At 71.2% G+C, this 113176-nt stretch carries 104 protein-coding genes and 1 pseudogene (1 of these 105 cut by a window edge); 46 read left to right on the top strand and 59 right to left on the bottom strand.

Going from position 1 to position 113176, the window contains the following annotated elements; translation table 11 throughout:
- The 13 genes in view from ACF1B9_RS23530 to ACF1B9_RS23470 are tightly spaced (at most 29 nt apart) and all read right to left on the bottom strand, a layout consistent with a single transcriptional unit that may run on beyond the window.
- Positions 1-695, bottom strand: partial view of an NADH-quinone oxidoreductase subunit M gene (locus ACF1B9_RS23530; protein ID WP_391738708.1) — the start only. It extends 904 nt beyond the left edge of the window; 695 of the gene's 1599 nt are visible here — the first part of the coding sequence; the start codon lies at positions 693-695; the stop codon falls past the left edge of the window.
- A 5-nt stretch (positions 696-700) separates the two neighbouring features.
- Positions 701-2596, bottom strand: a complete 1896-nt coding sequence (nuoL, locus tag ACF1B9_RS23525; RefSeq protein ID WP_391738706.1) for an NADH-quinone oxidoreductase subunit L — start codon at positions 2594-2596, stop codon at positions 701-703.
- A 14-nt stretch (positions 2597-2610) separates the two neighbouring features.
- Positions 2611-2910, bottom strand: a complete 300-nt coding sequence (gene nuoK, locus ACF1B9_RS23520; protein WP_093543641.1) for an NADH-quinone oxidoreductase subunit NuoK — start codon at positions 2908-2910, stop codon at positions 2611-2613.
- Entirely contained in the window at positions 2907-3734 is an 828-nt protein-coding gene (locus ACF1B9_RS23515) for an NADH-quinone oxidoreductase subunit J (protein ID WP_391738703.1), read from the bottom strand. Before ACF1B9_RS23515 ends, nuoK begins: the two co-directional genes overlap by 4 nt.
- Entirely contained in the window at positions 3731-4360 is a 630-nt protein-coding gene (gene nuoI, locus ACF1B9_RS23510) for an NADH-quinone oxidoreductase subunit NuoI (RefSeq protein ID WP_391738701.1), read from the bottom strand. The genes ACF1B9_RS23515 and nuoI overlap by 4 nt, the downstream gene beginning before the upstream one ends.
- Positions 4353-5753, bottom strand: a complete 1401-nt coding sequence (gene nuoH, locus ACF1B9_RS23505; RefSeq protein WP_391738699.1) for an NADH-quinone oxidoreductase subunit NuoH — start codon at positions 5751-5753, stop codon at positions 4353-4355. Before nuoH ends, nuoI begins: the two co-directional genes overlap by 8 nt.
- Positions 5750-8257 carry an NADH-quinone oxidoreductase subunit G gene (locus tag ACF1B9_RS23500; protein WP_391738697.1) on the bottom strand — a complete coding sequence of 836 codons (2508 nt, stop codon included), beginning with the start codon at positions 8255-8257 and terminating at the stop codon, positions 5750-5752. The genes nuoH and ACF1B9_RS23500 overlap by 4 nt, the downstream gene beginning before the upstream one ends.
- Positions 8254-9633, bottom strand: a complete 1380-nt coding sequence (gene nuoF, locus ACF1B9_RS23495) for an NADH-quinone oxidoreductase subunit NuoF (protein WP_391738695.1) — start codon at positions 9631-9633, stop codon at positions 8254-8256. Before nuoF ends, ACF1B9_RS23500 begins: the two co-directional genes overlap by 4 nt.
- Positions 9630-10451, bottom strand: coding sequence for an NADH-quinone oxidoreductase subunit NuoE (nuoE, locus tag ACF1B9_RS23490; RefSeq protein ID WP_391739311.1), 822 nt, complete (start codon positions 10449-10451; stop codon positions 9630-9632). The genes nuoF and nuoE overlap by 4 nt, the downstream gene beginning before the upstream one ends.
- 29 nt (positions 10452-10480) lie before the next feature.
- Positions 10481-11839, bottom strand: a complete 1359-nt coding sequence (locus ACF1B9_RS23485; protein ID WP_391738693.1) for an NADH-quinone oxidoreductase subunit D — start codon at positions 11837-11839, stop codon at positions 10481-10483.
- Complete coding sequence (locus tag ACF1B9_RS23480) at positions 11839-12564, bottom strand: NADH-quinone oxidoreductase subunit C (protein ID WP_391738691.1); 726 nt, start codon at positions 12562-12564, stop codon at positions 11839-11841. The genes ACF1B9_RS23485 and ACF1B9_RS23480 overlap by 1 nt, the downstream gene beginning before the upstream one ends.
- Positions 12561-13115 carry an NADH-quinone oxidoreductase subunit B family protein gene (locus ACF1B9_RS23475; protein ID WP_030975705.1) on the bottom strand — a complete coding sequence of 185 codons (555 nt, stop codon included), beginning with the start codon at positions 13113-13115 and terminating at the stop codon, positions 12561-12563. The genes ACF1B9_RS23480 and ACF1B9_RS23475 overlap by 4 nt, the downstream gene beginning before the upstream one ends.
- Positions 13116-13133: 18 nt before the next feature.
- Entirely contained in the window at positions 13134-13493 is a 360-nt protein-coding gene (locus tag ACF1B9_RS23470) for an NADH-quinone oxidoreductase subunit A (protein WP_003992243.1), read from the bottom strand.
- 758 nt (positions 13494-14251) lie between these two features.
- Here ACF1B9_RS23470 and ACF1B9_RS23465 point away from each other — a divergent pair.
- From ACF1B9_RS23465 to ACF1B9_RS23455, 3 genes are all read left to right on the top strand, one after another.
- On the top strand, positions 14252-15088 hold the full coding sequence (locus ACF1B9_RS23465) for a C40 family peptidase (RefSeq protein WP_391738689.1): 837 nt from the start codon (positions 14252-14254) through the stop codon (positions 15086-15088).
- Positions 15089-15315: 227 nt separating this feature from the next.
- Entirely contained in the window at positions 15316-16536 is a 1221-nt protein-coding gene (locus ACF1B9_RS23460; RefSeq protein ID WP_391738687.1) for an MFS transporter, read from the top strand.
- 264 nt (positions 16537-16800) lie between these two features.
- Positions 16801-18048, top strand: a complete 1248-nt coding sequence (locus ACF1B9_RS23455; protein WP_391738685.1) for an MraY family glycosyltransferase — start codon at positions 16801-16803, stop codon at positions 18046-18048.
- Positions 18049-18201: 153 nt separating this feature from the next.
- Here ACF1B9_RS23455 and ACF1B9_RS23450 read toward each other — a convergent pair whose 3' ends face one another.
- Entirely contained in the window at positions 18202-19074 is an 873-nt protein-coding gene (locus ACF1B9_RS23450) for a serine hydrolase (protein ID WP_391739310.1), read from the bottom strand.
- A gap of 14 nt (positions 19075-19088) precedes the next feature.
- Positions 19089-20048, bottom strand: coding sequence for a LysR family transcriptional regulator (locus ACF1B9_RS23445; RefSeq protein WP_391738683.1), 960 nt, complete (start codon positions 20046-20048; stop codon positions 19089-19091).
- Between the two features lie 85 nt (positions 20049-20133).
- On the opposite strand from ACF1B9_RS23445, the gene ACF1B9_RS23440 reads away from it, so the two are divergent.
- Positions 20134-21783 (top strand): penicillin-binding transpeptidase domain-containing protein, encoded by a 1650-nt coding sequence (locus ACF1B9_RS23440; protein WP_391738681.1) that lies wholly within the window; start codon positions 20134-20136, stop codon positions 21781-21783.
- Between the two features lie 189 nt (positions 21784-21972).
- Here ACF1B9_RS23440 and ACF1B9_RS23435 read toward each other — a convergent pair whose 3' ends face one another.
- A complete protein-coding gene (locus ACF1B9_RS23435) occupies positions 21973-23259 on the bottom strand; it encodes a geranylgeranyl reductase family protein (RefSeq protein ID WP_391738679.1) in 1287 nt (428 codons plus the stop codon).
- A 97-nt stretch (positions 23260-23356) separates the two neighbouring features.
- Here ACF1B9_RS23435 and ACF1B9_RS23430 point away from each other — a divergent pair, with 97 nt between their 5' ends.
- Positions 23357-23881 carry a GNAT family N-acetyltransferase gene (locus ACF1B9_RS23430; protein ID WP_391738677.1) on the top strand — a complete coding sequence of 175 codons (525 nt, stop codon included), beginning with the start codon at positions 23357-23359 and terminating at the stop codon, positions 23879-23881.
- A 109-nt stretch (positions 23882-23990) separates the two neighbouring features.
- Here ACF1B9_RS23430 and ACF1B9_RS23425 read toward each other — a convergent pair whose 3' ends face one another.
- Positions 23991-24704, bottom strand: a complete 714-nt coding sequence (locus ACF1B9_RS23425) for a demethylmenaquinone methyltransferase (protein ID WP_391738675.1) — start codon at positions 24702-24704, stop codon at positions 23991-23993.
- A 234-nt stretch (positions 24705-24938) separates the two neighbouring features.
- Between ACF1B9_RS23425 and ACF1B9_RS23420 the strand changes: the two genes are divergently transcribed.
- Positions 24939-25577 carry a DUF3152 domain-containing protein gene (locus ACF1B9_RS23420; protein WP_391739309.1) on the top strand — a complete coding sequence of 213 codons (639 nt, stop codon included), beginning with the start codon at positions 24939-24941 and terminating at the stop codon, positions 25575-25577.
- Between the two features lie 173 nt (positions 25578-25750).
- On the opposite strand, the gene ACF1B9_RS23415 is transcribed toward ACF1B9_RS23420, so the two are convergent.
- From ACF1B9_RS23415 to ACF1B9_RS23400, 4 genes are all read right to left on the bottom strand, one after another.
- Complete coding sequence (locus ACF1B9_RS23415) at positions 25751-26377, bottom strand: hypothetical protein (protein ID WP_391738673.1); 627 nt, start codon at positions 26375-26377, stop codon at positions 25751-25753.
- Positions 26378-26384: 7 nt separating this feature from the next.
- Positions 26385-27584, bottom strand: a complete 1200-nt coding sequence (gene mqnC / locus ACF1B9_RS23410) for a cyclic dehypoxanthinyl futalosine synthase (protein WP_391738671.1) — start codon at positions 27582-27584, stop codon at positions 26385-26387.
- A gap of 72 nt (positions 27585-27656) precedes the next feature.
- Positions 27657-29471: a serine/threonine-protein kinase gene (locus ACF1B9_RS23405; protein ID WP_391738669.1), complete on the bottom strand. Its 1815-nt coding sequence runs from the start codon at positions 29469-29471 to the stop codon at positions 27657-27659.
- A 468-nt stretch (positions 29472-29939) separates the two neighbouring features.
- Positions 29940-30818 carry a menaquinone biosynthetic enzyme MqnA/MqnD family protein gene (locus ACF1B9_RS23400; RefSeq protein WP_391738667.1) on the bottom strand — a complete coding sequence of 293 codons (879 nt, stop codon included), beginning with the start codon at positions 30816-30818 and terminating at the stop codon, positions 29940-29942.
- Between the two features lie 375 nt (positions 30819-31193).
- Here ACF1B9_RS23400 and ACF1B9_RS23395 point away from each other — a divergent pair, with 375 nt between their 5' ends.
- Both ACF1B9_RS23395 and ACF1B9_RS23390 read left to right on the top strand, forming a co-directional pair.
- Complete coding sequence (locus ACF1B9_RS23395) at positions 31194-31397, top strand: cold-shock protein (RefSeq protein ID WP_003967102.1); 204 nt, start codon at positions 31194-31196, stop codon at positions 31395-31397.
- 191 nt (positions 31398-31588) lie between these two features.
- Positions 31589-32416 (top strand): MerR family transcriptional regulator, encoded by an 828-nt coding sequence (locus ACF1B9_RS23390; RefSeq protein ID WP_391738665.1) that lies wholly within the window; start codon positions 31589-31591, stop codon positions 32414-32416.
- Positions 32417-32489: 73 nt separating this feature from the next.
- Here ACF1B9_RS23390 and ACF1B9_RS23385 read toward each other — a convergent pair whose 3' ends face one another.
- Positions 32490-33719 carry an amidohydrolase family protein gene (locus ACF1B9_RS23385; RefSeq protein ID WP_391738663.1) on the bottom strand — a complete coding sequence of 410 codons (1230 nt, stop codon included), beginning with the start codon at positions 33717-33719 and terminating at the stop codon, positions 32490-32492.
- A gap of 261 nt (positions 33720-33980) precedes the next feature.
- On the opposite strand from ACF1B9_RS23385, the gene ACF1B9_RS23380 reads away from it, so the two are divergent.
- Positions 33981-36953: a BTAD domain-containing putative transcriptional regulator gene (locus ACF1B9_RS23380; protein ID WP_391738662.1), complete on the top strand. Its 2973-nt coding sequence runs from the start codon at positions 33981-33983 to the stop codon at positions 36951-36953.
- A gap of 209 nt (positions 36954-37162) precedes the next feature.
- Entirely contained in the window at positions 37163-37354 is a 192-nt protein-coding gene (locus tag ACF1B9_RS23375; RefSeq protein WP_391738661.1) for a hypothetical protein, read from the top strand.
- 241 nt (positions 37355-37595) lie between these two features.
- Here the strand turns inward: ACF1B9_RS23375 and ACF1B9_RS23370 are convergent, their stop codons facing one another.
- Positions 37596-39158, bottom strand: coding sequence for a FadD3 family acyl-CoA ligase (locus tag ACF1B9_RS23370; RefSeq protein ID WP_391738660.1), 1563 nt, complete (start codon positions 39156-39158; stop codon positions 37596-37598).
- A gap of 92 nt (positions 39159-39250) precedes the next feature.
- Between ACF1B9_RS23370 and ACF1B9_RS23365 the strand changes: the two genes are divergently transcribed.
- Genes ACF1B9_RS23365 through ACF1B9_RS23355 form a run of 3 tightly spaced genes read left to right on the top strand, consistent with a single transcriptional unit; the run spans position 39251 to position 41641 of the window.
- Positions 39251-40399, top strand: coding sequence for a lipid-transfer protein (locus tag ACF1B9_RS23365; protein WP_391739308.1), 1149 nt, complete (start codon positions 39251-39253; stop codon positions 40397-40399).
- A 9-nt stretch (positions 40400-40408) separates the two neighbouring features.
- On the top strand, positions 40409-40861 hold the full coding sequence (locus ACF1B9_RS23360) for a Zn-ribbon domain-containing OB-fold protein (protein ID WP_391738659.1): 453 nt from the start codon (positions 40409-40411) through the stop codon (positions 40859-40861).
- Positions 40862-40867: 6 nt separating this feature from the next.
- Positions 40868-41641, top strand: coding sequence for an enoyl-CoA hydratase/isomerase family protein (locus ACF1B9_RS23355; protein ID WP_391738657.1), 774 nt, complete (start codon positions 40868-40870; stop codon positions 41639-41641).
- Positions 41642-41644: 3 nt separating this feature from the next.
- Here ACF1B9_RS23355 and ACF1B9_RS23350 read toward each other — a convergent pair whose 3' ends face one another.
- Positions 41645-42187, bottom strand: coding sequence for a hypothetical protein (locus ACF1B9_RS23350; RefSeq protein ID WP_391738655.1), 543 nt, complete (start codon positions 42185-42187; stop codon positions 41645-41647).
- Between the two features lie 159 nt (positions 42188-42346).
- Here ACF1B9_RS23350 and ACF1B9_RS23345 point away from each other — a divergent pair, with 159 nt between their 5' ends.
- Complete coding sequence (locus tag ACF1B9_RS23345; RefSeq protein WP_391738654.1) at positions 42347-43054, top strand: hypothetical protein; 708 nt, start codon at positions 42347-42349, stop codon at positions 43052-43054.
- A 76-nt stretch (positions 43055-43130) separates the two neighbouring features.
- Here the strand turns inward: ACF1B9_RS23345 and ACF1B9_RS23340 are convergent, their stop codons facing one another.
- Together ACF1B9_RS23340 and ACF1B9_RS23335 are read right to left on the bottom strand one after the other, a co-directional pair.
- Positions 43131-45509 carry a PQQ-binding-like beta-propeller repeat protein gene (locus ACF1B9_RS23340; RefSeq protein WP_391795937.1) on the bottom strand — a complete coding sequence of 793 codons (2379 nt, stop codon included), beginning with the start codon at positions 45507-45509 and terminating at the stop codon, positions 43131-43133.
- A gap of 160 nt (positions 45510-45669) precedes the next feature.
- Complete coding sequence (locus tag ACF1B9_RS23335) at positions 45670-46566, bottom strand: VOC family protein (RefSeq protein WP_391738652.1); 897 nt, start codon at positions 46564-46566, stop codon at positions 45670-45672.
- 369 nt (positions 46567-46935) lie between these two features.
- Between ACF1B9_RS23335 and ACF1B9_RS23330 the strand changes: the two genes are divergently transcribed.
- Positions 46936-47583 carry a TetR family transcriptional regulator gene (locus ACF1B9_RS23330; RefSeq protein ID WP_351072558.1) on the top strand — a complete coding sequence of 216 codons (648 nt, stop codon included), beginning with the start codon at positions 46936-46938 and terminating at the stop codon, positions 47581-47583.
- Between the two features lie 362 nt (positions 47584-47945).
- On the opposite strand, the pseudogene ACF1B9_RS23325 reads toward ACF1B9_RS23330, so the two are convergent.
- Positions 47946-48422 (bottom strand): annotated as a pseudogene (locus tag ACF1B9_RS23325) (nitroreductase/quinone reductase family protein); the annotation flags it as partial.
- A complete protein-coding gene (locus tag ACF1B9_RS23320) occupies positions 48422-49768 on the bottom strand; it encodes an acyl-CoA dehydrogenase family protein (protein WP_391738651.1) in 1347 nt (448 codons plus the stop codon). The pseudogene ACF1B9_RS23325 and the gene ACF1B9_RS23320, both read right to left, overlap by 1 nt.
- 171 nt (positions 49769-49939) lie before the next feature.
- Between ACF1B9_RS23320 and ACF1B9_RS23315 the strand changes: the two genes are divergently transcribed.
- From ACF1B9_RS23315 to ACF1B9_RS23295, 5 genes are all read left to right on the top strand, one after another.
- The gene (locus ACF1B9_RS23315; RefSeq protein ID WP_391738650.1) at positions 49940-51109 is read left to right on the top strand and encodes an acetyl-CoA acetyltransferase; all 1170 of its coding nucleotides are present in this window, start codon (positions 49940-49942) and stop codon (positions 51107-51109) included.
- A gap of 36 nt (positions 51110-51145) precedes the next feature.
- Positions 51146-51886: a pyridoxal 5'-phosphate synthase gene (locus ACF1B9_RS23310; protein ID WP_391738649.1), complete on the top strand. Its 741-nt coding sequence runs from the start codon at positions 51146-51148 to the stop codon at positions 51884-51886.
- A gap of 147 nt (positions 51887-52033) precedes the next feature.
- Positions 52034-52945: a zinc metalloprotease HtpX gene (gene htpX, locus ACF1B9_RS23305; RefSeq protein WP_391738648.1), complete on the top strand. Its 912-nt coding sequence runs from the start codon at positions 52034-52036 to the stop codon at positions 52943-52945.
- 9 nt (positions 52946-52954) lie between these two features.
- Positions 52955-53539, top strand: a complete 585-nt coding sequence (locus ACF1B9_RS23300) for a hypothetical protein (protein ID WP_351072547.1) — start codon at positions 52955-52957, stop codon at positions 53537-53539.
- 34 nt (positions 53540-53573) lie between these two features.
- Complete coding sequence (locus ACF1B9_RS23295; RefSeq protein ID WP_391738646.1) at positions 53574-53708, top strand: hypothetical protein; 135 nt, start codon at positions 53574-53576, stop codon at positions 53706-53708.
- A gap of 1 nt (position 53709) precedes the next feature.
- Here ACF1B9_RS23295 and ACF1B9_RS23290 read toward each other — a convergent pair whose 3' ends face one another.
- Entirely contained in the window at positions 53710-54153 is a 444-nt protein-coding gene (locus ACF1B9_RS23290; protein WP_391738645.1) for a Zn-ribbon domain-containing OB-fold protein, read from the bottom strand.
- Positions 54150-54602 carry a DoxX family protein gene (locus tag ACF1B9_RS23285; protein ID WP_356483294.1) on the bottom strand — a complete coding sequence of 151 codons (453 nt, stop codon included), beginning with the start codon at positions 54600-54602 and terminating at the stop codon, positions 54150-54152. The genes ACF1B9_RS23290 and ACF1B9_RS23285 overlap by 4 nt, the downstream gene beginning before the upstream one ends.
- A 195-nt stretch (positions 54603-54797) precedes the next feature.
- Between ACF1B9_RS23285 and ACF1B9_RS23280 the strand changes: the two genes are divergently transcribed.
- Positions 54798-55985, top strand: a complete 1188-nt coding sequence (locus ACF1B9_RS23280; RefSeq protein WP_391738643.1) for a flavin-containing monooxygenase — start codon at positions 54798-54800, stop codon at positions 55983-55985.
- Positions 55986-56084: 99 nt separating this feature from the next.
- The gene (locus tag ACF1B9_RS23275; RefSeq protein ID WP_391738642.1) at positions 56085-57086 is read left to right on the top strand and encodes an AraC family transcriptional regulator; all 1002 of its coding nucleotides are present in this window, start codon (positions 56085-56087) and stop codon (positions 57084-57086) included.
- A gap of 42 nt (positions 57087-57128) precedes the next feature.
- Here the strand turns inward: ACF1B9_RS23275 and ACF1B9_RS23270 are convergent, their stop codons facing one another.
- Positions 57129-58016 (bottom strand): NAD(P)H-binding protein, encoded by an 888-nt coding sequence (locus ACF1B9_RS23270; RefSeq protein WP_391738640.1) that lies wholly within the window; start codon positions 58014-58016, stop codon positions 57129-57131.
- Between the two features lie 194 nt (positions 58017-58210).
- Here ACF1B9_RS23270 and ACF1B9_RS23265 point away from each other — a divergent pair, with 194 nt between their 5' ends.
- Both ACF1B9_RS23265 and ACF1B9_RS23260 read left to right on the top strand, forming a co-directional pair.
- Positions 58211-60439, top strand: coding sequence for an acetate--CoA ligase family protein (locus ACF1B9_RS23265; protein ID WP_391738638.1), 2229 nt, complete (start codon positions 58211-58213; stop codon positions 60437-60439).
- Between the two features lie 67 nt (positions 60440-60506).
- Positions 60507-61337 carry an enoyl-CoA hydratase/isomerase family protein gene (locus ACF1B9_RS23260; protein ID WP_391738637.1) on the top strand — a complete coding sequence of 277 codons (831 nt, stop codon included), beginning with the start codon at positions 60507-60509 and terminating at the stop codon, positions 61335-61337.
- A gap of 143 nt (positions 61338-61480) precedes the next feature.
- Here ACF1B9_RS23260 and ACF1B9_RS23255 read toward each other — a convergent pair whose 3' ends face one another.
- The 4 genes from ACF1B9_RS23255 to ACF1B9_RS23240 form a co-directional block, all read right to left on the bottom strand.
- Positions 61481-61756, bottom strand: a complete 276-nt coding sequence (locus ACF1B9_RS23255; RefSeq protein ID WP_391738636.1) for a hypothetical protein — start codon at positions 61754-61756, stop codon at positions 61481-61483.
- A gap of 81 nt (positions 61757-61837) precedes the next feature.
- Positions 61838-62710 (bottom strand): hypothetical protein, encoded by an 873-nt coding sequence (locus ACF1B9_RS23250; RefSeq protein ID WP_391738635.1) that lies wholly within the window; start codon positions 62708-62710, stop codon positions 61838-61840.
- 9 nt (positions 62711-62719) lie between these two features.
- Positions 62720-63727: a helix-turn-helix domain-containing protein gene (locus tag ACF1B9_RS23245; RefSeq protein ID WP_391738634.1), complete on the bottom strand. Its 1008-nt coding sequence runs from the start codon at positions 63725-63727 to the stop codon at positions 62720-62722.
- 275 nt (positions 63728-64002) lie between these two features.
- Positions 64003-64443: an ATP-binding protein gene (locus tag ACF1B9_RS23240; protein ID WP_391738632.1), complete on the bottom strand. Its 441-nt coding sequence runs from the start codon at positions 64441-64443 to the stop codon at positions 64003-64005.
- Between the two features lie 156 nt (positions 64444-64599).
- On the opposite strand from ACF1B9_RS23240, the gene ACF1B9_RS23235 reads away from it, so the two are divergent.
- Positions 64600-65478, top strand: a complete 879-nt coding sequence (locus ACF1B9_RS23235; RefSeq protein WP_391738631.1) for a helix-turn-helix domain-containing protein — start codon at positions 64600-64602, stop codon at positions 65476-65478.
- On the top strand, positions 65475-65684 hold the full coding sequence (locus ACF1B9_RS23230; RefSeq protein WP_391738629.1) for a DUF397 domain-containing protein: 210 nt from the start codon (positions 65475-65477) through the stop codon (positions 65682-65684). Before ACF1B9_RS23235 ends, ACF1B9_RS23230 begins: the two co-directional genes overlap by 4 nt.
- Before the next feature lie 40 nt (positions 65685-65724).
- Here the strand turns inward: ACF1B9_RS23230 and ACF1B9_RS23225 are convergent, their stop codons facing one another.
- Positions 65725-65892, bottom strand: coding sequence for a hypothetical protein (locus ACF1B9_RS23225; RefSeq protein ID WP_391738627.1), 168 nt, complete (start codon positions 65890-65892; stop codon positions 65725-65727).
- 171 nt (positions 65893-66063) lie between these two features.
- On the opposite strand from ACF1B9_RS23225, the gene ACF1B9_RS23220 reads away from it, so the two are divergent.
- On the top strand, positions 66064-66678 hold the full coding sequence (locus tag ACF1B9_RS23220; RefSeq protein ID WP_391739306.1) for a flavin reductase family protein: 615 nt from the start codon (positions 66064-66066) through the stop codon (positions 66676-66678).
- A 184-nt stretch (positions 66679-66862) separates the two neighbouring features.
- On the opposite strand, the gene ACF1B9_RS23215 is transcribed toward ACF1B9_RS23220, so the two are convergent.
- The 3 genes from ACF1B9_RS23215 to ACF1B9_RS23205 all read right to left on the bottom strand — a co-directional run bounded on the left by ACF1B9_RS23215 (position 66863) and on the right by ACF1B9_RS23205 (position 71900).
- On the bottom strand, positions 66863-69850 hold the full coding sequence (locus ACF1B9_RS23215; protein ID WP_391738626.1) for a M48 family metallopeptidase: 2988 nt from the start codon (positions 69848-69850) through the stop codon (positions 66863-66865).
- A gap of 6 nt (positions 69851-69856) precedes the next feature.
- Positions 69857-70390: a hypothetical protein gene (locus tag ACF1B9_RS23210; protein ID WP_391738625.1), complete on the bottom strand. Its 534-nt coding sequence runs from the start codon at positions 70388-70390 to the stop codon at positions 69857-69859.
- A 178-nt stretch (positions 70391-70568) separates the two neighbouring features.
- On the bottom strand, positions 70569-71900 hold the full coding sequence (locus ACF1B9_RS23205; protein ID WP_391738624.1) for an MFS transporter: 1332 nt from the start codon (positions 71898-71900) through the stop codon (positions 70569-70571).
- A gap of 198 nt (positions 71901-72098) precedes the next feature.
- Here ACF1B9_RS23205 and ACF1B9_RS23200 point away from each other — a divergent pair, with 198 nt between their 5' ends.
- Complete coding sequence (locus ACF1B9_RS23200) at positions 72099-72440, top strand: hypothetical protein (RefSeq protein ID WP_391738623.1); 342 nt, start codon at positions 72099-72101, stop codon at positions 72438-72440.
- Here ACF1B9_RS23200 and ACF1B9_RS23195 read toward each other — a convergent pair.
- Both ACF1B9_RS23195 and ACF1B9_RS23190 read right to left on the bottom strand, forming a co-directional pair.
- Entirely contained in the window at positions 72388-72807 is a 420-nt protein-coding gene (locus ACF1B9_RS23195) for a DUF2809 domain-containing protein (RefSeq protein WP_391738621.1), read from the bottom strand. The genes ACF1B9_RS23200 and ACF1B9_RS23195 overlap by 53 nt on opposite strands.
- Positions 72808-72839: 32 nt before the next feature.
- Entirely contained in the window at positions 72840-74189 is a 1350-nt protein-coding gene (locus ACF1B9_RS23190; RefSeq protein WP_391738620.1) for an MFS transporter, read from the bottom strand.
- Positions 74190-74246: 57 nt separating this feature from the next.
- Between ACF1B9_RS23190 and ACF1B9_RS23185 the strand changes: the two genes are divergently transcribed.
- The 3 genes from ACF1B9_RS23185 to ACF1B9_RS23175 all read left to right on the top strand — a co-directional run bounded on the left by ACF1B9_RS23185 (position 74247) and on the right by ACF1B9_RS23175 (position 75993).
- On the top strand, positions 74247-75233 hold the full coding sequence (locus tag ACF1B9_RS23185) for a GlxA family transcriptional regulator (protein WP_391738618.1): 987 nt from the start codon (positions 74247-74249) through the stop codon (positions 75231-75233).
- A 279-nt stretch (positions 75234-75512) separates the two neighbouring features.
- On the top strand, positions 75513-75764 hold the full coding sequence (locus ACF1B9_RS23180) for a DUF6400 family protein (protein WP_391738617.1): 252 nt from the start codon (positions 75513-75515) through the stop codon (positions 75762-75764).
- Positions 75748-75993, top strand: a complete 246-nt coding sequence (locus ACF1B9_RS23175) for a hypothetical protein (RefSeq protein WP_351072496.1) — start codon at positions 75748-75750, stop codon at positions 75991-75993. The genes ACF1B9_RS23180 and ACF1B9_RS23175 overlap by 17 nt, the downstream gene beginning before the upstream one ends.
- 153 nt (positions 75994-76146) lie before the next feature.
- On the opposite strand, the gene ACF1B9_RS23170 is transcribed toward ACF1B9_RS23175, so the two are convergent.
- Positions 76147-77163 carry a LacI family DNA-binding transcriptional regulator gene (locus ACF1B9_RS23170; protein WP_391738616.1) on the bottom strand — a complete coding sequence of 339 codons (1017 nt, stop codon included), beginning with the start codon at positions 77161-77163 and terminating at the stop codon, positions 76147-76149.
- A gap of 113 nt (positions 77164-77276) precedes the next feature.
- Here ACF1B9_RS23170 and ACF1B9_RS23165 point away from each other — a divergent pair, with 113 nt between their 5' ends.
- Positions 77277-79169, top strand: a complete 1893-nt coding sequence (locus tag ACF1B9_RS23165; RefSeq protein ID WP_391738615.1) for an amidohydrolase — start codon at positions 77277-77279, stop codon at positions 79167-79169.
- 132 nt (positions 79170-79301) lie between these two features.
- Here ACF1B9_RS23165 and ACF1B9_RS23160 read toward each other — a convergent pair whose 3' ends face one another.
- The gene (locus ACF1B9_RS23160) at positions 79302-80351 is read right to left on the bottom strand and encodes a Zn-dependent alcohol dehydrogenase (protein ID WP_391738613.1); all 1050 of its coding nucleotides are present in this window, start codon (positions 80349-80351) and stop codon (positions 79302-79304) included.
- 43 nt (positions 80352-80394) lie between these two features.
- Complete coding sequence (locus tag ACF1B9_RS23155) at positions 80395-81312, bottom strand: SDR family oxidoreductase (RefSeq protein WP_391738612.1); 918 nt, start codon at positions 81310-81312, stop codon at positions 80395-80397.
- An 84-nt stretch (positions 81313-81396) separates the two neighbouring features.
- Between ACF1B9_RS23155 and ACF1B9_RS23150 the strand changes: the two genes are divergently transcribed.
- Positions 81397-82323: a cyclase family protein gene (locus tag ACF1B9_RS23150; RefSeq protein WP_391738611.1), complete on the top strand. Its 927-nt coding sequence runs from the start codon at positions 81397-81399 to the stop codon at positions 82321-82323.
- A 50-nt stretch (positions 82324-82373) separates the two neighbouring features.
- Here ACF1B9_RS23150 and ACF1B9_RS23145 read toward each other — a convergent pair whose 3' ends face one another.
- From ACF1B9_RS23145 to ACF1B9_RS23130, 4 genes are all read right to left on the bottom strand, one after another.
- Positions 82374-82931 carry an ATP-binding protein gene (locus ACF1B9_RS23145; protein ID WP_391738610.1) on the bottom strand — a complete coding sequence of 186 codons (558 nt, stop codon included), beginning with the start codon at positions 82929-82931 and terminating at the stop codon, positions 82374-82376.
- A gap of 517 nt (positions 82932-83448) precedes the next feature.
- Positions 83449-84402 carry an acyl-CoA dehydrogenase family protein gene (locus tag ACF1B9_RS23140; protein WP_391738608.1) on the bottom strand — a complete coding sequence of 318 codons (954 nt, stop codon included), beginning with the start codon at positions 84400-84402 and terminating at the stop codon, positions 83449-83451.
- Between the two features lie 8 nt (positions 84403-84410).
- Complete coding sequence (locus ACF1B9_RS23135; RefSeq protein WP_391738607.1) at positions 84411-85565, bottom strand: acyl-CoA dehydrogenase; 1155 nt, start codon at positions 85563-85565, stop codon at positions 84411-84413.
- A gap of 7 nt (positions 85566-85572) precedes the next feature.
- Positions 85573-86772: an amidohydrolase family protein gene (locus ACF1B9_RS23130; protein ID WP_391738606.1), complete on the bottom strand. Its 1200-nt coding sequence runs from the start codon at positions 86770-86772 to the stop codon at positions 85573-85575.
- 191 nt (positions 86773-86963) lie between these two features.
- Here ACF1B9_RS23130 and ACF1B9_RS23125 point away from each other — a divergent pair, with 191 nt between their 5' ends.
- A complete protein-coding gene (locus ACF1B9_RS23125; RefSeq protein ID WP_391738605.1) occupies positions 86964-88508 on the top strand; it encodes a class I adenylate-forming enzyme family protein in 1545 nt (514 codons plus the stop codon).
- Between the two features lie 125 nt (positions 88509-88633).
- Here ACF1B9_RS23125 and ACF1B9_RS23120 read toward each other — a convergent pair whose 3' ends face one another.
- A complete protein-coding gene (locus tag ACF1B9_RS23120; RefSeq protein WP_391738604.1) occupies positions 88634-89155 on the bottom strand; it encodes an EF-hand domain-containing protein in 522 nt (173 codons plus the stop codon).
- Positions 89156-89246: 91 nt separating this feature from the next.
- The gene (locus ACF1B9_RS23115; protein WP_391738602.1) at positions 89247-89621 is read right to left on the bottom strand and encodes an STAS domain-containing protein; all 375 of its coding nucleotides are present in this window, start codon (positions 89619-89621) and stop codon (positions 89247-89249) included.
- Between the two features lie 279 nt (positions 89622-89900).
- On the opposite strand from ACF1B9_RS23115, the gene ACF1B9_RS23110 reads away from it, so the two are divergent.
- Positions 89901-90491: an RNA polymerase sigma factor gene (locus ACF1B9_RS23110; RefSeq protein ID WP_391738600.1), complete on the top strand. Its 591-nt coding sequence runs from the start codon at positions 89901-89903 to the stop codon at positions 90489-90491.
- Entirely contained in the window at positions 90488-91867 is a 1380-nt protein-coding gene (locus ACF1B9_RS23105) for a zf-HC2 domain-containing protein (RefSeq protein ID WP_391738599.1), read from the top strand. The genes ACF1B9_RS23110 and ACF1B9_RS23105 overlap by 4 nt, the downstream gene beginning before the upstream one ends.
- Positions 91868-91886: 19 nt before the next feature.
- Here the strand turns inward: ACF1B9_RS23105 and purU are convergent, their stop codons facing one another.
- Both purU and ACF1B9_RS23095 read right to left on the bottom strand, forming a co-directional pair.
- On the bottom strand, positions 91887-92765 hold the full coding sequence (gene purU / locus ACF1B9_RS23100) for a formyltetrahydrofolate deformylase (RefSeq protein WP_391738597.1): 879 nt from the start codon (positions 92763-92765) through the stop codon (positions 91887-91889).
- Positions 92766-92793: 28 nt separating this feature from the next.
- Positions 92794-93240: a hypothetical protein gene (locus ACF1B9_RS23095; RefSeq protein WP_391739305.1), complete on the bottom strand. Its 447-nt coding sequence runs from the start codon at positions 93238-93240 to the stop codon at positions 92794-92796.
- 174 nt (positions 93241-93414) lie between these two features.
- Here ACF1B9_RS23095 and ACF1B9_RS23090 point away from each other — a divergent pair, with 174 nt between their 5' ends.
- Complete coding sequence (locus tag ACF1B9_RS23090) at positions 93415-94695, top strand: ABC transporter substrate-binding protein (RefSeq protein WP_391738596.1); 1281 nt, start codon at positions 93415-93417, stop codon at positions 94693-94695.
- 68 nt (positions 94696-94763) lie between these two features.
- Here ACF1B9_RS23090 and ACF1B9_RS23085 read toward each other — a convergent pair whose 3' ends face one another.
- Positions 94764-96239 carry a hypothetical protein gene (locus ACF1B9_RS23085; RefSeq protein ID WP_391738595.1) on the bottom strand — a complete coding sequence of 492 codons (1476 nt, stop codon included), beginning with the start codon at positions 96237-96239 and terminating at the stop codon, positions 94764-94766.
- Positions 96240-96414: 175 nt separating this feature from the next.
- A complete protein-coding gene (locus tag ACF1B9_RS23080; protein WP_351072465.1) occupies positions 96415-97797 on the bottom strand; it encodes a transcriptional regulator in 1383 nt (460 codons plus the stop codon).
- A gap of 271 nt (positions 97798-98068) precedes the next feature.
- Here ACF1B9_RS23080 and ACF1B9_RS23075 point away from each other — a divergent pair, with 271 nt between their 5' ends.
- Genes ACF1B9_RS23075 through ACF1B9_RS23065 form a run of 3 tightly spaced genes read left to right on the top strand, consistent with a single transcriptional unit; the run spans position 98069 to position 101319 of the window.
- The gene (locus ACF1B9_RS23075) at positions 98069-98785 is read left to right on the top strand and encodes a bifunctional DNA primase/polymerase (RefSeq protein WP_391738594.1); all 717 of its coding nucleotides are present in this window, start codon (positions 98069-98071) and stop codon (positions 98783-98785) included.
- A gap of 54 nt (positions 98786-98839) precedes the next feature.
- A complete protein-coding gene (locus tag ACF1B9_RS23070) occupies positions 98840-99679 on the top strand; it encodes an ABC transporter ATP-binding protein (RefSeq protein WP_391738593.1) in 840 nt (279 codons plus the stop codon).
- Positions 99676-101319 (top strand): transporter, encoded by a 1644-nt coding sequence (locus ACF1B9_RS23065; RefSeq protein WP_391738592.1) that lies wholly within the window; start codon positions 99676-99678, stop codon positions 101317-101319. Before ACF1B9_RS23070 ends, ACF1B9_RS23065 begins: the two co-directional genes overlap by 4 nt.
- Before the next feature lie 199 nt (positions 101320-101518).
- Here ACF1B9_RS23065 and ACF1B9_RS23060 read toward each other — a convergent pair whose 3' ends face one another.
- Complete coding sequence (locus ACF1B9_RS23060) at positions 101519-102412, bottom strand: alpha/beta fold hydrolase (RefSeq protein ID WP_391739304.1); 894 nt, start codon at positions 102410-102412, stop codon at positions 101519-101521.
- A gap of 728 nt (positions 102413-103140) precedes the next feature.
- Positions 103141-103833: a metal-dependent transcriptional regulator gene (locus ACF1B9_RS23055; RefSeq protein WP_351072457.1), complete on the bottom strand. Its 693-nt coding sequence runs from the start codon at positions 103831-103833 to the stop codon at positions 103141-103143.
- A 218-nt stretch (positions 103834-104051) separates the two neighbouring features.
- On the opposite strand from ACF1B9_RS23055, the gene ACF1B9_RS23050 reads away from it, so the two are divergent.
- Entirely contained in the window at positions 104052-104807 is a 756-nt protein-coding gene (locus tag ACF1B9_RS23050) for an SIS domain-containing protein (RefSeq protein WP_391738590.1), read from the top strand.
- Between the two features lie 24 nt (positions 104808-104831).
- Here ACF1B9_RS23050 and ACF1B9_RS23045 read toward each other — a convergent pair whose 3' ends face one another.
- Together ACF1B9_RS23045 and ACF1B9_RS23040 are read right to left on the bottom strand one after the other, a co-directional pair.
- On the bottom strand, positions 104832-106016 hold the full coding sequence (locus ACF1B9_RS23045) for a sensor histidine kinase (RefSeq protein WP_391738589.1): 1185 nt from the start codon (positions 106014-106016) through the stop codon (positions 104832-104834).
- Positions 106013-106777, bottom strand: a complete 765-nt coding sequence (locus ACF1B9_RS23040; protein ID WP_391738587.1) for a response regulator transcription factor — start codon at positions 106775-106777, stop codon at positions 106013-106015. The genes ACF1B9_RS23045 and ACF1B9_RS23040 overlap by 4 nt, the downstream gene beginning before the upstream one ends.
- Positions 106778-106904: 127 nt before the next feature.
- Between ACF1B9_RS23040 and ACF1B9_RS23035 the strand changes: the two genes are divergently transcribed.
- The 4 genes from ACF1B9_RS23035 to ACF1B9_RS23020 are packed head-to-tail and all read left to right on the top strand — an operon-like array spanning position 106905 to position 110492.
- The gene (locus ACF1B9_RS23035) at positions 106905-107432 is read left to right on the top strand and encodes a hypothetical protein (RefSeq protein WP_391738586.1); all 528 of its coding nucleotides are present in this window, start codon (positions 106905-106907) and stop codon (positions 107430-107432) included.
- A gap of 14 nt (positions 107433-107446) precedes the next feature.
- Positions 107447-108487, top strand: coding sequence for a peptidoglycan-binding protein (locus tag ACF1B9_RS23030; RefSeq protein ID WP_391738585.1), 1041 nt, complete (start codon positions 107447-107449; stop codon positions 108485-108487).
- Positions 108484-109266 carry an ABC transporter ATP-binding protein gene (locus ACF1B9_RS23025; protein WP_391738583.1) on the top strand — a complete coding sequence of 261 codons (783 nt, stop codon included), beginning with the start codon at positions 108484-108486 and terminating at the stop codon, positions 109264-109266. The genes ACF1B9_RS23030 and ACF1B9_RS23025 overlap by 4 nt, the downstream gene beginning before the upstream one ends.
- Positions 109263-110492: an ABC transporter permease gene (locus ACF1B9_RS23020; protein WP_391738581.1), complete on the top strand. Its 1230-nt coding sequence runs from the start codon at positions 109263-109265 to the stop codon at positions 110490-110492. The genes ACF1B9_RS23025 and ACF1B9_RS23020 overlap by 4 nt, the downstream gene beginning before the upstream one ends.
- A gap of 103 nt (positions 110493-110595) precedes the next feature.
- Here the strand turns inward: ACF1B9_RS23020 and ACF1B9_RS23015 are convergent, their stop codons facing one another.
- Positions 110596-111921: an MDR family MFS transporter gene (locus ACF1B9_RS23015; protein WP_391745821.1), complete on the bottom strand. Its 1326-nt coding sequence runs from the start codon at positions 111919-111921 to the stop codon at positions 110596-110598.
- Positions 111922-112149: 228 nt separating this feature from the next.
- On the opposite strand from ACF1B9_RS23015, the gene ACF1B9_RS23010 reads away from it, so the two are divergent.
- A complete protein-coding gene (locus ACF1B9_RS23010) occupies positions 112150-112911 on the top strand; it encodes a phosphoglyceromutase (protein ID WP_391745819.1) in 762 nt (253 codons plus the stop codon).
- Positions 112912-113176: the final 265 nt, after the last annotated feature.

Genomic DNA, 113176 nt, shown 5'->3' with positions numbered 1-113176 from the left:
CCGTTGGCCCGTGCCTCGGCGATCTCGGAGAGCGAGAACGTCCCCGCGACCACGTACAGCCCGATCACGGCGGCCAGCATGATGAGCCCGCCGGCCAGGTTGTAGAGGAGGAACTTGACGGCGGCGTAGGTGCGTTGCGCCGCCGCGTTCTCGTCACTGCCGCCCGCCGCGGCAGCGGCAGATCGAGAAGAGGTGGCTCGGTCCCCGAAGCCGCCGATGAGGAAGTACATCGGGATGAGCATGGCTTCGAAGAGGATGTAGAAGAGGAAGACATCGGTGGCCTCGAAGGAGAGGATCACCATCGCTTCAGTCATCAGCATCAGCGCGAAGAAGCCCTGCGTGGGCCGCCAGCGCCGACTCCGATTCTCCAGAGGATCGGCGTCGTGCCAGCCCGCCAGAATGATGAAGGGCAGCAGCAGCGCGGTGAGCGCCATGAGCGCCACCCCGATGCCGTCCACGCCCAGTTCGTACCGGACGCCGAAGTCCTTGATCCAGGCATGCGATTCGGTGAGCTGGTAGCGGGCGCCACCGGGCTCGAACCTGGCGAGCGCGATGCCCGCCAGCACGAGCGTGGCCAGCGAGAACAGCAGCGCCAGCCATTTGGCCGTGGTGCGCCGGGCGGCGGGGACGGCGGCGGTGGCGATCGCACCGATCGCCGGGAGGGCCGCCGTCGCCGTCAGGAGGGGAAAGGACATGGTGATCAGACCGCCCTCATCAGCAGGGTCGCGGCGATGAGGACCGCCGTACCGCCGAACATCGAGACCGCGTAGGAGCGGGCGTAGCCGTTCTGCAGCTTGCGCAGCCGGCCGGAGAGCCCGCCCATCGAGGCGGCCGTGCCGTTGACGACGCCGTCGACCAGGGTGTGGTCGACATACACCAGGGAGCGGGTGAGGTGCTCGCCGCCGCGGACCAGGACCACGTGGTTGAAGTCGTCCTGGAGGAGATCGCGACGGGCCGCCCGGGTGAGCAGCGAGCCGCGCGGGGCGACGACCGGGACCGGCTTGCGTCCGTACATCGCCCAGGCGATGGCGACACCGACGACGAGCACCGCCATCGTGGCCGCCGTGACGGTCGTGGCGCTGACCGGGGCGTGCCCGTGACTGTGCCCGGTGACCGGCTCCAGCCAGTTCAGGAAGCGGTCGCCGATGGAGAAGAGGCCTCCGGCGAAGACGGAACCGAACGCGAGGATGATCATGGGGATGGTCATCGACTTCGGGGACTCGTGCGGATGCGGTTCGTTCCCCTGCTCGTCCGGCTGCCAGCGCTTCTCTCCGAAGAACGTCAGCAGCATCACGCGCGTCATGTAGAACGCGGTGATCGCGGCGCCCAGCAGGGCCACCGAGCCGAGGATCCAGCCCTCGGTGCCGCCCTTGGCGAAGGCCGCCTCGATGATCTTGTCCTTCGAGAAGAAACCGGACAGACCGGGGAAGCCGATGATCGCCAGATAGCCGAGGCCGAAGGTGACGAAGGTGACCGGCATGTACTTCCGCAGGCCGCCGAACTTCCGCATGTCGACCTCGTCGTTCATGCCGTGCATGACCGAACCGGCGCCGAGGAAGAGCCCGGCCTTGAAGAAGCCGTGCGTCACCAGGTGCATGATCGCGAAGACGTAGCCGATCGGGCCGAGCCCGGCGGCCAGGATCATGTACCCGATCTGCGACATCGTCGACCCGGCGAGGGCCTTCTTGATGTCGTCCTTCGCGCAACCGACGATCGCACCGAAGAGCAGCGTGACCGCACCGACGACCACCACGGCCAGCTGTGCGTCCGGCGCGGCGTTGAAGATCGCGCCGGAGCGGACGATGAGGTAGACGCCCGCCGTCACCATGGTCGCGGCGTGGATGAGGGCGGAGACCGGGGTCGGGCCCTCCATGGCGTCACCGAGCCAGGACTGCAGCGGCACCTGGGCCGACTTGCCGCAGGCCGCGAGCAGCAGCAGCAGGCCGATCGCCGTCAGCTTGCCCTCGCTCGTCTGGCCGGTCGCCCCCAGGACGGGGCCGAAGGCGAACGTGCCGAAGGTGGTGAACATCACCATGATCGCGATCGACAGGCCCATGTCGCCGACCCGGTTGACCAGGAACGCCTTCTTGGCGGCCGTGGCCGCGCTGGGCTTGTGCTGCCAGAAGCCGATGAGCAGGTACGACGCCAGACCGACGCCCTCCCACCCGACGTACAGCAGCAGGTAGTTGTCGGCGACGACCAGGATCAGCATCGCCGCGAGGAACAGGTTCAGATAGCCGAAGAAGCGGCGCCGGCGTTCGTCGTGCGCCATGTAGCCGATCGAGTAGATGTGGATCAGTGTGCCCACACCGGTGATCAGCAGCACGAACGTCATCGACAACTGGTCGAGCTGGAAGGCCACATCGGCCTGGAAGCGCTCGACCGGGATCCAGCTGAACAGCTTCTGGTGCAGCGCCCGGTCCTCCGCGCCCTTCCCCAGCATGTCGAAGAAGAGCACGACACCGATGACGAACGACACCCCGGCGAGCAGGGTGCCCACCCAGTGTCCGGCGCGGTCCAGCCTTCGGCCGCCGCAGAGCAGGACCGCAGCTCCGAGCAGAGGCGCCGCGATGAGCAGCGCAATCAGGTTCTCCACGATTCAACGTCCCCTTACAGCTTCATCAGGCTGGCGTCGTCGACCGAGGCCGAGTGGCGGGAACGGAACACCGACACGATGATCGCGAGCCCGACCACGACCTCGGCGGCGGCGACAACCATCGTGAAGAACGCGATGATCTGGCCGTCGAGATTGCCGTGCATCCGGGAAAAGGTGACGAACGCGAGGTTGCAGGCGTTGAGCATCAGCTCCACGCACATGAACACCACGATCGCGTTCCGCCTGATCAGCACCCCGGCCGCACCGATGGTGAACAACAGAGCAGCGAGATAGAGGTAGTTGACCGGATTCACTTGGCGACCCCCTCGTCTTCGTTGTCACGGCCGAGCCGCTTCTCCGAGCGCTGCTCCAGCGCCTTGAGCTGGTCCAGCGACTCCTTCGACACGTCGCGGATCTGCCCGCGGCTGCGCAGTGTCTGCATGACGGTGAGCCCGGACGGTGTGCCGTCCGGGAGCAGACCCGGGATGTCCACGGCGTTGTGCCGGGCGTAGACACCGGGGGCGGGCAGGGGCGGCAGCTGCTTGCCGCGTACGCGCGCCTCGGACATCTCCCGCTGGGTCTTGGCCCGTTCGGTGCGCTCCCGGTGGGTGAGCACCATCGCGCCGACCGTGGCCGTGATCAGCAGGGCGCCGGTGATCTCGAAGGCGAAGACGTACTTGGTGAAGATGAGGCTGGCCAGCCCCTCGATGTTCCCGCCGTGCTCGGCGTTGGCGGTGCCGAGCCCGTTGAAGCTGTTCAAAGAGGCGTTGCCGATGCCCGCGATGAGCAGGACACCGAAGCCGATCCCGCAGCCCGCGGCCAGCCAGCGCTGACCCTTGAGGGTCTCCTTCAGCGAATCGGCCGCCGTGACACCGACGAGCATGACCACGAAGAGGAACAGCATCATGATCGCGCCGGTGTAGACGACGATCTGGACGACGCCCAGGAAGTAGGCGCCGTTGGCGAGGTAGAACACCGCCAGGACGATCATGGTCCCGGCGAGGCTCAGCGCGCTGTGCACGGCTTTTTTCATCAGTACGGTGGACAGCGCGCCGAGCACGGCGACGATGCCCAGCACCCAGAACTGGACGGCCTCGCCGGTCGAGGTCTGGGAGGCCGCCGCGGCCAGGCCGGTCATGCGTCCACCTCCCGCGCGGAGCCGCTGTTCTCGTCGGAGCCGTCCGCCGGCTTCTCGCCCTTGGAGACCGCGGCCTGACGCTCCGTACCGGGTGCGGCCTCGGTGACGAGACCCCGGTAGTAGTCCTGCTCGTCCATCCCCGGGTAGATCGCGTGCGGGGTGTCGACCATGCCCTCCTCCAGGCCCGCGAGCAGCTCGTCCTTGGTGTAGATGAGGCTCTCGCGGGTGGTGTTGGCGAGCTCGAACTCATTGGTCATCGTCAGCGCCCGGGTCGGGCACGCCTCGATGCACAGACCGCAGAGAATGCAGCGCGCGTAGTTGATCTGGTAGACGCGGCCGTAGCGCTCACCCGGGGAGTAGCGCTCCTCGTCCGTGTTGTCCGCGCCCTCCACGTAGATCGCGTCCGCCGGACAGGCCCAGGCGCACAGCTCACAGCCGACGCACTTCTCCAGACCGTCCGGGTGGCGGTTGAGCTGATGCCGGCCGTGGAAGCGCGGCGCCGTCACCTTCTGCGTTTCCGGATACTGCTCGGTCAACCGCTTCTTGAACATGGCCTTGAAGGTCACGCCGAAGCCGGCGACAGGGTTCTGGAACTTCTCGCCCGAGGGCTCTGATGACTCAGACACCGTCAGCCTCCTTCCCGTCACTCGAATTTCCGTCACTCTGAGTATCCGACCCGCCACTGACAACGAGCTCCCGCTCGCCCCGCGGCCTGCGGCGCGGCACCGGCGGCAGGGTCTGTCCGGGCAGCGGCGGCACCGGGAATCCGCCCGCCATCGGGTCGAACCCCGGCTCCGGTCCGGCCTCCGCCTCCGCGGCCCGGCCCTTCTTGTCGCGGAACATGTCGGCGACGAAGGAGATCAGCAGGATCGCGATCACGGCCCCGGCCACGTACAGCACGATCTTCGAGAAGTCGTACCCCTCGTTGCGCAGCGCCCGCACCGTCGCGACCAGCATCAGCCAGAGCAGCGAGACCGGGATCAGGACCTTCCAGCCGAGCTTCATCAGCTGGTCGTAACGGACCCGGGGCAGCGTGCCGCGCAGCCAGATGAAGAAGAACAGCAGCAGCTGGACCTTGAGGACGAACCAGAGCATCGGCCACCAGCCGTGGTTCGCGCCCTCCCAGAAGGTGCTGACCGGCCACGGGGCCCGCCAGCCGCCCAGGAACAGGGTCGTGGAGACCGCGGAGACGGTGACCATGTTGACGTACTCGGCGAGCATGAACATCGCGAACTTGATCGACGAGTACTCGGTGTTGAAGCCGCCGACCAGGTCGCCCTCGGACTCCGGCATGTCGAACGGGGCCCGGTTGGTCTCACCGACCATCGTGACGATGTAGATGATGAAGGAGACCGGCAGCAGCAGGATGAACCAGCGGTCCTGCTGCGCCTCCACGATCTTCGAGGTCGACATCGACCCGGAGTAGAGGAAGACCGAGGCGAACGCGGCGCCCATCGCGATCTCGTAACTGATCATCTGGGCGCAGGAGCGCAGGCCGCCGAGGAGCGGGTACGTCGATCCGGACGACCAGCCCGCCAGCACGATTCCGTAGATCCCGACCGAGGCGACCGCGAGGATGTAGAGCATCGCGATCGGCAGGTCCGTGAGCTGCATCGCCGTACGGTGCCCGAAGATCGAGACCTCGTCGGACGGGCCGAACGGGATCACGGCGATCGCCATGAACGCCGGGATGGCGGCGACGATCGGCGCCAGCACGTACACGACCTTGTCGGCCCGTTTGACGACGACGTCTTCCTTCAGCATCAGCTTGATGCCGTCGGCGAGCGACTGGAGCATGCCCCAGGGGCCGTGCCGGTTGGGGCCGATGCGCAGCTGCATCCAGGCGACGACCTTGCGCTCCCACACGATGGAGAAGAGCACGGTCACCATCAGGAACGCGAAGCAGAACACCGCCTTGATGACGACGAGCCACCACGGGTCGGTGCCGAACATCGACAGATCCTCGGCGGCGAGTACGGCACCGCGCGGTGCCGCGGCCAGTTGAGCGAAGACAGTCACGCCCCCACCTCCGGTGTGACGTCGGGAGTGCCCGGTGCGGCGGGGCCGATCCGGACCAGGCCGCCGGGCCGGGCACCGGTGTCGGCCGGGATGCCCCGCCCTACGGAGTTCAGCGGCACCCAGACCACGCGGTCCGGCATGTCGGTGACCTTCAACGGGAGTTCGACGCTGCCGGCCGGGCCGGTGACGGCCAGCAGATCGCCGTCCTTCACGCCCGTCTCGGCCGCGGTGACGGCGGAGAGCCTGGCGACCGAGGCGTGCCGGGTGCCGGCCAGCGCTTCGTCGCCCTCCTGGAGCCGGCCCAGGTCGAGCAGCATCCGGTGGCCCGCGAGGATCGCCTCCCCGTCGCCGGGCCTGGGCAGCGGTCGCGCCGACTCGTTCGGGTCGGTGGCGTGCGCGCCGGCCCAGCCGCCGAGCCGGTCCAGCTCACGGCGTACGGACTTCAGGTCCGGCAGCGCGAAATGGGTGTCCATGGCCTCGGCCAGCATGTGCAGCACCCGGGCATCGGTCGGCGCGAGCGTCCGCGTCATCTGCTCGGGCTTCAGCGCGGCCTCGAACATCCGCGCCCTGCCCTCCCAGTTGAGGAAGGTGCCGGGCTTCTCGGCCACCGCGGCGACCGGGAGGACCACATCGGCCCGCTCGGTCACCTCGCTGGGCCGCAGCTCCAGCGAGACCAGGAATCCGACCTGGTCCAGGGCCTCCAGGGCCCGTGCCGGGTTCGGCAGGTCCACGGGCTCGACCCCGGCGACGAGCAGCGCGCCCAGTTCTCCGGTGGCAGCGGCCTCCACGATCTGGCCGGTGTCGCGGCCGAAACGGGAAGGGAGTTCGGCGACGTTCCAGACGGCCGCCACCTCGTCCCTGGCCCGCGGGTCGGTCGCCGGCCGGCCGCCGGGCAGCAGCGACGGGAGCGCGCCCGCCTCCACCGCGCCGCGCTCGCCGGCCCGCCGCGGCATCCACACCAGCGCGGCCCCGGTCGCGGTGGCGGTCCGTACCGCGGCGGTCAGTCCGCCCGGCACCGCGGCCAGCCGCTCGCCGACCACGATCACCGCGCCCTCGCCGCGCAGCGCCTCGGCCGCGACGGCTCCGTCGCCGTCGAGTCCGACGCCGCCCGCGATCGCGTCCAGCCACTCGGTCTCGGTACCGGGGGCGGCGGGGAGCAGCGTGCCGCCCGCCTTCTCCAGCCCTCGGGTGGCGTGCGAGGCGACGGCGAACGTGCGCTGTCCGTGCTTGCGGTTCGCCTTGCGCAGCCGCAGGAAGACGCCGGGTGCCTCCTCCTCCGACTCGAACCCGACCAGCAGCACCGTCGGGGCCTTCTCCAGCGAGGTGTACGTGACACCCGAGCCGTCCAGGTCCCGGCCACGCCCGGCGACGCGGGCGGCCAGGAAGTCGGCCTCCTCGCTGCTGTGCGCCCGCGCCCGGAAGTCGACGTCGTTCGTGTCGAGGGCGACCCGGGCGAACTTGCTGTACGCGTAAGCGTCCTCGACGGTCAGCCGGCCGCCGGTGAGGACACCCGTCCTGCCGCGTGCGGCGGTCAGCCCGGCCGCCGCGGCGGCCAGCGCCTCGGGCCAGCTCGCCGGTTCCAGGACACCGTCCGCGTTGCGTACCAGCGGGGTGGTGAGCCGGTCCCGTTGCTGCGCGTAGCGGAAGCCGAAGCGGCCCTTGTCGCAGACCCACTCCTCGTTGACCTCGGGGTCGTTGGCGGCGAGGCGACGCATGACCTTGCCGCGCCGGTGGTCGGTACGGGTGGCGCAGCCGCCCGCGCAGTGCTCGCACACCGACGGCGACGACACCAGGTCGAAGGGCCGGGACCGGAACCGGTACGCCGCCGAGGTCAGCGCCCCGACCGGGCAGATCTGGATGGTGTTCCCGGAGAAGTACGACTCGAACGGGTCGCCCTCGCCCGTACCCACCTGCTGGAGGGCGCCGCGCTCGATCAGCTCGATCATCGGGTCGCCCGCCACCTGGTTGGAGAAGCGGGTGCAGCGCGCGCAGAGCACGCACCGCTCGCGGTCCAGCAACACCTGGGTGGAGATCGGGACGGGCTTCTCGTACGTCCGCTTCTTCCCGTCGAAGCGGGAGTCGGCGTCGCCGTGCGACATCGCCTGGTTCTGCAGCGGGCACTCGCCGCCCTTGTCGCAGACCGGGCAGTCCAGCGGGTGGTTGATGAGCAGCAGCTCCATCACACCCTTCTGCGCCTTCTCGGCGACCGGCGAGGTCAGCTGCGACCGCACCACCATGCCGTCGGTGCAGGTGATGGTGCAGGACGCCATCGGCTTGCGCTGGCCCTCGACCTCGACGATGCACTGGCGGCAGGCGCCGACCGGGTCGAGGAGCGGGTGGTCGCAGAAGCGCGGGATCTCGATGCCGAGGAGTTCGGCGGCCCGGATGACCAGGGTGCCCTTGGGCACGCTGATCTCGATGCCGTCGATCGTCAGCGTGACGAGGTCCTCGGGCGGAACGACCGCCTCGCCGCCCCCGGAGGGCGCACTCGTGGTGACTGTCATGCGTTCACCCCCTGGTGAGCGTTCTTGTCGTCGGCCCAGGCAGTCGACCTGGCGGGATCGAAGGGGCAGCCCCGGCCCGTGATGTGCTGCTCGTACTCCTCGCGGAAGTACTTCAGCGAGGAGAAGATCGGCGAGGCGGCGCCGTCACCGAGGGCGCAGAAGGACTTGCCGTTGATGTTGTCGGCGATGTCGTTCAGCTTGTCGAGGTCGGCCGTCTGTCCTTTGCCGGCCTCGATGTCGCGGAGCAACTGGACCAGCCAGTACGTGCCCTCGCGGCACGGCGTGCACTTGCCGCAGGACTCGTGGGCGTAGAACTCGGTCCAGCGGGTGACCGCCCGCACGACGCAGGTCGTCTCGTCGAAGCACTGGAGCGCCTTGGTGCCGAGCATGGAACCGGCGGCGCCGACGCCCTCGTAGTCGAGCGGCACGTCGAGGTGCTCGTCGGTGAACATCGGGGTCGAGGAGCCGCCCGGGGTCCAGAACTTCAGCCGGTGGCCGGGGCGCATGCCACCGCTCATGTCGAGCAGCTGGCGCAGCGTGATGCCGAGCGGGGCCTCGTACTGGCCGGGGCTCGCGACGTGCCCGCTGAGCGAATACAGCGTGAAGCCCGGGGACTTCTCGCTGCCCATCGACTTGAACCAGTCCTTGCCCCGGTTCAGGATCGCGGGAACCGAGGCGATGGATTCGACGTTGTTCACCACAGTGGGGCAGGCGTACAGACCGGCGACCGCGGGGAAGGGCGGCCGCAGCCGGGGCTGGCCGCGTCGCCCTTCGAGCGAGTCGAGGAGTGCGGTCTCCTCACCACAGATGTACGCGCCCGCGCCCGCGTGCACGGTGAGTTCCAGGTCGAGCCCCGAGCCCAGGATGTTCGTCCCGAGGAAGCCCGCCTCGTACGCCTCGCGCACGGCCTCGTGCACCCGCCGCAGCACGGGGACGACTTCACCGCGCAGATAGATGAAGGCGTGCGAGGAACGGATCGCGTAGCAGGCGATCACGATGCCCTCGATGAGGGAGTGCGGGTTGGCGAAGAGGAGCGGGATGTCCTTGCAGGTCCCGGGCTCCGACTCGTCGGCGTTGACGACCAGGTAGTGCGGTTTGCCGTCGCCCTGCGGGATGAACTGCCACTTCATCCCGGTGGGGAAGCCGGCGCCGCCGCGGCCGCGCAGACCGGAGTCCTTGACGTACGCGATGAGGTCGTCCGGCGACATGGCGAGGGCCTTGCGCAGCCCCTCGTATCCCTCGTGGCGCCGGTAGGTCTCCAGGGTCCAGGATTCCGGTTCGTCCCAGAAGGCGGAGAGGACGGGGGCGAGCAGCTTCTCGGGGCTGTCCCCACTGCCGTTCCCGTTGTCGTTGATTTCGGTCGCCAACGTCATCACTCTCCCTCCTCGCCTGTCGGGCCGGACGGGTGCTCCGGGTCAGAGGCCGATGTCTGCTGCGGTGCGTCATGCGAGCTGAGGTGCTCGGACGGCGACGGATCGTGGGGCTGGTCGCCGCTCGGGCTCTCGCCCCGCGGGGCGACGACCCTCGGGTGCGGTTCCTCTCCTCTGGCGAGGCGGAGGCCGATCAGTGAGGCGGGGCCCGCGCCGCCGGACGCCTCGACGGCGCCGGGGCGCTCGTCGGGGAAGCCGGCCAGGATCCGGGACGTCTCCTTGTACGAGCACAGGGGGGCGCCGCGGGTGGGTTCGACGGTGCGCCCGGCGATGAGGTCGTCGACCAGCCGCGTCGCGCTCTCGGGGGTCTGATTGTCGAAGAACTCCCAGTTGACCATCACCACGGGAGCGAAATCGCAGGCCGCGTTGCACTCGATGTGTTCGAGGGTGACCTTGCCGTCCTCGGTTGTCTCCTCGTTGCCGACGCCGAGGTGCTCCTTGAGCCGGTCGAAGATGGCGTCGCCGCCCATCACCGCGCACAGGGTGTTGGTGCAGACACCGACCTGGTACTCGCCGCTCGGCTTGCGCCGGTACATCGTGTAGAAGGTGGCGACCGCGGTGACCTCGGCGGTGGTGAGGCCGAGCTGCTCGGCGCAGAACGCCATGCCCGTACGGGAGACGAAGCCCTCCTCGGCCTGCACCAGGTGCAGCAGCGGCAGCAGGGCGGAGCGGCTGCCGGGGTAGCGGGCGATCACCTCCTTCGCGTCCGCTTCGAGCCTGGCGCGCACCTCGGCCGGGTAGGCGGGGGCGGGGAGCTGCGGCATCCCCAGACTGACTTCCTGACGTGCTTCGGTCACCGGTCGACGCCTCCCATCACGGGGTCGATGGACGCGACGGCGACGATGACGTCGGCGACCTGGCCGCCCTCGCACATCGCCGCCATGGCCTGCAGATTGGTGAAGGACGGGTCGCGGAAGTGGACCCGGTAGGGGCGGGTGCCGCCGTCCGAGACGACATGGACGCCCAGCTCGCCCTTGGGCGATTCGACCGCGGTGTAGACCTGTCCGGGCGGGACGCGGAATCCCTCGGTCACCAGCTTGAAGTGGTGGATCAGGGCCTCCATGGAGGTGCCCATGATCTTCTTGATGTGGTCGAGCGAGTTGCCGAGCCCGTCCGGTCCGAGCGCGAGCTGCGCGGGCCAGGCGATCTTCTTGTCGGCGACCATCACCGGTCCGGGGGCGAGCCGGTCGATGCACTGCTCGATGATCCGCAGCGACTGGCGCATCTCCTCCAGCCGGATGAGGAAGCGGCCGTAGGCGTCGCAGCTGTCGGCGGTGGGGACGTCGAACTCGTAGTCCTCGTATCCGCAGTAGGGGTCCGTCTTGCGCAGATCGTGCGGGAGCCCGGCGGAGCGCAGGATCGGGCCGGTGGCGCCGAGTGCCATGCAGCCGGTCAGGTCGAGATAGCCGACGTCCTGCATACGGGCCTTGAAGATCGGATTGCCGGTGGCGAGCTTGTCGTACTCCGGCAGGTTCTTCTTCATGGTCTTCACGAACTCGCGGAGCTGGTCGACCGCGCCGGGCGGCAGGTCCTGGGCGAGTCCGCCGGGCCGGATGAACGCGTGGTTCATCCGCAGCCCGGTGATCAGCTCGAAGAGGTCGAGGACGAGTTCACGATCACGGAAGCCGTAGATCATGATCGTGGTGGCGCCGAGCTCCATGCCGCCGGTGGCGATGCACACCAGGTGCGAGGAGATCCGGTTGAGCTCCATCAGGAGCACGCGCAGGACGGTGGCCCGGTCCGGGATCTGGTCCTCGATGCCGAGCAGCTTCTCGACGCCCAGGCAGTACCCCGCCTCGTTGAAGAACGGCGTCAGGTAGTCCATGCGCGTCACGAAGGTGGTGCCCTGGGTCCAGTTCCGGAATTCGAGGTTCTTCTCGATGCCGGTGTGGAGATAGCCGATGCCGCAGCGGGCCTCGGTGACGGTCTCGCCGTCGATCTCCAGGATCAGCCGCAGCACCCCGTGCGTGGACGGGTGCTGGGGGCCCATGTTGACGATGATGCGCTCGTCGTCGGACTTGGCCGCGGACTCGACGACCTCGTCCCAGTCGCCGCCGGTGACGGTGTATACGGTCCCCTCGGTCGTGTCGCGGGCATCCGAGAGGGGCGTCCCGGAAGGACCCGGTGAGGGGTGGGCATGGGAAGTAGACATCAGGAGTACGACCTCCGCTGGTCCGGAGCCGGGATCTGGGCGCCCTTGTACTCGACGGCGATGCCGCCGAGCGGATAGTCCTTGCGCTGCGGGAAGCCCTGCCAGTCGTCCGGCATCATGATCCGGGTGAGGGCGGGATGCCCGTCGAAGACGAGCCCGAAGAAGTCGTAGGCCTCGCGCTCGTGCCAGTCGTTGGTCGGGTAGACCTCGACGAGCGACGGGATGTGCGGATCGCTGTCCGGGGCCGACACCTCCAGGCGGATCAGCCGGCCGTGCGTGATCGAGCGCAGGTGGTAGACGGCGTGCAGCTCGCGGCCCTTGTCGCCGAGGAAGTGGACACCGATCACCCCGGTACAGAGCTCGAAGCGCAGCGCCGGGTCGTCGCGCAGGGTGCGGGCGACCCGGACCAGGTGCTCGCGGGCGATGTGGAAGGTGAGTTCGCCGCGGTCGACGACGGTCTTCTCGATGGCGTTGGCGGGAAGCAGGTCCTGTTCCTCCAGGGCCCCTTCGAGCTCGTCCGCGACCTCGTCGAACCAGCCGCCGTACGGACGGGACGTGGCGCCCGGCAGGGTCACCGTGCGGACGAGGCCGCCGTAGCCGGAGGTGTCGCCGCCGTTGTCGGCGCCGAACATGCCCTTGCGTACGCCGATGACCTCGCCGGTCTCGTCACGCGGTGCGGGCACACCGTTGTTGCTCTGCTCGTCGTGATGACGGTTCTCGCTCACCGCAGCAGCCCCTTCATCTCGATCAGGGGCAGTGCCTTGAGGGCCGCGTCCTCCGCCTCGCGGGCGGCCTCCTCCGCGTTGACCCCGAGCTTGGAGCTCTGGATCTTCTGGTGGAGCTTGAGGATCGCATCCATCAGCATCTCGGGCCGCGGCGGGCAGCCCGGCAAATAGATGTCAACAGGGACAATATGATCAACACCTTGAACAATGGCGTAATTGTTGAACATCCCGCCCGATGATGCGCAAACCCCCATGGAGATCACCCACTTGGGGTTGGGCATCTGGTCATAGACCTGCCGCAGGACGGGCGCCATCTTCTGGCTGACCCGTCCTGCCACGATCATCAGATCCGCCTGCCGCGGCGATCCGCGGAAGACCTCCATCCCGAAACGGGCCAGGTCGTAGCGCCCGGCCCCGGTGGTCATCATCTCGATGGCGCAGCAGGCGAGGCCGAAGGTGGCGGGGAAGACGGACGACTTCCGCACCCAGCCGGCGGCCTGCTCGACAGTGGTCAGCACGAAGCCGCTGGGCAGCTTCTCTTCGAGTCCCATGGTGTGCCCCTCAGCCCCTCAGTCCCATTCCAGGCCGCCGCGACGCCACACATACGCGTAGGCGACGAAGACGGTGAGCACGAAGAGCAGCATCTCCACGAGCCCGAAGATCCCCAGGGCGTCGAAGGTGACCGCCCAGGGATAGAGGAAGACGATCTCGATGTCGAAGACGATGAAGAGCATCGCCGTCAGGTAGTACTTGATGGGGAAGCGGCCGCCTCCGGCTGGAGTGGGGGTGGGTTCGATACCGCACTCGTACGCTTCGAGCTTTGCTCGGTTGTACCGCTTCGGGCCGATAAGCGTGGCCATGACCACGGAGAAGATCGCAAACCCTGCCCCGAGGGCGCCGAGCACGAGGATGGGCGCGTAGGCATTCACGCTCCTCGCTCCTTCCAGTCGTCCTTGACCGTTGGACCGCATCGGGCGATTCGGCTCGCCACCCCACCAAGATCGTGCACATGTGAGGCAGTTCACAAGCCCGACTGCCCCGCATCCTATGCCCGCCATCCTGTGATCTGCGACACGGGGTACGACAACGAGTTTGTGATCTCCACCACCCGGCGAAGGCTCACGAAGCCACCTGAGCGGTGATCTTCGTACGTAAAGCGGCCGAGCGGTCACGAGACGTGACATCTGATGCTGTTAGTGCTGGTCAACATGGTGTTGCACTAACAATCAGATACCCGCGGATGCAAATTGGCAATGGACGGCCTGGGAGTGATAAGGGGATCTGCCCCACTCTGGCCTCACTCGGGCGAGGGGTCCCCGGGAGCGAAGTGGACGTGTGCACCCATTCACGATCTTCCGGATGAATGGCCGCGGCCGAAATTCGACGGCCCTTCAGACGAGGAGCGCGCACATGCTCCTCACGCCACGGTCACCCTGTGACCTGCGTCACTTCAATCAGGCGCCGATAAAAGCGGGCTTGGCCATCGGTATGAACGGATGGTAAGCGGCGGGCAATTCGGGCGTATTGCCGAAAGCCCGTGATCACAGCACTGATCAAGCATGCCCGGTTTGCCCGTTACGGCGTCAATAAGGGCCGCCAGGAAGCGGATTCACAGATTCCGGACGTAACTGTGTCGCAACACACGTTTCTTGAAGGGAGCCCCGGGGCCCTGATAGCGCTAGTACACATGTCCCACACCGCTCACATACCCAGCCACCGGAAGCCCCGCCGAAACGCGCCGAAGACGGCGCTGCGGGCCGGAGTTGCCGGTGGCGTCCTCAGCACCATCGCGGTGGCAGGCGCTGCCGGTCCGGCCCAGGCCGAGCCGGTGACCCAGACCATCGAGATGCCCACCATCACCGCCGGGCTCTCCACCGCCGTCGCCGCGTCCGCCCAGGCCACGCAGCAGGTCGCCCAGGACCTGCAGACGCAGGCCCAGGAGGACGCCGCCGCCACCACCGCAGCCAAGGCCGCCAAGAAGGCCAAGGCCGAGGCGGTCCGCAAGGCAGAGGCCAAGAAGAAGGCGGAGGCCGCCGCCAAGGCCAAGGCGGAGGCCGCCGCCCAGCGCGCTTCCCGCACCGCCGTCCGCACGACGCTCAGCGCGACCTCCGGCTCCACCGCCGGCACCGCCGTGGCCTCGACCGCTTCCTCCTCCTCGTCGAGCGCCACCGGCTCCGCCGCGTCCGTCCTCGCCTTCGTGAAGGCCCAGGTCGGCGACGCGTACGTGTCCGGCGGCACCGGACCCAACTCGTGGGACTGCTCCGGTCTCGTCCAGGCCGCGTTCCGTTCGGTGGGTGTCGACCTGCCGCGCGTCTCGCAGGCCCAGTCCACCGCGGGCACCCAGGTCTCCCTGAGCAACCTCCAGCCGGGCGACATCCTGTACTGGGGCGGCGCGGGCAGCGCGTACCACGTCGGGGTGTACGTGGGCGGCGGCGAGTTCGTCGGTGCGCAGAACTCCAGCACCGGTGTGGTGCAGCGCCCGCTGTCCTACGACCCGCCGTCGGGCGCGGTCCGCGTTCTCTGAGTCCGCCGGTTCCACCGAGTTCTCGGATTCACAAGCGCCGCTCAGGCGCGCGGCGAAGGGCCGTCGCTCCCCCGCTCGGGAGCGCCGGCCCTTCGCCGTTCCGGCGGAAACACGACATCACCCCGGGCGGGCGCCGTTGACGTCGCGAACCTGCCGGACACCGCCCACCGGTGCTTGTGAACTGGGGCGAACAGCCCTCGCGTCACCGAGCACAGGACGGCACCGCCATGACCACCGCGGCCACCACTCCCTCCGGACGAACCGCCTCGGCGCCCCGCACCCCGTTACGCGGCCGGCTCGCCGTCGTCTCGGTCATGCTGGGCATCTTCTCGATCGTCACCACGGAGATCCTGCCCATCGGCCTGCTGACGTCGATCGGCTCCGACTTCGCCGTGTCGGACGGGGTCGCGGGCCTGCTGCTGACCCTGCCCGGAGCCCTCGCCGCCGTCTCCGCCCCCGCGGTCACCGTGGCGACGGCGCGCGTGGACCGGCGCGTGATGCTCGGCGGGTTCATGCTCCTGCTGGCCCTGGCCGATTTCCTCACCGCCGCCGCCACGGACTACCGGCTCCTCCTGGCCGCCCGGGTGCTGGTGGGAATCACCATCGGCGGCTTCTGGTCGGTCGGGGCGGGGCTGGCCGAGCGGCTGGTCCGCCCCGATTCGGTCGGCCGGGCGACCGCGGTGATCTTCTCGGCGGTCCCGCTGGGCTCCGTGCTCGGCGTCCCCGCGGGCACGTTCATCGGAGGACTGGCCGGCTGGCGGACGGCGTTCGTGGTCATGGGCGCGCTGACCGCGGGCGTACTGGCCCTGATGCTGCTGGTGCTTCCGCCCCTGCCCCCGACCCGGGTCACCCGCGGGAGCCTGCTCCGTACCGTGCTCGGCCGAAGCGGCACCCGGTTCGCCCTGCTCATCACCTTTCTCATCGTTCTGTCGCACTTCGCGACCTACACCTATGTCACTCCGTTCCTCGAACAGGTCACTCATGCGGGCCCTGCCGTGATCACGGTGTTCCTGCTGGTCTACGGCGCCGCCGGAATCGTCGGGAACTTCCTCGGCGGCTCACTCGTGGCGCGACGGCCGCTCACCGCGACCGCGCTCGCCGCTGGGTCGATCGCCGCCGCGACCACCTTGCTGCCCGCCCTGGGCAGGTGGCAGACGGGCGCCGTCGCGCTGCTGGTCGTCTGGGGGATGGCCTACGGCGCGGTGCCGGTCTGCTCACAGGCGTGGTTCGCCAGGGCGGCACCCGGCACACCGGAGGCGGCGTCGGTCCTGTTCACCGCCTCCTTCCAGGCGACCTTCGCCATCGGCGCCCTGACGGGCGGAGCGGTCCTCGACCACCTGTCCGTGTCGGCGGTCATGCGGCTCGGCGGGGTGGTCGCGGCTGCCGGGGTAATCGTGGTGGCCCTGACCGGGACGCGCTCCGGACGCCTCGGCACCCGGCGAGGGTGAGCCACCCCGTCCTCGTCGTCGGCGACCGCCCCCCAACGAAGTGGTCGCCGTCCCACGTCCCGCCACACCCTCGTCGTACAGAAATCCGCATGGGTTAGGCTCGCCGGGGCGCAGTGAGGGGCCTCGACCGGGGTCCGGGCTTCATGTGTCGCCGCATCGGACTCGCCGCCGGCCCCGTCCCACCCTGAGCAGCGACCCCGGAACCACCGGAAAAGAACTGTTCAGGTATCGGCCTGCTGCTGGGCCGGAATGTGAGGGCCGCCCGTGCGGGACTACTTGCTCATGCTGTTCATCACGGCTGCGGTGACCCATCTCCTGACCGGCCCCGTACGGAAGTTCGCCATCGCCGTCGGGGCGATGCCCGAGATCCGGGCGCGCGACGTCCACCGCGAACCCACCCCCCGCCTCGGTGGCATCGCCATGTTCGGCGGGCTGCTGGCCGGCTACCTGGTGGCCTCGCACCTCCCGTACCTGGAGGAGATCTTCACCCAGAGCTCGACGCCCCGGGCCCTGCTGTCCGGTGCCGCGCTGATCTGGCTGCTGGGGGTGCTCGACGACAAGTGGGAGCTCGATTCGCTGGTCAAGCTCGGCGGGCAGTTGCTGGCCGCCGGTGTGATGGCGTTCCAGGGGCTGGCGATCCTCTGGCTCCCGGTGCCGGGCACCGACGGGATCTACCTCGCCGACTGGCAGGGCACCCTGCTGACCGTGGGCCTGATCGTCTTCACCATCAACGCGGTCAACTTCGTCGACGGGCTCGACGGGCTGGCCGCAGGGACGGTGGGCATCGCGGCGACGGCGTTCTTCCTGTACGCCTACCGGCTCTGGTACGGCTACGGGATCGAGGCCGCGGCGGCCACCACGCTGATCTCCGCGATCCTGGTGGGCATGTGCCTCGGCTTCCTGGTGCACAACTCGCACCCGGCCCGGATCTTCATGGGGGACTCGGGGTCCATGCTGCTCGGGCTGCTTCTCGCCGGGTGCGCCGTCTCCGTCACGGGTGAGGTCGACCCGAGCCTCCTCAAGCAGACCGTCGACGGTACGTCCGGGTCGGCGGCGATGGTGCCGGTCTACATTCCGCTGCTGATGCCGCTCTCCGTCATCGCGCTGCCGGTCGCGGACCTCGTCCTCGCCGTCGTCAGGCGTACGTGGAACGGACGGTCCCCCTTCTCCGCCGACAAGGGGCACCTCCACCACCGGCTGCTCCAGCTCGGCCACTCGCACCGTCGGGCCGTGCTGCTCATGTACTTCTGGTCGGCGCTGTTCTCGTTCGGGATCGTGGCCTATTCGGCGCGGGGCGCCAAGTCCTGGATGCTCTCCGGGATCGCGTTCGTCTGCGGACTGGGCCTGCTTCTGCTGCTCCAGCCCCGCTACGACTTCGCCATCACCGACCTGCTGGCCCGGATGCGGCTGCTACGGCCCCGGACCGGGGGGCGTGTGGTCGCCACCGGCGGAAAGCGCACCGAGGGCGAAGGCCACCGCACACGCGTGGACGCCGGCCACCGGGACGGCTGACGGGCGCCCCCGAGGGCTGCGAAGAACACCGGGTGGCGGCTCGGGCCCTCGGGCAGACTCCGCCGCGATGGCCTTCGAGCTCGTCACCGCCGACGCCCCGCACTCCCGGTCGGGCTTGGCGCTCATCCGGTATCGGCTCGGCGCCACATCGCGCTATCGGTTGCGCAGCGCATCCACGGCGATGCGGGCGGCCGTGCCGATGACGGCGTCGGCCGCGGGGAGCATGGCCGCGGTGTGGGCGGTGCGGGTGAAGACGGCAACGGCGTAACGGCCGCCGTCGGGGTACTCGACGACGCCCACCTCGTTGCGCAGCGTCGGCAGCGATCCGGTCTTCCCCGCGACACGCACATCGTCGAACGGGAAACCGGAGGCCAGGCGGTGCGGCCACACCTGGAGGCCCATCACCCGCCTCATGGCGGCGCCGTGTTCGGGCAGACACGCCTCGTCGCGCCAGACGGCACGCAGCAGCCGGGTCATGTCCCGCGGGGTGCTGTGGTTGGTGCGGGCCGGGTCGAGGGCGCGCAGCCGCGCGACGACGTGCGGGTCGGCCAGCGCCTGGACACCGACGGGTCCCGCGTCCTGCCTGATACTGGCGAGCATGGCGCCGAAGGTGTGCACGGCCCTCGTCGCGTCGAGGCCGAGGCGGCCCGTCGCGCGGTTGACCGCGTCGAGACCGACCCGGGCCAGGAGCAGATCCGCCGCGGCGTTGTCACTGACGGCCATCATCAGGTACGCGAGGTCGCGCAGCGACAGCCTGGTGGCGTCCAGCATCGCGGCGAGACCGGTGGGCCCCGGGGTGCGGCCGTCCGGCAAGCATTCGACCTGCTCCGTGAGATCGAGGTCGCCGGCCGCGGCCCGGTCGTGCAGCGCGACCAGCAGGCACAGTTTGTGGACACTCGCCGTGCAGACCAACTGTTCGGCTTCGACGCCGAGTTGGGCGCCGGAATCGATGTCGAGGGCGTGCAGCCGCCCGGTGACTCCGGCATCGGCGAAAGCCGCGCGGATGCGTTCGGGGGCGTCGGGCACGTTCACGGTTCGGGTCACAGCCAGTACTCCGCTGCCGGTCGCAGATGCATCGGGCGGGTGGGGGTGTCGGGGCGGGCGTCGGCGGTGGTGCGCAGCGCGTGCGTGGCCGCGTCGGCGAAGGCTCGTACGGCGGTGTCGCCGTGCCCGCGCGGCCAGGCGACGGAGTGCCGCCAGGCCAGCGGGGCGCCCGCGAGGGGGCGCCACACCAGGTCGGCGTCGGGTTCGACGGCCTGTGCGTCGCGCGAACTGAAAGCGACGGCACCGGCAAAGAGCACGAGGCCGCGCACAAAGCTGGCGCCCTGCCCGTGCCGGACCGCGGGCGGTGTGTAACCGCCGCGGGCACAGGTGGTGAGCAGGTCGTCGTAGAGAACGGGAGCATCGGCCCGCGGGAAGAGGATCAGGTCGGATCCGGCGAGCGCCGAGAGCGGCACCTCGGCGAGTCCGGCCGCCTCGGCGTCGCGCGGCAGCAGTACACCGAGTTCGCGCCGGAGCACCGGGCCGAGTTCGAGGCCGGTCACGTCGCAGGGGTGGTGGATGAGTCCGACGTCGAGTTCGTGCGAGGCGAAGCGTGCGAGCTGATCCGTGGTGGACAGCTCGTGCACCTCCAGCTCCACGCCGGACCGTCGGTCCTGGAACCCCGTGAGGAGCGCGGCGACGGTGTCGCCCGCGATGTCGGGCGGCAGCCCGGCCCGCAGCAGTCCGCTCTCGCCGTCCCTGATCCGGCGCGCGGCAGCCCGCAGCGCCTCGGACCGGGCGAGCAGCTCGCGCGCCTCGGGAAGCAGCAGCAGGCCTGCCTTGGTGATGGCCACCTGGCGGCTGGTCCGGTCGAAGAGCCGCACCTCCAGCTCCCGCTCCAGCCGCTGGATGCGCTGTGACAGGGGCGGCTGGGCCATCCCGAGGCGGGCCGCGGCACGCCCGAAGTGTGACTCTTCCGCAACAGCCACAAAGCACTCCAGGTGCCGAATCAGGTCCACGAGCAGTGATTATATGCAATTTTGATCGATAGCCTATCGATATCGGACTTGGACAGAGACCTGGGCCGCTTGCTCTCCTCACGGCATGACACGCCTTTCCTCACCTTCCGACGCGGACTTCGGGCACACCACCACCCACCGCCACCGGGGCCGTCGCACCGTCCTCCGGGCGGGCATCGCCTTGACCGTCGTGACGGCCGTCGCCGCGGGCGGCGCGTATGCCGCCGGACTCGGCCCCTTCGAGCGCGACGACACCCCCGATCCCGCGGCGACCGCTCAGGCCCGGGCGTTTCTCGCGGACTGGGCGGGCGGGCGGCTCGACAGCGCGGGCTCACGCACCACGAGTCCCGCGAGGGCTCAGGAGGTGCTGCGCAACTTCACCGCGGGTCTCGACATCGGCAAGCCGGAGCTCACCCCCGCGCGGGCCACGACAAAGGACGACGGCACGGTCCGGGTCGCCTTCACGGCGAAGATGCCCGTCACCGGGCTGGGCACCTGGACCTACCGGTCCCAGCTCCCCGTGCGGGAACAGAAGAACGGGGCCTGGAAGGTCGACTGGTCCCTGTCGCTCGTTCATCCGCATCTCAGCGACACCGCCAAGTTCCGCCTGGAGCGGGAGGACACTGCTCTGCCGGAGGTCACCGACCGGAACGGAACGTCCCTGACCGGCGATGCCCATCCGTCGTTGCAGCCGGTGTTGACCCAGTTCGCCGGGGGCGGCTCCGGGCCGCGCGGCGCGATCCGGCTCGTCGACCGGACCACCGGCGAAGTCGAGGGCACGGAGACCACCTTCGGGAAGAAGGACGGGCAGCCGTCCGACAGACCGGTGGCCACGACACTCGACGCCACCTGGCAGGCAGCGGCGGACAAGGCCCTGGCCGACAAGGCCGGCGGCAAGAACGCCTCGCTCGTCGCCCTGCGGGTCGACAACGGAGAGATCCTCGCGATGGCCAACTCCCCCGCAACCGGCTTCAATCGGGCGGTCTCCGGTACGTACGCGCCCGGCTCCACCTGGAAGATCGTGACGAGCAGCGCGCTGCTGCTCAAGAATGCCGTCGCGCCCGACGACATCGTGGACTGCCCCAAGTACCTCACCGTCGGCAAGGAGTTCCACAACGTCGAGACATCCGAGTTCCCGGGCGCCACCTTCCGGCAGGACTTCACCGAGTCCTGCAACACCGCCTTCATCAGCCTTCGCGGCAAACTCGGCGGCACCGAACTCGGCGATGTGGCACGGGAGTACTTCGGGGTCGGGCAGGAGTGGCGTGTGGGGATCCCGTCGTACGACGGCTCGGTGCCGGTGCCCAAGGACGAGACGGAGAAGGCCGCTTCGATGATCGGACAGGGCCGGATCCAGGCGAACCCGCTGATCATGGCGTCCGTCACGGCGACCGCGACGTCCGGCCGGTTCCATCAGCCGACCATCGTCCCCGGCGGCAAGGAAAACACCTCGACAAAGCCGCTCCCGTCGTCCGTGGTGACCCAACTGCGTGCGATGATGCGGGCCACCGTGACCGACGGGACGGCGCACGTGCTTGCCGATCTGCCCGGTGACGTCGGCGCGAAGACCGGCACCGCGGAGGTCTCCGAGGGCGAGCCCAACAACGGCTGGCTCGTCGCACGGCGCGGCAATGTCGCCGTGGCGTGCGTCGTCGAGCAGGGCATCACGGGTGGTGGTTCAGCCGGTCCGATCCTGCACAGCCTCTTGTCCGCCGTCCCTGACGATCCGTCGTGATGCCGACCCTGCGGCAGGCACGGGCAGTGCGTGGTTCGTTCACCGCCGGGTCTCCCTCGGTGGGTGGCACCCGGGACGGGACGGAACCGGTCCACGAGGCGGCCGGTCGCCGCGCACCCCGGCCGATCAGGCGCAGGCGCCGAGGGAGATCTCGCCGGTCGCGCCCTGCCGGCCGGTCCCGGGGGCGGCTCAGGCCTTCGGGGCCACCTTCGAGAGGCCGTTGATGATCCGGTCCATCGCGTCGCCGCCCGTGGGGTCGGTCAGGTTGGCGAGCATCTTCAGCGTGAACTTCATCAGCAACGGGTGCGTCAGACCGCGCTGGGTGGCGACCTTCATGACCTTCGGGTTGCCGATCAGTTTCACGAAGGCGCGGCCCATCGTGTAGTAGCCGCCGTAGGTCTCCTTGAGCACCTTCGGGTAGTTGGTGAGAGCCAGTTCGCGCTGGGCCGGGGTCGCGCGGGCGTGGGCCTGGACGATGACGTCGGCGGCGATCTGGCCCGACTCCATGGCGTACGCGATGCCTTCGCCGTTGAACGGGTTGACCATCCCGCCCGCGTCACCGACGAGCAGCAGGCCCTTGGTGTAGTGCGGCTGGCGGTTGAACGCCATCGGGAGTGCGGCGCCACGGATCGGACCCGTCATGTTCTCCGGGGTGTAGCCCCAGTCCTCCGGCATGGACGCGCACCACGCCTTGAGGACCTCGCGCCAGTCCAACTCCCTGAACGCGGAAGAGGAGTTGAGGATGCCGAGGCCGACGTTGGACGTGCCGTCGCCCATGCCGAAGATCCAGCCGTAGCCGGGCAGGAGCCGGTCCTGGGGGCCGCGCCGGTCCCACAGCTCCAGCCAGGACTCCAGGTAGTCGTCGTCGTGGCGGGGCGAGGTGAAGTACGTACGCACGGCCACCCCCATCGGGCGGTCCTCGCGCCGGTGCAGGCCCATGGCGAGGGACAGCCGGGTGGAGTTGCCGTCCGCGGCGACGACGAGCGGGGCGTGGAAGGTGACCGGGGTCTTCTCCTCGCCGAGCTTCGCGTTGACGCCGGTGATGCGGCCGGTGCGGTCGTCGACGATCGGGGCGCCGACGTTGCAGCGCTCGTACAGCCGCGCGCCCGCCTTCTGTGCCTGGCGGGCCAGCTGCTCGTCGAAGTCGTCGCGCTTGCGGACCAGTCCGTAGTCCGGGTACGAGGCGAGGTCGGGCCAGTCCAGCTGGAGCCGGACACCGCCGCCGATGATGCGCAGACCCTTGTTGCGCAGCCAGCCGGCCTCTTCCGAGATGTCGATGCCCATGGAGACGAGTTGCTTGGTCGCACGCGGGGTGAGGCCGTCGCCGCAGACCTTCTCCCGGGGGAAGGCCGTCTTCTCCAGGAGCAGGACGTCCAGTCCGGCCTTGGCGAGGTAGTACGCGGTCGTGGAGCCGGCCGGGCCGGCCCCGACGACGATCACATCCGCGCTGTGCTCGGAGAGGGGCTGCTCGGTCACGGTCGGATCTCCCGAAGACTCGAAATCGCGTGCCGCGCGGCACCTGTCCCATGCAGTCTATGGGGGTCCGCTGATCAACTTTCCGAAGGGCTCCCCGATGTCGACCGTGCCACTCGCCGCCCCTTCCCTGCAGTTGCGCGTCCCGACCGACGAGGACGCGCTCTCCTGGCACCGCGCGTTCGACGACCCCGAGGTGATGGAGTTCTTCGGCGGTGCGTCGGAGGAGCTTTCGATGTACGAGGAGTGGACCGCCCGACAGCGCAGACTCGACGCGGAACTGGGCTACTGCCTGTGGACGGTGCTCGGCGAGGACGGCGAGGTCGCGGGCTTCACCGGCGCCCAGCCCTGGCCGCAGACCACGTACGGCCCGGTGGGCGAGACCGAGATCGGCTGGCGGCTGGCCCGCTCGGCCTGGGGCCGGGGTTACGCCACCACCGCCGCGCGCCTCACGCTGGAGCGGCTGCGCGCGGCCGGGGTGGAACGGGTCGTGGCGACGATCGACGCACGCAACGAGCGGTCGGTCGCCGTGGCCCGGCGGCTGGGGATGGAACGGGCGGAGAGCTTCACGGCACCGCAGTCCGGGAATGAAGTGCGCTGCTTCCGGCTGGAACTGGCCCCGTGACAACAGGCGGGCCCTTCGGGGCTCGGGCCCTTCGGGGCTCGGGCCCTTCGGGGCTCGGGCCCGGTCGCTCGGGCCGCGGGCCCCGCCCGCCGGGGCAGGGTCCCGGTCCTCAGGGCCGGGACCCGGAGACCGGCGGGCGCACGCCCCGGTGCAGTGCCACCACACCACCGGTGAGGTTGCGCCAGGCGACCTTCGACCAGCCGGCCCGCTGGAGCTTCGCCGCGAGCCCGGCCTGGTCGGGCCAGGCCCGGATGGACTCGGCGAGATAGACGTACGCGTCGGGGTTGGACGACACCGCGCGCGCGACCGGCGGCAGCGCCCGCATCAGGTACTCGGTGTACACGGTGCGGAACGGCGCCCACGTCGGCTGCGAGAACTCGCAGATCACCACCCGGCCGCCCGGCTTCGTCACCCGGTACAGCTCGCGCAGCGCCGCGTCCGTGTCCTGGACGTTGCGCAGCCCGAAGGAGATCGTCACCGCGTCGAAGGTCTCGTCGCGGAACGGCAGCCTCGTGGCGTCGCCCGCGGTGAAGGGCAGCCAGGAATTGCGCTTCTTGCCCTCCTGGAGCATGCCGAGGGAGAAGTCGCACGGCACGACGTACGCGCCCGTCGCGGCGAAGGGCAGCGAGGACGTCGCCGTGCCCGCGGCCAGGTCGAGGACCTTCTCCGCGGGCCGGGCGTGCACCGCCTTCGCGACCTCCTTGCGCCACAGCCGGGCCTGGCCGAGCGACAGCACGTCGTTGGTGAGGTCGTAGTTCGCCGCCACGTCGTCGAACATCGTGGCGACTTCGTGCGGCTGCTTGTCCAGGGAAGCTCGGGTCACCCGCCCATTCAAGCAGCCCCGGTCCTTCGTGCTTCGCGCCGGTCGCGAGTCGTGTCCGTGCAGACTGAACCGAATCGTTCCACCGGCGGTCAGTACAGGGGGAGCACGGAGTCGCCGGGAGCAGGGGGAGCACAGATGTCCGCACAGGGCACGCGCCGGTGGTTCTGGCCGGAACGCGGCCGGAACCGGCTGCTCGTCGTCGTGGTCGTCCCGGCCGTACTGATCTGTGCCGCCGTGGTGGGGCCGCGGTGGAACGGTGGCGGTGACGGTGACGGGAAGGCGGCCACACCGTCCGCGTCCGGGAGCGCGTCGGAGACGGGCACGTTCACCGTCGCCCGCGCGGGCGTTGCGCACGGGGGCAGGTCCAGGGCCGTGGGCAACGCCTACCGGGTCGAGGCGGAGGACGGTTCGGGCATCGACCCGGACGAGGCCGCCGCCGAGATCGCCCGCATCCTGGCCGCGCCACGGGGCTGGTCGCACCATGGCGAGCACACCTTCCGCCAGGTCGCCGACGGCCCGGCGGGACTGGTCATACGCATCGCCACCCCAGGGACCACCGACGCCATCTGCGGGCGGGGCGGCCTCAACACCCATGGCGAGGTCAACTGCCGGGTCGGCACCGATGTCATGGTCAACCTCAAGCGCTGGCAACAGGGGTCGCCCGAGTTCCACGGTCCGCTCGCCGACTACCGGGCCCTCATCATCAACCACGAGGTCGGGCACTGGCTGGGCCACGGCCACGAGACCTGTCCGGGCAAGGGCCGTCCCGCCCCGGCGATGATGCAGCAGATCGACGGGCTGAAGGGGTGCGTCTCCAACGCCTGGCCGTACGACGCCGAGGGCCGGTACCTGGGCGGCCCGTCGGTACCGTGACGGGTCTCCGTCCCGGCCCGTCCCGGCCCCAGGGCACGTCACCGATCGGCTTGCCTGCGGGCCCGACACGGGACTCGGCGAGGGCTGAGGCTCGGGCTCAGCGAGGGCTCGGGCTCGGGCTCGGGCTCGGCGAGGATTCCGCCGCGGTCCCGACCGCCGTCGCCGCCGCGGTCTCAGCTGCGGCGGAAGACCAGTCGTCCGCCGAGCACCGTCGCCGTGCAGCTCCCGGCGCCCTCGGTACGCAGCGCCGCCAGGTCCCGTACGCCGAACACGGCCAGATCCGCGGGTCCGCCGACGGCCAGGACAGCCGCGAACGCGTCGGCCGGCTCCGGCACGGACGCCAACGGGTCGAGCGAGACGGGTTCCGGCGCCGGGCCCGGTCCGTGGACGCGCAGCCCCGAGCGGGCGACCGCCGTGCGCACGACGGGGCGGGCGAAGGGGCCCCGGACGGCGGTCGTGCCGTGCCGCAGCATCCGTTGCAGTCCGCGCCGGGCACTCGCGCCCCAGCGCGCGTCGTCCATGCCGAGTGCGGTGAGCGCGTCACCGGTGAGCGGGTCGCCGCCGAGTTCGTCCGCCTCGCGCGGATCCGGATGATAGGTGGTCTCCAGCAGCGCGGGCGCCCCGGCGTTCAGCAGTCCCGGGGTGATCAGACCGGACCACCGCCGGATCCGGGCCCGCGGCCGGGCGGCGGTCAGCTCCCCGTACGTGCCGATGGCGACGACCACACCGCCGTCCACGGCCACGGAGTCGGCCCCGTCCGGGGCACCGTGCACCGCGTCGGCGGCGTGAACCGTCAGCAAGGCGGACTCAGTTGGCGTCGAGGAGCTTCAGCTCCGGGTGGGCCGTGCCGCCCTCGATCGCGGTGGACGAGATGTGCGAGACCACCCGCTCGTCGACCGGGTCGTTCGCCGGGTCGTCGTGGACGACGAGGTGCTCGTACGTGGTGGCGCGCTGCGCCGGCACGCGGCCCGCCTTGCGGATCAGGTCGATGATCTCCATGCGGTTGGAGCGGTGCTTGGCACCGGCCGAAGAGACGACGTTCTCCTCCAGCATGATCGAACCGAGGTCGTCGGCGCCGTAGTGCAGTGACAGCTGGCCGACCTCCTTGCCGGTGGTCAGCCAGGAACCCTGGATGTGCGCGACGTTGTCGAGGAAGATGCGGGCGATGGCGATCATCCGCAGGTACTCGAAGAGCGTTGCCTGCGTCCGGCCCTTCAGGTGGTTGTTCTCCGGCTGGTACGTGTACGGGATGAACGCGCGGAAGCCCCCCGTGCGGTCCTGCACGTCGCGGATCATCCGCAGGTGCTCGATGCGCTCGGCGTTGGTCTCGCCGGTGCCCATCAGCATGGTGGAGGTGGACTCGACGCCCAGGCCGTGCGCGGCCTCCATGATCTCCAGCCAGCGCTCGCCGGACTCCTTGAGCGGAGCGATCGCCTTGCGCGGCCGGGCCGGCAGCAGTTCGGCGCCCGCACCCGCGAAGGAGTCGAGACCGGCGACGTGGATGCGCTGGATGGCCTCCTCGACGGAGACCTTGGAGATCCGGGCCATGTGCTCGATCTCGGAGGCGCCGAGCGAGTGGATGACCAGCTGCGGGAACGCCTTCTTGATGGCGGAGAAGTGCTCCTCGTAGTACTCGACGCCGTAGTCCGGGTGGTGCCCGCCCTGGAACATGATCTGCGTACCGCCGAGCTCGACGGTCTCCGCGCAGCGGCGCAGGATGTCGTCGAGGTCGCGGGACCAGCCCTTGGCTGTGTCCTTGGGCGCGGCGTAGAACGCGCAGAACTTGCACGCCGTGACACACACGTTCGTGTAGTTGATGTTGCGCTCGATGATGTACGTCGCGATGTGCTCCGTACCGGCGTAGCGGCGTCGGCGTACGGCGTCGGCGGCCGCGCCCAGTGCGTGCAGCGGCGCCGACCGGTAGAGGTCGAGAGCCTCCTCCGGAGTGATCCGACCGCCCTCGGCGGCTCGGTCGAGGATGGGCTGGAGGTCGGCCTTCTCGGTCACCGGGCTGTCACCTTTCGGCGGTTTTTCAACGGATCTACGGACCGGTTCACCCTACGCCAGCCCCTCTCGGCGTCAGCTGCCGGACCGGCTGAGGGTGCCGTACGGAAGCCCCGCGCCCCTCTCCTCGGAGCGGAAGCGGAGGGTGCCGTCGGCGGCGCGCGTGAAGTGGATGTCGGACTCGGTGGAGGTGCACAGGGCCGGGTCGCTCGGGCGGTCGGGGTCGGCGCGCTCCCGGAGCGTCAGTTCCTCGTCCGTTCCGGAGGAGAGCCGGGCGACGCTGTTGCAGCGGACGCTCAGTCCGAGGGCGGAGACCTCCGTGGTCATGCGGACCACGTCCGTGCCCTTCTTCCCCGCGGTGAAGACGGCGGTGAGCGTGCCGTGCGGCTGCCCGGTGGTCTTCTCGGTGAGCGGACCCTTCCAGGTGCCGGTGAACGCCTTCGGGACCTCGGTGACCTGGTCCGGGCCCGCCGTGCCCCCCGCGCCGCCCGGGTCCCCGGTGCCCGACTCCGAGTCCGAGGGCTGCGAGTGTTCCGCGGAGGGCGTGGCGGCCGGCGGGGTGCTGCCGACACCACCGTGCTCGGCCACGTCTCGGCCGCCGCCACCCGGCATCAGATCGAACAGGTACGCACTGCCCACGGTCACGGCGGCGAGGGCACCGGCCACGGCGAGGGCGACGGTGCAGCTCAGCCTCCGGCCCCGGTTCGCCTCGGGGCCGGGCGCCTCGGAGTGCGCGCCGACGGTGACGGAGAAACGGGGGTCCGACGTGCGTGGCCCCGGCAGCCCGGACGACTGCGCAGCCCCGGCCGCACCCGCGGCGGTCGGGAGCCACGGGGGCGGCCCGTCCGGCCCGGACGGCCGGGTGGGTTCGTGCCAGGGGGACGGCTCGGCCGGCGGGCCGAACCCACCACTCGCGCCGCCGCCGTCAGCCGCACCGTTCACACCCCACGAGGCACCGCTGAACGGCACCGGCCCCGACTGCACCGGCGCGTCCTGCGGCTCCAGGTCCAGCAGCGCGACCGCCGCCCGGCTGACCTCGCGCACCAGCGGGCCGGGCAGCCACCCCGCGGCCACCAGCGCGGCGGCCCCGCCCGGCGCCAGCTGCCGGGCCAGTTCCGTGGGGGTCGGGCGGTCCTCCGGGTACTTCGCCAGGCACCCGGCGACGATGTCCCTCAGCTCCCCCTCCAGCTCCCCCAGCTCCGGCTCCTCGTGCACCACCTTGTAGAGCAGTACGGCGGAGGAGTCGCCGAGGAAGGGCGCGGTACCGGTGGCCGCGTACGCGAGCACCGCGCCGAGCGAGAAGACATCGGCCGCGCCCGAGATGTCCACGCCCCGGATCTGCTCCGGCGCCATGTAGCCGGGCGAGCCGACCGACACCCCGGTGGAGGTGAGCGAGGCGGTGGCACCGATGGCGTGGGCGATCCCGAAGTCGATCAGCCGGGGACCGTCGAGGGCGAGCAGCACGTTGGAGGGCTTCACATCGCGATGGATGAGGTCCTGGGCGTGCACCGCGGCCAGCGCCTCCCCGAGTCCGGCGCCCAGTGTCCGCACCGCGTGCTCGGGCAGCGGGCCGTGCTCGGCGACCGCGGCGGACAACGGGGGCCCGGCCACATAGCCGGTGGCGACCCATGGAATGGGGGCGTCCGGGTCGGCGTCCAGGACGGGCGCCGTCCACTGCGCACCGATCCGCCGCGCCGCGTCCACCTCCCGCCGGAACCGGGCCCGGAATTGCTCGTCGAGAGCGAAGTGGGGGTGCACGACCTTGACCGCGACGGTGCGTCCGCCCGCGCTGCGCCCGAGATAGACCCGGCCCATGCCGCCCGCACCGAGCCTGCCGAGCAGTCGGTAGGAACCGATGGTCAGCGGTTCGCCGGCTTCCAGCGGCTGCATATGGACTCCCCCTGTGGACCGGCCGGACCTCCGACCGAAGCCTAGGGTGCGAAGGTCATCGGGTCCCAGAGGAAACCATCCGCCGATTTCACCCTCAAGGGAACGAACAACGGCTTTCGACACAACAAAAGGCGTGAATACGTCGTTCACCCGAGCGATTCCCGTTCAGGACCGGGACTCTCCTCGGACGCTGTCCGGGAATCGGCTATTCAACGCGTATTCACCCGAATCGATGGCGGGCGAGGAGAAGCGGCCGGAGAAGGGCGGAGGAAGGGCGGGAGAAGGCCGGGAAGAGATATCCGACCCAAGAGGTACAGGATTCATCCATATCCCGGCCCATTCCCGTCGACCGCCTCCCGGGCGCGGCGCGCGCCGGACGCACTCGGTGCGGCCCCGCGTCCCGCCCCGGCTTCCGCGGCGTCGGCCGCGCCCGGGATTCCGCGGCGTCGGCCGCGCCCCGGCCTCCGGTCAGCCGCCGAGCAGTTCGACCTTCACGTCCGCCGGGAAGCCGGTCGTCGGGCCGACCCGGCGCGCGAACTCCCGCACCCCCGCCAGCTGGTCCGGGCCGAAGCGGAAGTCCAGCGTCGTGAAGTACCGCTCCAGCACCTCCGCGTCGAAGGCCTCCCAGCGTGCCGCCTGTTCCGCGACCTTGGTGACCTCCTCCAGGGAGACGTCCCGCGAGGTCAGGAAGGCCTCGTGCGCCTTGTTCACGTGGTGGGGCTCGGCCGCCAGATAGTCCTTGCGGGTCGCCCAGACCGCGAAGACGAACGGCAGCCCGGTCCAGTCCTTCCACATCTGGCCCAGGTCGTGGACCTGGAGGCCGAGCCGGGGCGCGTCGTGCAGGTTGGCGCGCAGCGCGGCGTCACCGATCAGCACGGCGGCGTCCGCCTCCTGCATCATCACGCCCAGGTCCGGCGGGCAGGTGTAGTAGTCCGGGCTGACCCCGTACCGCTCGGCGAGCAGCAGCTGGGCCAGACGCACGGAGGTGCGCGAGGTCGAACCGAGCGCCACCCGGGCCCGGTCCAGCTGGTCCAGCGGCACCTGCGACACGATCACGCACGACATGACGGGCCCGTCGCATCCCACCGCGATGTCCGGGAAGGCGACCAGGTCGTCGGCGTTGCGCAGGAACTCGACCAGGGTGACGGGGCCGATGTCCAGATCACCCCTGATCAGCTGCTCGCTGAGCTTCTCCGGGGTGTCCTTCGAGAGCTCCATGTCGAGCAGGGTCCCGGTTCTCGCCAGTCCCCAGTACAGGGGAAGGCAGTTCAGGAACTGGATGTGGCCGACGCGCGGCCGGCTGCGACGGCCGTCGCCTGCGACGGTTGAGACGGTTGAATTGTCCACATCGCGAGGCTAGACCCGTGGTGCCGTCCGGACGGCACCGGGTGCGCGAGGCGTCGCCCCACCCCTCTCGCGGGCCGTCGATACCGCCCCGGAGCGGTATCGGAAGTCTTCATTCCGTATCCCTTGAGGACGCCTCCGCGACACCCTCCGGGAGACCCGCTTCGTCAGCTCATCGGCACGGCAATCAAACATCCGGGTGAAGTGATCTTTCCCTCTACCGTTCCGTACACGCTGCGTGCTAGGCTCGACGCAAGTTGCAGTTTGGTTTCCCTTGCAGTACAGAGCCTGCGGAGCATGTAACCCGCAGGCTTTTGTAGTTTTCAGACTTCTTTGCAGGTTCTGGAGCAGGGCAACCCTTTGGCCCAAGGAGGGCTTATGGCTACCGGAACCGTCAAGTGGTTCAACGCTGAAAAGGGCTTCGGCTTCATCGCCCAGGACGGCGGCGGCCCGGATGTCTTCGTTCACTACTCCGCGATCAACGCGTCCGGGTTCCGCTCCCTCGAGGAGAACCAGGTCGTGAACTTCGACGTCACTCAGGGACCCAAGGGTCCGCAGGCTGAGAACGTCACCCCGGCCTAGTTGCCCGGGTCGGCCGATCGCGGCCGGCTAGCAGTACCCAAGGAGCCTCGCTCCTCCGCCTCGGCGGAGGAGCGGGGCTCCTGCCTGTTCCGCTCCAGCCCTTTCCGCCCTCGCCCTTTCCGCTCCGGCGGCACCGGGGCGCCGTGGGGCTTGACCTTGCCACCGTGTGAAGCCTTGCACTGGGAGACATCATGTTCACCATCGGAGACTTCGCCCGGTACGGACGGGTCTCGGCTCGGATGCTGCGCCACTACGACGCCATCGGACTGCTGCACCCGGACCGCACGGACCCTGCCACCGGCTACCGCTACTACGGGGCCGCCCAGCTCTCCCGCCTCAACCGCATCATCGCTCTGAAGGATCTCGGCTTCACGCTCCAGCAGGTGCAGGCCGTCCTCGACGAGCGGGTGGGGGCCGAGGAGTTGCGCGGCATGCTGCGACTGCGGCGGGCGGAGCTGGAGGAGGCCATGGCGGCAGCGGCCGCACGGCTGACACAGGTCGAGGCGAGGCTCCGGTCGATCGAGAGCGAGGGACGCATGCCCGCGGACGAGGTAGCAGTCAAGAGCATTGCCGCAGTACGGGTCGCCGAGTTGACCGGGACAGCGGCGGGCTTCGAACCGGAGGACATCACTCCGGTGATCGGCCCGCTGTACGACCGGCTCTTCCCGCTGCTGGGCACGGTGGGGGTCGGCCCGAGCGGCCCCGGGATCGCCTACTACGAGGACGCCCCCGAGGGCGGCGGCGCGATCGTCGTGCACGCGGGGGTGACGGTCTCCGCCCCGGTGGGCCCGCTCGGCGACACCGGAATCACGGTGGTCGAGCTGCCTCCGTTCGAGGCGGCGACCATCGTGCACCGGGGCCCGATGGACGGCGTACTGCCGACGGCCCAGACCCTGGCCCGTTGGATCGACGCCAACGGCTACCGGTCCACGGGATACGCCCGCGAGATCAGCCTGGAGTGCCCCGACGACCGGGACAAGTGGGTGACGGAGCTCCAGGAGCCGGTCACCAGGGCCTGACCTCTCCGGAGGTACCGCGGCTCGGCGCGGAAGGTGACACCCGGGGTGCCGGGTGTCACGTTCCGCGCCCTCCCTACCGCCCGCCGGGCCCCGCCCACAGTCCGTCGTCCGTCAGCCCCAGCAGGTCGATCGCGTTGCCGCGGACGATCCGGTCCACGACATCGGCGTCCAGATGTCCCATCTGCGCCTCGCCGACCTCGCGCGACTTGGGCCAGGTGGAGTCGGAGTGCGGATAGTCCGTCTCGTACAGGACGTTTCCGACGCCGATCGAGTCCAGGTTCCGCAGCCCGAAGGCGTCGTCGAAGAAGCAGCCGTAGACATGCTCGGCGAACAGCTCCGACGGCGGACGGTGGACCTTGTCGGCGACACCGCCCCAGGCCCGGTTCTCCTCCCAGACCACGTCGGCACGCTCCAGGATGTATGGAATCCAGCCGATCTGCCCCTCCGCGTACATGATCCGGAGGTTCGGGAACCGTTCGAACTTGCCGCTCATGAGCCAGTCGACCATCGAGAAGCAGCAGTTGGCGAAGGTGATGGTGGAGCCGACGGCGGGCGGTGCGTCGGCCGAGGTGGACGGCATCTTCGACGACGAGCCGATGTGCATCGCGATCACCGTCCCCGTCTCGTCACAGGCCCGCAGGAACGGATCCCACTCGTCCGTGTGAATGGACGGCAGGCCGAGATGCGGCGGTATCTCGGAGAACGCCACCGCGCGCACACCGCGCGCCGCGTTGCGCCGGACCTCCTCCGCGGCCAGGCGCGCGTCCCAGAGCGGGATGAGGGTGAGCGGGATGAGCCGGCCCCGCGCCTCGGGCCCGCACCACTCCTCCACCATCCAGTCGTTGTACGCCCGCACCCCGAGCAGCCCCAGTTCGCGGTCCTTCGCTTCGGTGAAGGTCTGCCCGCAGAAGCGAGGGAAGGTGGGGAAGCAGAGCGCGGACTGGACATGGTTGACGTCCATGTCCGCGAGCCGGTCGGGGACCGAGAACGAACCCGGGCGCATCTGCTCGTACGTGATGACCTCAAGCCTGATCTCGTCCCGGTCGTAGCCGACCGAGGTGTCGAGCCGGGTGAGCGGGCGGTGCAGGTCCTCGTACACCCACCAGTCACCGATCGGCCCGTCATCACCCTTCGCGCCCATCACAGGCGCGAACTTGCCGCCCATGAAGGTCATTTCCTTGAGCGGTGCGCGGACGATCCGCGGACCGCGGTCGAGGTACTTGGACGGGAGCCGGTCCCGCCAGACATGAGCGGGCTCCACCGTGTGGTCGTCCACCGAGATGATCTTCGGGAAGGTCTCCATGCTCACCACGGTAGCGCTGATCTGACGTACCGTCAGCTATCTGTACCGGCCCCCGTTCCCCATTCGTTGTCGAGGGCTTGTGCAGAGAGTCACCCACTGCTGACGTGTCCGCCCATAACAAGGCAGACTGTTGAGCGCGATACCAGCGGTACGGAACAATCCGGATCCCCCGCCCCGGACCGGCACAGGGCGGGGAATCCGGCACGAAGAGCACCGGCACGATCGGCAGGACCGGCGGGGCGAGCAGGACAGGGGGCATCAATGGACCGTGACGACCACGGGCCACGCGTGCGTGTTCCGGGGCAGCGGGCTCCGCATCAGCAGTCGGCCGACGGCGCCGATCTGCGCTTTTCCGTGCTCGGCCCGGTACGGGCCTGGCGGGACGGAGAAGCGCTGCCGTCCGGTTCACCTCAGCAGCGCGCTCTGTTGACCGCACTGCTCCTGCGCGACGGCCGCACGGCCACGGCCTCCGAACTCATCGACGCCATCTGGGGCGAGGAGCCGCCCTCGCAGGCGCTCGCCGCCGTACGCACGTACGCCTCCCGGCTCCGTAAGGTCCTCGACCCGCAGACGCTGGTCAGTGCCGCCGGCGGGTACGCGATCCGGACCAGGAACGACGCCCTCGACCTGACCGTCGCCCAGGAGTTGGTGGCCGAGGCGGAGAAGGCCCGCGCGGGCGGCGACCGCGCCCAGGCCCGCAGTCTCTTCAGCACGGCGCTCGGTCTGTGGGACGGCGAGACCCTGGCCTCGGTGCCCGGTCCGTACGCCGGGAACCAGCGCACCCGGCTGGAGGAGTGGCGGCTCCAGCTCACCGAGACCCGGCTCGACCTGGACCTGGAGGTCGGCTGCCACGCGGAGGCGGTCTCCGAACTGACCGCGCTCACCGCCGCGCATCCGCTGCGCGAGCGGCTGCGGGAACTGTTGATGATCGCCCTGTACCGCAGCGGCCGTCAGGCGGAAGCGCTCGCCGTGTACGCCGACACCCGCCGACTGCTCGCCGACGAACTCGGCGTGGACCCGCGCCCCGAGCTCTCCCAGCTCCAGCACCGCATCCTGCAGGCGGACGAGGAACTGGCCCGCCCGGCCGACGAACCGGCACCGGCCCCGGCGCCGCTGCGCCCGGCCCAGCTCCCTGCCACCGTCCCGGACTTCACCGGCCGCGCCTCCTTCGTACGGGAGCTGAGCGCCCGGCTGGCGACCGCCGAGGGTTCGGTCATGGCCGTCTCGGCACTCGCGGGCATCGGCGGCGTCGGCAAGACGACCCTCGCCGTGCACGTCGCCCACCAGGCGCGCCAGCACTTCCCGGACGGCCAGCTGTACGTGGACCTCCAGGGCGCGGGTGCCCGCGCCGCCGAACCGGAGACGGTGCTCGGCGCGTTCCTGCGCGCGCTGGGCACGGCGGACTCGGCGATCCCCGACTCCCTGGACGAACGCGCCGCCCTCTACCGCTCCGCGCTCGACGGCCGCCGCATCCTGGTCCTCCTCGACAACGCCCATGACGCGGCCCAGATCCGCCCTCTCCTCCCCGGCACCGCGGGCTGCGCGGCCCTGGTCACCAGCCGCGTCCGGATGGTCGACCTGGCGGGCGCGCACCTGGTCGACCTGGACGTGATGTCCCCGGAGGAGGCGCTCCAGCTCTTCACCCGCATCGTGGGCGAGGAACGCATCAACTCCGAGCGCGAGGCCGCACTCGACGTGGTCGCCGCCTGCGGCTTCCTCCCCCTGGCCATCCGCATCGCCGCCTCCCGCCTGGCCGCGCGCCGCACCTGGACGGTCTCCGTCCTGGCCGCCAAACTCGCCGACGAACGCCGGCGCCTGGACGAACTCCAGGCCGGCGATCTCGCGGTGAAGGCCACCTTCGAACTCGGCTACGGCCAGCTGGAGCCCGCCCAGGCCCGTGCGTTCCGCCTGCTGGGGCTGGCGGACGGCCCCGACATCTCCCTCGCCGCGGCGGCGGCCCTGCTCAACCTGGAAGCCCACGTGGCGGAAGACCTGCTGGAGGCCCTGGTCGACACCAGCCTCCTGGAGTCGGCGGCAGCGGGCAGGTACCGGTACCACGACCTGGTGCGCCTCTACGCGCGTTCCTGCGCGGAACGGGACGAGCAGGAACCGGAGGAGCGGGAGTTGGCGCTGTCGCGACTGCTGGACTTCTATCTGGCGACGGCAGCGGGGGTGTACGCGCTGGAGCGGCCGGGGGACCGGCTGGTGGACCACCTGGAGCCGACGCAGCACGAGGGCCTGTCGTTCGCGGACCGGCACTCGGCGCTGGACTGGCTCTACGCGGAGGCCGGCACGCTTCTCGCCTGCGTACGCCAGTCGGCCGGCCCGGGCACGTTGCGCCGAGCCGTGGACCTTCTCTGGGCGGCACTGGATCTGGGCGAGTCCGGCGCCAACTCAAGGCAGTACGAGACCACCGCCTTTGCCGTGCGGGACGCTGCCCGTGCCTGCGACGACCGACGCACCGAGGTGCGTGCTCTGGTCACGCTGACCGATGTGCACCACACATCGGGGCGCTTCGACCAGGCCGAGCAGGAGGCGGAGGAGATCATGCGGCTCGTCGAAGCCGACCTCGACCCATTGCCCGGCTGCTGGGCTCCGAACGCTCGCGGCATCATGGCGCTCTACCAGAGTCGGCACGACGACGGCGAAACATATCTGAGCCAGGCCATCGACAGCTTCCGTCGGATCCAGGACCGGCCGGGCGAGGCGAGCGCGCTGTGCAACTTGTCGCGCATTCACCTGGCCACGGGCCGCACCAGCAGTGCCGTGTCTCTGGCCCAGCAGGGCATAGACATATACGACAGCCTGGGTCATGCCCTGCGGAGTGCCAACGGACGCTATGCGCTCGGGATGGCCCTCACTCAGAGCGGCCAGTTCACCGACGCGACGGAGAGCCTTCTTGAAGCGCTGGACGTCTTCCGGGACAGTCGCCAGCGCCTGTGGGAAGGGATGACCCTCTTCAGGCTTGCCGAGGTCGACCTCGCTGCCGGGTGCTCGGCCAGTGCCGCGACCAAGGCCGAACAGGCCCTGACCGCGCTGCGAGGCATCGGTGGCGAATGGCGGAGAGGCAACGTGCTCACCGTGCTCGGCCGCGCCCTTGGGGAGATCGGGCAGTTCGGGCGCGCTCAGGTCTGCTGGCACGAGGCCCTGGCCATTTACGAGGAGTTGGGGTCGCACGAGGCCGCCGAGGTGCGCACCCTGCTGTCCACCGCTGCCTCCGTGACGTCTGCGTAGGACGTCCGCCGGAGGCGTTCATCGTTCGTTTATCGTGACCCGGCACTCTTTTCCCAGTCGATCCGTCGCGTCGGGGGGCAGACGGGGCGACAGCCGGCCGTGGCACTAATGTGAGCGGCCCTGAAAGGCCCGTCCGGCAGTCCACGGGGGAACAGCCGGGCGGGCCTTGCCCACTCATCACGAAGAATTGCCAAGGGGAGCGGACCATCATGGCTGACGCTACGAAGAAGGACCCGAAGATCAAGCCGCAGGACATGCACGCCACCGGTGGTGACGCCGACCAGATCACCACTCAGGACATGCACGCGACGGGCGGAACGCTCAAGCCGCTGGACATGCACGCCACGGGCGGCACGGCGACGACCGACGACATGCACGCGACGTCGGAGCCCACGAAGTAGCTCTTCTTTTCGGCGGGGGCACGGGGGAGCGGCCGCGGCGGCGCGGAGGGGGAGCCGTCGCGGCCGCTGTATTCATGTCTGGATCTCCGAGCGCCCCTCCGTTCCCTGGACGCTCTGCATCTGGCCGCGGCACAGGGGCTGGGGCAGGCACTCACCGCATTCGTGGCCTACGACAAGCGCCTCGTCGAATCCGCACACTGCCTGGGGCTTCCGGTCCAAAGCCCCGGATCGCCGTGAGCCGTCAGGACCCCGCCCGCCCTCGCAGCTCGCCTTTCAGTACCTTCCCGCTCGCGTTCCGGGGCAGCTCGCTCATGAACTCCACCGTCCTCGGGACCTTGTAGTTCGCCATCTCCCGTCTGGACCAGGCGATGAGGTCGTCGGCCGTCAGCGTCGCGCCCGGCCTGCGTACCGCGTACGCCTTGCCGACCTCGCCCAGGCGGGGGTCCGGGACGCCGATCACCGCCACGTCGGCCACGTCCGGGTGCAGGCCGAGGAGTTGTTCGATCTCCGCCGGGTACGCGTTGAAGCCGCCGACGATGAACATGTCCTTGATCCGGTCGGTGATCCGGAGGTTGCCGTTCTCGTCGAGGACGCCGATGTCCCCGGTGTGGAGCCAGCCGTCGGAGGTGATCGCGGCGGCCGTGGTCTCCGGGTCCTCGAAGTAGCCCCGCATCACGTTGAACCCGCGGACCAGCACCTCGCCGGGGGTGCCGGGGGCGGCCAGGACGCGGACCTCCGTGCCCGGGATCGCCCGGCCCGACGTCGAGGCGATCGTCTCCGCCGGGTCACCGCGCCGGCACATGGTGACGATGCCGCTCGCCTCGGAGAGGCCGTACGCGGTGAGGACCGTCGCGATGCCGAGCTCCGTGCGCAGGCGTTCCACCAGCCGCAGCGGCACCACCGCCGCGCCCGTCACGACCAGGCGGAGGGCGGAGAGCTCGTGGGCGCCCCGCGCCGGGTGGTCCAGGAGGGACTGGTGGAGGGTGGGCGGACCCGGCAGGACCGAGATGCGCTCGGCGGCGATGTTGGCCAGGACCGTGTCCACGTTGAACACCGGTTGCGGGACCATCGTGGCGCCCCGCATCAGGCACGCGATGATGCCCGCCTTGTAGCCGAAGGTGTGGAAGAACGGGTTCACGATCAGATAGCGGTCGCCCTCGCGCAGGTCCGCCAGTTCGCTCCAGATCGCGTAGCAGCGCAGGGTCTGGGCATGGGTGATGACGGCGCCCTTGGGCCGGCCCGTGGTGCCCGAGGTGTAGATGATGTCGGAGGGGGCGGAAGGAGCGATGGCGGCGGCTCGGGCGCGTACCGCCTCCGGCGACACCCCCTCCCCCGCTGCCAGGAAGTCCTTCCAGGTGACGTAGTCGTCGGGGGCGCTGTCCGCCAGCACCACCACCCGTTCCAGGTGCGGGAGTGCTACCTCGGCCCGGCGCAGGGATGCCACGTAGGACGTGCCGAGGAAGGTGCCGGTGACGAAGAGCAGCTTCGCCCGGCTGCGTTCCAGGATGTACGCCGCCTCCGTGCCCTTGAACCGGGTGTTGAGGGGGACGAGCACCGCTCCGGCCGTGACGGCGCCGAGCGCGGAGACGATCCAGTCCAGGGTGTTCGGGGCCCAGACCGCCACCCGGTCGCCAGGCTCGACGCCCGAGGCCATGCAGGCGGCGGCGGCGCGTTCGACGCGGTGACCGAGTTCGGCGTACGAGATCCGGGTGCGGCCCTCGACGACCGCCTCCCGGTCCCCGTACCGTCGCGCCGCCGTCCGTATCAGCTTCGGGATGCTGCCCCATTCCTCGTCGCCGCGCATCGCTCACCCTCTCTGACGCAGTAGCTGACTATCCGTCAGATTAGCTGTAGCCTCAGCCGCTGTCAGCAGTGACGACGGCCTCGGAGGTGGCGGTGGCGGCGCTCAAGGACGTGACAGCGATAGCCGGCATAGGACAGACGGCCTTCGCGAAACAACTGCCCGAATCCGAGAAGACACTGGCCTGCCGGGCCATCGTCGCGGCGCTCGACGACGCGGGCATCGCCGCCTCGGAGGTGGATGCCTTCGCCTCGTACACGATGGAGGAGACCGACGAGGTCGAGATCGCCAAGGCCATCGGGGCGGGCGATGTGACCTTCTTCAGCAAGGTGGGATTCGGGGGCGGCGGCTCATGCGCGACGATCGCGCATCTCGCCGCCGCCGTGGCGACCGGGCAGGCGAGCGTCGGTGTCGCCTGGCGGTCGCGGAAGCGGGGGTCGGGACCCCGGCCCTGGAAGAACACCGCCGTGCAACTGCCCACCCCCGCCCAGTGGACCCGCCCGTACGGGCTGCTGCGGCCGGCCGACGAGATCGGGATGCTGGCCCGGCGTTACATGCACGAGTACGGGGCGACCCGCGACCATCTCTTCAACGTCGCCCTCGCCTGCCGCAACCGCGCCAACCAGAACCCGGACGCGGTGATGTACGAGCGACCGCTGACCCGCGACATGTATATGACCTCGCGCTGGATCAGCGAGCCGCTCTGTCTGTTCGACAACTGTCTGGAGACGGACGGCGCGCTGGCCTGCGTCATCGTCTCGGCGGAGCGGGCCCGCGACTGCCGGCAGAAGCCCGTCTACATCCACTCCGTCGCCCAGGGGCTGCCCGCCCAGCACCACGGGATGGTCAATTACTGGAACGACGACCCGCTCACCGGACCCGCCTGGACGGCCGCCCGGCAGCTGTGGAAGCAGGCCGACTTCGGTCCGGACGACGTGGATGTCGCGCAGATCTATGACGCGTTCACCCCGCTCATTCCCCTCTCCCTGGAGGGCTACGGCTTCTGCGGGCGCGGCGAGGGCGCCGCGTTCACCGAGGGCGGGGCACTGGAGAGCGGCGGTCGGCTGCCCGTCAACACGGGGGGCGGCGGGCTCAGCGAGGCGTACGTCCACGGCTTCAACCTCATCAACGAGGGTGTGAAACAGCTGCGCGGCGTCTCCACCGCCCAGGTGCCGGGCGCCGGGACGTGCCTGGTCACCGCCGGCGAGGGTGTGCCCACCTCCGCCGTACTGCTGAGGAGTTGAGGAGCTGACATGGGTACTGACACGGATGCTCTGCTGATGCCTGTCGTGGACGAGGACGGCGCCCCTTTCTGGGAGTACGCGGCCCGTGGCGAACTGCGTGTCCAGGCGTGCGCCGCCCCGGAGTGCGGAAGGCTCCGCTTCCCGCCCCGGCCGTGCTGCCCGCACTGCCAGTCCTTCGCGAGCGAGTGGCGGCCGATGAGCGGACGTGGACGCGTCTGGTCGTACGTGCTGCCGCATCCCCCGCTGCTGCCCGCGTACGCCGCACAGGCGCCGTACAACGCCGTGGTGGTCGAGCTGGCCGACGCTCCGGAGATCCGGTTGGTCGGGAACGTGGTGAGCGGTCCGGACGCACCGCTGGACTCGGTCGATCCGGCGCGGCTGCGGATCGGGGCGCCGGTGCGGGCCGTGTTCTGCCCGGACGCCTCCGGGGTGACCCTGGTGCGCTGGCTGCTGGAGCGGTGAGCGGCGATGGCCCTGCGGACGGAGACGGACAAGGAGACCGGGGTCGCACTCGTCACCCTGGACCGGCCCGAGAAGCACAATGCGATCGATCTGGCGACGGCCGCCGAACTGAGCGCCGCCTGGCGGGCGTTCCGCTTCGACGACGGGGTGCGGGCCGTCGTCGTCACCGGGGCGGGCGGCCGGGCCTTCTGCACGGGTATCGACCGGGGCGTGGAGGTGCCGCAGCCCTCGTCCCCGTACGCGATCGACGATCCGCTGATCGCGATCGGACCCAAGGCGAACGACCTGTGGAAGCCGGTGATCGCGGCCGTGGAGGGGATGGCCTGCGGCGGGGCGTTCTATCTGCTGGGCGAGGCGGAGTTCGTCATCGCATCGAAGGAGGCGACGTTCTTCGATCCGCACACGACGTACGGCATGGTCAGCGCGTACGAGGCGATCTCCATGGCGCAGCGGATGCCGTTCGGGGAGGTGGCACGGATGTCCCTGATGGGCACGGCCGAACGGGTCACGGCCCGACGGGCGTACGAGACCGGGCTGGTCAGTGAGGTGACGGCGCCGGGCGGCGCGGTGGCGGCGGCGCTGCGGGCGGCGGGAGTGATCGCCTCGTACCCGACGCAGGCCGTGCAGGGGACGGTACGGGCGGTGTGGTCCGCGAAGGAGGCGGCCAGGGCGCAGGCCATGGCCCACGCCTCGCACCTGATCGCGCTCGGGAACCTGCCGCCGGAGCGGCAGGCCGAGTTGTTCCGGGAGCGGGGCCGCGACGGGTTCAGGACACGGTGAGGGTCAGTAGCTCAGCTGGGCCTCGACCCGGCACTTCTTCACCCGGGAGACCTTGCGCGGACTGTCCATCCGCACGGGGACGGTCCTGGTCTCGCCGCCGTCGACGGCGACCTTCGCCTCCCCGGTGTCCACGGTGTTGCCCCGCGCGTCGAGGAACGTCACATCGACTTCGTAGGTGTGTGAGCCGGCCGCGCTCGCCGTGAGCCTGACGGTGGAGGAGGTGACGGCCTTGCGCGTTCCCTTGCGGGGCTGGGCGCAGCGGAAGACGTACGCCTGGAGCTCGTCCGAGGCGCTCGGGGCCGGTGTCTCGTAGCCGCTGTTGCCGGAGGAGCCGCTCGACGAACCGTAGTCGTCGTTGTCGTCGTAGTCGCTGCGGTGGTAGCCGCCGTTGCCCTTCTTGGAGTTGGAGCAGCCGCCGCCGCTGCCGCTGCCGCTTGATCCCTTGCTCTTGCCGCTTCGGCCGCCGTGGCTGGAGGTCGAGAAGCCGGTGAGCGCGAGTACCACCACGACCAGTACCGCGGAAAGCCTTATGTGCTGCCGCATCATCGATGCAGCCCCCCTTGTGTTGTTGTCTGTTTCTGCTGTTGTCGAACGACCGCGCGACACCGTAGCGCAAGGTGCGGGAGGCAGGGGCCGGGCGTAGCGTCGAGTCGGAGAGCGGTGCCGATATGTGACACCGGTCCGCGCACACGCAGGAGGCCGACGATGGTCCGCAACGTCCTCGGCTCGGTCCTCGCTCTCGTGGGAGCGGCGGCCGCCGTGCTGAGCCCCTTCCGAGACTGGTACGACGGCCGTCTGGGACGTCATTACCGGATCGACGAACTGTTCACCGGGATCACCGGCAGCCGGCCCGGACTGCTGGGCTCGATCTGGGTGGCCTTCCTCTTCGCCGCCGTGCTGACCGTGGTGGGAGTGGTGCTGCGGTCGCGGCTGCTGGTGGCGGCCGCGGGCGTGGTGGTGCTCGGGTTCACCGTGCTGTGGATGGTGCGCCAGGGGGAGTCGGTGGGCAGTCTGACCGTCTCGGGCAACGGCTCCGGGCTGCAGTGGGGGGTGGCGGGCGCCCTGGGCGGCGGGGTGCTGCTGCTGTTGGGTGCGGCGTTGATGCCGGGGCGGCGCGGCGGTGGGCGCCGCGCCCCGCGCGAGGGCGGTGACCGGCCGTATGCCGCGCCCGGGTCGCAGGACCCGGACACCTGGCCGCCGACGCAGGAGCCGGGGCCTTCCGTGCAGACGAGTCCGCTGCCGGAACCGGAACCGGACCCGTACACGGGGCCCCCTCCGGGAGCCCGCCGTCCGGGCCCACGGTCCCGGGACACGGCCGCACGCCCGGGGACCGGACCGGAGGACCAGGACACGGCCCCGCACCCCGTCGTACCGGACGAGGGCCCCGGCCCGGACCTGCCCCCGCGCCCCTGAGACCCCGCGTCTCCGAAGCCCTGAGCTCCTGAGGCTCCGAGCCTCCGAGGAACGGGCCGCGAGTGACGCCAGCGCGCTACGTCCGGGCCCGGTTGCCCGTGCCCGTTCCCTTCAGCGCGTCCAGCGCGTACACGCAACGGTCCTTGCTGCACGCGTACACGACACCGCCCCGCGCCACCGGCGAACCCGTGATCTCGCCGCCCGTCGCCAGCTTCCAGCGGAGCTGGCCGCCCGCCGCGTCCAGGGTGTACAGGACGTGGTCGGCGGAGCCGAAGTGGACCCGGCCGTCGGCGACCACTGGGGCGCCCACCACCTCGCCGCCCGCCGCGAACCGCCACTTCGGGGTGCCGGTGACCGCGTCGAGGGTGTACAGCGCGCTCCCGCTGCCGACGTGGACGTTCCCGCCCGTCACCAAGACCGGCTCCAGCGACTGCCGGGCCTCCGTGGCGATGCGCCAGCGGTCCTTGCCCGTGGAGGCGTCGATCGCGTAGACCGTGCCGAGGTAGTCGGCGAGGTACACGCCGCCGCCGGTGACCGCGGGGCCCGGTGCGAACGTGGGCGGCGAGAGGAAGACGGCGGGCGACTCGAAGTGCCAGCGGACATGGCCGGACACGGTGTCGACGGCCAGGACCCGGGCCCCCGCGCTGACGTACACGAAGCCGTCCGCCGCCGCGGTCACCCGGACCGGCACCCCGCCGCAGGAGGCCGCGTCGCCGATCGGGTACGACCAGCGCTCGATGCCGGAACGGGCGTCGACGGCGCGCAGCCGGGCGTCCTGCCAGAGGTAGACCGTGCCGTCGTGGACGACGGGCCCGGCCTCCGCCGTCTCGAAGTCGGTCTGTACGCCGCCGCTCTCCCACAGCTTCTCGCCCGTGGACGCCTCCCACGCCTGGACGCCGCCGCCCCGGGTACCGGTGACGACGGTGCCTCGGTCCGCCTTGAGGGAGTACACCCAGGCATCGGTCTGCAGTCGCCACCGCTCGGTGCCGGTCGCCGCGTCCAGGGCGTACAGCGACGGCCCGTCGGAGGCGTGGATGCGGCCGTCCTCCACCGCCATCACCCAGGCCACGTCCCGGGTCTTGAACTGGCGGCGCCCGTTGCCCACGTCCAGGGCGTGCACCTCGAACGAGGTGACGTAGAGCAGGTCTCCGGCGACGACGGGCGTCCCCCAGACGTCGTTGGACATCCGGAAGCGCCAGGGCCGCCAGCGGTCCGGGGCCGCCGGCGCGAGCTCGGGGGCGTGCGCGGGCGCTGGCAGCGGGGCGGCGGGTGCCGCGCCGTTCGCCCCGACGGGCGGGCGCACCCAGCCGGTCGCGGGGCCGGCGTCCGCGGTGGCCGTGGCGGTGGCCCGGACGTCCTGGGCGCGCGGGCCGGGGCCGATGGGCACCTTCGCGCCTGCCAGTCGTACCGGACCGCCCCCGTCGGGCAGCTGCGCCGCCGCGGCGGCCGGGGAGCGCAGGTCGCCGCCGCTGCGCCAGGCGGTGTCCCGGTCGGTGCCCGGCGGCTGCGGGGGCGGCGGCGGGACCGGTGCCGGGGCGACGGGAGCAGCGGGCTTGCGGCCTCCGCCGCGGCGTTGCTCGATCATCGCGGTGGCGGAGGTCGGCAGCCAGGCCGAGGCCGTGCCGCTGTCGTCGCCGCCGGAGGCGAAGAGGTGCGGGGCGAGCTGGGCCTGCAGATCGGCCGGGGTGGGCCGCAGCCCGGCGTCCATCTGCATGCAGGACTCGATCAGTGGCCGGAGCTCGTCGGGCAGGCCCTCCAGATCGGGGCCCTCGCGCAGCAGCATGAAGACGGTCTCGACGGGGTTGGCACCGTGGAACGGCGCATGCCCGGTGGCGGCGAAGACCAGCGTCGAGCCGAGCGAGAAGACGTCGCTGGCGCCGGTGACACTGCGGGAGTCCCGCGCCTGTTCGGGCGACATGTAGGCGGGCGTGCCGACGGCGACGTTCGTCATGGTCAGCCGGGTGTTGGAGACCCCGGACGCGATCCCGAAGTCGATCACCCGCGGGCCGTCCTCGACGACGAGCACGTTCGACGGCTTCATGTCGCGGTGGACGAGCCCCGCACCGTGGATCGACTGCAGCGCCTCGGCGATACCGGCGGCCAGCCAGCGCACCGCCTGGACCGGCATGGGCCCGCACTCGGTCACTATCTCTTCGAGCGAGGGGGCGGGCACATAGGCGGTGGCCAGCCACGGCACCGCGGCCCGCGGGTCGGCGTCCACCACCGCGGCCGTGTAGAAGCCGCTGACGGCCCGAGCGGCCTCCACCTCACGTGTGAAGCGGACCCGGAACAGCTGGTCCTCGGCAAGTTCCGTGCGTACCGTCTTGATCGCCACCCGCCGGCCCGAAGCCGAGCGGGCGAGATAGACCAGCCCCATGCCACCGGCCCCGAGCCGTCCCAGCACCTCGAACGGGCCGATCCGTCTCGGGTCGTGCTGCGTCAGCTGCTCCACCACTTGCCCTGCCACCTCCCCGTACGGGCCTCAGGAACAGAAGCCCGCGAAAACCCGCCCTGTGCGGCGTCTCACCACTGGGCACCACCCGGCGGTGCGCACCCCGATTGTTCCTGGCTGAGGCCCTGGTTGCGAACCCGGGGGCGGACCTGGGTGTCACAGCTCACTCTGCCCTCTTCTCGGACACAGGGGGCTGAAGTACGGCGAACACGGCACCCTGATCGTCCTGGAGGACCGCCATCCGTCCGTACGGGATGTCGAAGGGCGGTGCCGAGATCCGGCCGCCGAGGCGTACGGCGTGTCCGGCGGTGGCATTGCAGTCCTCGACGGCGAAGTAGGTGAGGAAGTAGCTGGGCATCTCGGCCGGGAAGGCGTCGGTGATGACGCTGCGCCCGCCGACCGCGGTGTCCGGTCCCGGTTCCGTGCCCGCCGGGGACCACATGCGGAAGGCGACGTCGCGGCCGGACTCCGCCGCGCCGGGCCGGGGCGCGCCGGGCCCGGCCTCACCGGGCTCCTCCTCGCCGGATTCTTCCTCGCCGGGTTCTCCCCCGCCGGGCTCCTCCTCGCCCGAGGTGCCGAGGTCGGTGCCCTGGAAGCCGAAGACCTCCTCGTAGAAGGCGTCGACGCGGTCCTTCTGCCGGGTGTGGACCTCGGTCCAGCAGAAGGAGACCGGTTCGTTCTGCTTCTCGAAACCCTCGCGGTCACCGGCCTGCCAGAGCCCGAAGACGGCTCCGCCGGGGTCGGCCGCCTGGGCGACCGCTCCGGCCCGGCCGGCCCGCACGGGGTCGATGATCACCTGGCCGCCCGCCTCTCTGACGCGGGCGACGGACGCGACGATGTCGTCGGTGGCGAAATAGATCCCCCAGGCGGTGGGCATCCGGCCGTCCTGCTTGGCGACGAGTGCGGCGACGAGCTTCCCGCCGCTGAAGGCGTCCGCGTACGGGCCGTCCCCGGCCCGGAAGGTCCAGCCGAACAGCTCACCGTAGAAACGCTTGCCCGCTTCGAGGTCGGGCAGTTGCACGTCCACCCAGCACGGCGCGGATTGCGCGAATGCGGCCATGGGCCCGGTCCCTCCGTCGCGGTCGTTCGCGGTCGTTCGCCGCCGGTTCGCGTTTTGTTCGCAGTTGTCCGCGGTCGTTCCCGGTCGCTCGCGATTCACCACGGTGACGCTCGTCACAGCAAACGTAACCGCGGGTGGCGCGCATCGCCCCCCGACCCGTCCACATCGAACACATTTCCGACGGAAGAGTTCCTTGCTCGCCGCGTCACGGAAAGTTATCCACCGAAGTTATCCACAGGCTGTTGATAAGACTTATCCCCTGTGGGGCGCATGCGTCGATATCCGGCCACTCCCCCCGGCGCGTCTGCGGCGCTCCCCATTTGCAGTCGGCCGAATCGCGCTCCGATCACCCCTCGGTAAGCTGACGGCATGACAGGACAAGTACGCACCGTCGACGGCCGCGTGGCCGGTCGACGCGGACAGGCGACGCGGCAGAAGCTGCTCGACTGCCTCAGCGAGATGCTCAGTTCCTCGCCGTACCGGGACGTCAAAGTTATCGACGTGGCCCGGAAGGCGGGGACTTCACCCGCGACCTTCTATCAATACTTCCCCGACGTCGAGGGCGCCGTCCTCGAAATCGCCGAAGAGATGGCCAAGGAGGGCGCCGAGCTGACCGAACTGGTCGCAGGCCGCTCCTGGGTCGGCAAGGCCGGCTGGCAGACGGCCGAAGAACTCGTCGAGGGATTCCTCGACTTCTGGCGACATCACGACGCGATCCTGCGCGTGGTCGACCTCGGGGCGGCCGAGGGCGACAAGCGGTTCTACAAGATCCGCATGAAGATCCTGAACTCGGTCACCAACTCCCTTACGGACGCGGTGAAGGAGCTCCAGGCCAAGGGCAAGGTCGACAAGGACGTCAGCGCCGCCGCGATGTCGGGATCACTGGTCGCGATGCTGGCCGCAGTCGCCTCGCATCAGAAGGGCTTCACCACCTGGGGCGTGAAGCAGGCCGAACTCAAGCCGAATCTCGCACTGTTGGTTCATCTGGGCATCACCGGCAAGAAGCCGACGAAGTAACGCCGGCACCGGGCCGCTACACGCACCGGGCCATCTCCCGCACTGGGCACACCGCGCGGCCGTTCCGGGCGCCCCAGGTCCTGTCTCACACACGGCGGACCACATGCGTGGTCCGCTGTCTGTGCACCCGGGCCGTTCCACGGATCGCCCCAACAGCCGTTTGCGCGCACTGTTTTCGCACCCCCCACCGGGCGGCTCCCCCGCACCGGGCGCCATGCGCGCCCCTCCCCGGCCATCGCTTCCCCACCCATCGCTTCCGCGTCCGGCCGCATGCAGCCCGGTCAGCCCCCGTCGGTCCCATCGGCCCGGTCGGCCCCGTCGGTCCCGTCGGCCCCGTCGGTCGCGTCGGTCCCGGAGTCGTCCCGGCGTTCCAGTCTGAACAACCGGATCTCCCGCTCGACCCGCGCCTGGTACGTCGCGTAGGGCGGCCAGAACTTCAGCGCCGTCCGCCACACCGCCTCCCGTTCCGGCCCCTCCAACAGCGTGGCGCGCACCGGAATGTTCCGGCCCTGCCAGTTGACGACGGCCCGGTCGGGCCCGGCCAGCAGATTCGCGGTCCAGGCCGGATGCCCTGTACGGCCGAAGTTGCTGCCGACCAGGATCCAGCTCTGCTCCGTCCCGTTCTCCGGCATGCAGGCCAGCGGAGTGGTCCTGGGCCGTCCGCTCCTCGCGCCCGGCACCGTCAGGATCAACGCCGGCAGCATCTGGGCGCTGAGCAGCACCTTTCCGCGTGTGAGCCGGTGTACCGCGCGGTCCATGGCGGGGACGACGTGCGGAGCGATCCTCGCGAACGTGCGGGTGGAGGACACCTTCTGGACCAACCGGACGCCGGGCGCCATCAGACCGCCACCCGCTCGGCCGATCCGGAGGCGGACGGCGCCGGGCCGCCGGACGGCCGCTCGGCGGGTACCCGACCGGCGGGTACCTGACCGGCGGGTACCTGACCGGCGGGTACCTGACCGGCGGGTACCTGACCGGCGGGTACCTGACCGGCGGACGCCCGCCCGCTGCTCGACGGCGCGAACAGCCCGGCCCGGTGCGCCGCATGATCGCGGAGCCGGTGGACGGGGCCGAAGAGCAGTTCGTCGGCGGCGGCCCGCCGGAAGTACGGATGCGCCTCGTGCTCCCCGGCGAAACCGGTCCCACCGGGCAGCTGAACGGCCTCGGCGGTGGTGATCCGCAGCGCCTCCAGCGCCTGGGCGAGGGCGAGGCCCGCGGCCGTCGGCTCCCAGGCCGCGTAGTGCGCGGCGGAGCGGGCCGCCTCCACCCGTACGTACAGATCCGCGAGGCGGGGCTCCACGGCCCGGAGGGAGCCGGTCGCTCCGCCGAGCCGCTCGCGCGCCCTGACGTGTGCGACGGTTCGCTCCAGCGCGCCCGCCGCCGCCCCCACCGCCTCCGCCGCGAGCAGGGCGGCGACCCCGCGCCCGGCCGAGGCGAGTGCGTCGGTCACGTCCACGGTGTCGTCCGCGCCGAGGAGTTCGGCCTCGGCGTCGCGGAGTTCGACGCGGGCCAGCGGGCGGGTCTCGTCCAGCGGGGTCAGGCGGGTGCGGACGACTCCGTCCGCCGTGTCCGGGCGGACCAGGAAGAGGAGCGTACGGCTGCGCGGGAAGCCGCCGGTGTGGGCGGCGACCAGGAGGAGTCCCGCACTGTGCCCGTCGAGGACCTGGACGGCCTCGCCGTACAGCCGCCAGCCCGCCGCGCCGCCGACCGGCCTGGCCTGTACGCCGCCGGCCCGGCCGCCACCCGCCCAGGCGCCGCCGGTGGGGTCACCGGTGAGGCCGAGCGCGATGGGGAGCGAGCCGCCGGGCACGGCCAGGGTCGCGGTGAGTCCGCCTGCGGCGATGCGCGGCAGCAGGGCGGTGCGCTGGGCCTCGGCGCCGAGCGCGACGATCAGGGGCGCGGCGAGTGCCGCGGTGGGGATCAGGGGCGACGGCAGCAGGGCACGGCCGGTCTCCTCGCAGGCGACCGCGAGCTCGGCGAGGCCGCGTCCGGCGCCTCCGTAGGCCTCGGGGAGGGCGAGTCCGGGCAGTCCGGGGTCCCGGGCGAGCCGGCGCCACAGGGCATCGTCGTACCCGTCGGCGGTCCGCACGGCGCTGCGGACGCCGGCGGGTCCGCAGCGTTCGGCGAGCAGCTCGCGCAGGGTGCGGCGGATCTCGTCCTGTTCCGCGGTGAAGGCGGCATCCATCGTCGGACTCCTTCCGGTCAGGGGCCTTCGACCCCCGATCTGACGGCCCGTCATGCTAGGGGTGAATCCACGAGATGCCCAGAGTCGCGCAACGGGAGGCGCGGGTGGGGCCGGGAAGATCCCGGCCGCCGACCGGTCCGCACCCCTCGAATCTGATGTACCGTCAGATTCATGCCTTCTTCCCACCGCAAGGTCGCTGTCGTCGGCATATCCCTCGCCGACTGCGGACGCGTCGACGAGGCCACGCCGTACGCCCTGCACGCCCAGGCCGCCCGCCGGGCGCTCGCCGATTCGGGCCTGGACCGGTCCGTCATCGACGGTTTCGGCTCCGCCGGACTCGGCACGCTCGCCCCGGTGGAGGTCGCCGAGTATCTGGGGCTGAAACCCACCTGGGTGGACTCCACCGCGGTCGGCGGCTCGACCTGGGAGGTGATGGCGGCCCATGCGGCGGACGCCATCGCGGCGGGTCACGCCCATGCCGTACTGCTGGTGTACGGGTCGACGGCCCGCGCGGACATCAGGGCGGGCCGCCGTACGTCCAATCTCTCCTTCGGGGCGCGCGGCCCCCTCCAGTTCGAGGTGCCGTACGGGCATTCGCTGATCGCCAAGTACGCGATGGCCGCCCGTCGCCACATGCACGAGTACGGGACTACCCTGGAACAGCTCGCCGAGGTGGCCGTGCAGGCACGGGCGAACGCGGCGGCCAACCCGGACGCCATGTTCCGCGACCCGATCACCGTGGACGACGTGCTGTCGGGGCCGATGATCGCGGACCCCTTCACCAAGCTGCACTGCTGCATCCGCAGCGACGGCGGCTGCGCGGTGCTGCTGGCCGCCGAGGAGTACGTACCGGACACGGCGAAGGAACCGGTGTGGATCCTCGGTACGGGTGAGCACGCCTCGCACTCCACCATGTCCGAGTGGGACGACTTCACGGTCTCCCCCGCGGCGGTCTCGGGCCGCCTGGCGTTCGAACGGGCCGGGGTGCGGCCCGCGGACATCGACCTCGCCGAGATCTACGACGCGTTCACCTACATGACGCTGGTGACGCTGGAGGACCTGGGGTTCTGCGCGAAGGGCGAGGGCGGCGCGTTCGTGGAGAAGGGCCGGACCGGCCTGACGGGCGAGCTGCCGGTCAACACCGACGGCGGCGGCCTGTCCGCCTGCCACCCCGGGATGCGCGGGCTGTTCCTGCTGGTGGAGGCGGTACGGCAACTGCGCGGCGAGGCGGGCGAGCGCCAGGTGCGCAGGGCCGGCGGCCGGCTGCCCGAGCTGGCGGTGGCGTCGGGGACGGGCGGCTGGTTCTGCTCGTCCGGGACGGTGGTGCTGGGACGGGGGTGAGGGGGGCCGGTCACGCCGGTGCGCTGCAATAGGGCCATGAGCGACGTACACAGGCCCCACGGACAGGGGGCCGACACGCAGGAGACCGACGCGCGGAGAGCCCACCCGCAGAAGACCCACGCACAGCAGAGCTTCCTGGACCTGCTCCACGCCCAGCGGGTCTGGGACGTGGACCTTCCCTCCTTCGACCCGGACACCGCGCCCTGTGCCCCGCTGCCCCTCTTCCACGCCTGGTTCGCCGAGGCCGTGGCCGCCGGGCAGACGGAGCCGCACACGATGTCGCTGGCCACCGTCGACGCCGACGGCCGCCCCGATGTGCGGACGCTGATGCTCCACGGCGCGGACGAGCGCGGCTGGCACTTCGCCACACACCGCACCAGCGCCAAGGGCCGCCAGCTCGCCGCCCACCCGCACGCCGCGCTCGCCTTCTACTGGCCGGCGCAGGGGCGGCAGGTGCGGGTGCGGGGTCCGGTCACCGAGACGAGCCGGGCGGAGAGCCTGGCCGATCTGCACGCCCGCTCGACCGGGGCCCTCGCCGCGGCGCTGACCGGGGCGCAGAGCGAGGTGCTGGGCTCGCGGGAGGAGCTGGCCCGGACCGCCGACGCCGCCTGGGAGCGGGCGCGGGCCGAGCCGGACGCGCAGGTCGCGAGCTGGACGCGGTACGTGGTCGAGCCGCAGGAGGTCGAGTTCTTCCAGGGCGACGCGGAGCGGCGCCACGTACGGCTGCGCTACCGCCGGGACGGCGCGGACTGGACGCGGGAGCTGCTCTGGCCCTGAGGGCTGTCCCGGCGGCCTGCCGGGGCGGCGTCCGTCGGCGGGGCGGCCCACGGACGGACGCCGCCCCGGCAGGCCGTTTTATTCGGTTGAGACAGCAAAGGGGCACTATGGGAGACAGGTGGAGACAGGTGAGGACTGGAGGCACCGATGAGCCGAACCCGTTCCCGTTACGCCGCGGACCGCGGGCTGACCACACGCATGGTGACCACCATGTTCCTGATCGGACTCCTGTACGTGGTCCTGGTCGGCGTGCTGCTCGCGGTGCTGCGCGGCGCCTGGCCGATCATTCTGATCCTGGTGGGCGGCATGTTCATCGCGCAGTTCTGGTTCAGCGACCGCATCGCGGCGTTCAGCATGGGCGCCCGGGAGGTCACCCCCGAGGAGGCCCCGGAACTGCACGGCACCGTCGACCGCATCTGCGCGCTGGCCGACATGCCCAAGCCCCGGGTGGCGATCGCCCGGAGCGATGTGCCGAACGCCTTCGCCACCGGCCGGAACGAGAAGACCGCCCTCGTCTGCGCCACCACCGGTCTGCTCCGCAGACTGGAGCCGGAGGAGCTGGAGGGCGTGCTCGCGCACGAGATGTCGCACGTCGCGCACCGGGACGTCGCCGTCATGACGATCGCCTCGTTCCTCGGTGTGCTCGCCGGCATCATCACCCGCGTCGCCCTGTGGGGCGGCCTGTCCCGCAACAGCCGGAGCAATGACCCCGTCGGTATCGCGATCATGCTCATCCCGCTGGCCAGCGCGGTCGTGTACTGCCTCAGCTTCCTGCTCACCCGGCTGCTCTCGCGCTACCGCGAGCTCTCCGCCGACCGCACCGCCGCCCTGCTCACCGGGCGCCCGTCGGCTCTCGCCTCCGCCCTCACGAAGGTGAGCGGCCAGATGGCCCGCATCCCGACCGAGGACCTGCGGAAGGCGGAGCCGTACAACGCCTTCTACTTCATGCCCGCGTTCTCCTCCAAGGAGAGCCTGAGCCGACTGCTCTCCTCCCACCCGACCCTCGAACAGCGCCTCGACCAGCTGGCCCGCATCTCCGCCGATCTCGCCCGCCCGTAAGGAACGTCCATGGGTCTTCTCGACACCATCCTGGGCCGCAGCAAGCCGGTCCGCCCCGACCTCGACCAGCTCTTCGCCGTGCCCTCCGCCGCGCTCACCCTCCAGGCGGGCGCCGGCTTCACCCCCACCGGTCTGGGCTCTGTCTGCTTCGCGGGCGTCGAGGGCGGCACCTTCGCCCGCATCCAGCAGGACGTGCGCGAACTGCTCGACGCCGACACCGACCGGGGCGGCATCCCGGTGGAGTTCAGCCAGGACACCTACGGCTACACCTGGCTGCTCGCCCGCCAGCCGGCCGATGACACGGCCTCCCTGGTCAACGATCTGCACGCGGTCAACACCTTGCTCCAGGACGGCGGTTTCGGGCCGCAGCTGCTCTGCTCGCTGATCGGCTTCCGGGACGCGCGGGAGCGTCCGCTGGCTCTGGTCTATCTCTACAAGCGCGGCACGTTCTATCCGTTCGCACCCCTGCCCGGCGGCGTCGAGAAGCGGGACAACCAGCTGGAGTTGCAGGTCAGAGCGGTGCTCGGGGACGACCTCCGGATGGAGAAGGACCTGGCCCGGTGGTTCCCGGTGTGGGGGGCGCCCGGATTGTGAACCGGGCACCGAACCCATCCGTATCATCAGGTACATGACTGCTGAGCACCCCGACCCCGCGGGTGCCCCGCTCATCCGTGTCACCGGCACGGCAGGCGTGGGCGGCGTGGTCGTCCGCCACCCCAGCGCGTGGGAGCGGTGGAAGCTGCGGCGCGGCGCACCGCGCTGAGTCATGCCGGATGGACGGCGGAGTCGGGGCCGCCCCACGGCCGGAAGACCGGGACGGCCTCCCCGCCCGCCTCGTGCCGGAAGGTGACCCGGAGCCGCATGCCGATCGCCAGGCCGGACTCCGCGCACTCCACGATCTGCGTCATCATCCGCGGCCCCTCGGCCAGGTCGACGACGGCGGCGGTGTACGGGACGCGGGCGCCGAACGGCGGCAGGTCGTTGCGGTGGACGACGGACCACGTGTACAGCGTGGCGTCTCCGCTCGCCCGCTCCCAGGCGACGTCCTCGCTCCAGCAGTGCGGGCAGAACTCGCGGGGGTAGTGGTGGGCGCGCCCACAGGCGCGGCAGCGGCGCAGCAGCAACCGCCCCCGGGCGGCGGCGTCCCAGAAGGGGCGCGTGAAGGCGTCCGGCTCGGGAAGGTCGAAACGCACGGCGGCCGCGGTCACAGGAAGAGTCCGATCGCTTCGTCGAGCGACCAGGTCTGCCAGGACATCGCGAACAGCGCGACGAGCGAGATGAGCGCCATCATCGCGTTCTGCCCCTGTTCGGCCCAGTCGTGGATCATCAGCACGAGATAGAGGAGGTTGAGCAGGAGTCCGGCGACGAGGGCGACCGGAGTGAGGAATCCGGCGATCAGGCCGAGCCCCAGGGCGAGTTCGGCGTACACGACGAGGTAGGCCATGGCCTTGGGGCGCGGGGCGACGATCCGCCGGAAGCCGGTGCGGACGGCCGCCCACCGGTGCTTGCCCGCCACGTCCGCGGCCCAGGCGATCCCCGTACCACGTTCGAACCAGCCCTTCTTGTCCTTGTGCCGCCAACTCTCCAGCCACCACAGGCCGAGACCTATCCGGAGAACGGCGAGCCACTCGGCTCCGCCGAGCCAGATCGTCTGCATGGGGCCTCCCACTCGCTGAATCTGACGGTACGTCAGTTCACCTGATGGGGGCGGCTCACGCAAGAGGCGTGCGGAATGTGCGCGGGAGGCACACACCCCGCATGCCGGGCGACGCCGGGCCCGCGTGACCCATTCGCAACCGATTCCGGTCTTGACCGAGACCCATCAAGCGAGTGCTTGATTACGCTCCGAACCATGCCCGACAGCGCACGTACCGCCGGTAGCCCCACCCCGGCCCCCATCGACCTCACCGAGGACCGGCCCGTGTACGTCATCGGGGGCGGTCCGGGCGGTCTCGCCGTCGCCGCGGCCCTGCGCGAGCAGGGGGTACGGGCGGTCGTGCTGGAGAAATCGGCGAACGTGGGGGCGTCCTGGCGCCGTCACTACGACCGGCTGCACCTCCACACGACCCGGCGCTGGTCCGCACTGCCGGGGCTCGCCATGCCGCGCCGGTTCGGACGCTGGGTGGCCAGGGACGATGTGGTGCGCTATCTGGACAAGTACGTCGAGCATCACGAGCTGGAGGTGGTGACCGGCGTCGAGGTGTCCCGCATCGACCGGGCCCCGGACGGGGCGGGCTGGCACCTGACCGCGACCGGCGGCCGGATGCTGACCGGCCGGGCCGTCGTCGTCGCCACCGGTTACAACCACACCCCGCGCATCCCCGACTGGTCCGGCCGCGACACCTACACCGGCGACCTGGTGCACGCCTCCGACTACCGCAACCCGGCTCCGTTCGCGGGCAAGGACGTCCTCGTCGTCGGCATCGGCAACACGGGTGCGGAGCTCGCCGTCGACCTGGTGGAGGGCGGGGCGTCCCGGGTACGGATCGCCGTGCGCACCGTGCCGCACATCGTGCGCCGCTCGACCGCGGGCTGGCCCGCCCAGGCGACCGGCATCCTGGTACGCAGACTGCCGGTCCGGCTGGTCGACCGGGCCGGTCGCCTGATGGCCCGGATCGCCGTGCCCGACCTCGCCGCACAAGGGCTGCCGCGCCCGGAGACCGGCCTGTACTCACGGGTCAGGAACGGCGCCATTCCGGTGCAGGACGTGGGGCTGATCGACGCGGTGAGGGGCGGCCGGGTGGTGCCGGTGGCGGCCGTCGAGTCGTTCGACCAGGACGCGGTGGTGCTGGCCGGCGGGGAACGGATCACCCCGGACGCGGTGATCGCGGCGACCGGCTACCACCGGGCCCTGGAGGGGCTGGTCGGCCACCTCGGCGTACTGGACGCGCGGGGCAGGCCGGTGGTGCACGGCGGCCGCACGCCCAAGCAGGCGCCCGGTTTGTACTTCACCGGGTTCACCAACCCGATCAGCGGCATGTTCCGCGAAATGGCCCTGGACGCTCGGAAGATCGCGAAGCGGCTGTCACGCACGGGCTGACTGCTCCGGGGACCGGGGGAAGCGAGGGCCGTCACGTTCGTGCTGAGCGGCCTGCATTCCGACGACCCGTTCGCCGCCCCGTCTGCGTACCGTTGCCGCATGGACGTGTTCGACGAGTTGTTGCGTGGCGTGCGGGGGAAGGGGTCGCTCTTCGGTCGTTCGGTGCTGTATCCACCGTGGTCGCTGAGGTTCACGGACGGCGCCTATCTGACCCTGTGCATGCCGCTGCGCGGCGAGGGGTGGATCGTCCCGGACGGCGGCGGAGGGGGCGGCGACGGCAAGGGCGGGGCGGGCGGCGACGGCAGCGGTGATCTCGCCGCGCGCCGGGTGCGGGCCGGCGAGGCCGCGATCGTACGGGGCCCGGCCCCGTTCGTCTTCACCGACGACCCGGCCACGGGTGCGGGACCGGGTGCGTCCGTACGCGAGGTGCACTGGGGCACCGGCTCCGATGTTGCTCCGGCACCGGCGGACGAACTCACCGGTCCCACGGTACTGTTGGCGGCCTCCTACGATGTGCGGGCCGAGGTACCGCGACGGCTGCTCCAGGTCCTCCCACCGGTACTCGTCGTACCGGACGACCAAGACTGTTCGCCCCTGCACGACTACCTGGAGGGGCAGATCGGCGGGGCGCGGCCGGGTCGGCAGATCGTGCTGGACCGGCTGCTGGACTGGCTGCTGGTGTGCACGCTCCGTGACTGGTTCGACCGCCCGGAGGCGGCCCCGCCCGCCTGGTACCACGCCCTCGGCGACGAGATCGCCGGCCCGGCCCTGAGCGCCCTGCACGAGGACCCGGCGCATCCGTGGACGACGGCGGAACTGGCCGCACGCGCGGGGGTCTCACGGACCACGTTCGCCAAACGGTTCACGGAGCTGGTCGGGGAGGGCCCGGTGGCGTATCTGACCGAATGGCGCATGACGCTCGCCGCCGACCTGCTGAGCCGCCAGGACCTGACGGTGGCGGCGGTGGCCCGCCGGGTGGGGTACGCCGACGCGTTCGGTTTCAGCGCGGCGTTCAAGCGGGTCCGGGGCGTCAGCCCGAGCGCGTACCGCCGTGCGCCCGGGGCGCGGGGCGAGCCGGACCGGGAGGCCCCGGCAGGCTGACGCCCCGCCGCGATCCCCCCGGGGAGATCGCGGCGAGCGGGCTCAGCCGGTCCAGGCGCCCGAGTCGGCCGCCTTGCGCACGAACGCACCGAAGTCCCGCGGCGCGCGCCCCAGCGCACGCTGCACACCGTCGACGACCGGAGCCTCCCGGCTCGTACGGATCGGCTTCAGCGCGTCCGTCCACAGTGCCGCTTCCTCGGGGGAGACCCCCTGGGCGACGAGTCCCTCCCGGAACTCCTGCTCGGCGACCGGGACGTACTTGGCCCGCCGCCCGGTGACCTTCGCGATCTCGCCCAGCGCGTCGTCGATGGTGAGCGCCCTCGGCCCGGACAGCTCGTACAGCTGTCCCTCGTGACCGGGTCGGGTGAGCGCGGCGACGGCGACGTCCGCGATGTCGTCCGCGTCGACGAACGCGGCGGCCCCGTCCCCGGCGGGCAGCGCCAGCTCACCGCCGATCACCCCGTCGCGGAAGACCCCCTCACTGAAGTTCTGCGCGAACCAGCCGGGCCGCAGGATCGTCCACGGCACCCCCGAGGCCCGCACCGCGACCTCCCCCTCCAGGTGCGGCCCGGTCCCGTCGTAGGAATCCCCGAAGTACCCCGGCACGTCGGCGCCCCGGGCGGACAGCAGCACCAGCCGCCCGACCCCGCTCGCCACGGCCTGCTCGACCAGGGCGGGGGTCCGGGAGGGAGTCAGGTCCAGCGGAACGATGTACGCCGCCGCGGCCCCCTCCAGCGCCGCCACCCAGGTCTCCCGGTCGTCCCAGTCGAACGGCGTCGCCCCGGACCGCGACGCCACCCGCGTCACCACCCCTTGTCCCCGCAACCGGTCCACGACCCTGCGCCCGGTCTTCCCGGTACCGCCGATCACGAGTACGGGCCGGTCCGGAGCACTCTGTGCTTCCTGCGCTTGCTGTGCGTTCTGTGTCATACGGAAAGCCTGTCCCGACACCCCGGCCACCGGCCATGTCCCGGAATCCGGAATGGATGTCCGGGCGTCCGCATTAGCCTTTGCCTGCGTACCCATTCCTGACGGGCCGTCAGTTCAGTAACCTGACAGTGTGTCAGCTTCAGGCTGGCCGAGCACGATCACCCGACGGACCTCTAGCAGGAGTGGGCGGAACGATGCTTGGATCGACTCACGGCACCCTCACCACCGACTTCCGCGCCAGGGTGGTGGCCTGCGGCGAAGAGCCGCACGCCATCGTCCACAGCATGGCGGCCGCCGCCGCGGAGGGCGATCTCGATGTCAGCGGCCGTCCGCTGCACGCCCCCGTACCGGACCTGGACCGGTTCTTCCGGCCAGAGTCCGTCGCCGTCATCGGCGCCTCCGACACCGAGGGGCGGCCCAATACCGGGATCACCCGACAGCTGATCGGCTGGGCCGAGCGCGTCGGGGCGCGGCTGTATCCCGTGCATCCCAGCCGGGAGTCCGTGTTCGGGCGGCCCTGTTCCCCTTCCGTCGCGGACCTGCCGGAGCAGGTCGATCTGGCCGTGCTGCTGGTCGGTGATCCGCTCCCGGTCATCGAGGAACTCGCACAGGCCAAGGTGAAGTTCGCCGTCGCCTTCGCCTCCGGGTTCGCCGAGACCGGCGAGGAGGGAGCCGCCGCCCAGGCGCGACTGGCCGCGGCGGTGGAACGGTCCGGGCTGCGGCTGCTCGGGCCGAACACCAACCTCAACGCCTTCGAGAGGTTCCGGGACGACCTGGACGGGCCGGCGATCGCTCTGATCACCCAGTCGGGTCACCAGGGTCGCCCCGTCTACACCCTTCAGGAGCTGGGCGTACGGCTCTCACACTGGGCGCCCACGGGCAACGAGGCCGATCTGGAGACCGCCGACTTCATCTCGTACTTCTCACAGCGCCCCGAGGTCGGGGCCATCGCCTGCTACGTGGAAGGGCTCAAAGACGGGCGTTCCTTTCTCCTCGCCGCGGACCGGGCGGCGCGGGCCGGGGTTCCGGTCGTGGCGGTCAAGGTGGGACGTACGGAGACGGGGGCCAGGATGGCCGCGTCACACACCGGCAAACTGACCGGCGCCGACCAGGTGGTGGACGCGGCGATGCGGCAGTTCGGTGTGATCCGGGTGGACGGGCTCGACGAACTCCAGGACACCGCGGCCCTGCTGGCCCGCGCACGGAAACCGCAGGCCGACGGCGTCGTCGTGTATTCGATCTCGGGCGGCACGGGCGCGCACTTCTCGGACCTGGCGACGGGAGCCGGACTGAAGATTCCCACCCTGTCCGAGGCGAAGCAACGCGAGCTGCACGAGTGGATCCCCGGCTATCTGAACGTGGCGAACCCGGTCGACAACGGCGGCCACCCGGTCGGCGACTGGCGCGGCCGGAAGATCATCGACGCGATCCTCGCCGACCCCGACGTCGGGGTCCTGATCTGTCCGATCACCGGCCCCTTCCCTCCGATGAGCGACAAACTCGCGCAGGACCTGGTGGACGCGGCGGAGACCACGGACAAGCTGGTGTGCGTGGTGTGGGGTTCGCCCGTCGGTACGGAGGACGCGTACCGCACGACGCTGCTGGGCTCGTCCCGCGTCGCCACCTTCCGGACCTTCGGCAACTGCATCACCGCCGTGAAGGCATATCTGGACCACCACCGGTTCACCGCGTCCTACCGCTCCCCCTTCGACGAGGCGCCGCGCACGCCGTCGCCGTCGTTCCGCAAGGCGCAGGCACTGATGCGCCCGGGACACCAGCTGAGCGAGCACGCGGCGAAGCAGTTGCTGCGGGCGTACGGAATCCGCGTTCCGCGCGAGCAGCTGGTGACCAGCGCCGCCGCGTCCGTCCGGGCGGCAGGACTGGTCGGCTACCCGGTCGTCATGAAGGCGTCGGGCGCCCGGCTCGCCCACAAGACCGAGCTGGGCCTGGTCAAGGTCGGGCTCACCTCCGCGAGCCAGGTGCGCGACGCGTACCGCGAACTGACCGACATCGCGCGGTACGAGGGCATCGAGCTGGACGGCATCCTGGTCTGCCAGATGGTCGAGCGGGGCGTCGAGATGATGGTCGGGATCACGCAGGACGCGTTGTTCGGGCCGACGGTGACGGTCGGGCTCGGCGGTGTGCTGGTCGAGGTGCTGCACGACGCGGCGGTGCGCGTACCGCCGTTCGGCGAGGATCAGGCGCGGTCGATGCTCGACGAACTGCGTGGCCGAGCCCTGCTGGAGGGCGTACGCGGCGGCCCGCCGGTGGATGTGGACGCGCTCGTCGAGGTCGTGCTGCGGGTGCAGCGGATGGCCCTGGAACTGGGCGACGACCTCGCCGAACTCGACATCAACCCGCTGATGGTGCTGGGGCGGGGGCAGGGCGCGGTGGCACTGGACGCGCTGGCCGTCTGCCGCTGACCGATCACCCTGCCGACCGCCTCGATGGCCACGCCACCGGCCACACCACTCACCCAGGAGTTGCCTCATGCCGTCCTCCCCCGAAGACACCGCCGAGTCCACCGAACCGCTTGATTCATTGGTACTCCACGCCACTGACAACGGCGTCTCCTGGATCACGCTCAACCGTCCCGAGGCGATGAACGCCGTCACCTGGGACCAGCGGGAACGCGTCATCGCTCTGCTCGCCGACGCCTCCGCCGACCCGGCCGTCCGGGCCGTCGTCCTCACCGCCACCGGCCGCGGCTTCTGCGCGGGCGCCGACCTGCGCGGCGCCCCGGCGACGGGCGACCGGGTACCGGGCGAGGTCGCCCGCACCATCCGGCTCGGCGCCCAGCGCCTGATCGCCGCCGTCCTGGACTGCGAGAAGCCGGTGATCGCGGCCGTCAACGGCACGGCGGCCGGCATCGGCGCACACCTCGCCCTCGCCTGCGATCTGGTGCTGGCCGCCGAGTCGGCGAAGTTCATCGAGGTGTTCGTACGCCGTGCCCTCGTGCCCGACGGCGGCGGCGCGTACCTGCTGCCGCGCCTGATCGGCCCGCAGCGCGCCAAGGAGCTGATGTTCTTCGGCGACTCGCTCCCGGCGGCGGAGGCGGAACGGCTGGGCCTGGTCAACCGGGTCGTCCCGGACGAGGAACTGACAGCGACGGCCCGAGCCTGGGCCCAGCGGCTGGCGGACGGCCCGACCCGTGCGATCGCTCTCACCAAGCAGCTGGTGAACGCATCGCTGGACGCCGACCGGGCCACGGCGTTCGCGGCCGAGGCGATGGCCCAGGAGGTCAACATGACGACGCACGACGCCAACGAGGGCGTGGCGAGCTTCGTGGAGCGGCGTGCTCCGAAGTACCGGGGCCTGTGAGCGGCCCTGGGGCGCTCACGTCATCCCTCTCCTGATACCGGGTGGGACTGCCCGGGATCCGCAGCAACCAGACCCCTCCGGTGCTATGCGGCCGGAACCTGCCGGTTGGCGTGGGCCACCAGCGGGTCCCGGCCACAGTCCGCCTACTCCTCGGCGAAGACATCCTCGACGGAAGCAGCGCCGGGAGCACGCAGGAGCCAGCGACTCAGAACGTCGAGATCGGAACAGCCCGTGATCCGCTCGCGCGCCTCGTCGGGCACATCGACACCGGCCTGGGCAAGGAAGAGCAAGATGCCCCGCGCAATTCCCTCTGCGCGGCCTTCCGTGCGGCCTTCCGCGCGGCCTTCCGCGCGGCCTTCCGCTCGGCCTTCGTCCCGGATTTCCTCCGACATGAAGGACTTGTAAAAGGAAAGATCCACGGCCACCAGGTTCCTCCACTGTTGTGCGGCCGGGACCCGCCGGTCGACGAGGGCCACCGGCGGGCCTCGGCCGCAATCCGCCTACTCCTCGGCGAAGACATCCTCGACGGAAGCGGCGCCGGGAGCACGCAGAAGCCAGCGACTCAGAACATCAAGATCGGTACAGCCCGTGATCCGCTCACGAGCCTCGTCGGGCACATCGACACCGGCCTGGGCAAGGAAGAGCAAGATGCCCCGCGCGATGCCCTCCGCGCGGCCCTCGTCCCGGATTTCTTCCGACATGAACGACTTGTAAAAGGAAAGGTCCACGGCCACCAGGTTCCTCCACTGTTGTGCGGCCGGGCGGTTGCCCAAGCCTTGTGCGGTGAGTTCGACGATGGGGTTGGCGATGGTTTCCGGTACGTCACGCAGAGCGGTCGACAGCGTTTTCAGTATGGCACCGATGTCCGGATCGCCTGCGTGTGTGATCGCCGCCAGCGTGGCCAGCGCCAGGTCCTTGCGAGCCTCGGCCACATCCTTGATCACTGGCATGTTGTGCGGGCCCGCGACGAGGGCCTGCAGGGTGAGCACGGGCGATTGCGGGTGGCCCACACGGAACGGGCGTGCAGCCCATTCGGCGGTCGCTCTGTCCTGGCAGACGACCAGCAGCATGGGATGCAGCTTGTACTTCGCCTGAAGGTACGACAGGTAGTACATCCAGCTCGCGGGCTTGTCCGGGTCCTTCTTGCCCTGGGCCTCGATCGCGAGGAGGTACGACTGGTCGTCCTCCATGTCGATGCGCAGCAGGGTGTCGACTCGGCGTTCGAGGGGCCTGTTCTCGGTGAGGTCCGTGGGCATGACGGTGGCCGAGGCGGGTGGGCCGATCTCGACCCCCAGTACCTCGGAGACGCGGGAGAAGAGCCCCGGGTACTCCTGAAAGATGCGGTGCATCGCCTCGTGGGACGAGCTGACCATGTGGGTTTCCTAGAGTTGTCGAACGGTCGGATGGGAGTTGTCGGTCCGGCAGTCGGGGCACTCTCCTGACTCCGCCGCGCGGAATGCCCGGTCGCAGCTCTCGCAGTTCTGCAGCGGGAAGGGCCGGGGCGGGACATCGGCCGGGGATCGGAACAGAGGCAGTGGCGGCAGCCGGGCCGTGAGCCGGTACGCGAGGAGCCCGGCGGGGCGGAGCAGCCGTTCGGGTGGGAGTTCGCTGGTCAGGGCGTGTTCTACGGCCGCGGGGCCGACCTCGCGCTCCAGCCATGCGGCGACCCCCGGGGCCAGGATGTCCACGTCCTGCACGGAGAGCAGCAGGCGCGGTTCCTTGTGGTGCAGCCCGGCAAGCAGGTCGGCGGCGGCCCGGAGGAGGGACGCCGCGGGAAAGGCCGGTTGCGGTACGAGCAGGGGCGTGGACCGGCTGTGCGGGGTGCGGTCGCGGCGCGGGGTGGGCTCGCGGCGCGGAGTGGGCGCGCGGCGTGGTGTGGGCAGAGTGCGGGCCGCAGATCCGAGCGGACGCGTGCCGTCGGCTGCGGCCTCCCGGCGTGGTCGGCCGGGCGCGGGCGGCCGGGCCTTTCGTTGCGGGTGCGTCGGACAGTCACGACCCGGCCGGGTGTCCGCGGGCCGCCGGTCGGCAGGCTGGTTGCAGGTGACGGTACGCGTGACGATGCGGCCGTCGGCCAGGCGCGTGCGGGTGCGTCGCAGGTAGCCGTGGGCTTCGAGTTCGCGTAACGCGGCGGCGATCCGGCCCTCGCTCTCAGGGAAGCGGGCGGCGAGGTCCTTGATGCCGATCCCGGCTCCGGCGGGCAGCGACTGGATGTGCGCGGCGAGCCCGATCGCGGTGAGGGAGAGCTCTCGGTGCTGGGTCAGGTGGTTGCCCACGACCGTGAAACGGCTGGGGTGCCGGGAGTTGTTGTGCACTACACCGGAGTACGGCGCGGCGTCTCCGCGTGTGCGGGACGGGGGGCGCGAGAGCGCGCTAATCTGCTGGGTATCCATCGGGAAGGCCTGTCTTCCTCGTTGGTCAGGCCCTCGATCGGGATGCCAGTCCCGGCCGGGGGCCGTCGCATGTCTGGGGCTGATCGTCGCGGTGAGCATATGCCAGCCAACCGACCTGAACAGCAGCTAAGTTGGCCAATCTCACCCATGTGAGTGACGGACGGCAGGGTGGGGTCGGGAAGGTTCATTTCCCCAGTTCTTCAAGGCTTTTGACGTCGTGCGGAGCCGCGTCGCGGACCACCGGGTCGCGGAAATCCGCGACCCGGTGGCGGCAGTCACGGCGCGAGATCGAGTTCGGCCCAGACGGTTTTACGGGGAAGGGGTCCGGGACTGCCGCCCCAACGATCCGCGAGCGCCTCGACGATCAGCAGGCCGCGCCCGGATTCGGCGTCGCCGTCCGGGACTGCCGCGTCCGCCGGAAGAAACGGAAGGCAGTCACCGCGCGCATCGCTCACCTCGATCCGCAGCAGCGCGCCGCCGTCGTCGACCGCGAGGTCCAGCCGGAAGTCCCGCCCCGGCACCCGGCCATGGACCACGGCGTTGGCCGCCAGCTCGGCAACGATCTGCGCGGCCGGCTCCGACGGGATCCCCCACTCACCCAGCTGTGCGGTGGTGAGCAGCCGGGCGAGCCTGGCTCCCCGGCGGGTGGGCGAGAGCAGCACGGTGAACGTGCGGCTGAGAGTGGGGGGTTGAGGGAGGGCGATTTCTTGATTCACGTCACTCAGCGTGGCCGGGCACACTTACGCTGACCAGTGATCAAACGGATGCGTACGGTGACTGTCCGGCGCTTGTCCGGCGTTGTCCGGGCTGTCCGGAGCAGGCGTGCGGGTAGGTGGTGCCGCGATGGTGACGGCACGTCGGAGGTGGCGCGGATGCGGGTGGATGCGAACGGTACGGAGCGGTCCGAGGGCGAGACGGACGAGCCCGGTTGGGAGGTCGACCCCGATGACGAGTCGGGCGCGGCGGTCGTGGCCACGGTGGGGCGGCAGTTGAGACTGCGCCGGGAGGCGGCCGGGATGCGGGCGGCCGAGTTCGGCGTGGCGATCGGGTACGGGGAGGACCAGGTCTACAAGGTCGAGGCCGGGAAACGGATTCCGCGCCCGGAGTATCTGGACAGAGCGGACGAGGTTCTGGGGGCCGCCGGGCTGATCACCGCGATGAAGACGGACGTGGCGGAGGTCCGGTACCCGAAGAAGATCCGGGATCTGGCGCGCATGGAGGCGCGGGCGGTCGAGCTGCTGTCGTACGGCGACCACAATCTGCATGGGCTGTTGCAGACGGAGGAGCACGCTCGGGCGTTGCTGAGGACGAGACGCCCGGCCCTGTCGGACGACGAAGTGGAGCGTGGTGTCGCAGCCCGCATGGCCCGACGCTCCATCTTCGACCGCTCACCGGCCCCCGAGCTGAGTTTTGTTCAGGAAGAGGCGACGCTCAGCCGCCCCATCGGAGGCAAGATGGTGCTGCGCAGGCAGCTGGAACACCTCTTGGAGTTGGGGCAGTTGCGCAACGTCGAAATTCAGGTGATGCCGACGGCCCACTGGGATCATCCTGGAACAGGCGGGCGGATTCAGATGCTGAAGTTCGAGGACGGCACGGCAGTCGGGCGTTCCGATGACGAGTTCGGCGGTCGCCCCGTCTCCAGCCCGAAGCAGCTACGGATCCTTGAACTCCGCTATGGCATCATCCGGGCGGAGGCTCTCAGCGCACGGGAGTCGCTGGCCTTCATCGAGCGAGTGCTGGGAGAGACATGATCCGGAAGACCTCTGCTGGGGACGACTCCGAGCTGACGTGGTTCAGGAGCAGCTACAGCGACAGCAGCAACCCCAACGACTGCGTCGAGGTAGCAACCACTCCCGGCACGATCCACATCCGTGACTCGAAGAACGCCCAGGGCCCCCGATTCAGCGTCGCGCCTGACGCATGGGCGCACTTCGTGACGTACGCCGCCGGGAACTGACGCTCGGACACGCCCCGGCCCTCGGTGGGCGCCAGGCCCCTCACCGGCTGAGCGCGAACCCCGCGACCTCGACGCCGAGCACGGCCCCCACGAACAGCGCGCCCGCTCCCGCCAGGACCGACCGCCCGGTCCACAGGTCCGGCAGGCCGGGGGGCGCCTCCGCACCCCCGGACGTCGCCTTCGTATCGCGTGCGGCAGATATCGGCATGTCTTTCCCCTCCTGCGCCTATCCTCGCGCACCGGGAAAGCTCGCTTCGGCCCGGCTCCGGGCGGGCGTTCGCCGCCGCTTCGCACCACTTCGCGCCGTGGAACCGCGCCCCCACCCTTCCCATCTGACGTATCGTCAGTTTCAATGGGAAGCGTGATGGGACACGCAGGCATGGCCGCCACCGCCGTCCGGTACCTCAGGTCCGTCGGCGCCTCCACCACCGCGGGGACGGCGCCGGTCGATCCACTGCCACGCCCGGATCTTCGGGCCGTCGCCGACGGTGAGCGACCGCCCGTCGACCCGGCCGAATTCCGGGGCGTACTGGGGCACTTCGCCAGCGGGGTCACCATCGTCACCGCGCACGACCCGGACGACGAGGCGGGTCCGGCGGGCTTCGCCTGCCAGTCGTTCGCATCGCTCTCGCTCGACCCGCCGCTGGTCACGTTCATGGTCGCCCGTACGTCGGCGACCTGGCCGCGCATCGCGCGCGCCGGGGCCTTCTGCGTCAACATCCTCGGCGCGGAACAGGGCGCGCTGTGCCGGACCTTCGCGGTCAGCGGAGCCGACAAGTTCGCGGGGGTGGCGTACGAGCCGGCTCCCGCGACCGGGTCGCCGCTGCTGGACTCCGTACCGGCCTGGATCGACTGCCGCATCCACGCCGTCCACACCGGCGGCGACCATCTGATCGTGGTCGGCCGGGTGGAGGCGCTGGGGGCGGTGGACGGGGGCGATCCGCTGCTGTTCCACCGGGGGAGGTTCCGGCAGTTCAGGCCGCTGACCGGATGAGCGTGCGCCGGGCCCCGGCCCGGACCGGCGGACCGAACGGCCCGCTCAAAGGGCGTGCCGGACGACGTCCGCGATCTCGGTCGGCCGGTCGAAGGCGCCACCGGAACGACGACCTCCACCGCCGGGTACGGTGGCCTCCGTGGCCTCCACCGTCTCCGAGGCCCGGATGCTCCGAGGCGACCGGTCACCAGCCCGGCTCACGCGCCTTCCGCGTAGAGCTCAAGTAGTCCTCGTAACCCGCCTCGCGCAGCACCGTGTCGACTCTGCTCGTGACTTTCACGGTGCTGTTCCCGGCTGCGCCCAGTTCCCGCATCGCGCTGACGAACAGGGTGATGTCCTGCTGTTTCAGAGCGCGTTCGCAGTCGGTGCTGCCCTTCTGTGCGCTGAGGCCGAGGGCCTGCCAGGCCGCCTGCGCCTCACGGTCGGGCACACGGAAGTAGGCGTGGTCCACCCAGCCGGCAATTCTGCCGTAGTCGGCGCAGGTGGGCCGGAGGCGGGCCAGATAGGGCAGCCGGATGTTCTTGGTGTCCACCGCCGAGCGCAGGACGGCGCGCAGGTAGTCGTTGTCGGCCTTGGCATGTTCCAGCAGATACCGGCCGCCCAGCCGGTGCCAGGCGTGGACCTGCCGTGCCCTGGTGTCGGCGGACACCGTCACGACCGTGACGTGCATCCACTGCCGAGCCGTCCGCTGAGTGGTGGCGGCGTCGGGAACCATGGTGTGGTATTTCGCCAGGGAGACCGGTTCCACCACGGCGACCGCCATCGCCGCCACCACGGCCATGACCGTCCCCAGGTGCCCGCCGAGGCGGCGGGCACCGGCCGCTCGGCCGCCGGAGTGTACAGGCTCCTCGCCCGAGACGTCTGTCCCTCTTTTCCCCCGCGGGCGCACGCGTCGGACGAGTGATCCGGCCGCGGCCACCAGGAACGCGCTGACCGCGGCGAGCACGAGGACGCTGTTGACCAGACGCGGCAGCGTCCACGACATGGTGTCCCAGACCGGATGCCAGGAGCAGCTGCTCTCCAGGGTGTTCAGCGGTCCGACGCAGCCGTCCGACGAGACGAGCAGGACCATCCCCACAAGTCCCAGCAGGGCTGCCGACTCCGCCGCGATCAGAGCGGCGACCAGTCGGCGCCCTCGGCCCGACCGCGCCGCCACGGCGGCGGCCACTGCCGCCGGTACCACCAGGGCGACGAACAGCCACGCCAGATAGTGCACTTCGTGGACGCCGACCCGCTGCTGCGGACCGGTCGGCGGTGCGGGCAAAAGGGCCTGCGCACCCGCGACAGCGAGCCAGCACGCGGCCCCGCCCAGCGCCCCGGGCCGCAGAGCCCGGCGCAGGGGCGGCAACGGTTCCTCCACCGCCGCCTTCCGGCCGCCACCGCCGGGCAGGGCATTGCTCACCCAGCGGGGAGTGCCCGGGGCCCGGCCGAGCGCCCAGGCCGTCAGCGGGACCACCCACAGGGCCGCGATCGCGGCGGGAATCAGCGGCGAGGCGACGAATCCGCCCAGAATCGGCCAGACGGCCGCCATGGCGGTCACGACGGCCGAACGATCCGTCGCCGTATCACCGGAGGCACTGGCAACGCCGGAACCGGGGAACACGTCCAGGACACCCTGCCGCATGCCGCTGCTGCTGTACGACGCCCCGGCCGCCCAGGACGACCCGTCCATGGTCCACCAGGCGAACCACGCGGCCAGCACCAGCGTGGCGGATCCCAGGCCGACCAGCAGCGGCGGACGGAGGGAGCGCCCGCGCCAGGTACCGGCCCACAGACGGGCGCACTGGGTGACCCACCAGGCGAACGCGACCCCGGCGCACACGACGAGGAGCAGTAGGGCCGGCCGCTGCGGAAGCCATTGGGCGCCGCTCAACCCGTATCCGGTGAACAGCCCGCCGACACCGAACCCGGCGCCGAGCCACAGACCGGCCCGGACTCCCGAAGGGACCTGGTCGCCCGTCAGGACCGCGTAGGAGACCGACCGCCACAGCGCGGTCCCGATCACCCCGGCGACCAGGGTGGCCGGGGTCAGCGAGACCAGCTGGACCCGCCACAGGCTGTACAGGTCGTAGGTCGACAGATAGGTCAGCAGATGGATGTTGACCATCGCCGCCGCGGCTCCGGTCAGAAACATCGGCAGAGCGCGGGCCCCGAACAGCGGTGCCGGATCCGCCAGGGCGCCGCGGCGTTCCTCCCAGCGCGGATGCGTACCCCAAAGCCCCCGCAGTGACCCGAGCGCGCCGCGGAGTCGGCCGCCAGCCGTGGGCCGTGCCGTGACGTCCCACTTGTGCGGGTCCGCACCCCAGCGCACCGCCGCCAGATCCGCGTAGATCTCCCGGCTGCGCAGCACGTCCGACCGCGCCAGGTAGACGAGCGCGACCGTGAGGGCGGGCAGCAGCAGGACACGGGTGAGCGACGGCACGTCGCTGGGCTCGCCCCAGGTGAGGAAGCCGTGGACCTGCCTGCTGGACCAGACGAGGTAGGGCAGGAGGACCAGGGCGAGGAACACGCGCCAGACGGCGACCGTGCCATAGGTGACGGTGATGTCCCGGTTGGCGATATGGGCGAACTCGTGGAGAATCACCGCCCGGAAGCGCTCCGGGTCACTGCGCCGGCAGGCGAGCAGACCGCCGAACAGACACACGGTCGGCCGACGGTTGCGTCCGAAGACCACGGCACCGGTGGCAATCGAGGCCCGGTCCACGACCACCCGCGGCAGCCGGGCCAGACCCGCGGTCGCCGCCAAGTCGGTCAGCAGCGCCTGGATCTCGCCGTCCGAATCCGCCGATTCCAGCGGAACGGCAGACCTGTGCCGGGCCTTCCAGACGGGCAGCAGGAAGAACAGCAGCGTGGCGGTGACGGACAGCAGGACCGGCCAGCTGTAGATCAGCCACTGTGCGGGCGGTGGTGCGTACTTGGCCATACAGCCCCGATAGGCCACAGCCTGGCTGAGGGCGTTGATCACCGAGGCCATGTCCCCGCCCCGGTCCGGGTCAATCCCTGTCGCGAGAGAGCAGCCCATCGCATCCGTACGGTGCAGAGATTTGACGACAGGCAGCATCATCGCCCCGCCCGCGGCGAGCATCAGGACCACCAGCAGGGCGAACCGCGCAGTCGTTCCCGCGCCCATCGCCCGTTCGTCGATCCGGGGCCGAGGGGCCGTCGCGCCCATGGTGCCCTAGCCTTCCGGCGTGGAGCCGGCGACGGCGGGCGAGTCCGGCCCGCCGTCGTTCGAAGAGGACGGATCGGCCAGGACCAGCCCGGCCACGACCGCGTTCGCGACCTCCGAGGCCTGCGCGGCGGCGAGACCGCGCTGCTCGGCGGTCTCCAGCACCAGCCGCTTCACTTCGGCGAGCTGCTCACGGGTGAGCGGGGGCACCATGACCGGCGGACGGCTTCTGCGGAACAGCCGACGCAACGCACCGACCGACTCCCTCGACGCACGCTCCATGGCGATGTCGCCGATGCGCCGGGCCGCTTGGTCCAGGGCCAGCCAGGCCACCGGGGTGACCAGCACGGCGATCTCGCCCACGCCGAAGCCCAGCGGTTCCCGCCGCTGCCCGTGGCCGTACAGACGCCGGACGGCGGTGGCGTCATCGAGTTCCAGAAGCCCTTCGAGCAGCGGAAGTTCGTCCGATGCCAGCTTGGTGACCACCTCACGGACCAGATCGCGGACCGGGCGTCCCTTGGACGGGCGTGCCTCTGAACCCATGTGATCCCTCCCCCAGGAGCCCTGGCCTCTCCGCGACGACCGGGTCCGGCTCTGGTACCCACTGTGGCACGGAAGCCGGATGCCCGGCAGGAGAACCGTCCGACGCCCGACCGAACCAGCCACAGCCAGGGCGTCGGCCACCGCGTCCGCCATCAGCTCAGCAAAGTCCGCCACGCCCTCAGCCGAGTCCCGCGGCGGCGCCCGACGGCTCCCGGACCCGTCGGATCACCAGCGCCATCAGCGCCGCCGTCGCGCACAGCGCCCCCGAGGCGTACCAGACCACGTCGTACGAGCCGAACACGTCGCGCGCCACACCGCCCAGGAACGCCACCAGTGCCGCGCCCACCTGGTGGGAGGCGAGGACCCAGCCGAAGACGATGGCGCTGTCCTCGCCGTACTGCTCGCGGCACAGGGCCAGCGTCGGCGGGACGGTGGCGACCCAGTCCAGACCGTAGAAGACGATGAAGAAGACCATCGGCGGATGCACCGTCGGCGCCATCAGCATCGGCAGGAAGAGCAGCGAGACGCCGCGCAACGCGTAGTAGACGGCGAGGAGGCGGCGGGCGTCGAAGCGGTCGGTGAGCCAGCCGGAGAAGACCGTGCCGATGATGTCGAAGACCCCGATGACGGCGAGCAGCGAGGCCGCGGCGGTGATGGGCATGCCGTGGTCGTGGGCCGACGGCACGAAGTGGGTCCGGATCAGGCCGTTGGTCGAGGCGCCGCAGATCGCGAACGTGCCCGCGAGCAGCCAGAACGGGCCGGTGCGTGCCGCGTCGGCCAGTACGCGTACGGTCCGCCTCGCCGCACCGTGTGCGGGTGCGGGCTTGGCCACGTAGGTGCCGCCGTACGGGGCGAGACCCACATCGGCCGGGTGGTCGCGCAGCAGGAGCCAGACGAACGGGACGACGACCAGCGCGGCGAGCGCCACGGTCACCGACGCCGGACGCCAGCCGTGCTCCGCGACGATCCAGGCGCACAGCGGCAGGAAGACCAGTTGTCCGGAGGCGCCGGCCGCGGTGAGGATGCCGGTGACCAGGCCGCGCCGGGCGACGAACCAGCGGTTGGTGACCGTGGCCGAGAAGGCGAGCGCCATCGAGCCGGTGCCGAGGCCGACGAGCAGCCCCCAATAGATCATCAGCTGCCAGGAAGCCGTCATCCAGACACTGGCCAGCGCCCCGGCCGCCACCGCGCCGAGCGCGACGACGACGACCCGGCGGATGCCGAACCGGTCCATCAGCGCGGCGGCGAACGGCGCGGTGAGCCCGTACAGCGCCATGTCGATGGAGACCGCGAGTCCGATCTCGCCGCGCGACCAGCCGAATTCCGTGTGGAGCGGGTCGATGAGGAGGCCGGGCAGGGAGTTGAACGCGGCGCCGCCGATGATCGTCACGAAGGTGACGACGGCGACCAGCCAGGCGCGGTGAACGCGCAGGCGGGAGTTCCGGCCGGGGGCTGCGGGGGTGGCCTGCCGGTCGTCGTCCCGGGCGGCGCTGTCGGTTGTCTGGGTCACGTCACTCAGCATCGGGTCGCGGCGCACCTCCCCACGAGTGGCCGGAGGGACACCCTTCGCAGGAATCGGGCCATCGGGATCGCCGCTTCCCTGCCGGGACGGACGGGCGGACGGACGGGCCCGGGTGCGCGTACGATCGCCAGTCGGCCGACGGGCCGGGCCCGCCGACCCCGTCGCGCACCGATCCGGGGGGATTCCATGCAGTGGGCAGCACGCCGGCACTTCCACCACCGCTCCGCGCTGATGCAGGCCTGGGGCTCCGTACTGCTGCTCATCGCCTGTGCCCTGTGGGTCTGGCTGGGCTTCTTGCTGGCGGACCAGGACGGCATGTACTGCTACACCGACAGGTCCTCGGTGTGCGAGGTGGAGAGCGACGTACCGAAGGGGCTGACCATCCTGGGGATCTCCGCGCCCCTGTCCGTCCTCGGTGCGGGGCTCCTCGTCGCCGGCAGCGTGCGCAGGCAGACCAGCGCCCATGTCTTCGAGGTCATCGAGATGCAGAAGTCCGAGGAGCGGAGCCGGGAGAAGGGGGAGAAGTAGCCAGGGCCGTCACGGCCCAGGCGAAGCCCGCGCCCACCGCGTACCAGAGCAGATCGGGCGCGTTGAAGGTCGAGCCGAGCACCAGCCGCGCCACCGTGCTGTGCCGGGAGAGCTCCGCGGGCACCCCGGTCAGTTGCAGCAGCTCCACCGCCCAGCTGAACGCCAGCCCCGCCCCGGCCGTGACGACCGGCCGCGCGCCGGGCGCGATCACGGCGGCCAGGGCGCAGATCAGCACGGTGTAGAGCGCGTCCCCGGCGTACTTGGCAAGGTCGCCGTCCGTGAACGCCCTGACCCCGAGCCCGGCGAGCACGGTCGCCGCCGCGGCCCCGGCCGCGACCGCGCGTGCCCGTGACGCCGTCCGCGCCACCCGGGGCGCAGTCCCCTCCGGCCCGCCCCCGCTCACCCGATCCGCTCCAGCCGCCGGATCGGCCGCGCCACCAGCAGCACCGCGACCACCACCATGTTGATCACCGCTCCGGCCAGCAGCACCTCGGGAGCGCCCACCCGGTCCGCGACCGGCCCCGCCAGCGCCCGGCCCGCCGCCAGCATCAGCAGGGAGCCCGCCACGTCGTACGCGTGCAGACGGTTCAGCGCCTCGGGCGGCACATGGGTCTGGACCGTCGTCGACCACATCACCAGCCAGAACGCGAACGCCGCACCGGCCACGAACTGCCCCGTCCCCAGCGCGACCACCGGCATGCCCAGGCCGAGCACCACCAGGTTCACGCAGACCGCGGTCAGCGCGACGGCTCCGGCCGCGAGCGGGCGGCGCGGTCGCAGTCGCAGGGCGAGCAGCCCGCCGACGACGCTGCCCGCGCCGTTCACCGCCATCATCACGCCGTACGTCCCCGAGCCGTGCGCCTCGGTGACCTGGACCGCGGTCAGCGGCAGCATCGGGCCGAGCACCGCGAAGCCGTACACCGTCCAGATCGCGATCACCCCCCACAGCCAGCTTCGGGCCCGGAACTCCCGCCACCCGTCGGCCAGTTCGGCGACGAATGTACCTCGGTGCACCTCGTCCGCCGGGGCCGGGGCGAGCCGCAGCAGGAAGAGGCAGAGACCGGAGACCAGGAACGTCGACGCGTTCGCCGCGTAGACCGCGCCGGCACTGGCGAACCCGACGAGCATGCCCGCGAAGGCCGGTCCCGCCATGGTCATGAGCGCCTCGGAGACCCGGAGCACCGCGTTGGCGCGCTGCACGTCCGGGGCGACCCGGGGCACGGTCGAGGCGACGCCCGGCTGGAAGAGCGCGGCGCCCACCCCGGCCACCGCGCTCAGTGCGTACACCGCCCACAGCGGCGGGTTGCCGACGGCGAAGGAGACCGCCAGTACCAAGGCCCCGACCAGCCGCAGCGCGTCGGCGATGATCATCATCCGGCGGGGGGTGAACCGGTCGGCCAGTACGCCGCCGAAGAGCACGAAGAGCGCCAGCGGCCCCATCCAGGCCGCCAGCGCGAATCCCACCGACGAGTGCGGCCGGCCGGCCCCCAGCAGGCCCGCGGTGAGCGCCACCGGGATCATGCCGTCACCGAAGAGCGCGGCGGTACGGGCAACGAAGAAGAGCCGGAAGTTGCGGTTCCAGAGCTCGGCGGGCCGGATGCCCCCCAGACCCGCACTCAGGCCCGCGCTCAGGCCCGCACCAAGGTCACCGCCCAGCGGCTCCCCACCCGAAGAGGCGGGCAGAAGGGGCGACGGGCCCTCGCCGCGAACGGCGGGAATGCGCGGGTACTCCGCTGACTTTTCCTTCACGGCAGTGACATGTATCAGTTGAAGGTCTATACCACTAGGGGTGAAGGGAGTCCGCCAATGCCGCACCGAATCGCCGTCCTGGCCCTCGACGGGCTGCTCCCCTTCGAACTGGGCATCCCACAAAGGATTTTCGGGCGATCGCTCGGTTTCGAACCGCACAACAAGGGCCGCAAACTCTATGAAGTCGTGACCTGTTCCATCCGCCCGGCGGGCCCGGTCCGCACCGACGCGGACTTCACGATCACCGTCGAACGCGGCCCGGAGACACTGGCCACCGCCGACACGATCGTGATCCCCGCCAGTTACGAACTCGGCCCCGTCTACACGGAGGGCAGGCTCACCGACGAGCTGGCCGCCGCGTTCGCACACATCAGGCCGGGTACCCGGATGGTCTCCATCTGCACGGGCAGCTACGTGCTGGCCGCCGCCGGATATCTCGACGGGCGGCCCGCCACCACCCACTGGTCGTCGGCCGACCACTTCCAGCAGCTCTTCCCCGAGGTCCGGGTCGACCCGGACGTCCTGTTCATCGACGACGGGGACGTACTGACCTCCGCCGGGGTCGCCGCCGGAATCGACCTCTGCCTGCACATCGTGCGCCGCGACCACGGCACCGCCGTCGCCAATGACGTCGCCCGCCGCACGGTCGTGCCCCCGCACCGGGACGGCGGACAGGCCCAGTACATCCAGCGCCCCGTGCCCGAGGTGCGGCTCGCGACCACCACCTCGGCGCGCGCCTGGGCGCTCGGCCGGCTGGAGCGTCCGATCCTGCTGCGCGACATGGCGCAGCAGGAGTCGATGAGCGTGCGGACGTTCACCCGCCGGTTCCGGGAGGAGGTCGGGGTCAGCCCCGTGCAGTGGCTGACCCGGCAGCGGGTCGAGCGGGCCCGGCAGCTGCTGGAGTCGACGGACCTGTCGATCGACCAGGTGGCGCGGGACGCGGGCTTCGGGACGCCCACGTCGCTGCGGCAGCATCTGCAGGCGGCCCTGGGAGTGTCCCCCACGGCGTACCGGCGCACATTCCGCGCGGGGAAGGAGGCCTGACCGGGCGCGCCGGCCGTCACCTCTCCGCACGGCTCGGACCGCCCGCCCGCCCCGACACTCTGGACGACCCCATGAAGTACGTCACAGTGCCGTCCGTGGACCGCGTCCGTCGTCGGGGCCCCGCCGTCGGCAACGCCCCACCCCCGCCGACCGATCCGAGGGTTCCTTCTCCAGGGGCCGGGGGTCGCTCCGCCCCAGGGCGACTTAGGTCACCCTTCCCTGTCGCCGCTTCCACCTGATAGGCATGTGAAGCACTACCGGCACTTCGGAAGTTTCGCCATGAAAAAGGGAAATCCAGACAGCCTCATACCCTTCACCATCGATCTGACGTTCGAGGAAGTTCGACGCCGGGCCGAGGTCGTGACCGCACTCGGGCCCGACTGGGACCCGGTCGCCGCGCTCCAGGGCGAGGACGAGGCGTACGCGCTCCTCTACTCGGGCCTGGACGCCGAACAGCAGCGCACCTACGACCTGCTGGTGGCGGCCGGCGTCCTGCCGGGAAGGGGGCCGGGGCGTGCGACTGCCCATTGATCCGCAGGCGGACGTGGCCCGCCGCGCCTGGATGCCCTGCCCCGTCTGCGACGACGCACGTCACTGCGAGAACTGCGCCGACCTCCGTACCTGCCGTGAGCACTGGCGCTACCTGATCTCCAACAACGGACCGGTCGTTCACCTCCAGTGCCCGCAGTGCACCCACATGTGGTCCGTGAACACGCGCCCCGACGTCACCCCGCGCGACAGCGGCGCCTTCGGCGACTGACCGGCACGTTTCGTGCAGGGCGGGCGTAGGCGGCCCTCTCCGGCGCACCGGCGTCGGCCGCCGCGCCCGTCTCGCACGCGCGCACGGCCGGGCCCGCGGAGCGAGACGCGGCACTCCGGCCCGGCTTCGGTCGTGTGCAGGCCGTCCGTCGGATCACGGTGGCCCTTGTCGGCCGGGCCGGGTGCGGCAGCGTGAGGAGCCGCGGGGGTGCAGGACCGCCGGAACGGTCAGGGCGCCAGGGGGTGGTGGCGAGGCGGTGGGAGAAAGACGGGAGACCAGGGCCGTCATCGCGGTCTCTGCGATCGTCGTGGGGCGCAGGGTCACGGTGCTCACCGGCGGATCGTGCTCGGCATAGGCAGGGTCCTCGCTGGCGCAGACGAGGAGGAGGTCGTCGGGGATCCGCAGGCCGTGGCGGGCCGCCGCGGCCAGAACCTGGCGGCCGCCGGGGTCGTAGATCGTGTAGACCGCGTCGCAGGCGCGGGCGGCGAAGACCGCGTCGAAGGCGTGGCCCGGGGTGTCGTACGGGTCGCAGGTGAGGAACAGCGACTTGTGGCCGTGCTCGCGGCACCACTGCTCGTACGCGCGGGTCACGGCCCAGGTGTAGTGCTCGTCGCCGTACCCGGCGTGCAGGGCGATCCGTCGGGCGCCCGAAGCCTTCAGGTGGCCGAGGACCTCGCGCGTGGTGGCGGTGTGGTCGTTGTCGACCCAGACGTCCCCGGGCCTCGGATCGACGGGCCGGCCGTCGAAGACGAGCGGGATGCCTCGGGCACGCAGGGCACGCAGCACCGGGTCGCCCGCGGGGCTGTCGAGGAGCAGCATGCCGTCCACGGTGAGGGTGTGCCACGGCGTCTCGGCACCGCGGGCGGCGGGGAGGATGGTCAGGGCGTAGCCGTGGGCGTGCGCGGTGGCGGTGGCGGCGGTCAGGAGCCGGGCGAAGTACGGGACTTCGAGGAAGTTCCAGGCCGATCCGGCGTAGGTCGTGACGGCCACGCCCAGGGTTCCCCCGGTCCGCGGGGTCCGCCGGGCGCCGTAGCCGAGCGCGGTGGCCACCTCGCGGACCCGGCGGCGCGTGGTGTCGGCGAGTCGGCCGGTTCCGTTGAGGGCGTGCGAGACGGTGGCGGTGGAGACCTCCGCGGCGCGGGCGACATCGGCGAGGGTGGGCCCTGACATGGCGCCATCGTATGGATCGCGGTGCGGATTCCGTCGTACGGGGTGGGTTCTGGTTACGGCGTTAATCAATGAGGGTCCGGCCACGGTAACGCAGCCCAACCCTTGGAGCAGTCATGACTTCTTCTTTCGCCCGGCGGAGCGTGCTCGCCGCGGGTGCGGCCGGACTGGTGGGTGCGGCGGCCGGCCCCGCAGCCGCCGCGCAGCCGGGTGCCGCGCACCGCGGTTCCGCGGCCATGGTCATCCACAACGCACGGGTGTTCACCGGGCTGCCCGGCGCCCGCCCCGTCGAGGCTGTGGCCGTCGGGCGCGACGGCCGGATTCTCGCCACCGGCCGGAATCGCGAACTGCGCCGCCTCGCCGGACGGGACACCGAGATCGTCGACGCGCGCGGGGCTACCGTGATGAGCGGCATCCACGACGGCCATGTGCACCCGCTCGACGCGGGCGAGCGTTCGCTGCGCCCCTCCCTGGAGGGCGCCGAGACGACCGCCGAACAACTCCTCGCGATCCTCACGGGGTTCCTCAAGGACACGCCCGGCCAGGAGCCCGACGGCTGGCTGGTGGTCTCGGACTGGAACCCGGTCGGGCTGCTGCCGCAGGGCACCTTGCCCCACCACTCCCTGCTCGACACCCTCCCGACCCGCCGCCCGATCGCCCTCCTCGGGGGCGACGGCCACAACGTCTGGGTCAACGCCCGCGCCCTTCAGATCGCCGGCATCACCGCGGCCACCCCCGATCCGGTGGGCGGGAAGATCGTGCAGGGGCCTGACGGGAAGCCCAGCGGGGTCCTCAAGGACGACGCCCAGGACCTGGTGACCCGCCACATCCCGGAGCCGAGCGAGGCCGAACTGGTCGCCGCCTGCTCCCGGGTCCTCGCCCAGGTGGCGGCCTCCGGGGTGACCACGATGATGGACGCGGCCGTCGGGCGGCGTCAGTTGACGACGTACCAGGCCCTGGCGAACGCGGGGAAGCTGCCGCAGCGGATCGTCCCCGCGATCAAGATCGACACGGACCTGGCGAAGGACCCGGCGGCCGCGCTCGCCCATGCGCGCGGGCTGCAGCGCGCGTTCCGGGACGTACCTGGGCTGCGGTTCGGGACGAGCAAGGTGTTCCTCGACGGGGTGATCGAGTACCCGGCGCAGACCGCGGCGCTCCTGGAGCCCTATCTGGACGGCTCCGGACACCCGACGGACAACCGGGGTGAGCTGTATGTCTCCGGGCAGGATTACGGGCGGCTGACCGCGGCCTTCAACCGGGCCGGCTGGCAGATGCACGCCCATGGGCTCGGCGACCGCGCGGTGCGCACGGCACTCGACGGATATGCGTACGCCCGGCGCACGACCGGGCTTCGCGACGCCCGGAACACCATCGCACACCTCCAGCTGGTGGACCCGGCGGATCTGGGGCGGTTCGCCGCGCTGGGCGTGGTGGCCTGCATGCAGCTCCAGTGGGCGGAACAGGACACGTGGACGATGGACGCCCTCCTGCCGTACATCGGGCCCGAGCGGCACCGGTGGATGTACCCCGCCCGCTCCCTGGAGCGGCACGGGGCCCGGCTCTCGGGCGGCTCGGACTGGCCGGTGGACCCGCTCCAGGTGTGGAACCAGGTCCGTACGGCGATCGACCGCACGGGCGCGGAGGGCGACGGGCCGCTCTACCGGGAGCTGGAGGGGCTGAGCCGTACGTCGGCGCTGCGCATGCACACGCAGGGGACGGCATGGCAGCTGCGCATGGACCGTCTGACGGGAACGGTCCAGCGCGGTCTGGCCGCGGATCTGATCGTTCTCGACCGTGATGTGACGCAGTGCCCGGTGGCGGACATCAGTGACACCCGTGTCGAACTGACCCTGGTGGGCGGCCGGGTCGTCCACGACGCGCGCACCTCGGCGGGCCGGGCCGCGGCCGCGCGACTCGACCGGGCCGCCACCGCGCCCCGCCCGTCGGCGTACGCGGCGGTGCACGGCGGGCGACACCGGGCCTGCGGCTGCGGCGGCGACCGGCCGTAGCGGTCCTTGGCTCCGCGCCCCTGCTCGGCGAACGGCGCCCGTTCGGGTTACGCCCCGCACGGAACGCCGTCCGGCAGGGGCGGCTCTGCACCGGCCGCTCACTTTCGCCGCCCCCACGGCACGGCACTGCGCCTAGAACACCAGCACCCCGCGCGCCACCCGGCCGTGGTGGGCGTCGTCCGCCGCCTTGGCGAAGTCCTCCACCGGGTAGGTCTCGGTGACGAGTTCGTCCAGCAGCAGCCTGCCCTCCTGGTACAGGTCCGCATAGAGGGCGATGTCCCGCTGCGGGCGCGAGGAGCCGTACCGGCAGCCCAGGACGGACTTGTCCAGGAACAACGACGAGACCAGGAAGGACGCCTCGGCCGTCGCCGCGGGGACACCCAGCAGCACCGCCTGCCCGTGCCGGTCCAGCAGGTCGATCGCGGTACGGATCAGCTCCGTACGGCCCACGCACTCGAAGACGTGGTCGGCGCCGTGCGGCAGGATCTCCCGCACGGCCTCCGCCGACGTCAGGAAGTGCGTCGCGCCGAACTGCCGCGCCATCGCCTCCTTCGCCGGGTTGGCGTCGACGGCGACGATCGTCAGGGCGCCCGCGATCCGGGCACCCTGGATGACGTTGAGTCCGATGCCGCCGGTGCCGATGACCACGACGGTCTCGCCCCGGTCGACCTTCGCCCGGTTCAGTACGGCTCCGACTCCCGTCACCACCCCGCAGCCGATCAGCGCGGCCGAGGTGAGCGGCAGGTCGGTGGGGATCTTCACCGCCTGCACGGCCTTGACCAGGGTCCGTTCGGCGAAGGCCGAGTTGGACGCGAACTGGTACAGCGGCTTTCCGCGCCGCGAGAAGGGCTGCCCCGGCATCCCGATCGCCTTGCGGCACATCGTCGGCCGGCCGCGGTCGCACTGCGCGCACGCCCCGCAGCTGGCCAGCGTGGACAGCGACACATGGTCGCCGGGCACCACATGGCCGACGCCCGCGCCGACCGCCGCCACCACGCCCGCGCCCTCGTGCCCGAGCACCACCGGCGACGGGAACGGGATCGTCCCGTCGATCACCGACAGGTCGCTGTGGCACAGCCCGGCCGCGGCCACCGCCACCAGCACCTCGCCGGGGCCCGGATCACGTATCTCCAGATCGTCGACGACCTCGGTCCGCTTGCCGTCGAAGACGACGCCTCTCATCTCGGCTCCCTCGGTAGGCCGAGCGCCCGCTCGGCGATGGTGTTCACGCGTTCGGTCGGGCCTTCGCCGCAGCCGCCGCGGCCATCTCCTCCAGCCGGGCCAGCATCGGCATCGGGTCCGTGCCCACCGTCCCCGGCAGGAAGTCGGCGATCCGTTCCGGGGTCCAGGCCCCGTCCGCCGCGTACCCCGCCCGCAGCTCCCTCGGCTGGGCCCAGACCGCGATCTTCGGACCGGCGATCGTGTACACCTGGCCGGTGATCCCCTCCTTGCGGGCCCGTTCGCTGAGCAGGTAGACGACGAGCGCCGCCACGTCCTCCGGCTCGCCGATCTCCTTGAGTTCCATGGGCACATTGGCGGACATCCGGGTGCGGGCGACCGGGGCGACGGCGTTCGCCGTGACGCCGTACTTGTGCAGGCCGAGCGCCGCGCTCCGCACCAGCGAGATGATCCCGCCCTTCGCGGCGCTGTAGTTGGCCTGGGCGACGCTGCCCTGGTGGTTGCCGCTGGTGAAGCCGATCAGCGTGCCGCCGCCCTCCTGCTTGCGCATCACCGCCGACGCGGCCCTGAACACGGTGAAGGTGCCCTTGAGATGGGTGGCGACGACCGGATCCCACTCCTCCTCGGACATGTTGAACAGCATCCGTTCCCGCAGGATGCCGGCCACGCACACGACCCCGTCGATCCGCCCGTACCGCGCGAGCGCCGTGTCCACGATCCGCTGCCCGCCCGTCATCGTGGAGATGTCGTCGGCGACGGCCACCGCCTCGCCGCCCGCCGCCCCGATCTCCTTGACGACGGACTCGGCTATCTCGCTGCTCGGCTCGCCGCCCTCGATGGAGACGCCGTAGTCGTTGACGACGACTCTCGCTCCCTCGGCCGCCGCCGCGAGCGCGACCGCCCTCCCGATGCCGCGTCCGGCACCCGTCACGGCCACCACTTTGCCTGCCAAGAAGTTCCCCATGCCCGGCCCCTTCCCGCGATTTCTGACGGACCGTTAGATTTTATGGGCCATCGGGTTCACGAACACAAGCCCCAGGAGGTACCCATGTCACTGCCGGCCGAGTTCCACGACATCGCCAAGCGGGTCAACAACTGGGGCCGCTGGGGCGCCGACGACGAGATCGGCACGCTCAACCTGATCACCGACACCGTCGTGCGGGAAGCCGCCGCCACGGTCCGCACCGGGCTGCGCGTCCCGCTCGCACTCCCCCTCCAGCAGGACGGCGTCCAGAGCGGACTGATCCCCGGAAGGATCAATCCGCTGCACACCATGGTCCAGATCAACCAGGAGCTCTTCGGCCCCGGCACCGTCGCCACCAGCGACGACACGGCGGTCCTGAGCCTGCAGACGGCCACCCACTGGGACGCCCTCACCCATGCCTCGCACTCGGGGAGGATCTACAACGGCCGCCCGGCCGACACGATCACCGCGCACGCCGGCGCGCGGTACAGCGGGATCGACAAGGCGCCGCACATCGTCTCGCGCGGCGTGCTGCTCGACGTGGCCCGCGCGCACGGCGTGGACCGGCTGCCCGGGGACCACGCCGTCACCCCCGGGGACCTGGACGCGGCCGAGGAACTGGCGGGGATCCGGGTCCGGGCCGGGGACATCGTGCTCGTACGGACGGGGCAGGTGCGGGTGTACCTGGAGGGCGACAAGCACGCGTACGGCTACCCGTCGCCCGGCCTCTCCGTCCGGACGCCCGAGTGGTTCCGTGCGCGCGATGTGGCGGCGGTCGCCAATGACACGCTGACCTTCGAGATCTTCCCGCCCGAGATCGAGGATCTGTGGCTGGGTGTGCACGCGCTGGACCTGGTCGAGATGGGCATGCCGCAGGGCCAGAACTGGAACCTGGAGACGCTGTCCACAGCCTGTGCGGAAGAGAGGCGGTACGCCTTCCTGCTCTCCGCGATGCCGGAGCCGTTCGTCGGTGCCACGGGCACCCCGGTCGCCCCGGTCGCCCTCCTGTGAAGGGGTACGGACCGGCGCCGGGACACGGACCGGACCGACCGCTTTAACCTTTATGCACGATGCGTGACGGCACGCGAAGGCTTGTACGCCTCACGGTCCGCGTCGTCCGCGCCCCGCACACCATGAGCGGCCCCTGGGGCGCCATGAGCCCCTTGGGTGCCGGGGGCGCCGGTGCCGCCGGGGTGCACCGGCACCGCCCTGACCGGCGGGACGTCCCGGTCGATCTCGCACCAGATGCGCTTCCCGGCGCCCTCCGGCTGCCAGCCCCAGCGGTCGGCGAGGCCGTCGACGAGCTCCAGGCCCCGGCCGCCGGTGTCCTCACCCCGTGCGTGGCGCTGCAGCGGCGGGCGGCAGCTGGTGTCGGCCACCTCGACCCGTACGGTCCCGGTCGCGCCCGCCGCGCCGAACAGCATGCGCAGCACGGCCGGACAGCCGGTGTGCACCACCGCGTTGGTGACCAGCTCCGAGATCAGCAGGATGAGCGTCTCGGCCAGCGGCTCGTCGTCCCTTATCCCGGATCCGACCAGTCTCGACCGCGCCCACCTGCGGGCCCGCCCGACCTCCGCGGGATCCGGCCCGACCTCCAGCTGAACCTGAAGCACCTGCACCGCTCACACCATCCAGACCGGCGGACACATCGCCTCGCGCCTCCTCAGGGTCACGGAACGTGATTCCCTTGCGAGACAGCATGGTTGACGTACAGTCACCGCAACAAGCGCTTCGGGCATATTCCAGCGCGAAGGAGTACGCGTGGTGCATACTGTGCGACGCACGTTGCGGGGAGTCGAACAGAGGCACAGCGAGGCCGCGGGAGCCGTCTCCCGGGCAGGCCCGGCGCTTCTGCGCGGAATGCGAGCAGGGCACCTCTTCCGGACCGGAGTCGCCGCACGGGCAACACCCGGATCACCCGGCTCCAGAACCTCTCGCATCCCACGGAGCGTACCCGAGCCCGGCGCCGACTCCACCCCGTGACGAATCACGCAAAGGACACAAGCCGACATCGGTCCCGACCGACTGCACTGCGTAACTCCGCAGCGTGAGGCCCAAACACCGCCCTGTGACAACCGGGCCCCCGGCGGCCCCCCGTCGCCGCGCCGCCGAAGCCTGCACGGAACCCGTCCGGCTTCAGCACAGGTCCGCCGCAAGCGCTTCCTCGGCCGCCGCCGCCGCGATCCACCGACCGGACCGCAGCCATGCCCGCTTGAGGTGCAGATGAACGTCCGCCTCCCAGGTGAAGCCCATGCCGCCGTGCACTTGAAGGCAGTCCCGCGCGTTGCGGACCGCCGCCTCGTCGGCGAGCAGTTTGGCGCCCGCGATCTCCGCCCGGTCCCCGGTCAGGGCCGCGGCGTAGACGGCGGCGCGGGCCAGTTCGGCGCGGACCAGCATCCCGGCGCACAGATGTTTGACCGCCTGGAACGACCCGATCGGCGAACCGAACTGTTCACGTTCACCGGCGTGCCGGACGGCCATCTCGGTCGTGCGCGAGGCGCTGCCGAGTTGTTCGGCGGCGGCGAGCAGGGCGCCTTCCTCGCGCAGCCGCTCCGCACCGGGCAGGGGCTCACCCGGCCCGACCGGTCCGGTGACCCGCCACAGGGGTGTGAACGGGTCGAGCGACCGCACGGGCCGGGCGGACTCCCGTATCCCCGCGACGCTCCGCACCGTCCCGCCGGTCAGGACCCGTACCTCCCCGGGCCCGAGGACCAGCAGTGCGTCCGCGTCCCCCAGGTGTCCCACCGGCTCCCCCGCGTCCAGCACGGTGACCACCGCCCCGCCCTCCGCCGCCCCCTTCACCGCGCCCGCGGCGAGGTGGGTGGCGATCAGCGGTCCGGGCAGCAGCGACCGTCCCACCTCCTCGAAGAGGAGGACCGACTCGGGCAGCCCGAGCCCCACACCGCCCTGTGCCTCCGGCAGCCGCAGCGCGAAGAAGCCGGACTCGCCGAGTTCCCGCCACAGCTCCCGGTCGATGCCCGTACCGCCGTCGAGAGCCGCCCGCATCCGGTCCCTGCCGAAGCGCCCGGCCAGAAGTTCCCGTATCCCCGCCCCGAGGGCCCGCTGGTCGTCCGAGAGCTGGAAGTCCATGAGTGGCGTCAGCGCCCCTTCGGCAGGCCGAGTATCCGCTCGGCGACGATGTTCCGCTGGATCTGCGAGGTGCCCGCGGCGATGGTGTACGAGAGCGAGGAGAGCCGGTCCAGGACCCACTCCCGGTCCAGGTCGGCTGCGTCGGCGCCAAGCACCTCGGCGGCCGCCTCGTACAGCTCCTGACGGGCGTGCGAGTAGCGCAGCTTGAAGACCGAGCCGCCGGTGCCGGGGACCCCTCCGGTGCGCTGCGCCTCGCCGACGTTCCACTGGGTGAGCCGCCACAGCGCCCGGAATTCGGCATTCAGCCTGCCCAGCCTGCGGCGCAGGACCGGGTCGTCCCAGCGCCCGTTCGTCCGTGCCTCGGCGGCCAGGGCGTCCAGCGTGCGGCGGCAGGCGACGACCTCGCCGACGAACGCCGTGCCGCGCTCGAAGGAAAGGGTGACCATGGTGACGCGCCAGCCGTCGTTCTCCGCGCCGACGCGGTGCGAGACGGGCACCCGCACCTCGTCGAGGAACATCTCGGCGAACTCGGTGGACCCGGCGAGGGTGCGCAGCGGGCGGACGGTGACGCCGGGCGCGTCCATCTCCATCGCGAGCCAGCTGATGCCGCGGTGCCTGGGCGCCGCGGGGTCCGTCCGCACCAGCAGTTCGCACCAGTCGGCGACCTCCGCGTGCGAGGTCCAGATCTTGCTTCCGCTCACCACGTAGTGGTCGCCGTCGCGCACCGCCCGGGTCCGCAGCGAGGCGAGGTCCGAGCCCGCGTCGGGCTCGCTGAACCCCTGGCACCAGATCTCGTCCCCGCGCAGCACCGGCGGCAGCCAGCGCGCCCGTTGTCCGGCGGTGCCCTCGGCCGCGATCGTCGGCCCTGCGTGCAGCAGCCCGACGAAGTTGGCGCCGACGTAGGGGGCGCCGGCCTTCTCCGTCTCCTCCAGGAAGATCAGATGCTGGGTCGGGGTGGCGCCCCGCCCGCCCGCGTCGACGGGCCAGTGCAGGCCCGCATAACCGGCGTCGTACAGCATCCGCTGCCAGGCGGTGTCGTACGCGCGCCGCCCCGGCCAGTCGTCCGGACCGGGCTTCGCGGGCAGGGTGGGCAGCACGGACGCCAGCCACTCGCGCAGCCGCGCCCGGAACTCCTCCTCGGCCTCCGTGTACGCGAGATCCATCGCGTGCCTACTTGTCCCGGTCCAGGTCCAGACCGAGCATCCGGATCGCGTTTCCGCGCATCAGTTTGTAGACGGTCTCGTCGTCCAGCCCCTTGACGTGGTCGAGGGCGACCTCCTTCGTGTGCGGGAAGGTCGAGTCGACGTGCGGGTAGTCGGTCTCGAAGGTGGCGTTGTCCCGTCCGACGACGTCGAGCGAGGCGACCCCGTGCTTGTCGCGGAAGAAGCAGCAGAACATCTGGCGGTAGTAGTACGTGGACGGCGGCTCGGGAATCAGGTCGCGCACCCCGCCCCAGGCCCGGTGCTCCTCCCAGACGTCGTCGGCGCGCTCCAGGGCGTACGGGATCCAGCCCATCTGGCCCTCGCTGTAGGCGAGCTTGAGCCGGGGGAACTTCACCAGGACGCCGCTGAACAGGAAGTCCATCATCGAGGCCATGGCGTTGTTGAAGGAGAGGCTGGCCTGGACGGCGGGCGGGGCGTCGGGGGAGGCGGCGGGCATCTGGGAACTGGACCCGATGTGCATGTTGACGACCGTGCCGGTCTCCTGGCAGGCCGCGAAGAACGGGTCCCAGTATCCGGTGTGGATCGACGGCAGGCCGAGGTACGTGGGGATTTCGGAGAAGGTCACCGCACGCACCCCGCGCGCCGCGTTGCGCCTGATCTCCGCCACGGCCAGGTCGATGTCCCAGAGCGGGATGATGCAGAGCGGGATGAGCCGGCCGCCGCTGTCGCCGCACCACTCCTCCACCATCCAGTCGTTGTAGGCGCGGACACACGCGACCGCCACCTCTTTGTCCTGGGCCTCGGCGAACGTCTGGCCGCAGAAGCGCGGGAAGGTGGGGAAGCAGAGGCTCGCCTCGACGTGGTTGAGGTCCATGTCCTTGAGGCGCTCGGCCGGGTCCCAGCAGCCGGGCCGCATCTCGGCCCGGGTGATCCCCTCCAGCGTCATGTCGTCGCGGTCGAAGCCCACGGCAGCGATGTTCCGCTTGTACGGGAACTTCAGGTCCTCGTAGATCCACCAATCGGTGGGCGGCCCGTCGGGGTCCATCGTGATGACGTACTTGCCCCCGGTGTACGCCAGCTCGCCGATGCCCGCGGTGAGCGGCTGCGGGCCGCGCTCGCGGTATTTGGCGGGCAGCCAGGTCGAGAAGAGGTGCGGCGGCTCGATCACATGGTCGTCGACGCTGACGATCCGAGGCAGTTCCGTCATGGTGTCCCCTTCGGCGCACGCTTGAGGTCTTCCGGCCGTGGCTCCGACGGGCCGTCTCCTTACGAGCGTTTCTGATGGTCCGTCAGATCTACTTCGATCCTCAGGCTAGCCCCGCACCCCTGGACCGACAAGGCGCAGCGCTCTACGCTCTGCGCACGATCTGACTACCCGTCAGCTGTGAGGGGTTCGCCGTGAACGAGACCGCACACGCGCTGAGCGCATCGGGCACCTTCTGGGAGCTCGTCGAACGCCGGGCCGCCCTGACGCCGGACCGCCCGTTCCTGATCCAGGACGACCGCACCCTCACCTTCGGTGAGCTGCGCGACCGCGGCGAACGGGTCGCGGCCGGACTGTGGGGCATGGGCGTCCGCCCCGGCGGTGTCGTCGCCTGGCAGCTGCCGACCCGCCTGGAGACGGTGCTGCTGTCGTTCGCGCTGACCCGGATCGGGGCCGTGCAGTCGCCCGTCATCCCGTTCTACCGGGACCGCGAGGCGGGGTTCGCGCTGCGCGAGTCGAAGGCCGGCTTCTTCGCGGTGCCGGGCACCTGGCGCGGCTTCGACCACACGGCGATGGCACACCGGCTGACGGCGGGTGCCGAACACCCGCCGCTGGTCTTCGAGGCGTACGCGTCACTGCCGGACGGCGACCCGTCCGTGCTGCCTCCCCCGCCCTCCGACGGGACGGCGGTGCGCTGGATCTACTGGACCTCGGGCACCACCTCCGACCCGAAGGGGGTCCTGCACACCGACCGCAGCCTGATCGCGGGCGGATCCTGCCTGGCCCACGCGCTGCGCCTGTCGACGGCCGACATCGGCTCGGTGGCCTTCCCGTTCGCCCATGTCGGCGGGCCGGACTACGCGGTGATGCTGCTGCTGTACGGCTTCCCGGCGGTCCTCTTCGAGCACTTCGCGATGCCGGAGGCACTGGAGGGCTACCGGCGCCACGGGGTGACGGTCGCGGGCGGGTCCACCGCGTTCTACTCGATGTTCCTGACCGAACAGCGCAGGACCCCGGGCCGGAAGCTGATCCCCAGCCTGCGACTGCTGGCCGGCGGCGGGGCACCGAAGCCGCCGGAGCTCTACCACGCGGTGGTGCGGGAGATGGGCGTCCAGCTGACCCACGGGTACGGCATGACCGAGGTCCCCATGATCACGATGGGCGCCCCCGACGACACCGCGGAGCACCTCGCCGGGACGGAGGGGCGTCCGCCCGAAGGCATGGACATACGCATCACCGACGAGGACGGCAAGGCGCTGCCGCAGGGCACGGAGGGCGAGGTACGGCTCCGCGGGGAGGCCGTCTGCGAGGGCTATCTGGACCCGGGGGCGACGGCGGCGGCCTTCGACGCGGAAGGGTTCCTGATCACCGGTGATGTCGGCCGGGTCGAGCCGAGCGGGCACCTGGTGCTCACCGGGCGGCTCAAGGACATCATCATCCGCAAGGGCGAGAACATCTCCGCCAAGGAGATAGAGGACCTGCTGCACCGGCACCCGGACGTCGGGGACGTGGCGGTGATCGGGCTGCCGGACCCGGAGCGCGGCGAACGCGTCTGCGCGGTCGTGGAACAGCCTGCGGGCGCCACGCCCCTGACCCTGCCGGGGATCACCGGCCATCTGCGGGCGGCGGGCCTCTCCGTGCACAAGCTGCCGGAACAGCTGGAGGTGGTGGAGGCGCTGCCGCGGAACGAGACGCTGCGGAAGGTGCTGAAGTACCGGCTGCGGGAGCGGTTCTCCTGACGGGAGGGGAGGGGGCTGTCGCCCCGCCCCCCCTCACCGGACGGGTCCGGTGCGGTCGGCGCCCCGCGGAGTGCTCCGGCGGGGCGCGGGGGGAGCTCGTTCCGCCCGCCCCTCCCCGCCCGCTCCTACGCGTCCGGTTCGATCACGGTGAAGTACGTGGCGAACGCCGCCACCACCCCGTCCTCGGTGATCCTGCCGTCCTGGTCCGTGTCCAGGCTCCGCGCCGCGAGACCCGCCGTCTCCGCGCTCGCGCCCAGCACCCGCAGGGCCCGCTCCACGCCGGGGACGGAGGCCGCGCCCTGGTCGTCCCGGTCCGCCACGGCGAGCGCCGCGCGCAGGAAGGGGCGGGCGATCTCCGCGAAGCGCTCCGGGTTGTCGCGCAGCCGCTTCACCGCCCCGCCCACGAACTCCTCCCGGGTGACGCGCTGGTCCCCGTCGACGTCGGCGATGCCCGCCATGCCCTGCCAGAGGGCCTCGGCTCCGGTGTAGAGCGCCTGCCCCTTGTCGCAGCGGGCCGTCGTACCGAATTCGGTCAGCAGACGGGCCGCGGCGGCACTGAAATCCGCGCGATCGATGTATCCGTTGCCGTCCTGGTCGAAGGCGGCGAAGCGGAAGGCGATCTTGCGCTCATACTCTGCGCTGTCCATGCGGGGAGCGTACGACGCCGACCGGCGCCACGTGTCACTTACGGCCTCGCCCGCGATGGTCAGCGACGTCGCGCGCTTCTCGCTCCACGCCTCAGGCCGAGAGCGGCTGGGCCTCGTCGTCGACGGCCGCGTACCGGTCGGGGTAGACCTCGAAGAGACGGCGTACGCCGAGGGCTGCGAGCACCCGGTTGACGTGGGATCCCTCCTCCGCGCCGCGGGCCGGGAGGATCAGCCGCAGCCGGCCCCCGCAGGAACGCATCAGGCGGCGGGAGGCGATCAGTACCCCGACACCGCTGGAATCGCAGAACAGGACCTCGGACAGGTCGAGCACCACATCGTGGCGCCCCGCGGCCACCGCCTCATGGACGGACTGCCGCACGGCGGGCGACGTCAGCAGATCCAGTTCGCCGCGTATGCGCAGCACGGTCCAGTCGTCCTGCACGGTCTCGGCCACCTTCAGTGTCACGTGACTGGGCCTCTCGTTCCGGGGATTCCGACGATCCGGAAGTTTCCGTTCCTTCTCGCGGCTGCCCCCGCCGCAGACCCATGAAACACCGGGCCGGTCGACAGGACACAGCCGGGTTCGGGCAGAAATGATCGCTTTCGGGTCCGATCCCACCGTCGCGCGATGCCGCATTCCTTATCATCCCGGGCCTCCTCAGGGGCGTACTTGCCGCAAAGGGGCGTGCCCGGTCGGTGCCCCGACTACATTCGGTGTGACGAGGGGAACAGGGCTGGGGGTCGTATGACGAAGAACGCACCACCCCGCTGGGACCGCAAGATGCAGCAGCGGCTGGCACGCGGCGAGGCGGCCGCTCTCGGCGAGCTCTACGACCGGTTCGCCTCCCTCGTGCACAGCCAGGCCCACCGGATGCTCGACGACGAGACCGCCGCCGACCTCGTGACCCGCGAGGTCTTCGGTTACGTGTGGGAGAACCCGAACGCCTACGACCCGCAGCAGGGTTCGATGCGGTCCTGGGTGGCCCGGCTCACACACCGCCAGTCCGTGCGCCGGCTGTGCGAGGAGGACACCGCGCGGGGCGGTGCGGACGGGGAGGACGGGGCCGCGCCCCCCGACGACCTGGAGGAGCGGGTGCGCCGGGCCACGGCCGCCGCCCGTGCCGACTACATCGTCGCGTCCATGCCCGCCCCGCTGCGGGCCGCGCTGGAGCTCGCGTACGTGCAACGCCGGGACTGCCGGCAGACCGCGGCCGACCTCGGGGTCACCGAGGACGAGGCCCGCCGCCGGCTCCGGCTCGGACTGCAACTGCTCTCCACCGCGCACACCCGCCCGCTGGAGGGGTCGTCGCCACCCGGATACGGACGGCATCTGTGACCGGTGACGACGACGCGGACGGCCGTGAGGGGGAAGGGCGCGACGACGACGTGCGGGGCGCGCCGCGCATACCGGGACCGCGAACCGCAGCGGACGACCTCGATCTCGACGCCCTGCCTGTGCCGCCGACCGTGCCCTCACCCGTGCTCCCGACCCTGCCCGGGGAATCCCGGCCGGCCCCGCAACCGACGACACCGGAACCGGAATCTGCCGTGGCACCACCGGAACCATCGGACCCGTCCGCCGCACCGGCCCCGGTGCTCTCCCATAGCGTCCTCAAGGCCCTCCTCGGCGCCTGGGCCCTGGCCGCCTGCTCGGCGGCGGAGACCGAGGCCGTCGAGGCACATCTGACCGAGTGCGCGGCCTGTGCGGACGAGGCCCTGCGGCTGCGCGACGCGGTCGGCCTGCTGCAGACCGACCGCAGCCTGGATCTCGATCCGGCGCTGCGTTCCCGGGTGATCGAGACCTGTCTGAGCCGCCGCCCGGCCAGGATCCCGGTGCCGGACTGGGCCGCCCCGTACGACGCGGAGACCGCGCGGCTCGACGCGCTGCTGCGTGACATCGGCGCCTCGGAGTGGCACGCCCCGGTGCGGCTGAAGTGGTTCGAGGAGGAGCAGGAGGCCAGACGCAAGACGACGGTCGCGGGCGTCATCGGCCATCTCATGGCCGTCGACGGGCTGGTCGGTACCGCCCTCGGCCTCGACGTACCGCTCGGCGAAGGCGTCATGGGCCGGGGTGACGAGTGGCCGCTCTCCCCCACCGCGCGCACGGAGAAGCACTGGTCCGCCTCCCGGCGGCCACCCACCCGCACGATCCGCGAACCGTGGCGGGACCAGAGCCACGCCCTCATCCGTACGGTGTCCTTCGCCGGCCGCGGCGTCGCCGAGCTCTCCGTCTCGTACGGGGACTTCGCCCTTCCGATGCACGACTCCCTGCTGGACCGGGCCTTCGAGTGCTGGGTGCACGGCGGTGACATCGCGCAGGCGGTGGACTATCCGTACGAAGCGCCGTCCGCCGCCCATCTCAACCGGATGGTCGACCTGGCCGCCCGGCTCCTCCCGGCCGCCCTCGCCGAGCGCCGCAGATCCGGTCTCGCCGGGCCCGCCCGCCATCTGGTGCCGGCCGGTTCACCGGGCCGTTCGCTGCATCTGGAGGTCGAGGGTTCGGGCGGCGGGGACTGGTACATCCCGCTGGACTCCCCGGCCGCGGTCGGCTCGCCCGCGCACACGGTGGCGCAGGTCGCGCTGGACGGCGTCGAGTTCTGCCGGCTCGTGGCCGGGCACGTGTCCCCGGTGGAGGCGGCGGCCGGCCAGGAGGGGGACCGTGAGGCGATCCGCGACGTGCTCTGTGCCGCGGCGTCCTTGAGCCGCCTCTAGTGCCCGCGTCGGGAGGGCTTCAGGAGAAGATCACCGTACGGCGGCCGTTGAGCAGGATGCGGCGCTCCGCATGCCACTTCACCGCCCGCGCCAGCGCCCGGCACTCCACATCGCGGCCGATGGCGACCAGCTGGTCCGGCGTGACGTCGTGGCCCACCCGCTCGACCTCCTGCTCGATGATCGGCCCCTCGTCGAGATCCGCGGTCACATAGTGCGCCGTCGCACCGATCAGCTTCACACCACGGGCGTGCGCCTGGTGATACGGCTTGGCGCCCTTGAAACTCGGCAGGAACGAGTGGTGGATGTTGATGATCCGGCCGCTCAGCTGCTTGCACAGATCGTCCGAGAGGACCTGCATGTAGCGGGCCAGGACGACCAGCTCGACATTCTCCTCGCGAACGAACTCCAGCAGCTCCGCCTCCGCTTCGGCCTTGTTCTCCTTGGTCACCGGGATGTGCCGGAAGGGGATGCCGTACGAGCCGACGAGCTCGGCGAAGTCCGTGTGGTTGGAGACGACGGCGGCGATCTCGATCGGCAGCGCCCCGATCCGGGAGCGGAACAGCAGGTCGTTGAGGCAGTGGCCGAATCTGCTGACCATCAGCACGATCCGCATCCGCTCCGAGGCGCGGTGGATCTGCCAGTCCATCCGGAAGGAGTCGCCGATCGCGGCGAAGCTGGCCCGCAGCTTCTCCACGGTGACCGGGCTGTCCGCGGAGAAGTGGACGCGCATGAAGAACAGGCCCGTGTCGTGGTCGCCGAACTGCTGGCTGTCCTCGATGTTGCAGCCGGTCATGAAGAGATAACTCGACACGGCGTGCACGATGCCCTGTTTGTCCGGGCAGGAGAGCGTGAGGACGTACTGGTCGTGGGTGGTCTCAGCAGGCTGCGGCTCGGTCATTCCCGTAGCGTGCCACACCGGACCGGTCTCAGGCCGTCCTGGTCATGATGCGGAGCACGTCCAGGGAGCGCGGCGGGGTGTCCGGGTCCTCGCCGTCGTGGGTGGCGAGCAGCACATGGGCCTCGCGTGCGGCCCGTACGGCCTCCGGCCAGCCGTGGTGTTCCAGATACGCCGAAACGGGTGCATCCGCACCGACCTGGTGCATGATGCGCAGCACCCGGAGCACGGCGACATCGACCAGGGCGGACTCGTTGGCGTCGCGGAAGATCGTCCCGACGTACTTCTCGGCGGACCAGTTGTCCAGCCAGGTGTCCTCGACCAGGCGGTACACGGCGTCGGTGACGTCGCCGTACCCCTCCCGGCCGACCAGCCAGCACTCGTGATGGAAGACGGGGTCGGAGAGCATGTGCAGCGCCGAGCGCACGTTGCTGCGCCAGCGCCACCAAGGCATGTCATTCAGCGGCATGCCGCCCATGGTGGAGGAGCGACGGCCGCGACGGGAAGTGTTCTCCGAACCTTGCTGCACGGTTGTCGATCGTACGTTCCCTTTCCGGCTCCTCGCACAGGCCCCTGTCATTCACCCGGATGTCACCGTGCGTTGCACTGAGCACACAGCGGCGTTACCCCACGGGCGGAAACGTTCATGCCCATGACCGGACGGCGACGCCTCACTTCCCCCCGCTCCTACAAGTTCCTCACAAGTACGGCGGCGGTCGGGGCGTTGCTGGTCACCGGCTGCGGTGTGCTCCCTGGTGCGTCGGGGGACTCCAGGGAGCCCCTCACCGTGGTGACCTGGGCGCCCGGCGGCAAGAGCGGGCCGGACACGGTGAACATGGCGGGCATGACCGCCATGGCGCGCGCGTACGCCCGCTGGGTCAACGGCGACGGCGGGCTCGACGGACACAAGCTGCGCGTCGTCACCTGCGACGAGTCGGACACCTCGGCCGGCGCGGCGAACTGCGCCCGGCGGGCCGTCAAGGAGAAGGCGGCGGCGGTCGTCGGCTCGTACAGCCGCCACGGGTCGTCCTTCATGGCGCCGCTGGAGAACGCCGGGATCCCGTACATCGGCGGATACGGAGCCACGGACGAGGAGTTCAGCAGCTACAGCTCCTACCCCGTCAACGGCGGCCAGGCGGCGCTGCTCGCGGGCAACGCCCGTCAGCTGGCGCGCACCTGCGCACGGGTGTCCGTGGTGCGGCCCGACACCCTGGGCGGCGACGGCCAGTCCTGGCTCCTCAACACCGGTCTCACCGAGGCCGGGCGGCCCCGGCCCGCCGACATCCGGGCGGCGGAGACGGCGACTTCGTACGACGACGCCGCCGGGCGGGCGCTCCAGCAGGCGGGGCCGGTCGACGGCTGTGTGACGGCCGTGCTGGGAGACAGCACGGAGACGTTCTTCGACTCCTTCCGCAGGCTCGCACCGTCCTACGGGAACGTACGGATCTCATCCGTCCTCGGCAGCGTCGGGCAGCCGCTGATCGACAGCACCGGCGGCCGGAACAGTCCGTTCGAGGGGGCGTACCTCACCGGCTGGTACCCGGACTCGGGCGACGCCCGCTGGGACCGGATGCGGGAGGTGATCCGTAAGCACGCCTTCGGCGACAACCGGATCGACCCGGCCGACACGGGCGTCCAGACCACGTGGGTCGCGTACACCGCGCTGAACGAGCTCGTGAAGGCGATCGACGCCCCACGGATCACCGCCGGGAAGCTCGTCTCCGCCCTCAACCACGGCACCCCGGTCGACACCGGCGGCCTCACACCGGTGCTGCGCTGGCGCTTCGACGACATGATCGGCTCGTCGGCGTATCCACGGATCGTGAACAGCAAGGTGACGTTCCAGGTGGTGCGCAACGGACGGCTCGTCGCCGACACGAAGGGCTTCGTGGACGTCGCGAAGACGCTGTCGGACGCCAGCGCGAAGGGGTGAGACACCGGGGGCGGGGGTTCCGCCCCCGGCGTCTCACCCCTTGATCTCCGAAGGGTCCGGATTCCCCGTCAGAGCTGGGTCGCCTCCCGCCGGGTCAGCCCGTACTTCGACGCGATCGAGTTCCACAGCCCCGACGCCTCGCGCTTCGCCTTGCTCGCCTCGCCGCTCTGGGCGGTGGCCTGCTGCGTCTCGGACGTCGTACGGGCCGTGCCGTGCTTGCACATCTTCTTGCCGTGCTTGGCCTCTTCGGCCCACGCGGCGTAGTGGTCGTCGGCGGAGGCGGACGCCTGCCAGCCCTTGGTGAGGGAGGCGGTCAGCCGCTGGTGGTTCGGCAGCTTGTCGACGTTCAGCTCCTGGAGCCGGGTCACCAGATCGCGGCGCTGCTGGGCGGCGCCCTTCAGATCGGTCACGGCCTGGTCCAGATCCTTGCAGCTCTTGGTCTTCTCGACGGCCCCGATGACGGCGGCACGGCTGTTGTTGCTGTCCGCCAGCAGCTTGTCGAGCGCCTCGGCCTGCGGCTGCGCCGGATCGGCCGCGGTCTGTGTGGTGGGCTGGTCGGCGGACGGGCTCGCGGCGGCCACCGGCTGCTTGTTGTCCTTGTCCTCGTCGCCGCCGCTCATCAGGGCACCCGCGCCGAGACCGACGACGGCACAGCCGGCCACGACCGCCGCGATGAGCGTGACGTGCGCCCGCTTCTTGCGCTCCCCGCCCCGCCCCTGCGGCCCCTCGTCCACGGGCTGGTACTGGGGCTGCGGAGTCCGTGGTGCTTGTGGGGCGTGGTGGGCGCCCTGGTACTGCTGCGAGGGATCGAGCCGGGGCATCTGCTGGGTGGCGCCCGCGGGCTCGTCGTTACGGAACAGGTTGTCGAACTCGGCGGGCGGCTGCCGGTCGCCGGGAGCACCGGGCCTGATGTCGTACGGGGCCCCGCCGGGAACCGGCGGGATGAACTGGGTCGCCTCGGCGTCGCCGCCGGGCGCGGCCGGCGGCTGCTGGTACGGCTGCGGCTGCGGCGCTCCATGGCTGAGGAACTGGGTGGCCTCCGCGGGGCTCTCCGGCGGCAGCCCGCCCGGCGGCGGTCCGGCGGGCATCGGGGCGATGTACTGGGTGGCCTCCGCGTCGCCGCCCGTGCTCATGCCGGGCACGGCCTCCGGCGGCAGCGGCTGCGCATAAGACTGCTGGGGCTGCTGGGGCTGCTGGGGCTGCTGGGGCTGCATGGGAGGCAAGGGCTGGGCCTGCGGCTGCCCGTACTGCTGCGCCGGCTGGCCCTGGCCGTACTGGCCCTGCTCGTACTGGCCCTGCCCGTACTGGCCCTGGCCGTACTGGCCCTGCCCCTGTGCCTGTGCCTGTGGGTGCGACGAGGCGTCCTGGTGCGCCGCCTGCGGCCCCCACGGCTGCCCCCACGGCTGGCCGCCCGCCGGGGCGGCCTGATCCGCGGGCCCCCCTGGTATCCAGGGCTCGCCGCCACCCGCGGGCAGCACGACACCTTCGTGCGCGGGCCGTACAGCAGGAAGCTGCTGCTCGTCACCCTGTCCGCTCTGCGTCACCGGGACTCCTACGTGTCAACCTACGGAATCGTCGGCTCACGCTATCGGGTGGTCGTGGCCGTTCGCCAAGCGCGTGTTGTCAGTCACCACCCCTTCACAAGACGCGGTGACACCCGGCGCCCCCCGGACGCGGTCGAGCGGGCACCCGGACGCGGCTCGTCGGCACGGCCCGCGATCACGCCGCCTGGAGCTCCAGCCGCGCACCGAACTCCCGCACCGCAGACTCGTCCCCGTAGGGCATCAGGCGCTGCTGCAGATCGTCGAGATACTCCGCACCCCGGCTGGAGCGCACCGACCCCAGCAGTTCCATGGCCCGGGTCCCCGTGTGGCAGGCCTGTTCGATCTCGCGCAACTGGACCTGGGCCGTGGCGAGGAGCACCAGACCGATGCCGCGGCGGCGGGTCCGGGACTCCGGATGTCCGTCCAGGGACTCCTTCGCCCGCCGTGCGGCCGCCTCTGCCTGGCCGAGGTCGCGGTGGCAGTGCGCCAGCTCGTCGGCGAGATAGGCGTGGTCGAAGTGGGCGATCCAGTCGGGGTCGTCCCCGGTGTCCGGCTCGACGTGCTCCATGGCCGCCAGCGCCCGGCCCGTCACGGCCTGGCAGGTTCGGGCGTCGCCGAGCAGGGCGTGTCCGCGCGCCTCCGCCGCGTAGAACATCGCCTCCGCCCGCGGGGTGACCCGGCCACGCGCCCCCTCCTGCGCGGCCCGTGCCAGCTGGGCGATCTCGCGCGGATTGCCGAGCTGCGCGGCGAGATGACTCATCGACGCGGCCAGTACGTAGCCTCCGTACGCCCGGTCGCCCGCCGCCTGGGCCAGGCGCAGCGCCTGGATGTAGTAGCGCTGGGCGAGCCCCGGCTGGCCTGTGTCGACCGCCATGTACCCGCCGAGTTCGGTGAGCCGCGCCACTGCCGCGAACAGCTGCCGGCCGACCGATTCGCGGTACGCCCCCGACAACAGCCCGGAGACCACGCTGTTCAGGTAATGGACGAGGACCGGCCGCACATGTCCGCTGCCGAACCGGTGGTCGAGGTCGACCAGCGCGGTCGTCATCGCCCGCACCGCCTCCACGTCCGACATCCCGACGCGGGCCCCGGCGCCCCGCGCCACCTGTGGGTCGGCGCCGGTGATCAGCCAGTCGCGGCTGGGCTCGACCAGCGCCGACGAGGCGACCGTCGATCCGGACAGGAAGTCCCGGCGGCCGACATCGCTGCGCCACAGCTCGCAGACCTGCTCGATCGCGCCGATCACGGTCGGGGCGAACTGCAGGCCGACGCCGGACGCCAGGTTCTTGCCGTTGGCCATGCCGATCTCGTCGATCGTGACCGTACGGCCGAGCTTGCGGCCGAGCGCCTCGGCGATGATTCCCGGTGCCCTGCCGCGTGGTTGCTGTCCACGCAGCCAACGGGCCACGGAGGTCTTGTCGTATCGCAGGTCGAGCCCGCGCTCCGCGCCGACCATGTTGACGCGGCGGGCTAGGCCGGCGTTGGAGCACCCGGCTTCCTGAATGAGCGCCTGGAGCCGTTCGTTCGGCTGGCGGGCGACGAGAGGCCTGGCTGCCATGTTTCCCCCTGAGGCCGCAGTGATCGATGAGCGGATCACTGCCCGGCAATTACACGGAAAATGCGCACATTCATCGTGATCGTCACGTCCGTCGTGTTCCTTGCCATTCATGTCGGCATATGACAGAGGCCGACCGTTCCGGAGCTACCCGTAGGGGGCTACCCGCCCGGCCCGGCACCACCTCACGCGCGCCCCCGCCCATGCATCCATGCGCCCCGCGTGCCGGATCGGTACGCCGTGACCGCGCCCGGCACGCCCGTAACCCCGGTTGATGGCGGCAGTTGTGAAGTTCGTGGAAGAGCCCATCGGAGTCGAAGAGCCCGACAAAGTCACGGAAGCCGCGAAGCTCCCCGGACAGCGGGGCGAGGAACTGCTCGACGCCGCGGTGCGGTACGCGGAGGAGCGGCACTGGGACGTGTGCCCCGGCACCTGGCTGAAGGCGGTGGAGGGGGTCGAGGAGTGCTCGTGCGGCAAGGCGGGCTGCGCCTCCCCCGGCGCCCATCCCACCGGACCGGACTGGGCGGGCCGGGCGACCGGCAGCGGCGCCGCGGTCCGCCGGATGTGGTCCGAGCACCCGGGGGCGTCGATCCTGTTGCCCATCGGCCGTACCTTCGACGCGATCGAGGTACCGGAGACCGCCGGCTTCCTCGCACTGGCCCGGATCGAGCGGATGGGCCTGCCGCTCGGGCCCGTCACCCGCACTCCCGACCGGCGGATGTTCTTCCTCGTCCTGCCCGGCGCGGCGGCCGAGGTGGACGGGCTCGTAAGCAAGTTGGGCCGGCGGGCCGACGCCATCGACCTCGTCGGCCGCGGTGAGGGCCACTGCCTGACGGGGCCGCCGAGCCGGGTCGGCGGGCGCGGTGCGGTGCAGTGGGTCCGCCGCCCCAGCCCCGCCAACCGGTGGCTGCCGGACGTGGAGGAACTCATCGGCCCGCTCGCCTACGCCTGCGTGAGGGAAACAGCCGACGCACGGGCACGCCTCTTGTAGGGGGTGCTTTCGTAGAGTGTCCCCATACACGGGGACACCGAAAGGCAGTGCATCATGCGGGACCGGACAGAGACCGACCGGGCCATAGGGGCGGGCGAAGCGGCAGCGGCGGGTGGAGCGCCGGTGGCGCCACCCGCCGTTCGCGTACAGGGACTGTGGAAGCGGTTCGGGGAGCAGACGGCGGTCGCCGGGATCGATCTGGAGCTGCCCGCGGGCAAGTTCATCGGTCTGGTGGGACCCAACGGTGCGGGCAAGACCACCACGCTGTCGATGGTCACCGGACTGCTCCGCCCCGACCACGGGCTGATCGAGGTCGGCGGCCACGACGTGTGGCGCGACCCGGTCGAGGTGAAGTCCAGGATCGGCGTGCTCCCGGAAGGGCTGCGGCTCTTCGAACGCCTCTCGGGGCGCGAACTCCTCGCGTACACCGGCAGATTGCGCGGGCTGCCGGGCGCCGAGGTCGACAAGCGGGCCACCCAGCTCCTCGACGTGCTCGGTCTGGCGGGCGCCCAGCACAAACTGGTCGTCGACTACTCGACCGGCATGCGCAAGAAGATCGGACTCGCGGCGGCACTGCTGCACAACCCCGAAGTGCTCTTCCTGGACGAGCCGTTCGAGGGCGTCGACCCGGTGTCGGCGCAGACCATCCGCGAGGTGCTGGAGCGATACACCCACTCGGGGGCGACCGTCGTCTTCTCCAGCCATGTGATGGAACTCGTGGAGTCCCTCTGCGACTGGGTGGCCGTCATGGCCGCCGGCACGATCCGGGCGCAGGGCACCCTGGCCCAGGTACGCGGCGAGGCGTCCTCGCTGCAGAACGCCTTCCTCGAACTCGTCGGCGCGAACTCCCGGACCACCGACGACTCCCTGGACTGGTTGGGCGGCGACCGATGAGCGTGCTCGACACCCCCGCGGGGACCGTCCCCCGCCCGAGCGGCGGCGAGGGGCTCGTCCCCGTCTTCGTACGGCTCAAGCTGACCCTGCTGCGCAACGGGCTGCGGCAGTCGGCCGGCCGGCGGGCCGCGTACATCACCTCCATCGTCTTCACCCTGCTGGTCGCCGCGAGCCAGCTGATCGGGCTGATCGCGCTGCGCGGGCACGCCCATGTCGGCACCCTCGTCATCCTGATGACCGGGGTGCTGGCGGTCGGCTGGGCCGTGATGCCGCTGTTCTTCCCCAGCGGTGACGAGACGCTCGACCCGAGCCGGCTGGTCATGCTGCCGCTGCGGCCACGCCCGCTGATCGCGGCGCTGCTGACGGCGTCACTGGTCGGGATCGGCCCGCTGTTCACGCTCTGTCTGGCGGCCGGCTCGGCGTTCGCGGTGGCACGCGGGGCGGGCGGCGCGGTCTTCGCCGTGGTGGCCGCACCGCTCACGCTCGTGCTGTGCGTGGCACTGACACGGGCCGTGGCCACGGCCAACACCCGGCTGCTGACATCACGCAAGGGCCGCGATCTCGCGGTGCTCAGCGGACTGGTGATCGCGGTCGGCTTCCAGGTCGTCAACTTCGGTGCGCAGCGACTCGGTCAGGCGGGCGGTCTCTCCGCGCTCGAACCGGCCGCGGACGTGGTGCGCTGGCTGCCGCCCGCCTCGGCGATCGGGGCAGTCGACTCCGCGTCGCAGGGCTCGTACGGGCGGGCCGCCGTCCAGCTGCTGCTGTCCGTGGCGGGGCTGTTCGCGCTGTTGTGGCTGTGGCAGCGGAGTCTGGTGAAGCTGATGACGGCCCCGGACGGCTCGACTCTCTCCGCCGCCGGGACGAGCCGCGAGAAGGCCGGCAAGGGCGGCTCCAGGCTCACCGCGCTGCTGCCCGCCGGGCGTACCGGAACGGTGATGGAGCGCAGCCTGCGGTACATCGCGCGCGATCCGAAGACCAAGGCCGCCTGGGTCACGGCACTGGCGATCGGGCTGATCGTGCCACTGCTCAACGCGATGCAGGGCACCGGCTCGATCTACTTCGGCTGCTTCGCCGCCGGAATGCTCGGCATCCAGATGTACAACCAGTTCGGGCAGGACACCTCCGCGTTCTGGATGGTCGCGCTGACGATCTCCTCCACCCGGGACGCGTACCTCGAACTGCGGGCGCGGGCGCTGGCCTTGCTGCTGATCACGCTGCCGTACACGATCATGGTGATGGTGGTGACGGCGGCGGTTCTCGGCGACTGGGGTGCGCTGCCGGGAGCCATGGGGCTGTCGTTCGCCCTGCTGGGCGCGATGCTGGCGACGGGCTCCGTCGCCTCGGCGAACTTCCCGTACTCGATCCCGCAGGAGGGGGCGTTCAAGAATGTGGCGCCGGGGCAGGCCGGACTCGCCTGGATCTCGCTCTTCGGCGGCATGGTCTCCGCGTCGGTGCTCTGCGCGCCCGTGATCGTGGTGACGATCTGGCTGCACGTCGGCGACTTGGAGCAGTGGCTCTGGCTGCTGCTGCCCGCCGGGGCGGTGTACGGGGCGCTGATCTCCTGGGCGGGGCTGCGGATCGCCGCTCCCCGCACGGCGAAACGGCTCCCGGAGATCCTGGCGGCGGTCAGCAAGGGCTGAGAGCTGTTCGGAAAGGGCCTGTCACCCGGGCGAGTTCAGAAGTCGGGGGGCAGGCCCTTTTCGCACGTTTCACCACTTGCAGGAGTTACACGGATTACCTGAGCTGCTTGAGCTGCTTGAGCTGCTTGAGCTGCTTGAGCTGCTTGAGCTGCTTGAGCTGCTTGAGCTGCTTGAGCTGCTTGAGAAAACGGGCTCGCATCTACGGGGAGACGGGCTCGCGCTCCTCCTGGGGGTCCTCGGCGAACTGCTCCAGGAAGGGCTCGACCGCGGCCCGCCAGCCTTCCGGTTGGTCGTAGTGGACGAGATGACCTGCGTCGGCCACCTCCGCGTACTGCCCGCGCGGCAGTACGCGGACCATCTCCTGGGCCTCCGCCCGGCCCAGCTCGCCGTCGAGGCCGCGGAGCACCAGGGTCGGGCACCGGACCTGTGCCAGCTCCTCCCAGTGCGCGTCGAACACCCAGGTCGCGCGGGAGTGGAGCATCTGGCGGCGGGAGAAGACGGGACGCCAGCCGTCGGCCCGCTCGGCCATCACCTCGGCGAAGAACTCACCGCGGGCCGGGTTGGGCCGCTCCACCCAGGGATCGTCCTCGCCGAACCACTTCCGCACGTCGGAGAGCGTCGCGAACGGCACCGGCCAGGACGTGAACCAGTCCTCCCACTCGCGCTGGGAGGCCGCGCCGAGCGCGGAGGCCCGCATGTCGCAGATGATCAGCGCCCGGACGAGATCGGGGCGCTTCGCGGCGAGCTGCCAGGCGGTGAGCGCGCCCATCGCATGCCCGACGAGGGTGACGGGGCCGAGGCCGAGCTGCTCGATCGCCGTCTCGGCGTCGGTGACATACGCGTCACGGGTGTACGGGCCTTCGGCCGGCTTCTCGCTGCGGCCGTGCCCGCGCTGGTCGAGTCCGACGGCGCGGTGCCGCTCGGCGAGCCAGCGGATGGTCGGGGCCCAGTGCGAGGCCCGGCCCATCAGGCCGTGGAGCAATAAGACCCCGGGGACGCGCTCGCCCTCCGCACGCCCCTTGGGCGGGTCGGCGAACTCCCAGGCCGCGAGGCGTACGCCGTCGGTCCCGGTCACATCGATGCGCCGCACCATGTGTTCTGGCACCCCCTTCTGGTCCTCGATCACCGCTTGATCCCGCTCGATCACCGTGTGGTCGCGTCACACCAGGCTATCGAACCTTTATTCGAAAACCGGGTTCTGGCATCCAACACCCCTCGTTCGAGTGACCGGTCCCAAGGATTGACGGCGGTCGCGGAGGGGAGATCTTCTCCGGGAGGCGGGCCACTCGGGGATGAGGGCCCGTGGGGATCGACCTCGAGAGCTCGGGGCTCCGGGTCGAAGCAGGGGAGGACAGGCCCCGGCGCCGCATGGCGCCGGGGCCCTCTGCTGTTCGGAAACCGCCCGCAGGAGTCGGGCGAGCACCGACAGGGATCGCACAGATGCCGGCGGAGGCCGCACGGACGCGGGCAGCCGCCGCGGGAACACCGGCAAAGCCCGCGCGGCTCCCGATCGAGGTCGTAGCCGCGACAGCACCGGGCCCGTGGGCGGCCGGGACCACGGCGATCACCGTTCGATTCACGTGCCGGACATGCCGGACATGCCAGTACGACGGGCGCATGCGCCTGCTCCCTCCCCGACCGCGCGACCAGCTGGCCGACACTCTCAGGCATCCCTCAGCCACAGCCTGGCACGCGATCCGTCCGGGCGCTGCACTTCCGGACGGAAAAAGGGAAAGCGGACCGTGCGCTTCGACGTCTTCGACGGCACCCGGTCAGCGGCCGTCGCCGCCGCGACCGTCGGCGACGGCCGCGCGGCACACGTCAGCGCTTGGCCACGAACACATGCGAGGCGACCTCGGCATCCAGCTCCGCCGCCTCACCGCTGCTGCCGACCAGTACGCCACCGGGCGACTGGGTCACGCTGACCACGGAACCGGGCTGCACGCCCGCCCGCCGCAAGGTGTACATCAGCTGGGCGTCCGTCTGGATCGGCTCACCGATCCGGCGCACGACCACCGTCTTGCCCTCCGCGCCCGGGTCGAGCTCCGACAGGCTCACCATGCCCTCGTCGAGGAACGGGTCGGCCTCGGCCTTCTCGCCCAGCTCCTCCAGCCCAGGGATCGGATTCCCGTACGGGGACTCCGTCGGGTGACGCAGCAGCTCCAGCACCCGCCGCTCCACCGCCTCGCTCATCACGTGCTCCCAGCGGCACGCCTCGGCGTGGACCTGCTCCCACTCCAGGCCGATCACATCGACGAGCAGGCACTCGGCGAGCCGGTGCTTGCGCATGACACGGGTCGCCAGGCGGCGCCCCTCGTCGGTCAGCTCCAAGTGGCGGTCGCCCGCGACCTGCACCAAGCCGTCGCGCTCCATGCGCGCCACGGTCTGGCTGACCGTCGGACCGCTCTGGTCCAGCCGCTCCGCAATCCGGGCGCGCATGGGGACCACACCTTCCTCTTCGAGTTCGAGGATGGTGCGGAGATACATCTCCGTGGTGTCGATCAGTCCGGACATTCGTGCCCCTCGATGCTGTGACATGAAAACGTCGTAAGCGCTGCGCGCTGGCCCTGACCCAATTCTGACGCATACCGCCGACAACCGTGCCGTGCCGACCGGAGACCGGGCGGCGACCGGGCGGCGGAGCGGCGTGGGCGGTATTGACAGGTCACTGGTCCAGACCGCAACGTGATCCGCGACACGGACACCCCACCCCACCGGAAAGGGCCTCCTCGATGAGCGACAGCACGCTGGCCGGTCAGTTCTTCGACGCAGCGATCGGCCTGCTGGAGCGCGTGCGCGACGAGGAGTCCGGCACCATCGCGGCCGCCGGTGCCGCGATCGCCGACACGGTCGCCGCGGGCGGCCGGCTCTTCGCCTTCGGTGCCGGGCACTCCTCCCTCGCCGCGCAGGACGTCGTCTACCGGGCGGGCGGACTCGCCCTGATGAACCTGCTGGCCGTGCCGGGGACGGTGGGGGTCGACGTCATGCCGGCCACCCTGGGCTCGGCGCTGGAACGCGTCGACGGACTGGCGGGAGCGGTGCTCGACTCCAGCCCCGCCGAGGCGGGCGACGTCCTCGTGATCATCTCGCTCTCCGGGCGCAACGCGCTCCCCGTGGAGATGGCGATGAACGCGCGGGCGCTCGGCTTGAAGGTCATCGGCGTCACTTCGGTGGCGTACGCGGAGGGCACCCGGTCCCGGCACGTCTCGGGCGGCTTCCTGCGGGACCACTGCGACATCGTGCTCGACAGCAAGATCTCCATCGGCGACGCGGAACTGACCGTCGAGGGCATCGAGGCGCCGTTCGCGCCCGCGTCGACGGTGGTCACCAGTGCGGTGATGCAGGCGATGATGGCCGCCGCCGCGGAGCAGCTCGTGGCACGGGGGGTCGAGCCGCCGATGCTGCGTTCCGGGAACGTCGACGGCGGCCACGAATGGAACGGGCGCGTCATGACGGAGTACCGGGACCGGATCTTCTACCGCCGCTGATCGCGCCGGGCCGTCGGCCGCCCGCTACGGGCACGTCGGCAGCACGACCCGGACCGTCAGTCCGCCGCCCGGGTTCGCCGTCGCGCTCGCCTCGCCGCCGTGCGCCCTCGCGATCGACGCCACGATGGAGAGCCCCAGACCGGCCCCCTCACCGGGAGCGTGGCGGCGGGCCTGCGCCCGGCGGAAGGGCTCGAACAGCAGCGGCACGGTCGCCGGGTCCACCACCGGCCCGGAGTTGGCGACCTCCAGACCGCCCGGCCCCACCCGGGCCCGTACCGTCCCGCCGGGGTGGTTGTGGCGCAGCGCGTTGGCGACCAGGTTGTGCACGAGATGGCCCAGCAGGACCGGGTCGCCCTCGACCGACACCGGCCGGGCCTCCGCCTCGACGGTGATGGACCGTGCCTTCGCCTCCGCCTCCAGCGCCTCGGTCACCGTGGCCGCGGTCGTGTCCAGGCCGACCCGTTCGCGCCGCCGCAGGCCCTCGTCGGAAACCGCGAGGAGCAGCAGGCCCTCGATGAGCTGCTCGCTGTCGGCGGCGGTGTCGATGAGCTTGTCCCGGATCCAGGCGACCTTCTCGGGCGGCGGGTCGTCGGCGAGGCCGATCTCGGCTGCGGCCCGCTGCACGGCGAGCGGGGTGCGCAGCTCGTGGGCGGCGTTGGCGGCGAACCGCTGCCGGGCGGCGACCAGCTCCTCGATCCGGTCGAGCATCCCGTCGAAGGTGTCGGCCAGTTCCTTGAGCTCGCCGGGCGGGGCCTTCAGCGCGAGGCGTTCGTGCAGGTTGCTGCCGGAGAGCCGGCGGGCGCGGGCGGTGATGACGCCGACCGGCCGCAGCACCCGGCCCGCCATCCACCAGGCGAGCGCGACGGAGAGCGCCGAGTAGACGGCGAGGGAGACCCCGGAGACCGTCAGCAGCTGGTTGAGCGCGGCGTCCCCGGCCGCGGTGGTGACCCTCTTGGCCACCGCGTACTGCCCGGGTTCCATGACCACGGTCTGCGCCCAGTCCGACGACGGCGGCTCGGGCGTGGAGGCCACGCCCGACCGGACGGCGGGGGCGGTGGCCCCGTCGGGGACCGCCGGGGCCACCGCGGTCAGCACACTGGCATAGAGGCGCTCGCTGACCAGCAGGTAGACCAGCCCCATAAGCAGGGCGCCGGCCAGCACCAGCAGTCCGCCGTACAGCGCGGTGAGCCGGGCGCGCTCGCTCCTCACCGGCTCTCCCCCGGCCGGTCCGCGGAGCCGCCGTCCGGCTGGTCCGCCGGCCCGTTCACCGGTCCGGTCGCGGGGCCGTGGTCCCCCGGCCCGTCAGCGAGGCCGTCCCCGATGCGGTAGCCGGCCCCCGGGACCGTCTCGATCACCGGGGGCGCGCCCAGTTTGGCGCGTAGCTTGGACAGGGTGACCCGGACCGCGTTGGTGCGGTAGCTGGTGTCCTCCTCCCACACCTCCTCGATCAGGTCGTCGCCGCTGACGACCGCGCCCTCGGCCCGCAGCAGGGTCTCCAGCACGGCGAACTCCTTGCGGGAGAGCGAGAGGTAGCGGCCGTCGCGGCAGACCTGGCGGCGGGCGGTGTCCAGCGTCAGCCCGGCCCGTTCCAGGACCGGCGGGAGAGCGGGGCGGGCACGGCGGCCGAGCGCCAGGACCCGGGCGAGGAGTTCGTCGTACGCGAACGGCTTGGTCAGGTAGTCGTCGGCGCCGAGCCCGAGGCCGGCCACCCGGTCCCGTACCGTCCCGGACGCGGTGAGCATCAGGATCCGGGTCAGCAGGCGCATGCCGACGACCCGCCGGCACACCTCGTCGCCGTGCAGCCCCGGCAGATCGCGGTCGAGGATCATCACGTCGTACGCGCCGAACCGAAGCCGGTCCAGCGCCGCCCGGCCGTCGGGGGCGATGTCCACCGCGACGGCGTCGCGGCGCAGCCCCTCGGCGATCATCCCTGCCAGGAATTCCTCGTCCTCCACCACCAGCACACGCATGAGTCCTGTGTAACCCAAAGCGATGTTTCGTCGGTGTAAGCATCCGGGCTGAGAGAAACGAAACCGCGTCCTCACGCAGGCTCAAGCCGTACGTATCCGGCCTGTCAGCAACGGACGAGGAGTCCTCATGAACCCGGTCATTTCCCGCCGGACCACCTCCCGCACACAGAGCCGCGGCGTCGTCGCCGCCTGCCTGATGGCCGCCGCCGTCGTCCTGTCGGCCACCGCCTGCTCGGGCGACGGCGGCGGAAGCGGAACCAAGAGCGGCGGATCCGCTTCGGGCACCAAGAAGACGGACGAGGACCAGGCCCTGGAGCACCGCAAGTGCCTGCGGGAGCACGGCTTGGACGTCGCGGAGCCGAAGCCGGGCGAGGACGGCCGCGCAATGACCGTCAACGGCGGCGGCAAGAGCAAGGAGACCATGGAGAAGGCGTTCAAGGCCTGCCAGGACAAATCGGTCGGCGGCAAGCCCAAGGAGATCACCCAGGCCCAGAAGGACAAGATGCTCGCCTTCGCCCGGTGCATGCGCAAGAACGGCATCGACATGCCCGACCCGAAGTTCGACGGCGGGATGGCGCAGGCGCCCGCGATGCAGCAGAAGGACATGAAGAAGTTCGAAAAGGCCAACGCGGCGTGCGAAAGCGCCGGGCGGTGAGGCGCGGACGCGTCATGGTGGCCGCCGCGGCGGTCCTCACCGTGGCGGCCGGGTCACTGGCTCTCACCCAGTTCGGCTCTGCCGGGGAGACGGGCGGCCCGAGGAACACCGGGCTGCCCCCGGCCACCGCCTCGGTCGAGCGCCGCGACCTGCGCGACAGCGCCCAGGCGGACGGAACGCTCGGCTACGACAAGCAGCGCAAGGTCAACGCGGGCGCGGCAGGCACCATGACCTGGACCCCGCACACCGGCTCGACCGTCAAGCGGAACGAGCGGCTGTACGAGGTCGACGGCCGGGCGGTGTGGCTGATGTACGGCTCGGGGCCGATGTACCGGACTCTGAAGCCCGGCGACCGGGGCCGGGACGTGGAGCAGCTGGAGCGCAACCTCGCGGAGCTCGGCTACACCGGCTTCACCCCGGACGACGAGTACACCGAGCTGACCGCGGCCGCCGTCAAGCGTTGGCAGAAGTCCCACGACAGAGAGCGGACCGGAACGGTGGGGCCGCAGGACATCGCCTTCTCCCCGGCGGAGGTCCGGATCAAGAGCGTCGAGGCAGCCGTCGGCGAACTGGCCCAGCCCGGCGCTCCGGTCCTCACCACGACCGGCTCCGAGCGCATCGTGACGTTCGAGCTCGACGTCGCCGAGACCCAGCTCGCCAAGGCGGGCACCAAGGTCAGCGTGGATCTGCCGGACGGCAGCAGCGCGGCCGGGTCGGTCTCCTCGGTCGGCCGGACGGCGAAGCCCGGCAAGGACCCGCAGGACAACAGCCCCAAGGTCACCCTGACCGTCTCCTTCGACAAGCCGGACAAGGTCGGCGGCTTCGACCAGGCGCCGGTCACGGTGAACCTGACCGGCGAAGTGCGCAAGGACGTCCTCAGCGTCCCGGTGAACGCGCTGCTCGCGCTGCCCGGCGGCGGCTTCGGCCTCCAGGTCGTCCAGGACGGCACGGTCCGCGACGTGAAGGTCGAGCTCGGCATGTTCGCCGAGGGCCGGGTCGAGGTGTCCGGCGGCGGGCTGCGCAAGGGCATGAAGGTCGGGGTGCCGAAGATATGAACACGGTCGTCGGCCTCAGGGGCGTCACCAAGGAGTATCCGGGCCCGGTCGCCGCCCTGCGCGGGGTGGACCTCACCGTCGAGGAGGGCGAACTCCTCGGCATCGTCGGCCCGTCCGGCTCCGGCAAGTCCACGCTGCTGCACATCATCGGCACCCTGGACCGCCCCACCGCCGGGTCGGTCCACATCACGGGGCACGACGTGGCGGCGCTCTCCGACCGCAGGCTCTCCGCGCTGCGTGCCCAGCACGTCGGCTTCGTCTTCCAGGCGTTCCACCTGGTGCCGGGCGTCAGCGCCCGCGACAACGTCGCGGAGGGCCTGCTGTACTCGGGCCTCTCCCGTGCCGTACGCCGCCGCAAAGCCGCCGCCGCGCTGGAGCGGGTCGGGCTCGCCGACCGACTCGACCACAAGCCGCACCAGCTCTCCGGCGGACAGAAACAGCGGGTCGCCATCGCGCGGGCCGTCGTGGGGGAACCCGCGCTGCTGCTGGCCGACGAACCGACCGGGGCGCTCGACTCGGCGTCCGGGGAAGCGGTGATGAAGCTGCTGCGCGACCTCAACCGGGAGGGCGCCACCATCGCGGTCATCACGCACGACACCGAGATCGCCCGGGACCTGCCGCGCGAGGTGCGCATCCGGGACGGCCAAGTGGTCGCGGACGTACGCAACCCGTCCGCGGACGTACGCGATCAGTCCCCGGGCATGCGCGATCCGTCCACGGATGTGCGCAACATCTCCGGAAACGGCCGCTCCCCCGCCCCGACGGGAGCGGACCAGTGAGGGCGCGGCGCGCGGGCCGCGGAGCCGACGGCCGGGGGCGGCTCAAAGCAGCCCGGCTCGGCCCCCGGGACGTGCTGCACGTCGGCTCGGCAGGACTGCGCAGCCGGCCGATGCGGGTCGTGCTCTCCGCCCTGGGCATCGCCATCGGCATCGCGACGATGATCTCGGTGGTGGGCATCTCCGCCTCCAGCCAGGCCCAGCTGCTCCGGGAACTCGACAAGCTGGGCACCAACCTGCTCGTGGCCTCCCCCGGCGATTCGATGTTCGCCGGGCAGGACGTCAAGCTGCCCGAGGACGCCGTCGGGATGGTGGGCCGCATCAAGGGCGTCCAGGAAGTGGGCGCGACCGCCGACCTCGACACGACCGCACGCCGCAACGAGAAGATCGACAAGGACGACACGGGCGGGATCGTCGTCAAGGCGACCACCGGCGACCTGCTGCGGGTGCTGCGCGGCGAGGTCCACAGCGGCAGCTGGCTCAACAACGCGACCGGACGCTACCCCTCCGTCGTGCTCGGCCATGTCTCCGCGGAGCGTCTCGGCATCACCGCTCCGGGCCGGCAGGTGTGGATAGGCAACCGGTACTTCACCGTGGTCGGCATCCTCGCCCCGCTGCCGCTCGCCCCGGAGATCGAACGCTCCGCGCTGGTCGGCTGGGAGGGTGCGAAGCGCCTGCTGGGCTTCGAGGGCCACCCGACCTCGGTGTACGAGCGCTCGGCCGACGCGGCGGTGCAGGACGTGCGCAAGGTCATGGCGGCGACGGTCGACCCGCAGAACCCGCAGAACGTGAAGGTCACCGACCCGTCGTCGGCGCTCCAGGCCAAGGCGGCGACCGAGGGGGCATTCAGCAGCATGCTGCTGGGCCTGGGCGGCATCGCGCTGCTCGTCGGCGGCGTCGGGGTCGCCAACACCATGATCATCTCGGTGCTGGAGCGGCGGTACGAGATCGGGCTGCGCCGCTCGCTCGGCGCGACCCGGGGCCAGATCCGCATCCAGTTCGTCACGGAGTCGCTGATGCTCTCCGGCCTGGGCGGCCTGGCGGGTGTGTCGCTCGGCGCGGCGACGACCGGGGTGTACGCCTACTCCGGCGGGCTGCCCTGGGTGGTGCCACCGTGGGCGGTCGGCGGCGGCTTCGGCGCGACTCTGGTGATCGGCACGATCGCGGGCCTCTACCCGGCGGTGCGGGCGTCCCGTCTCTCACCGACGCTGGCGCTGCACGCGGCGTGAGACTCGGCCCCCGGCCCGGGGGGGGGGGGGGGGGGGGGGGGGGGGGGGGGGCGCCCGCCCCCCCCCCCCCCCCCCCCCCCCCCCCGTCCCGTCCCAGCCCGTCTCAGCCCGCCGGCTCGACAGAAGGCTCGGCCCCGGCAGCGGCGGAGACACCGCTCCCTTCGCCCCCGCCGCTCTCCGCCACCCGGCTGCCGCCCCCGGAGTCCGCCCCGCTCTCGCCCGGCAGATTGCGCATCAGCAGCCAGTACCCGAGCGCGGCCCCGGTCCCCAGGACGGCGCAGGTGCCCCACAGCCAAGCCGCCCCGAAGCGGTCGATCACCACACCCGACATCAGCGGTGCGACCAGCGCCGCCGCGGACCAGGACATCGTGTACATCCCTTGATAGCGGCCGCGGCCCTGGGCGGGCGAGAGCCGGACCACGAGACCGGTCTGGACGGGCGCGTTGACGATCTCGGCGACCGTCCAGACGCAGATGGTCAGCGCGTACACGGCGACCGACCCGGCGAAGGCGGTGAGCCCGAATCCGTACCCCGCCAGCAGCGACGACACGATGAGCAGCCGACGCGGATCGCGGTGCTGAATGAATCGGGTGACCGGGATCTGGAGCACCACGATCAGCACACCGTTGACGGCGACGGCGGTGCCGAAGTCGGAGCTGGAGAACCCGTCCGCCCCCATGGCCACCGGCAGCCCCACGTACCCCTGCTGAAAGATCAGCGCGATCACGAAGGACAGCCCGACGACGCTCATGAACCGGCCGTCACGCAGCACCGTGGAGAGCCGGACCTCGTCCGCGTCGACGACCGCACGGCCGGGCACCACCGCCGCCTTCTCGGGCCGCGACTCGGGCACCTTCATGAAGACGACGAAGGCGCAGACCAACGTCATCGCGGCCTCGCCGAGGAACCCGGCGAGATAGCTGTACTCGGCGACGAACCCGGCCCCGGCGGAGGAGACGGCGAAGCCGAGGTTGATCGCCCAGTAGTTGAGCGAGAAGGCCCGTACCCGGTCCTCGGGCCGGACGATGTCGGCCATCATCGCCTGCACGGCGGGCCGCGAGGCGTTGCTGGCCATGCCGACGACGAAGGCGACGGCCGCGATGGCCACCGGATGGACCATGAACCCGAGGACGGCCACGGACACGGCGGTGGAGCTCTGCGCGATGAGCATGGTGGGCCGACGGCCGAGCCGGTCGGTCATCACCCCCGCCCCGAGCGAGGAGACGACCCCGCCGAGCCCGTGCAGCGCGGCGACCAGACCGGCGTACGAGGCGGAGTAGCCCCGGTCCAGGGTCAGGTACAGCGCCATGAACGTGGCGACGAACCCACCGAGGCGGTTGACCAGCGTGCTCGTCCACAGCCACCAGAACTCCCTGGGGAGACCGGACACGGACTCGCGTGCGGCCCGTCTGAGACCGGCGACAGACATACGGGATCCCCCCAGGGAAGTACGGAACGAGCACCGCCGGTAAGAGGCCCGATGGCTGTCCGAACATTACGAATCCCGGATCGCGGTCCGCCAGTCAATTGACGCCGCCCGTCAATCGTCCCTGGCCCCGGGCCTGTGACACGGCTCACCCACCTCACCCGTGCGCGGCCCGTCCGCCCTGTGACCGGCCCGCGCAGCGCCCATAGGGCTTCGATTACGCTCGGGCTCATGGCCGACGCACCGTACAAGCTGATCCTCCTCCGCCACGGCGAGAGCGAATGGAACGCGAAGAACTTGTTCACCGGTTGGGTGGACGTCAACCTCACGGAGAAGGGTGAGAAGGAGGCAGTCCGTGGCGGTGAGCTGATCAAGGACGCCGGTCTGCTCCCCGATGTCCTGCACACCTCCCTCCAGAAGCGCGCCATCCGCACCGCGCAGCTCGCGCTAGAAGCCGCGGACCGCCACTGGATCCCCGTCCACCGCTCCTGGCGGCTGAACGAGCGCCACTACGGCGCCCTGCAGGGCAAGGACAAGGCGCAGACACTCGCCGAGTTCGGCGAGGAGCAGTTCATGCTGTGGCGCCGCTCGTACGACACCCCGCCGCCCGCCCTGGAGGACGGCACCGAGTTCTCGCAGAGCGACGACCCGCGCTACGCGACGATCCCGCCGGAGCTGCGCCCGCGCACCGAGTGCCTCAAGGACGTCGTGGTCCGCATGCTGCCGTACTGGTACGACGGCATCGTCCCGGACCTCCTGGCCGGCCGCACGGTCCTGGTCGCCGCCCACGGCAACAGCCTCCGAGCCCTGGTCAAGCACCTCGACGGCATCTCCGACGCCGACATCGCGGGCCTGAACATCCCGACCGGCATCCCGCTCGCCTACGAGCTGGACGCCGACTTCCGCCCGATCAAGCCGGGCGGCACCTACCTCGACCCGGACGCGGCGAAGGCCGCGATCGAGGCCGTGAAGAACCAGGGCAAGAAGAAGTAGGCGCCCACGCATACGAGGGCCCGGCGGTAGGCAGCGCGGGTGAAGGAGCGGGGCTGGGGTGCGTGCATCGCAAGGCGGAGGATTGAATCAACGCGTAGCGTTGGTGATTGACGACAACGCCGCGAGGTGCGTGCCCCGGCCCCGCGAAGCCTACTTCCGGGTCCTCTAAGCTTGATCTTTAAGGCTGCTACTCGGCCCCGCCGCGTCGAGATATATCCGTTTTGCGCTGTTTCTTGCCGACTGGGTGGCGGGGTGCGGGGGTGGA

The sequence above is a fragment of the Streptomyces sp. NPDC014727 genome (assembly GCF_043083485.1).
Lineage (GTDB): Bacteria > Actinomycetota > Actinomycetes > Streptomycetales > Streptomycetaceae > Streptomyces.
The sequence above is the reverse complement of the archived record's forward strand: the minus strand, read 5'-3'. Positions and strand labels throughout refer to the sequence as shown.

Coding starts and splice junctions, on each gene's coding strand:
- ACF1B9_RS23155 (WP_391738612.1), bottom strand. CDS start 81,312: ATGGGGAACTTCTTGGCAGGCAAAGTGGTGGCCGTGACGGGTGCCGGA.
- htpX (WP_391738648.1), top strand. CDS start 52,034: ATGAGCCGAACCCGTTCCCGTTACGCCGCGGACCGCGGGCTGACCACA.
- ACF1B9_RS23025 (WP_391738583.1), top strand. CDS start 108,484: ATGAACACGGTCGTCGGCCTCAGGGGCGTCACCAAGGAGTATCCGGGC.
- ACF1B9_RS23465 (WP_391738689.1), top strand. CDS start 14,252: ATGTCCCACACCGCTCACATACCCAGCCACCGGAAGCCCCGCCGAAAC.
- ACF1B9_RS23300 (WP_351072547.1), top strand. CDS start 52,955: ATGGGTCTTCTCGACACCATCCTGGGCCGCAGCAAGCCGGTCCGCCCC.
- ACF1B9_RS23460 (WP_391738687.1), top strand. CDS start 15,316: ATGACCACCGCGGCCACCACTCCCTCCGGACGAACCGCCTCGGCGCCC.
- ACF1B9_RS23370 (WP_391738660.1), bottom strand. CDS start 39,158: ATGCGCGGCGACGAGGAATGGGGCAGCATCCCGAAGCTGATACGGACG.
- ACF1B9_RS23165 (WP_391738615.1), top strand. CDS start 77,277: ATGACTTCTTCTTTCGCCCGGCGGAGCGTGCTCGCCGCGGGTGCGGCC.
- ACF1B9_RS23135 (WP_391738607.1), bottom strand. CDS start 85,565: ATGGATCTCGCGTACACGGAGGCCGAGGAGGAGTTCCGGGCGCGGCTG.
- ACF1B9_RS23320 (WP_391738651.1), bottom strand. CDS start 49,768: ATGGATGCCGCCTTCACCGCGGAACAGGACGAGATCCGCCGCACCCTG.
- ACF1B9_RS23475 (WP_030975705.1), bottom strand. CDS start 13,115: ATGGGACTCGAAGAGAAGCTGCCCAGCGGCTTCGTGCTGACCACTGTC.
- ACF1B9_RS23310 (WP_391738649.1), top strand. CDS start 51,146: ATGAGCGACGTACACAGGCCCCACGGACAGGGGGCCGACACGCAGGAG.
- ACF1B9_RS23405 (WP_391738669.1), bottom strand. CDS start 29,471: ATGCAGCCGCTGGAAGCCGGCGAACCGCTGACCATCGGTTCCTACCGA.
- ACF1B9_RS23160 (WP_391738613.1), bottom strand. CDS start 80,351: ATGAGAGGCGTCGTCTTCGACGGCAAGCGGACCGAGGTCGTCGACGAT.
- ACF1B9_RS23180 (WP_391738617.1), top strand. CDS start 75,513: ATGAAAAAGGGAAATCCAGACAGCCTCATACCCTTCACCATCGATCTG.
- ACF1B9_RS23285 (WP_356483294.1), bottom strand. CDS start 54,602: ATGCAGACGATCTGGCTCGGCGGAGCCGAGTGGCTCGCCGTTCTCCGG.
- ACF1B9_RS23065 (WP_391738592.1), top strand. CDS start 99,676: ATGAGCGTGCTCGACACCCCCGCGGGGACCGTCCCCCGCCCGAGCGGC.
- ACF1B9_RS23230 (WP_391738629.1), top strand. CDS start 65,475: ATGATCCGGAAGACCTCTGCTGGGGACGACTCCGAGCTGACGTGGTTC.
- ACF1B9_RS23015 (WP_391745821.1), bottom strand. CDS start 111,921: ATGTCTGTCGCCGGTCTCAGACGGGCCGCACGCGAGTCCGTGTCCGGT.
- ACF1B9_RS23390 (WP_391738665.1), top strand. CDS start 31,589: ATGTTCACCATCGGAGACTTCGCCCGGTACGGACGGGTCTCGGCTCGG.
- ACF1B9_RS23040 (WP_391738587.1), bottom strand. CDS start 106,777: ATGCGTGTGCTGGTGGTGGAGGACGAGGAATTCCTGGCAGGGATGATC.
- ACF1B9_RS23295 (WP_391738646.1), top strand. CDS start 53,574: ATGACTGCTGAGCACCCCGACCCCGCGGGTGCCCCGCTCATCCGTGTC.
- ACF1B9_RS23345 (WP_391738654.1), top strand. CDS start 42,347: ATGGTCCGCAACGTCCTCGGCTCGGTCCTCGCTCTCGTGGGAGCGGCG.
- ACF1B9_RS23270 (WP_391738640.1), bottom strand. CDS start 58,016: ATGACACAGAACGCACAGCAAGCGCAGGAAGCACAGAGTGCTCCGGAC.
- ACF1B9_RS23355 (WP_391738657.1), top strand. CDS start 40,868: ATGGCCCTGCGGACGGAGACGGACAAGGAGACCGGGGTCGCACTCGTC.
- ACF1B9_RS23110 (WP_391738600.1), top strand. CDS start 89,901: ATGACGAAGAACGCACCACCCCGCTGGGACCGCAAGATGCAGCAGCGG.
- ACF1B9_RS23485 (WP_391738693.1), bottom strand. CDS start 11,839: ATGTCTACTTCCCATGCCCACCCCTCACCGGGTCCTTCCGGGACGCCC.
- ACF1B9_RS23360 (WP_391738659.1), top strand. CDS start 40,409: ATGGGTACTGACACGGATGCTCTGCTGATGCCTGTCGTGGACGAGGAC.
- ACF1B9_RS23350 (WP_391738655.1), bottom strand. CDS start 42,187: ATGATGCGGCAGCACATAAGGCTTTCCGCGGTACTGGTCGTGGTGGTA.
- ACF1B9_RS23235 (WP_391738631.1), top strand. CDS start 64,600: ATGCGGGTGGATGCGAACGGTACGGAGCGGTCCGAGGGCGAGACGGAC.
- ACF1B9_RS23055 (WP_351072457.1), bottom strand. CDS start 103,833: ATGTCCGGACTGATCGACACCACGGAGATGTATCTCCGCACCATCCTC.
- ACF1B9_RS23185 (WP_391738618.1), top strand. CDS start 74,247: ATGCCGCACCGAATCGCCGTCCTGGCCCTCGACGGGCTGCTCCCCTTC.
- ACF1B9_RS23130 (WP_391738606.1), bottom strand. CDS start 86,772: ATGACGGAACTGCCTCGGATCGTCAGCGTCGACGACCATGTGATCGAG.
- ACF1B9_RS23275 (WP_391738642.1), top strand. CDS start 56,085: ATGGACGTGTTCGACGAGTTGTTGCGTGGCGTGCGGGGGAAGGGGTCG.
- ACF1B9_RS23060 (WP_391739304.1), bottom strand. CDS start 102,412: ATGGTGCGGCGCATCGATGTGACCGGGACCGACGGCGTACGCCTCGCG.
- ACF1B9_RS23215 (WP_391738626.1), bottom strand. CDS start 69,850: ATGGGCGCGACGGCCCCTCGGCCCCGGATCGACGAACGGGCGATGGGC.
- ACF1B9_RS23050 (WP_391738590.1), top strand. CDS start 104,052: ATGAGCGACAGCACGCTGGCCGGTCAGTTCTTCGACGCAGCGATCGGC.
- ACF1B9_RS23220 (WP_391739306.1), top strand. CDS start 66,064: ATGGCCGCCACCGCCGTCCGGTACCTCAGGTCCGTCGGCGCCTCCACC.
- ACF1B9_RS23075 (WP_391738594.1), top strand. CDS start 98,069: ATGGCGGCAGTTGTGAAGTTCGTGGAAGAGCCCATCGGAGTCGAAGAG.
- ACF1B9_RS23440 (WP_391738681.1), top strand. CDS start 20,134: ATGACACGCCTTTCCTCACCTTCCGACGCGGACTTCGGGCACACCACC.
- ACF1B9_RS23170 (WP_391738616.1), bottom strand. CDS start 77,163: ATGTCAGGGCCCACCCTCGCCGATGTCGCCCGCGCCGCGGAGGTCTCC.
- nuoE (WP_391739311.1), bottom strand. CDS start 10,451: ATGCCGCAGCTCCCCGCCCCCGCCTACCCGGCCGAGGTGCGCGCCAGG.
- ACF1B9_RS23245 (WP_391738634.1), bottom strand. CDS start 63,727: ATGGATACCCAGCAGATTAGCGCGCTCTCGCGCCCCCCGTCCCGCACA.
- ACF1B9_RS23385 (WP_391738663.1), bottom strand. CDS start 33,719: ATGGAGACCTTCCCGAAGATCATCTCGGTGGACGACCACACGGTGGAG.
- ACF1B9_RS23010 (WP_391745819.1), top strand. CDS start 112,150: ATGGCCGACGCACCGTACAAGCTGATCCTCCTCCGCCACGGCGAGAGC.
- ACF1B9_RS23030 (WP_391738585.1), top strand. CDS start 107,447: ATGGTGGCCGCCGCGGCGGTCCTCACCGTGGCGGCCGGGTCACTGGCT.
- ACF1B9_RS23265 (WP_391738638.1), top strand. CDS start 58,211: ATGCTTGGATCGACTCACGGCACCCTCACCACCGACTTCCGCGCCAGG.
- ACF1B9_RS23035 (WP_391738586.1), top strand. CDS start 106,905: ATGAACCCGGTCATTTCCCGCCGGACCACCTCCCGCACACAGAGCCGC.
- ACF1B9_RS23335 (WP_391738652.1), bottom strand. CDS start 46,566: ATGGCCGCATTCGCGCAATCCGCGCCGTGCTGGGTGGACGTGCAACTG.
- ACF1B9_RS23395 (WP_003967102.1), top strand. CDS start 31,194: ATGGCTACCGGAACCGTCAAGTGGTTCAACGCTGAAAAGGGCTTCGGC.
- ACF1B9_RS23090 (WP_391738596.1), top strand. CDS start 93,415: ATGACCGGACGGCGACGCCTCACTTCCCCCCGCTCCTACAAGTTCCTC.
- ACF1B9_RS23330 (WP_351072558.1), top strand. CDS start 46,936: ATGACAGGACAAGTACGCACCGTCGACGGCCGCGTGGCCGGTCGACGC.
- ACF1B9_RS23120 (WP_391738604.1), bottom strand. CDS start 89,155: ATGGACAGCGCAGAGTATGAGCGCAAGATCGCCTTCCGCTTCGCCGCC.
- ACF1B9_RS23280 (WP_391738643.1), top strand. CDS start 54,798: ATGCCCGACAGCGCACGTACCGCCGGTAGCCCCACCCCGGCCCCCATC.
- ACF1B9_RS23200 (WP_391738623.1), top strand. CDS start 72,099: ATGCAGTGGGCAGCACGCCGGCACTTCCACCACCGCTCCGCGCTGATG.
- ACF1B9_RS23140 (WP_391738608.1), bottom strand. CDS start 84,402: ATGGACTTCCAGCTCTCGGACGACCAGCGGGCCCTCGGGGCGGGGATA.
- ACF1B9_RS23315 (WP_391738650.1), top strand. CDS start 49,940: ATGCCTTCTTCCCACCGCAAGGTCGCTGTCGTCGGCATATCCCTCGCC.
- ACF1B9_RS23500 (WP_391738697.1), bottom strand. CDS start 8,257: ATGACAGTCACCACGAGTGCGCCCTCCGGGGGCGGCGAGGCGGTCGTT.
- ACF1B9_RS23150 (WP_391738611.1), top strand. CDS start 81,397: ATGTCACTGCCGGCCGAGTTCCACGACATCGCCAAGCGGGTCAACAAC.
- ACF1B9_RS23380 (WP_391738662.1), top strand. CDS start 33,981: ATGGACCGTGACGACCACGGGCCACGCGTGCGTGTTCCGGGGCAGCGG.
- ACF1B9_RS23080 (WP_351072465.1), bottom strand. CDS start 97,797: ATGGCAGCCAGGCCTCTCGTCGCCCGCCAGCCGAACGAACGGCTCCAG.
- ACF1B9_RS23225 (WP_391738627.1), bottom strand. CDS start 65,892: ATGCCGATATCTGCCGCACGCGATACGAAGGCGACGTCCGGGGGTGCG.
- ACF1B9_RS23260 (WP_391738637.1), top strand. CDS start 60,507: ATGCCGTCCTCCCCCGAAGACACCGCCGAGTCCACCGAACCGCTTGAT.
- ACF1B9_RS23250 (WP_391738635.1), bottom strand. CDS start 62,710: ATGGTCAGCTCGTCCCACGAGGCGATGCACCGCATCTTTCAGGAGTAC.
- ACF1B9_RS23375 (WP_391738661.1), top strand. CDS start 37,163: ATGGCTGACGCTACGAAGAAGGACCCGAAGATCAAGCCGCAGGACATG.
- ACF1B9_RS23095 (WP_391739305.1), bottom strand. CDS start 93,240: ATGGGCGGCATGCCGCTGAATGACATGCCTTGGTGGCGCTGGCGCAGC.
- ACF1B9_RS23210 (WP_391738625.1), bottom strand. CDS start 70,390: ATGGGTTCAGAGGCACGCCCGTCCAAGGGACGCCCGGTCCGCGATCTG.
- purU (WP_391738597.1), bottom strand. CDS start 92,765: ATGACCGAGCCGCAGCCTGCTGAGACCACCCACGACCAGTACGTCCTC.
- ACF1B9_RS23430 (WP_391738677.1), top strand. CDS start 23,357: ATGTCGACCGTGCCACTCGCCGCCCCTTCCCTGCAGTTGCGCGTCCCG.
- ACF1B9_RS23070 (WP_391738593.1), top strand. CDS start 98,840: ATGCGGGACCGGACAGAGACCGACCGGGCCATAGGGGCGGGCGAAGCG.
- ACF1B9_RS23515 (WP_391738703.1), bottom strand. CDS start 3,734: ATGACCGGCCTGGCCGCGGCGGCCTCCCAGACCTCGACCGGCGAGGCC.